Annotated in this window: 105 protein-coding genes (2 of these 105 cut by a window edge); 56 read left to right on the plus strand and 49 right to left on the minus strand. The window is 72.9% G+C overall.

Annotation, left to right across the window (positions count from 1 at the left end; genetic code table 11):
• Positions 1-181, minus strand: the 5' portion of a protein-coding gene (locus FHU36_RS10140) for a hypothetical protein (RefSeq protein WP_185083470.1). Its footprint begins 182 nt before the window's first position; only the first 181 of its 363 coding nucleotides appear in the window; its start codon is at positions 179-181; the stop codon falls past the left edge of the window.
• Positions 182-326: 145 nt separating this feature from the next.
• Between FHU36_RS10140 and FHU36_RS10145 the strand changes: the two genes are divergently transcribed.
• Positions 327-497 carry a hypothetical protein gene (locus FHU36_RS10145; RefSeq protein WP_185083471.1) on the plus strand — a complete coding sequence of 57 codons (171 nt, stop codon included), beginning with the start codon at positions 327-329 and terminating at the stop codon, positions 495-497.
• 162 nt (positions 498-659) lie between these two features.
• Here FHU36_RS10145 and FHU36_RS10150 read toward each other — a convergent pair whose 3' ends face one another.
• Together FHU36_RS10150 and FHU36_RS10155 are read right to left on the minus strand one after the other, a co-directional pair.
• Positions 660-1,421 (minus strand): alpha/beta fold hydrolase, encoded by a 762-nt coding sequence (locus tag FHU36_RS10150; RefSeq protein ID WP_185083472.1) that lies wholly within the window; start codon positions 1,419-1,421, stop codon positions 660-662.
• On the minus strand, positions 1,415-2,002 hold the full coding sequence (locus FHU36_RS10155) for a TetR/AcrR family transcriptional regulator (protein ID WP_185083473.1): 588 nt from the start codon (positions 2,000-2,002) through the stop codon (positions 1,415-1,417). Before FHU36_RS10155 ends, FHU36_RS10150 begins: the two co-directional genes overlap by 7 nt.
• Positions 2,003-2,138: 136 nt before the next feature.
• Here FHU36_RS10155 and FHU36_RS10160 point away from each other — a divergent pair, with 136 nt between their 5' ends.
• Positions 2,139-2,747, plus strand: coding sequence for a hypothetical protein (locus FHU36_RS10160; protein ID WP_185083474.1), 609 nt, complete (start codon positions 2,139-2,141; stop codon positions 2,745-2,747).
• A gap of 5 nt (positions 2,748-2,752) precedes the next feature.
• Here the strand turns inward: FHU36_RS10160 and FHU36_RS10165 are convergent, their stop codons facing one another.
• The 5 genes from FHU36_RS10165 to FHU36_RS10185 are packed head-to-tail and all read right to left on the minus strand — an operon-like array spanning position 2,753 to position 7,902.
• Positions 2,753-4,252, minus strand: a complete 1,500-nt coding sequence (locus FHU36_RS10165) for an acyl-CoA synthetase (RefSeq protein ID WP_185083475.1) — start codon at positions 4,250-4,252, stop codon at positions 2,753-2,755.
• A gap of 12 nt (positions 4,253-4,264) precedes the next feature.
• Positions 4,265-5,605, minus strand: coding sequence for an MFS transporter (locus FHU36_RS10170; protein ID WP_185083476.1), 1,341 nt, complete (start codon positions 5,603-5,605; stop codon positions 4,265-4,267).
• A 49-nt stretch (positions 5,606-5,654) separates the two neighbouring features.
• A complete protein-coding gene (locus FHU36_RS10175; protein WP_185083477.1) occupies positions 5,655-6,113 on the minus strand; it encodes a MaoC family dehydratase in 459 nt (152 codons plus the stop codon).
• Positions 6,110-6,994, minus strand: coding sequence for an amidohydrolase family protein (locus tag FHU36_RS10180; RefSeq protein ID WP_185083478.1), 885 nt, complete (start codon positions 6,992-6,994; stop codon positions 6,110-6,112). Before FHU36_RS10180 ends, FHU36_RS10175 begins: the two co-directional genes overlap by 4 nt.
• Positions 6,991-7,902, minus strand: coding sequence for an SDR family oxidoreductase (locus tag FHU36_RS10185; RefSeq protein ID WP_185083479.1), 912 nt, complete (start codon positions 7,900-7,902; stop codon positions 6,991-6,993). Before FHU36_RS10185 ends, FHU36_RS10180 begins: the two co-directional genes overlap by 4 nt.
• A 90-nt stretch (positions 7,903-7,992) precedes the next feature.
• Here FHU36_RS10185 and FHU36_RS10190 point away from each other — a divergent pair, with 90 nt between their 5' ends.
• A complete protein-coding gene (locus FHU36_RS10190) occupies positions 7,993-8,835 on the plus strand; it encodes a PaaX family transcriptional regulator (protein ID WP_312891521.1) in 843 nt (280 codons plus the stop codon).
• Positions 8,836-8,886: 51 nt separating this feature from the next.
• Here the strand turns inward: FHU36_RS10190 and FHU36_RS10195 are convergent, their stop codons facing one another.
• Together FHU36_RS10195 and FHU36_RS10200 are read right to left on the minus strand one after the other, a co-directional pair.
• Positions 8,887-9,597 (minus strand): class I SAM-dependent methyltransferase, encoded by a 711-nt coding sequence (locus tag FHU36_RS10195; protein ID WP_185083480.1) that lies wholly within the window; start codon positions 9,595-9,597, stop codon positions 8,887-8,889.
• Positions 9,598-9,872: 275 nt separating this feature from the next.
• Positions 9,873-10,052, minus strand: coding sequence for a hypothetical protein (locus FHU36_RS10200; RefSeq protein ID WP_185083481.1), 180 nt, complete (start codon positions 10,050-10,052; stop codon positions 9,873-9,875).
• 130 nt (positions 10,053-10,182) lie between these two features.
• On the opposite strand from FHU36_RS10200, the gene FHU36_RS10205 reads away from it, so the two are divergent.
• Complete coding sequence (locus FHU36_RS10205) at positions 10,183-11,112, plus strand: MBL fold metallo-hydrolase (protein WP_185083482.1); 930 nt, start codon at positions 10,183-10,185, stop codon at positions 11,110-11,112.
• A 111-nt stretch (positions 11,113-11,223) separates the two neighbouring features.
• Here FHU36_RS10205 and FHU36_RS10210 read toward each other — a convergent pair whose 3' ends face one another.
• Positions 11,224-12,180 carry an NAD(P)/FAD-dependent oxidoreductase gene (locus FHU36_RS10210; RefSeq protein WP_185083483.1) on the minus strand — a complete coding sequence of 319 codons (957 nt, stop codon included), beginning with the start codon at positions 12,178-12,180 and terminating at the stop codon, positions 11,224-11,226.
• Positions 12,181-12,291: 111 nt separating this feature from the next.
• On the opposite strand from FHU36_RS10210, the gene FHU36_RS10215 reads away from it, so the two are divergent.
• The 3 genes from FHU36_RS10215 to FHU36_RS10225 all read left to right on the plus strand — a co-directional run bounded on the left by FHU36_RS10215 (position 12,292) and on the right by FHU36_RS10225 (position 14,025).
• A complete protein-coding gene (locus FHU36_RS10215) occupies positions 12,292-13,017 on the plus strand; it encodes a helix-turn-helix transcriptional regulator (RefSeq protein WP_312891522.1) in 726 nt (241 codons plus the stop codon).
• Positions 13,018-13,086: 69 nt separating this feature from the next.
• Entirely contained in the window at positions 13,087-13,647 is a 561-nt protein-coding gene (locus tag FHU36_RS10220) for a hypothetical protein (RefSeq protein ID WP_221495825.1), read from the plus strand.
• 9 nt (positions 13,648-13,656) lie between these two features.
• On the plus strand, positions 13,657-14,025 hold the full coding sequence (locus tag FHU36_RS10225; RefSeq protein WP_185083484.1) for an Mth938-like domain-containing protein: 369 nt from the start codon (positions 13,657-13,659) through the stop codon (positions 14,023-14,025).
• Between the two features lie 200 nt (positions 14,026-14,225).
• Here FHU36_RS10225 and mltG read toward each other — a convergent pair whose 3' ends face one another.
• Together mltG and FHU36_RS10235 are read right to left on the minus strand one after the other, a co-directional pair.
• Positions 14,226-15,152: an endolytic transglycosylase MltG gene (gene mltG, locus FHU36_RS10230; RefSeq protein ID WP_185083485.1), complete on the minus strand. Its 927-nt coding sequence runs from the start codon at positions 15,150-15,152 to the stop codon at positions 14,226-14,228.
• Positions 15,149-15,661: a SigE family RNA polymerase sigma factor gene (locus FHU36_RS10235; protein ID WP_185083486.1), complete on the minus strand. Its 513-nt coding sequence runs from the start codon at positions 15,659-15,661 to the stop codon at positions 15,149-15,151. Before FHU36_RS10235 ends, mltG begins: the two co-directional genes overlap by 4 nt.
• Before the next feature lie 144 nt (positions 15,662-15,805).
• On the opposite strand from FHU36_RS10235, the gene FHU36_RS10240 reads away from it, so the two are divergent.
• Both FHU36_RS10240 and FHU36_RS10245 read left to right on the plus strand, forming a co-directional pair.
• Positions 15,806-16,324: a hypothetical protein gene (locus FHU36_RS10240; RefSeq protein WP_185083487.1), complete on the plus strand. Its 519-nt coding sequence runs from the start codon at positions 15,806-15,808 to the stop codon at positions 16,322-16,324.
• A gap of 80 nt (positions 16,325-16,404) precedes the next feature.
• On the plus strand, positions 16,405-17,160 hold the full coding sequence (locus FHU36_RS10245; protein WP_185083488.1) for a hypothetical protein: 756 nt from the start codon (positions 16,405-16,407) through the stop codon (positions 17,158-17,160).
• Here FHU36_RS10245 and FHU36_RS10250 read toward each other — a convergent pair.
• A complete protein-coding gene (locus FHU36_RS10250) occupies positions 17,058-19,172 on the minus strand; it encodes an NACHT domain-containing protein (RefSeq protein ID WP_185083489.1) in 2,115 nt (704 codons plus the stop codon). The two genes, FHU36_RS10245 and FHU36_RS10250, sit on opposite strands and share 103 nt — an antisense overlap.
• Positions 19,169-20,149 (minus strand): class 1 isoprenoid biosynthesis enzyme, encoded by a 981-nt coding sequence (locus tag FHU36_RS10255; protein WP_185083490.1) that lies wholly within the window; start codon positions 20,147-20,149, stop codon positions 19,169-19,171. The genes FHU36_RS10250 and FHU36_RS10255 overlap by 4 nt, the downstream gene beginning before the upstream one ends.
• 163 nt (positions 20,150-20,312) lie before the next feature.
• On the opposite strand from FHU36_RS10255, the gene FHU36_RS10260 reads away from it, so the two are divergent.
• Positions 20,313-20,900: an RDD family protein gene (locus tag FHU36_RS10260; protein WP_185083491.1), complete on the plus strand. Its 588-nt coding sequence runs from the start codon at positions 20,313-20,315 to the stop codon at positions 20,898-20,900.
• Here the strand turns inward: FHU36_RS10260 and FHU36_RS44290 are convergent, their stop codons facing one another.
• Positions 20,901-22,076, minus strand: coding sequence for a polysaccharide deacetylase family protein (locus FHU36_RS44290; RefSeq protein ID WP_185083492.1), 1,176 nt, complete (start codon positions 22,074-22,076; stop codon positions 20,901-20,903). It abuts the gene before it with no gap.
• A gap of 245 nt (positions 22,077-22,321) precedes the next feature.
• Here FHU36_RS44290 and FHU36_RS10270 point away from each other — a divergent pair, with 245 nt between their 5' ends.
• Positions 22,322-23,095 carry a hypothetical protein gene (locus FHU36_RS10270; protein WP_185083493.1) on the plus strand — a complete coding sequence of 258 codons (774 nt, stop codon included), beginning with the start codon at positions 22,322-22,324 and terminating at the stop codon, positions 23,093-23,095.
• A gap of 40 nt (positions 23,096-23,135) precedes the next feature.
• Here the strand turns inward: FHU36_RS10270 and FHU36_RS10275 are convergent, their stop codons facing one another.
• The 6 genes from FHU36_RS10275 to FHU36_RS10300 are packed head-to-tail and all read right to left on the minus strand — an operon-like array spanning position 23,136 to position 29,430.
• The gene (locus tag FHU36_RS10275) at positions 23,136-24,185 is read right to left on the minus strand and encodes a class I SAM-dependent methyltransferase (RefSeq protein ID WP_185083494.1); all 1,050 of its coding nucleotides are present in this window, start codon (positions 24,183-24,185) and stop codon (positions 23,136-23,138) included.
• Positions 24,186-24,240: 55 nt separating this feature from the next.
• Complete coding sequence (locus tag FHU36_RS10280; RefSeq protein ID WP_312891523.1) at positions 24,241-25,236, minus strand: glycosyltransferase family 2 protein; 996 nt, start codon at positions 25,234-25,236, stop codon at positions 24,241-24,243.
• Entirely contained in the window at positions 25,233-26,438 is a 1,206-nt protein-coding gene (locus tag FHU36_RS44295) for a hypothetical protein (protein ID WP_185083495.1), read from the minus strand. Before FHU36_RS44295 ends, FHU36_RS10280 begins: the two co-directional genes overlap by 4 nt.
• A complete protein-coding gene (locus FHU36_RS10290) occupies positions 26,435-27,367 on the minus strand; it encodes a zinc ribbon domain-containing protein (protein WP_185083496.1) in 933 nt (310 codons plus the stop codon). The genes FHU36_RS44295 and FHU36_RS10290 overlap by 4 nt, the downstream gene beginning before the upstream one ends.
• Positions 27,368-27,394: 27 nt before the next feature.
• Complete coding sequence (locus FHU36_RS10295; protein WP_185083497.1) at positions 27,395-28,411, minus strand: GNAT family N-acetyltransferase; 1,017 nt, start codon at positions 28,409-28,411, stop codon at positions 27,395-27,397.
• Positions 28,408-29,430 (minus strand): GNAT family N-acetyltransferase, encoded by a 1,023-nt coding sequence (locus FHU36_RS10300; protein WP_185083498.1) that lies wholly within the window; start codon positions 29,428-29,430, stop codon positions 28,408-28,410. Before FHU36_RS10300 ends, FHU36_RS10295 begins: the two co-directional genes overlap by 4 nt.
• Before the next feature lie 159 nt (positions 29,431-29,589).
• Here FHU36_RS10300 and FHU36_RS10305 point away from each other — a divergent pair, with 159 nt between their 5' ends.
• The 7 genes from FHU36_RS10305 to FHU36_RS10335 all read left to right on the plus strand — a co-directional run bounded on the left by FHU36_RS10305 (position 29,590) and on the right by FHU36_RS10335 (position 36,770).
• A complete protein-coding gene (locus FHU36_RS10305) occupies positions 29,590-30,540 on the plus strand; it encodes an NAD-dependent epimerase/dehydratase family protein (protein ID WP_185083499.1) in 951 nt (316 codons plus the stop codon).
• Positions 30,537-31,724: an ATP-grasp domain-containing protein gene (locus FHU36_RS10310; protein ID WP_185083500.1), complete on the plus strand. Its 1,188-nt coding sequence runs from the start codon at positions 30,537-30,539 to the stop codon at positions 31,722-31,724. The genes FHU36_RS10305 and FHU36_RS10310 overlap by 4 nt, the downstream gene beginning before the upstream one ends.
• A complete protein-coding gene (locus FHU36_RS10315) occupies positions 31,714-32,604 on the plus strand; it encodes a hypothetical protein (RefSeq protein ID WP_185083501.1) in 891 nt (296 codons plus the stop codon). Before FHU36_RS10310 ends, FHU36_RS10315 begins: the two co-directional genes overlap by 11 nt.
• A 10-nt stretch (positions 32,605-32,614) precedes the next feature.
• Entirely contained in the window at positions 32,615-33,316 is a 702-nt protein-coding gene (locus FHU36_RS10320; protein ID WP_185083502.1) for a hypothetical protein, read from the plus strand.
• Positions 33,317-33,420: 104 nt separating this feature from the next.
• Positions 33,421-35,331, plus strand: a complete 1,911-nt coding sequence (locus FHU36_RS10325; protein WP_185083503.1) for a heparinase II/III family protein — start codon at positions 33,421-33,423, stop codon at positions 35,329-35,331.
• Positions 35,328-36,488 carry a substrate-binding domain-containing protein gene (locus tag FHU36_RS10330; protein WP_185083504.1) on the plus strand — a complete coding sequence of 387 codons (1,161 nt, stop codon included), beginning with the start codon at positions 35,328-35,330 and terminating at the stop codon, positions 36,486-36,488. Before FHU36_RS10325 ends, FHU36_RS10330 begins: the two co-directional genes overlap by 4 nt.
• A gap of 117 nt (positions 36,489-36,605) precedes the next feature.
• Positions 36,606-36,770, plus strand: coding sequence for a hypothetical protein (locus tag FHU36_RS10335; RefSeq protein WP_185083505.1), 165 nt, complete (start codon positions 36,606-36,608; stop codon positions 36,768-36,770).
• A 51-nt stretch (positions 36,771-36,821) separates the two neighbouring features.
• Here FHU36_RS10335 and FHU36_RS10340 read toward each other — a convergent pair whose 3' ends face one another.
• A complete protein-coding gene (locus FHU36_RS10340; protein WP_185083506.1) occupies positions 36,822-38,795 on the minus strand; it encodes a DUF2264 domain-containing protein in 1,974 nt (657 codons plus the stop codon).
• A gap of 196 nt (positions 38,796-38,991) precedes the next feature.
• Between FHU36_RS10340 and FHU36_RS10345 the strand changes: the two genes are divergently transcribed.
• The 5 genes from FHU36_RS10345 (at position 38,992) to FHU36_RS10365 (ending at position 44,001) form a co-directional block, all read left to right on the plus strand.
• Positions 38,992-39,999: a hydroxyacid dehydrogenase gene (locus FHU36_RS10345; RefSeq protein WP_312891524.1), complete on the plus strand. Its 1,008-nt coding sequence runs from the start codon at positions 38,992-38,994 to the stop codon at positions 39,997-39,999.
• A gap of 70 nt (positions 40,000-40,069) precedes the next feature.
• Positions 40,070-41,347 (plus strand): ABC transporter substrate-binding protein, encoded by a 1,278-nt coding sequence (locus FHU36_RS10350; RefSeq protein WP_221495827.1) that lies wholly within the window; start codon positions 40,070-40,072, stop codon positions 41,345-41,347.
• A 127-nt stretch (positions 41,348-41,474) separates the two neighbouring features.
• Entirely contained in the window at positions 41,475-42,404 is a 930-nt protein-coding gene (locus FHU36_RS10355; protein ID WP_185083507.1) for a carbohydrate ABC transporter permease, read from the plus strand.
• Entirely contained in the window at positions 42,401-43,300 is a 900-nt protein-coding gene (locus FHU36_RS10360; protein WP_185083508.1) for a carbohydrate ABC transporter permease, read from the plus strand. Before FHU36_RS10355 ends, FHU36_RS10360 begins: the two co-directional genes overlap by 4 nt.
• Positions 43,297-44,001: a hypothetical protein gene (locus tag FHU36_RS10365; protein WP_185083509.1), complete on the plus strand. Its 705-nt coding sequence runs from the start codon at positions 43,297-43,299 to the stop codon at positions 43,999-44,001. The genes FHU36_RS10360 and FHU36_RS10365 overlap by 4 nt, the downstream gene beginning before the upstream one ends.
• Here FHU36_RS10365 and FHU36_RS10370 read toward each other — a convergent pair.
• Positions 43,995-44,504 carry a DinB family protein gene (locus FHU36_RS10370; protein ID WP_185083510.1) on the minus strand — a complete coding sequence of 170 codons (510 nt, stop codon included), beginning with the start codon at positions 44,502-44,504 and terminating at the stop codon, positions 43,995-43,997. The genes FHU36_RS10365 and FHU36_RS10370 overlap by 7 nt on opposite strands.
• Before the next feature lie 57 nt (positions 44,505-44,561).
• Positions 44,562-45,470 carry a dihydropteroate synthase gene (gene folP / locus FHU36_RS10375; RefSeq protein WP_312891525.1) on the minus strand — a complete coding sequence of 303 codons (909 nt, stop codon included), beginning with the start codon at positions 45,468-45,470 and terminating at the stop codon, positions 44,562-44,564.
• Positions 45,471-45,589: 119 nt separating this feature from the next.
• Between folP and FHU36_RS10380 the strand changes: the two genes are divergently transcribed.
• Both FHU36_RS10380 and FHU36_RS10385 read left to right on the plus strand, forming a co-directional pair.
• Positions 45,590-45,991, plus strand: a complete 402-nt coding sequence (locus tag FHU36_RS10380; RefSeq protein ID WP_185083511.1) for a hypothetical protein — start codon at positions 45,590-45,592, stop codon at positions 45,989-45,991.
• Positions 45,992-46,095: 104 nt separating this feature from the next.
• Positions 46,096-47,373: a C39 family peptidase gene (locus tag FHU36_RS10385; RefSeq protein WP_185083512.1), complete on the plus strand. Its 1,278-nt coding sequence runs from the start codon at positions 46,096-46,098 to the stop codon at positions 47,371-47,373.
• Positions 47,374-47,380: 7 nt separating this feature from the next.
• Here the strand turns inward: FHU36_RS10385 and FHU36_RS10390 are convergent, their stop codons facing one another.
• Positions 47,381-48,175, minus strand: coding sequence for an ABC transporter permease (locus tag FHU36_RS10390; RefSeq protein ID WP_185083513.1), 795 nt, complete (start codon positions 48,173-48,175; stop codon positions 47,381-47,383).
• Positions 48,172-49,053, minus strand: coding sequence for an ABC transporter ATP-binding protein (locus FHU36_RS10395; RefSeq protein ID WP_185083514.1), 882 nt, complete (start codon positions 49,051-49,053; stop codon positions 48,172-48,174). The genes FHU36_RS10390 and FHU36_RS10395 overlap by 4 nt, the downstream gene beginning before the upstream one ends.
• 63 nt (positions 49,054-49,116) lie before the next feature.
• On the opposite strand from FHU36_RS10395, the gene FHU36_RS10400 reads away from it, so the two are divergent.
• Positions 49,117-49,518 carry a GntR family transcriptional regulator gene (locus FHU36_RS10400; protein ID WP_185083515.1) on the plus strand — a complete coding sequence of 134 codons (402 nt, stop codon included), beginning with the start codon at positions 49,117-49,119 and terminating at the stop codon, positions 49,516-49,518.
• Positions 49,515-50,645 (plus strand): DUF1648 domain-containing protein, encoded by a 1,131-nt coding sequence (locus FHU36_RS10405; RefSeq protein ID WP_185083516.1) that lies wholly within the window; start codon positions 49,515-49,517, stop codon positions 50,643-50,645. Before FHU36_RS10400 ends, FHU36_RS10405 begins: the two co-directional genes overlap by 4 nt.
• A 10-nt stretch (positions 50,646-50,655) precedes the next feature.
• On the opposite strand, the gene FHU36_RS10410 is transcribed toward FHU36_RS10405, so the two are convergent.
• On the minus strand, positions 50,656-51,186 hold the full coding sequence (locus tag FHU36_RS10410) for a CGNR zinc finger domain-containing protein (RefSeq protein ID WP_312891526.1): 531 nt from the start codon (positions 51,184-51,186) through the stop codon (positions 50,656-50,658).
• Between the two features lie 80 nt (positions 51,187-51,266).
• Between FHU36_RS10410 and FHU36_RS10415 the strand changes: the two genes are divergently transcribed.
• Positions 51,267-52,190, plus strand: coding sequence for an alpha/beta fold hydrolase (locus tag FHU36_RS10415; RefSeq protein WP_185083517.1), 924 nt, complete (start codon positions 51,267-51,269; stop codon positions 52,188-52,190).
• 49 nt (positions 52,191-52,239) lie between these two features.
• Here FHU36_RS10415 and FHU36_RS10420 read toward each other — a convergent pair whose 3' ends face one another.
• Positions 52,240-53,472, minus strand: coding sequence for an FAD-dependent monooxygenase (locus tag FHU36_RS10420; RefSeq protein ID WP_185083518.1), 1,233 nt, complete (start codon positions 53,470-53,472; stop codon positions 52,240-52,242).
• 37 nt (positions 53,473-53,509) lie between these two features.
• Entirely contained in the window at positions 53,510-56,407 is a 2,898-nt protein-coding gene (locus FHU36_RS10425; RefSeq protein WP_185083519.1) for an AfsR/SARP family transcriptional regulator, read from the minus strand.
• 166 nt (positions 56,408-56,573) lie between these two features.
• Between FHU36_RS10425 and FHU36_RS10430 the strand changes: the two genes are divergently transcribed.
• Complete coding sequence (locus tag FHU36_RS10430; protein WP_185083520.1) at positions 56,574-56,984, plus strand: nuclear transport factor 2 family protein; 411 nt, start codon at positions 56,574-56,576, stop codon at positions 56,982-56,984.
• An 80-nt stretch (positions 56,985-57,064) separates the two neighbouring features.
• Positions 57,065-57,823, plus strand: a complete 759-nt coding sequence (locus tag FHU36_RS10435) for a LamG domain-containing protein (protein WP_185083521.1) — start codon at positions 57,065-57,067, stop codon at positions 57,821-57,823.
• 28 nt (positions 57,824-57,851) lie between these two features.
• Here FHU36_RS10435 and FHU36_RS10440 read toward each other — a convergent pair whose 3' ends face one another.
• On the minus strand, positions 57,852-58,265 hold the full coding sequence (locus FHU36_RS10440) for a winged helix-turn-helix transcriptional regulator (RefSeq protein ID WP_185083522.1): 414 nt from the start codon (positions 58,263-58,265) through the stop codon (positions 57,852-57,854).
• A gap of 130 nt (positions 58,266-58,395) precedes the next feature.
• Here FHU36_RS10440 and FHU36_RS10445 point away from each other — a divergent pair, with 130 nt between their 5' ends.
• Both FHU36_RS10445 and FHU36_RS10450 read left to right on the plus strand, forming a co-directional pair.
• Positions 58,396-59,250, plus strand: coding sequence for an SDR family oxidoreductase (locus FHU36_RS10445; RefSeq protein WP_185083523.1), 855 nt, complete (start codon positions 58,396-58,398; stop codon positions 59,248-59,250).
• Positions 59,251-59,289: 39 nt separating this feature from the next.
• Positions 59,290-60,243: an NAD-dependent epimerase/dehydratase family protein gene (locus tag FHU36_RS10450; protein ID WP_185083524.1), complete on the plus strand. Its 954-nt coding sequence runs from the start codon at positions 59,290-59,292 to the stop codon at positions 60,241-60,243.
• A 17-nt stretch (positions 60,244-60,260) separates the two neighbouring features.
• On the opposite strand, the gene FHU36_RS10455 is transcribed toward FHU36_RS10450, so the two are convergent.
• The 3 genes from FHU36_RS10455 to FHU36_RS10465 all read right to left on the minus strand — a co-directional run bounded on the left by FHU36_RS10455 (position 60,261) and on the right by FHU36_RS10465 (position 63,012).
• Complete coding sequence (locus FHU36_RS10455; RefSeq protein ID WP_185083525.1) at positions 60,261-60,755, minus strand: hypothetical protein; 495 nt, start codon at positions 60,753-60,755, stop codon at positions 60,261-60,263.
• A gap of 188 nt (positions 60,756-60,943) precedes the next feature.
• Complete coding sequence (locus tag FHU36_RS10460; RefSeq protein ID WP_185083526.1) at positions 60,944-61,327, minus strand: DUF6223 family protein; 384 nt, start codon at positions 61,325-61,327, stop codon at positions 60,944-60,946.
• Between the two features lie 236 nt (positions 61,328-61,563).
• The gene (locus tag FHU36_RS10465) at positions 61,564-63,012 is read right to left on the minus strand and encodes a helix-turn-helix domain-containing protein (protein ID WP_185083527.1); all 1,449 of its coding nucleotides are present in this window, start codon (positions 63,010-63,012) and stop codon (positions 61,564-61,566) included.
• Positions 63,013-63,141: 129 nt separating this feature from the next.
• Between FHU36_RS10465 and FHU36_RS10470 the strand changes: the two genes are divergently transcribed.
• Together FHU36_RS10470 and FHU36_RS10475 are read left to right on the plus strand one after the other, a co-directional pair.
• The gene (locus tag FHU36_RS10470; protein WP_185083528.1) at positions 63,142-63,951 is read left to right on the plus strand and encodes an alpha/beta fold hydrolase; all 810 of its coding nucleotides are present in this window, start codon (positions 63,142-63,144) and stop codon (positions 63,949-63,951) included.
• A 108-nt stretch (positions 63,952-64,059) separates the two neighbouring features.
• Entirely contained in the window at positions 64,060-64,308 is a 249-nt protein-coding gene (locus FHU36_RS10475) for a hypothetical protein (protein ID WP_185083529.1), read from the plus strand.
• Positions 64,309-64,324: 16 nt separating this feature from the next.
• Here FHU36_RS10475 and FHU36_RS10480 read toward each other — a convergent pair whose 3' ends face one another.
• Genes FHU36_RS10480 through FHU36_RS45530 form a run of 3 tightly spaced genes read right to left on the minus strand, consistent with a single transcriptional unit; the run spans position 64,325 to position 67,046 of the window.
• Positions 64,325-65,431, minus strand: a complete 1,107-nt coding sequence (locus tag FHU36_RS10480; RefSeq protein WP_312891527.1) for an NAD(P)/FAD-dependent oxidoreductase — start codon at positions 65,429-65,431, stop codon at positions 64,325-64,327.
• Positions 65,383-65,913, minus strand: a complete 531-nt coding sequence (locus tag FHU36_RS10485) for an isoprenylcysteine carboxyl methyltransferase family protein (protein WP_185083530.1) — start codon at positions 65,911-65,913, stop codon at positions 65,383-65,385. Before FHU36_RS10485 ends, FHU36_RS10480 begins: the two co-directional genes overlap by 49 nt.
• Before the next feature lie 5 nt (positions 65,914-65,918).
• Positions 65,919-67,046, minus strand: coding sequence for a type III polyketide synthase (locus FHU36_RS45530; protein ID WP_185083531.1), 1,128 nt, complete (start codon positions 67,044-67,046; stop codon positions 65,919-65,921).
• Positions 67,047-67,201: 155 nt separating this feature from the next.
• On the opposite strand from FHU36_RS45530, the gene FHU36_RS10495 reads away from it, so the two are divergent.
• The 3 genes from FHU36_RS10495 to FHU36_RS10505 all read left to right on the plus strand — a co-directional run bounded on the left by FHU36_RS10495 (position 67,202) and on the right by FHU36_RS10505 (position 69,382).
• The gene (locus tag FHU36_RS10495) at positions 67,202-68,056 is read left to right on the plus strand and encodes a UbiA family prenyltransferase (RefSeq protein WP_312891528.1); all 855 of its coding nucleotides are present in this window, start codon (positions 67,202-67,204) and stop codon (positions 68,054-68,056) included.
• 100 nt (positions 68,057-68,156) lie between these two features.
• On the plus strand, positions 68,157-68,729 hold the full coding sequence (locus FHU36_RS10500) for an RNA polymerase sigma factor (RefSeq protein ID WP_185084731.1): 573 nt from the start codon (positions 68,157-68,159) through the stop codon (positions 68,727-68,729).
• Positions 68,726-69,382, plus strand: a complete 657-nt coding sequence (locus FHU36_RS10505) for a hypothetical protein (protein ID WP_185083532.1) — start codon at positions 68,726-68,728, stop codon at positions 69,380-69,382. Before FHU36_RS10500 ends, FHU36_RS10505 begins: the two co-directional genes overlap by 4 nt.
• A gap of 33 nt (positions 69,383-69,415) precedes the next feature.
• Here FHU36_RS10505 and FHU36_RS10510 read toward each other — a convergent pair whose 3' ends face one another.
• A complete protein-coding gene (locus FHU36_RS10510; protein WP_312891529.1) occupies positions 69,416-70,567 on the minus strand; it encodes an NAD(P)/FAD-dependent oxidoreductase in 1,152 nt (383 codons plus the stop codon).
• Between the two features lie 137 nt (positions 70,568-70,704).
• On the opposite strand from FHU36_RS10510, the gene FHU36_RS10515 reads away from it, so the two are divergent.
• The gene (locus FHU36_RS10515; protein WP_185083533.1) at positions 70,705-71,967 is read left to right on the plus strand and encodes a site-2 protease family protein; all 1,263 of its coding nucleotides are present in this window, start codon (positions 70,705-70,707) and stop codon (positions 71,965-71,967) included.
• A gap of 33 nt (positions 71,968-72,000) precedes the next feature.
• Here the strand turns inward: FHU36_RS10515 and FHU36_RS10520 are convergent, their stop codons facing one another.
• Positions 72,001-74,142 (minus strand): SpoIIE family protein phosphatase, encoded by a 2,142-nt coding sequence (locus tag FHU36_RS10520; protein ID WP_185083534.1) that lies wholly within the window; start codon positions 74,140-74,142, stop codon positions 72,001-72,003.
• Between the two features lie 135 nt (positions 74,143-74,277).
• On the opposite strand from FHU36_RS10520, the gene FHU36_RS10525 reads away from it, so the two are divergent.
• A complete protein-coding gene (locus tag FHU36_RS10525) occupies positions 74,278-75,060 on the plus strand; it encodes a CPBP family intramembrane glutamic endopeptidase (RefSeq protein WP_185083535.1) in 783 nt (260 codons plus the stop codon).
• 83 nt (positions 75,061-75,143) lie between these two features.
• On the opposite strand, the gene FHU36_RS10530 is transcribed toward FHU36_RS10525, so the two are convergent.
• The 6 genes from FHU36_RS10530 to FHU36_RS10555 all read right to left on the minus strand — a co-directional run bounded on the left by FHU36_RS10530 (position 75,144) and on the right by FHU36_RS10555 (position 87,596).
• Positions 75,144-76,361: an esterase-like activity of phytase family protein gene (locus FHU36_RS10530; RefSeq protein WP_185083536.1), complete on the minus strand. Its 1,218-nt coding sequence runs from the start codon at positions 76,359-76,361 to the stop codon at positions 75,144-75,146.
• Between the two features lie 448 nt (positions 76,362-76,809).
• Positions 76,810-80,064, minus strand: coding sequence for a discoidin domain-containing protein (locus FHU36_RS10535; RefSeq protein ID WP_185083537.1), 3,255 nt, complete (start codon positions 80,062-80,064; stop codon positions 76,810-76,812).
• Positions 80,061-81,467 carry a glycoside hydrolase family 43 protein gene (locus FHU36_RS10540; RefSeq protein WP_185083538.1) on the minus strand — a complete coding sequence of 469 codons (1,407 nt, stop codon included), beginning with the start codon at positions 81,465-81,467 and terminating at the stop codon, positions 80,061-80,063. Before FHU36_RS10540 ends, FHU36_RS10535 begins: the two co-directional genes overlap by 4 nt.
• A 366-nt stretch (positions 81,468-81,833) precedes the next feature.
• Entirely contained in the window at positions 81,834-82,994 is a 1,161-nt protein-coding gene (locus tag FHU36_RS10545; RefSeq protein ID WP_221495828.1) for a pyridoxal phosphate-dependent aminotransferase, read from the minus strand.
• Positions 82,995-83,112: 118 nt separating this feature from the next.
• On the minus strand, positions 83,113-85,254 hold the full coding sequence (locus FHU36_RS10550) for an ATP-binding protein (RefSeq protein WP_185083539.1): 2,142 nt from the start codon (positions 85,252-85,254) through the stop codon (positions 83,113-83,115).
• A complete protein-coding gene (locus FHU36_RS10555; protein ID WP_185083540.1) occupies positions 85,251-87,596 on the minus strand; it encodes an ATP-binding protein in 2,346 nt (781 codons plus the stop codon). Before FHU36_RS10555 ends, FHU36_RS10550 begins: the two co-directional genes overlap by 4 nt.
• 185 nt (positions 87,597-87,781) lie before the next feature.
• Between FHU36_RS10555 and FHU36_RS10560 the strand changes: the two genes are divergently transcribed.
• On the plus strand, positions 87,782-88,978 hold the full coding sequence (locus FHU36_RS10560) for a cytochrome P450 (protein ID WP_185083541.1): 1,197 nt from the start codon (positions 87,782-87,784) through the stop codon (positions 88,976-88,978).
• Between the two features lie 13 nt (positions 88,979-88,991).
• On the opposite strand, the gene FHU36_RS10565 is transcribed toward FHU36_RS10560, so the two are convergent.
• Positions 88,992-89,786: a DeoR/GlpR family DNA-binding transcription regulator gene (locus FHU36_RS10565; protein WP_312891530.1), complete on the minus strand. Its 795-nt coding sequence runs from the start codon at positions 89,784-89,786 to the stop codon at positions 88,992-88,994.
• A 233-nt stretch (positions 89,787-90,019) separates the two neighbouring features.
• Here FHU36_RS10565 and FHU36_RS10570 point away from each other — a divergent pair, with 233 nt between their 5' ends.
• Positions 90,020-92,416 (plus strand): helix-turn-helix transcriptional regulator, encoded by a 2,397-nt coding sequence (locus FHU36_RS10570; protein WP_185083542.1) that lies wholly within the window; start codon positions 90,020-90,022, stop codon positions 92,414-92,416.
• Between the two features lie 158 nt (positions 92,417-92,574).
• On the opposite strand, the gene FHU36_RS10575 is transcribed toward FHU36_RS10570, so the two are convergent.
• Positions 92,575-92,928, minus strand: coding sequence for a hypothetical protein (locus FHU36_RS10575; protein WP_185083543.1), 354 nt, complete (start codon positions 92,926-92,928; stop codon positions 92,575-92,577).
• A gap of 303 nt (positions 92,929-93,231) precedes the next feature.
• On the opposite strand from FHU36_RS10575, the gene FHU36_RS10580 reads away from it, so the two are divergent.
• Together FHU36_RS10580 and FHU36_RS10585 are read left to right on the plus strand one after the other, a co-directional pair.
• Positions 93,232-93,630, plus strand: a complete 399-nt coding sequence (locus tag FHU36_RS10580) for a YciI family protein (protein ID WP_185083544.1) — start codon at positions 93,232-93,234, stop codon at positions 93,628-93,630.
• 3 nt (positions 93,631-93,633) lie between these two features.
• Positions 93,634-94,893, plus strand: a complete 1,260-nt coding sequence (locus FHU36_RS10585) for an RNA polymerase sigma factor (RefSeq protein ID WP_185083545.1) — start codon at positions 93,634-93,636, stop codon at positions 94,891-94,893.
• 5 nt (positions 94,894-94,898) lie between these two features.
• Here FHU36_RS10585 and FHU36_RS10590 read toward each other — a convergent pair whose 3' ends face one another.
• Positions 94,899-97,499, minus strand: a complete 2,601-nt coding sequence (locus FHU36_RS10590) for a sulfatase-like hydrolase/transferase (RefSeq protein ID WP_185083546.1) — start codon at positions 97,497-97,499, stop codon at positions 94,899-94,901.
• A 117-nt stretch (positions 97,500-97,616) separates the two neighbouring features.
• On the opposite strand from FHU36_RS10590, the gene FHU36_RS10595 reads away from it, so the two are divergent.
• The 13 genes from FHU36_RS10595 to FHU36_RS10655 all read left to right on the plus strand — a co-directional run bounded on the left by FHU36_RS10595 (position 97,617) and on the right by FHU36_RS10655 (position 111,190).
• The gene (locus FHU36_RS10595) at positions 97,617-98,195 is read left to right on the plus strand and encodes a TetR/AcrR family transcriptional regulator (protein WP_185083547.1); all 579 of its coding nucleotides are present in this window, start codon (positions 97,617-97,619) and stop codon (positions 98,193-98,195) included.
• Between the two features lie 28 nt (positions 98,196-98,223).
• Positions 98,224-99,588, plus strand: coding sequence for an MFS transporter (locus FHU36_RS10600; protein WP_185083548.1), 1,365 nt, complete (start codon positions 98,224-98,226; stop codon positions 99,586-99,588).
• A complete protein-coding gene (locus FHU36_RS10605; RefSeq protein ID WP_185083549.1) occupies positions 99,585-100,331 on the plus strand; it encodes an SDR family NAD(P)-dependent oxidoreductase in 747 nt (248 codons plus the stop codon). Before FHU36_RS10600 ends, FHU36_RS10605 begins: the two co-directional genes overlap by 4 nt.
• Positions 100,332-100,834: 503 nt before the next feature.
• On the plus strand, positions 100,835-102,418 hold the full coding sequence (locus FHU36_RS10610) for a multicopper oxidase family protein (RefSeq protein WP_185083550.1): 1,584 nt from the start codon (positions 100,835-100,837) through the stop codon (positions 102,416-102,418).
• A 230-nt stretch (positions 102,419-102,648) separates the two neighbouring features.
• Positions 102,649-103,281 carry a GOLPH3/VPS74 family protein gene (locus FHU36_RS10615; protein ID WP_185083551.1) on the plus strand — a complete coding sequence of 211 codons (633 nt, stop codon included), beginning with the start codon at positions 102,649-102,651 and terminating at the stop codon, positions 103,279-103,281.
• Between the two features lie 82 nt (positions 103,282-103,363).
• A complete protein-coding gene (locus tag FHU36_RS10620) occupies positions 103,364-104,836 on the plus strand; it encodes an APC family permease (RefSeq protein ID WP_185083552.1) in 1,473 nt (490 codons plus the stop codon).
• The gene (locus FHU36_RS10625; RefSeq protein ID WP_246502015.1) at positions 104,833-105,492 is read left to right on the plus strand and encodes a GNAT family N-acetyltransferase; all 660 of its coding nucleotides are present in this window, start codon (positions 104,833-104,835) and stop codon (positions 105,490-105,492) included. Before FHU36_RS10620 ends, FHU36_RS10625 begins: the two co-directional genes overlap by 4 nt.
• Before the next feature lie 90 nt (positions 105,493-105,582).
• On the plus strand, positions 105,583-106,428 hold the full coding sequence (locus FHU36_RS10630; protein WP_185083553.1) for an ACT domain-containing protein: 846 nt from the start codon (positions 105,583-105,585) through the stop codon (positions 106,426-106,428).
• Between the two features lie 106 nt (positions 106,429-106,534).
• Positions 106,535-107,599 carry a lytic polysaccharide monooxygenase gene (locus tag FHU36_RS10635; RefSeq protein ID WP_185083554.1) on the plus strand — a complete coding sequence of 355 codons (1,065 nt, stop codon included), beginning with the start codon at positions 106,535-106,537 and terminating at the stop codon, positions 107,597-107,599.
• Positions 107,600-107,688: 89 nt separating this feature from the next.
• Positions 107,689-108,345, plus strand: coding sequence for a hypothetical protein (locus FHU36_RS10640; RefSeq protein WP_185083555.1), 657 nt, complete (start codon positions 107,689-107,691; stop codon positions 108,343-108,345).
• Between the two features lie 357 nt (positions 108,346-108,702).
• On the plus strand, positions 108,703-109,281 hold the full coding sequence (locus tag FHU36_RS10645) for a hemerythrin domain-containing protein (protein ID WP_246502016.1): 579 nt from the start codon (positions 108,703-108,705) through the stop codon (positions 109,279-109,281).
• Between the two features lie 111 nt (positions 109,282-109,392).
• Positions 109,393-110,067, plus strand: a complete 675-nt coding sequence (locus FHU36_RS10650; protein ID WP_185083556.1) for a sensor domain-containing protein — start codon at positions 109,393-109,395, stop codon at positions 110,065-110,067.
• A 208-nt stretch (positions 110,068-110,275) separates the two neighbouring features.
• Positions 110,276-111,190, plus strand: a complete 915-nt coding sequence (locus tag FHU36_RS10655; protein ID WP_185083557.1) for a helix-turn-helix transcriptional regulator — start codon at positions 110,276-110,278, stop codon at positions 111,188-111,190.
• 98 nt (positions 111,191-111,288) lie between these two features.
• Here FHU36_RS10655 and secD read toward each other — a convergent pair whose 3' ends face one another.
• Positions 111,289-112,329 carry the final stretch of a protein translocase subunit SecD gene (gene secD, locus FHU36_RS10660; RefSeq protein WP_185083558.1) on the minus strand. It continues 1,203 nt past the right edge of the window, so only the last 1,041 of its 2,244 coding nucleotides appear in the window; its start codon lies off the right edge, out of view; it ends in the stop codon at positions 111,289-111,291.

A 112,329-nucleotide genomic window follows, 5' to 3' on the forward strand; every position in this document is an offset into this window, starting at 1 on the left:
CCATGATCCCACTGACAACGTCAAGTGTCATGAAGGTCGCGTACCGACGGGTACCATCCGCCAGTGTGATGGTCGCGTCGGCCTGATCAGCCGTCTCGGGGGCGTACCCCTCCCATGCGGGGATCATCATCTTGAAGTCCTGGTCGCTGACGCGATAGAAAGGCCCGTCAATCTCGATCATGCAGCCCACTCTGCCAGGACCGCCGCGGGCTGCGACAACCCTCAAGTCGCCCCGTGATCGCTGAAGTCAGCGAGCCTCCACGGGTTGCAGGGCAATACGAGGCCGGTCAAACCGTTCGGGGTGGACCGCCCACACACTCGATGGAGTGCATTTCGTCGATGCGCTCGGGCCCCTGCGTTCTGGTGATGAGTTGGTCGATCGGCTGGCCTTCACGATGCACGAGGCGACTCTCGGGGAGCTCGTGAAAGGTCTCACGTCACTCGGTGGGCCGGCCCTCGAGGACCTCGGCCTGTATCGCGGCGGCCGTCGGCGTTGACGCCGGTGGCCACGGGCATGTGGACGTTGGTGATCCGCCCGAGCAGATACGAGGTGGCGATCACGCTGATCCGCGTCTGCTCGGCCCGGCGGCGCCGCCGATCAGCGCGCCGTCGACCAGCGCGGCAGTCGGACCGGCCGGCTTGCGAGTGGTCGGCGTTGATCAGGCTTCTGTCAGGAAGGCCAGTGCGTCGGCGGCGAAGCGCTTGTCGGTGAATGTGCCGCTGTGGCTGCGGCCCGGGTAGACGACGAGTTGGGCGCCGGGGATGCCGTCGACTGTCTGCCGAGCCAGTTCCAGGGGGTAGACGAGGTCCTTGTCGCCCTGGATCAGCAGCGTCGCCGCCCCGATGTCGGGCAGCCGGCCGCGCAGGTCGAAGCCGTCCTCGGCGTTGAGCACGATGACGGCGTCGGTGTGGTCCTTCTGGCCGGTGTCCGACAGCCACAGTAGGACTTTGAGCAGTTTCTGCCCTGTCTTCGATTCGGTGACGATCTCAGCCAGCGCGGGGCTCGGCCGCCTGCCCTGACGTGCGCGGTCGATGTAGGCGCGTTGGGCTCGCCTGCCGACGGGGCCGAGAGTGCACGCCGTGCCCGAAAGGACCAGGCGGCCGACCAGATCGGGATGGTCGGCGGCGAGCTGGAGGGCGATGGAGCCGCCGGTGGAGATGGCCAGGATGTTCACCGGGCCTTCGAAGGTGGTCCTGATCGCTTGAGCGTAGACGGCGGCGAGGTCGGTCATCGTCGTGGCCGGGGGCAGCCCGGGTGGCCGGTTGACGACGTAGACGGTGAAGTTCGTGGTGAACGGCCGGATCATCCGCATCGTGGACCAGCGCGCCAGGCCGGTGGGGTTGGCCGCTTGTGGAGTGAAGAGCAGGACGACCAAGGGCGGTCCTTCGCCGGCTGACAGGTAGGGCAGCCCGTTCAGCATGAGGTGATCCCGTCTGTGACCGCGTCGATCAGGCGGTCCATCACGGCAGGGTAGAGTTCGGCGCCCAGGTGGTCGGCGTGCAGCGGGGTCAGCAGGACCGCGCGCAGCACGCCGAGCAGGACCTCGGGGTCGCCTTCCACGCGGGTGTCGAGGAACGTGAGCAGGTCGGCCATCGGGCCGCCCTGTGCGGCGGCCATACGCTCGGGGGTGAGCTTGGCTGCGACCGCTGCCATCTCCTGGGGATGGGACATCAGCCGCCGGTAGAGCAGGTTGGTGTCGAGTTCGGCGATCGTGGCGCGCAGGAAGCGCCGCAGCGCGTCGCGGGTGTCGGTGCCGAGATTGAGGCCTTCGTCGATCACCCGCCGCCGCACCTGCTCGCTCTGCCGCAGCATCGCCTCGAAGTACAGGTCTTCCTTCGAGGCGAAGAAGGCGTAGAGCGAGCTCTTGGCGATGCCCGCAGGAGCCGTCAGCTCCTCCAGGGACGTCTTGCGCAGCCCTTGGGTGGAGAAGAGGAGGGTGGCGGCGTTGAGCAACTGCTCGGTGATCCGCGACCGCTCTTCATCGGAGAACGCCGGCGGCATATTGTCTCCATATGAACGGATTGTTTTTTCGTTCACAGAGCATACGGTCGGCAGGTCGGTCGACGCAAAACACTCACCACGGCGTGGCGGTGCGGATCGCGTGGTGCCACCGGCTCGAAGCTTGGGGTGCTTGTCCTTGAAGTCGCCGTTCTTCTTGGTCAGGGCCAGGACCTCGGGACTCGGCGACTTCGGTTGGGTGGGGGATCCCCAGCTCGTCGACGCGCTCCCGCCGGGCTTCACATGGAACGACGATCATCAGGTGTGTGTCGACGAGGCCGAACGCGAAGGTGATCGCGAGCGCGAGACGCGGGCGATGGCCGAGTACGGCACCGCCCTGCTCCAGGACGGGCGCTTTGCCGAAGCCGCAGAAGTGTTGCAGGCAGCCGTGGCCCGTGGCGCCCGGCCGCACGTCGAACTGGCGCTCGCCCTGACCGCCTGCGGGACGGTGCCGCCGCGGTTCGGCGGCGCGGACGTGGGCGAGCTGAAGGAACGCGCCCCATCGCTCGTCGGGGGCGCCGCAGACCCGCACACCGAGGGGTGCCTCTGGATGGCGACGGGCAACTTGCTGAGGGTCGCCGGGGACCAGGACGCGATCCCCACGCTGGAGAAGACCCTGGCGATCTTCCGCGCGCGCTCGGCTCCGCGGCTGCACGGCCGAGTCCAGGGCTTGACGGACTCGGTGCCGGTTGTCGGAGGCCGCTCACCGCTGGACGACTCGTCCAGCACAATTCCACCAGCGACATGATCAGCTCACGGCCGGGCCCGGGTGCGCAGGTCCCACTTGCGGACCTTGCCGGAACCGGTGCGCGGGAGGTCGTCGACGAGGTCGACGTAGCGGGGGATCTTGTACTTGGCCAGCCGGTCGAGAAGGAAGTCGCGCAGTTCGCCCCCGGTGACGTGCGTGTCAGGGCGGGGGACGACGAAGGCATGGCCGACCTCGCCCCACCTCTCGTCCGGCACGCCGACGACGGCGGCCTCGGCCACGGCCGGGTGCTCGGCGAGCGCGCCTTCCACCTCGGCCGGGTAGACGTTCTCGCCGCCGGAGATGTACATGTCCTTCGCCCTGTCCACGATGTAGAGGTAGCCGTCCTCGTCGCGGGTGGCGATGTCGCCGGAGCGGAACCAGCCGTCCTCGTGGATGGCGGCCCGGGTGGCCTGCGGGTTGTTCCAGTATCCGGGGGTGACGTTCGGGCCCTGGATCAGCACCTCGCCCGGCTCGCCCGGAGCGGTGTCGGTGAGGTCGGGGCGGACGACGCGGACGTCGGCGAAGAAGACGGGAACGCCGGCCGAGCCGGCCTTGCGGGTGCTCTGGGCTGGTTCGAGGAAGGTGGCGCCCGGCGCGGTCTCGGTGAGCCCGTAACCCTGGCAGAACACCAGGCCACGGTCCTGGTACGTGCGGATGAGCGAGGGCGGGACTGGCGCGCCTCCAGCCATCAGGCTCCGCAGTGACGACAGGTCGGCGCTCTGCCAGCGGGGCGAGCCGGCGAAGGCGGCGAACATCGTGGTGACGCCGAACATCCACGTGACCCTGTGCTTCTCGATCAGGTCGTAGCAGCGCTCGACGTCCCAGGAAGGCATGACGACCGAGCAGCCACCCTTCAGGAACGTCGGCAACAGCGTCTGGTTGAGCGCGGCGACGTGGAAGAGCGGGGCGCTGACCAGCGTCACCTCGTCGCTGCGCAGATCCACGCCGACGAGCAGGTTGTAGCAGTTCCAGACCAGGTTGCCGTGGGTGAGCATGGCGCCCTTGGGGCGTCCGGTGGTGCCGGAGGTGTAGAGGATCAGCGCCACGTCGTCGAGGGTCACCGGCACGTCGATCGGGGTGTCCGGACCCCGGGCGAGCCACTCGTCGTACAGGTCGTGGGACACGACGGCGGTCAGCGACGGGATGTCCGTTAGCGCGCGGACCGATTCGGCGCACTCCGGTGCGTGGATCAGCACGCTCGCGCCGGAGTCGGCGAGCATGTAGGCGATCTCGGGGGCGGCCAGCCGGGAGTTGAGCGGGACGAAGACGGCGCCGAGCTTGTGGGTGGCGAACATGGTCTCGGCGAAGGCCACGTGGTTGGGGCCGAGGTAGGCGACCCGGTCGCCGGCCGTCACTCCGGCCCGCCGCAGCCGGCCGGCGAGTCTGGTCGTGCGCTCGTGGATCTCGGCGTAGCTGAGGGTCCGGTCGCGGAAGACGAACGCCGGGCGGCTCGGGGTCATCTGGGCACGGCGGGCGGGCCAGCCGCCCAGTCCAGCGTTGCGCATGACGATCTCCTGTCAGGCTCTCGGTGTACGGCCGGCGGCGCTCGGGACCGCCCCGGATCCCAGGTCGGCGCGACTGGTTTCGCCCAGCGCCAGCGTGCACAGCACGGTCAGCAGGCAGCAAGCGGCGATGGTCGCGGAGATGGCGCCGGTGCCGCCGCCCCCGCTCGCGGCCTGGATCTGGGCGAACAGCAGCGGGCCGAGACCGGCGCCGAGACCGGCGATCTGATAGCCGAGGGAGGCGCCGGTGTAGCGGCTGCGGGTGGAGAACAGCTCGGCGTACAGGGCGGCCAGCGGGCCGTACATCATCGGGTGGATGATCGACTGGCCGAGGACGAGGGCGAGGGTGAGCAGGCCCACGCTGCCGCTGTCGGTGAGCGGGAAGATGGAGAAGGCGTACACGGCGGCGGCCAGCGCGCCCGCCAGCACGATCGGCCGGCGGCCCACCCGGTCCGACAGGGCCGACCAGCCCAGGATGCCGGCGACCGCGATCCCGGAGGAGAGCGTCAGGCCGTTGAGCACCTGCTGCCGGGCGAAGCCGGCCTGCACGCCGTACGAGATGAGGAAGGTCGTGAGCGTGCCCTGCAGGACGAACGGCGACAGGCCCACGCCGATGCCCAGCAGGAGCGTCTTGGGGTGATGGCGCAGCACGTCCATCAGCGGCGCGGAACGGGGCACGGGGGATCGGGTGGCGGTGGCGAAGACGGGGGTCTCCTCGACCCGCGCGCGGACGAACAGGCCGATCGCCAGCAGGACCAGGCTGATCAGGAACGGGACACGCCAGCCCCAGCTCAGGAACGCCTGCTCCGTCATGAGGGCGGCGCTGCCGTTGAGCGCCGCCGTCGACAGCAGCATGCCGAACGGGGCCCCGGCGTTGGTGAAGCTGGCCCACAGGCCGCGCCGTCCTGTGGCGTGTTCGGCGGACATGAGGACGGCGCCGCCCCACTCGCCGCCGACCGCGATGCCCTGGACGACGCGGAGGACGACGAGCGCGATGGGGGCGAGGCTGCCGACCTGCTCGTAGGTCGGCAGCAGGCCGATGAGAAAGCTGGCCGCCCCCATCAGGACCATGGTCAGCACCAGCATGCGCTTACGGCCGAGCCGGTCGCCGAAGTGGCCGAAGATGATGCCACCGAGCGGTCTGGCGAGGTAGCCGGTGGCGAAGGTGCCGAGGCTGGCCACGGTCGCGGCGAGCGGGCTGAGGTCGGTGAAGAAGATCTTGCCGAACACCAGGGCCGAGGCCGTGGCGTAGAGCAGGAAGTCGTAGTACTCGATGACGCTGCCGAGGAAGCTGGAGGTGACGGCGCGGCGAAGCTGGACGGAGGTGGCCGAGGCGGGAGCCGACGAGGTGAACATGGGCGGTTCCGATCGTGGCGGTGGGGGGTCTCCGGCGTGCTGACGGGGGTCAGGCGTAGTGGCGGTAGAGGGCGCGGGCGACGCAGGCGGGCTTGGCCGAGCCGTCGATCTCGACGGTGAAGTCCATGGCCATCTGGACCCCGTTCCCCGGCACGTCGTCGACCGAGACGACCCTGGCGGCCAGGCGGATCTTGCCGCCGACCTTGACGGGGCCGGGGAAGCGGACCTTGTCGAGGCCGTAGTTGACGCTCATCGTGACGCCGCGGACATCGAGCAGCTCGGTGAACAGCGGGATGAGCAGCGACAGGGTGAGGTAGCCGTGGGCGATGGTGCCGCCGAACGGGCCGTCCGCGGCCTTCTCGGCGTCGGTGTGGATCCACTGGTGGTCGTCGGTGGCGTCGGCGAACGTGTTCACCCGGTGCTGGGTGATCTCCAGCCAGCCGCTGTGGCCGAGGTCGCGGCCCGCCAGCCCCTTCAGCTCGGCCAGGCCGTTCGCGATGGTCGTCATCGATCAGTCTCCTTGGGGGTGAGGCCGAGCAGGCGGGCGGCGTTGTCTTTGAGGATCTTCGGACGGACCTCCGGCTTGATGTCGAGCCGGTCGAAGTCCGCCAGCCAGCGGTCCGGAGTGATCACCGGGTAGTCGGAGCCGAACAGGACCTTCTCCTTGAGCAGGGTGTTGGAGTAGCGCACCAGCGACGGCGGAAAGTACTTCGGCGACCAGCCGGACAGGTCGATGTGCACGGTCGGCTTGTGGGTGGCGACGGCCAGGGCCTCGTCCTGCCAGGGGAACGACGGGTGCGCCAGGATGATCTTCAGGTGGGGGAAGTCCACGGCCACGTCGTCGACCAGCATCGGGTTGGAGTGCTTGAGCCTGATCCCGCCGCCGCCTGGCACCCCGGCGCCGATGCCGGTCTGGCCGGTGTGGAAGAGCGCGACCGCGCCGAGCTCCTCGATCACCTCGTAGAGCGGGTAGGCCATGCGGTCGTTGGGCGCGCAGTCCTGGATGCTGGGGTGGAACTTGAAACCGCGCACGCCGTACTCCTCGACCAGGCGGCGGGCCTCGCGCACGCCCGCGCGGCCCTTCCACGGGTCCACGCTGGAGAAGGGGATGAGCACGTCGGGGTGCTCGGCGCAGCCGGCGGCGACCTCCTCGTTGGCGATGCGCCGGTGGCCGGTGGCGTGCTCGGCGTCGACCGTGAAGACCACCGCGGCCATCTTCCGCTCGCGGTAGTAGGCGGCCATCTCGTCGATCGTCGGCTGCCCGTGGGCCTGGCTCTTGAAGTACGCCTCGGAGGCGCCGAGCAGCTCGGGGCTGAGCGAACCGTGGCCGTCCCTGGCGATCTCCACGTGAGCGTGGACGTCGATCGCGACCAGATCATCGACGTTCACGGCACCGGCGCCTTCGGCGCGGGGATGCCGTAGGTCTCCGGCTCGGCGCCCACGCTCGCGTGCCACGCCTCCGCGATGGCGTCGGCGCTCCAGCCGCCCTCGGCGTAGGCGACGGCCCTCTCGGCGGGGTGCGACCAGAGCGCGAGCTTGTCCCCGCCGATGCCGATGGCCTGCCCGGTGACCTTGACGGAGGCGTCGGAAACCAGGTAGACGATCAGGCCGGCGACGTCCTCGACCGTGCCCAGGCCCTCGTCCCTGCGCAGCCAGCCCGGCAGCGGGGCGCCGGTGCGCTCGGCCTCTTCGAGGACGGGCGCGAAGGCGGGGATGGTCCTGGTCATCTCGGTGGCGGCCACCGGCACGACGGCGTTGACCGTGATGCCGGCGCGGGCCAGCTCCATCGCCCAGGTGCGGGTCATCGCCACGATGCCCGCCTTGGCCGCGGCGTAGTTGGTCTGGCCGAAGTTGCCGCGCTGTCCGGCGGGAGAGGAGACGAGGATCAGCCGCCCGCCGGTCGCCTGCTCGCGCATGCGCACCACCGCAGCCCTGGCGCAGGTGAACGTGCCGCGTAGGTGCACCCCGACCACGGTGTCGAAGTCCTCGTCGGACATCTTCCACAGCACCCGGTCGCGCAGCACCCCCGCGTTGGTGATCATCACATCCAGCCGTCCGAAGCGCGTCACCGCCGTGTCGACCAGATGCTCGGCGACCTCGGCGCCACCCACCGCCCCGGCCGCCGCGACGGCCCGGCCGCCGCGGGCGCTGATCGCGTCGGCCACCCGCGCCGCCGTCGCGGCGTCCACGTCGTTGACGACGACGGCGGCGCCCGCCGCGGCCAGCGCCTCGGCATACGCGCGGCCCAGGCCACGGCCCGCGCCTGTCACCACGGCCACTTTTGCCGAGAGATCCATCTCCATCACCCCATCGAGGAAGAAGTTGGGCAATATTGCGACTCTCGTCGTAGTTTTGCCCAACAAGCGGGATCCGTCTACCCTTCGTTCGTGACTTTCGGCGAAGGTGAAGGCGAAGGAGATGACGCGCTGACCTATCCCGCCACGCGTCCCCAGTCGTTGATGTTCAGCTTCCTCGGCATCTACGTGCTGGAGCGTGACGTCGCCGTCTACTCCGGCAGCGTCATCGACGTCTTCGCCCGCCTGGGCGTGACCGAGGAGGCGGTGCGCTCGACGCTCACCCGCATGACCAAGCGGGGCCTGCTGACCCGGCACCGCCAGGGCCGCAAGACCTACTTCGGGCTGACTCCGCACGCCGCCGACGTCCTGGAGGACGGCAGGCAGCGTGTCTGGGAGACCGGCGCCGTCAACCGCGACTGGGACGGCACCTGGACCCTGGTGGCCTTCTCCATGCCCGACAGCCGCCGAAGCACCCGCCACGACCTGCGGTCCCAGCTCATCTGGGCCGGCTTCGGACTCCTGCAGAACGGGCTGTGGATCGCCCCCGGCGTCAAGGACGTGACCGCCATCGTCACGGAGTTGGGCCTGGACGACCACGTCACCGTGCTGGCCGCCCGCGCGCTCAAGCCGACCGAATCAGCCGACCTCGTCCACGCCGCCTTCGACACTCAGCAGATCGCCGCGCGCTATCACGCCTTCCTCGACCGCTGGGACACCGCCGGCCCGCAGGCGGCGCTGTCCGACGACCTGGCCCGCCAACTGCTGCTCCACACCGACTGGCTCCACCTCGTGCGACAGGACCCGCACCTGCCCGCCGAGCACCTGCCGGAGGACTGGCCGGCCATCAGGGCCGAGCACGTCTTCCATACCCTGGCCCACGCCTACGAGGGGCCGGCCCGCGACCTGGCGGCCAGGATCCTGGACCTTTCCTGACCTTCTGCCCAACGTGATGGCGTCGCGGTTGCCGGCGACCGCCGCGCCGGCTCAACCTCGGGCGAGCCGCCAGGAGAGGAACCCCTCGGGGGCGTCAGCAAGGACGAAACCCGCCCCGACCAGCTCCTCTTCGATCGTCTCCCGCACCGGACGGTAGGCGTGGCCGACGAACTCCTCCTCGCTGATCACCTTGTCGCCCTCGCTGATCCGGTAGAGGTAGCGGGCCTTGCAGACCTCCCCGCTCGACTCGACGATCTCCGACAGGGCCGTGTACGTGTGACGGCCCACCTGACGCGAGCCGTCCTCCTGGAGAGGACGCGGCGCGGGGGCACCACCATCGCGCCAGGTGAAGACCAGGAGGCCGCCAGGTTCCAGCTGACCTGCCAGCACCGGCCAGAGCCGCTTGCGATAGTCAGGCTCCAGGGCGTACATCACGTTGATCATCACCATGGCCTCGACCGGCTCGTCCAGATCAACGCTCAGCGCGTCACAGGGAAGCACGGTGACGCGCTTCAGCAGCTCCGCGCGCTCGCTCAGCCGGGACAACAACACCCCGCGCATACCGGTCGAGGGCTCCAGCGCGAAGATCTCGGCCGGTGTCCACTGGGCCAGCGACGTGGTGATCAGACCGGTTCCGGCACCGATCTCCAGGATGCTCCGCCGCACTCCGGCGACGAGCGGGGGCAGCTTCTCACGGACCCTCGGTACATGCCCGTCTTGCTGGAGCAGGTCGTAGAAGGGGAGAGAGATGAAGTCGGTCACGCCGGGCGACACTATCCCAGGGGCAGGAACCACCTCAGGACATCTTCGACATCTGACGGGCGGCGGCCGGGTGGCCTGGCTGATGTCCGCGACGCGCAGGCACCGATCTCCGGGCGGGGTGAGACCTTGCGCGCGAGGTTCGCGCCGTTCCCGGCGAGACGGAGGCGCGGACGGTGACCGCCGACGGCTCGACGGATGGGCCACGCGGGCCGGGATCCCGGGACAGGCACGACCTTCTCCGAGGTCGTGCCTGTCTCCGGGCGTAGGGACGTCGCTCAGACGTCCTGACACCACATCCAGCCGTGGTCCGAGACCCAGCAGCGGTACCAGCCGTCGTTCGGCATCGCCTGGGCGGCGGTGCCGATGAGGGACAGGGAAACTGCGGCGAGCACCGTGACCGCGGCGACGCGGCGGCCGGCACGCGCGAAGGCGCCGATCTTCTTCTCGTTCGTCATGGGAAGGATTCCATCGTGCCCCGCTTGGGATCCCCTTGGAACTGACTGGGGATGTCCGTACGCGGCCGCGTCGGCGTGCCGTCGCAGGCTGGTCGGCGTGCCGTCGCAGGCTGTACGAGAAGGAGGGCTCATGGATCTGCCGTCAGACGCCGCGGGGCTGCACGAGGTCGTCGCGGGGGTGTACGCCTGGATACAGCCGGACGGCACCTGGTGGGTGAACAACGCGGGGGCCGTCACGGGCCGGGACGGGACGGTGATCGTCGATACCTGCGCGACCGAGCGGCGTACGCGCCGGTTCCTGGGGGCGGTGGCGGCGGCGACCGGCGGCGCGCCGGTGCGGATGGCGGTCAACACCCACCAGCACGGGGACCACGCGTACGGCAACAGCCTGCTGCCCGAGGAGACGGTGATCTTCGGGCACATCGCGATGCGCGAGGCGCTCCTGGCCGATCCCATCATCGACGGCTGCCCGCCGATGTGGGCGCCGGTGCCCGACTGGGGGAAGGTGTCGCGGCGTCCTCCGTCGGTGGTGTTCGAGACCGAGCTGACCGTGTTCGCCGGGGAGCGTCGCGTCGAGCTCCGGCATCCCGGTCATACCGCGCACACCCCCGGAGACGTGGTGGTGTGGCTGCCGGAGGAGCGGGTGCTGTTCGCCGGTGACCTGGTGTTCAACGGGCTCACGCCCCTGGTGCTGATGGGGTCGCTGGAGGGGGCGTTGCGGTCGCTGGACTGGGTGGCGGGCTTCGAGCCGGAGCACGTCGTACCGGGACACGGGCCGCGCGCGGACGCGGGCGACCTGCCGGGGGTGCTGGCCGCTCACGAGCGTTACTACCGGTTCGTGCTCGACGTCGCCCGCCAGGGGCTGGCCAACGGTCTGCCGCCGCTGGCGGCCGCGCAGGAGGCGGACCTGGGCGAGTTCGCCGCGTGGGCGGACGCCGAACGCCTGGTGCTCAACCTGCACCGGGCCTACGCGGACGCCGCGGGCGCCGAGGTGGACCTCGTCACCGCCCTCGTGGACGCCATGACCTGGAACGGCGGGCCGCTGCCGACCTCCGTCTGACCCGATCCGGCGTTCTCGCCGCGACCGTGGGCGCGGCGCCGCGCGTCCCGCCGGGGAACGGGCACGCGCGGGGTTCGCCTTCCACTCCCGACGCTTCGCGGGTCCCGCTGATCAGCCGCGGCGGGCGGCGACCGCGCGGCGGACGTCCTCGGTGATCAGGTCGGCGTTGATCGCCGCTCCGGCCTTCACGCCCGCCGCGGCCGACCCGATGACCTGCTCCAGCGGGTTGGCCACGTTCCCGGCCACCCACACCCCGGGTACGGAGGTCGCCCCGGTGGGGTCGGCCGGGACGTAGTCGCCGATGACATGGCCGTCCCGCTCCAGCTCGGCCACCTCCAGCTCCAGCCCGGCCGGTATCCCGGCACGCGCGGTCAACCGCCCGGTGACCGCGACCGCCCGGCAGTCCGCCACCCGGCCGTCGGCCAGTTCCAGCCCGGTGAGCCGGTCATCGCTCACCCGGACGCCCGTCACCCGCCCCTCGACCACGGTGACGTCACGGGCGGCGAGCTGCTCGTGCTCGTCGTCGGTGAACTTCGGCGCGGTGTGCGCGAAGAGCGTCACGTCGTCGCTCCACTGCCGCCACATCAGCGCCTGGTGGACCCCCAGCGGCCCGGTGGCGAGGACGCCGATCGCCTGGTCGCGCACCTCCCAGCCGTGGCAGTACGGGCAGTGCAGCACGTCGCGTCCCCACCGCTCGGCCAGGCCGGGCACGTCGGGCAGCTCGTCCACCAGGCCGGTCGTGACCAGCAGCCGGTCGGCGCGCACCGCGGAACCGTCGCCGAGGACGACGCGGAAGTCACCGCCGGCGGCCAGGCGCTCGGCGCTCACCACCTCGCCGGTCACGATCTCACCGCCGTACCCGGCGACCTCGGCCCGGCCGGTGGCCAGCAGCCTGGCGGGCGGGGTGCCCTCGTGGCCGAGGTAGACGTGGACGCCGTCCGCGGGAGCGTTGCGCGGGCTGCCCGCGTCGATCACCAGCACCGAGCGGCGCGCCCGGCTCAGCGTCAGCGCCCCGCTCAGGCCGGCGGCCCCGCCTCCGACGACCACGACCTCGTACTTCTCGTTCATCACGCCCTCCTTCACCTGTGGGATGCTCACTATCGGCCGCGTGCCGACGTACTGACAAATCTGTTTGCCGGAACGGCAAAGCGAGCTGCCGCCTTCGGGCGGAGGAGGCGTGTGGACGAGAGCGTGTCGCTGGGCCGGCTCGCCCGGCGGCTGGAGGAGGTCGTCGGCGAGCTGCGCGGGATCCCCGTCGAGGTGGAGCGGCTGGAGGACAACGAGCTCGTCCGGCAGCAGATCGCACAGGTTTCCCGCACCGCCGCCGAGTTGCGCGCCATGCACCCGGTGGGCACTCCGGAGCGGGGCCGTCAGGAACAGCAGAGCAGGCGGGCCGTGCTCGACGCCCTGCGGCGCGGCATGACGATGCGGACGATCATCCACGCGAGCGTGCTGGACGAGCCGCGCTACGCGGCCCGGATCAGGGAGCTGCACGCCTCCGGCGACCTGCACCGGGTCATCGACGAGCCGATCCAGCAGATTCTCGTCTTCGACCGTACGGTGGCGTTCGTCCGGATCACCCCGGTCCCCTACGCACCGGGGGCCCTGGTGATCAGGCAGCAGAGCCTGATCACCGCCCTCATCGATCTGTTCGAGCAGACCTGGGCCCGGGCCAGGGAGATCACCGAGCCGACGCACCGGCTGAGCCCCCGCGAGCGCGAGGTGCTCGCGCTGATCGCCGAAGGGCGCTCCAACAGCGCCATCGCCCGCGCTCTGTCGATCACCGAGGCGGCCGTCGGCAAGCACGTGGCCAACGTGTTCGCCAAGCTGGAGCTGCCCGCGACGCAGGACGACAACCGGCGGGTGCTGGCGGTGCTCGCCTACCTGCGCGGCGCGGCACGGTAGGGCCAGACCCACCTCGTCCTCGCCCCAGCACCCATGCGGGCGAAACCCGGCACGCCGTTCAATGGCGTCATGCAACGTATGACTGGATTACTGGTGGGTGCGGTCTTCGGCGCGGTCTTCGTCGTCGTCAACGCGCAGAGCCCCCTGGACACCGTGACCGTGACCGTCCTGCGAGTGGTCGCCTGCCTGGCGGCCGCGGGCGTCGTCGCCATGTGGTTCGCCACCGCCCGCAGGGAGCGGCCCGCCGCGGGAGCCCGGCGGAACATGTTCGGCCGCGGATATCTGATCATCGTCGCGGCCGAGGTGATCCTGCTCTTCGGCGGGATCCGGCTGCTCGCCGCCTGGGACCGTCCCGAGCAGACGAACGTGGCCTGGGTGGCGTTCGTGGTCGGCGTGCACTTCATCGCGCTGGCGCCCGTCTGGAAGGAGTGGGGCATCGCCGTACCCGGCGTGGTCCTCACCCTGCTCGGCGCCGCCGGTCTCGTGCTGGCCGCGACGGCCGCCGTCGCCTGGGTGCCGCTCGTCAGCGGCGTGCTGTCGGGGGTGGTCCTCCTGGCCGGCTCCGTCACCTTCGGCTGGCGCGGCCTGGCGGCCCGGCCGGGCGCCTCGTCGAGGGGCGTGGTCGTCTAGTCTCGCCCCATGGAACGCAGATCCCCGTCGATCACCCATGTCTCCTGGGGGCGCCTGGTGGTCGAGGGCGTCGGTGAGGGCAAGGACTTCAAGCTCTACCCCGGCGGCGGACGCGCCTGGGACTGGAACGAGACCGGGACCCGGCACACACCCGGCATCCAGCCCGCCGACGTGCTCGAACTCCTCGACCACGGCAGCCAGGTGATCGTTCTGTCCCTCGGCATGGAGTCGAGGCTGCGAACGTGCCCCGAGACGCTGGACCTCATGGCGGACAGGGGCGTCGAGGTCCACCTGGAGGAGACCACGGCCGCCGTCCGCCGCTACAACGCCCTCGCGGAGACCACCGCCGTGGGCGGCCTGTTCCACTCCACCTGCTGACCCTCGTGCTCGCCGGGGTCGGAGCCGGACCTCCCGCCGGGACGGGCACGTCTCTCCCCCATCCTGCCCGTCCTGGGGTTCTATGATCGGGGCGATGTCGGCTTGAGCTGATGGGGGCGGGTTTGGCGGCTCGTGGGGCCGACCCGGGCCGACCCGGGCCGACCCGGGCGGAGTGGTCAGCGAGAGCATCGGGGGCCGGGTCATCCTGCCTTCTGGTGCCTGGCGCGTTCGGCTACGAGCTTGGCGAACTCGGCCTGCGAGGCGGCGAACTTCAGGGTGCCGCGCGTGGGATCGGTGGCCACGAAGTAGAGCCAGGGGCCGGGGGCCGGGTTCAGGGCCGCGCGGAGGGCCGCTTCACCCGGGTTGGCGATGGGGCCCGGGGGGAGGCCGCGGCGGCGGTAGGTGTTGTACGGGGACCGGGACCTGATGTCCCGAAGGGACGCGGCGGAGCCGTAGGTGCCGAGGCCGTACAGGACCGTGCTGTCCACCTCGAGGCCCATGCCGCTGTCGAGGCGGTTGTGGATGACGCGGGCGACCTTGGGCATGTCGCGTTCGTCGCGCGCCTCGGCCTGGACGATGCTGGCGATGATGACGGCGTCCCGGGGGGCGCTGTGCGCCGCCAGGCCGACCTTCTGGGCGGTCCGGGCGAAGCGGGCGGTCATCGAGGCGATGATCTCGGCTGGGGTGGCGGTGGTGGGGATGTCGTACGTGCCGGGGTGGGCGAAGCCCTCCAGCCTGCCCTTCGCATAGGAGGGCAGGCCGAGGGCCGGGCCGCCCTTGGCGGCCTCGGTGAAGGCGCGAACGGGCCGGCCGGTGGCGTCGGCGAGCATCTTCAGGGTGTCGGAGAGCCGCAGGCCCGGACGAATGGTCACCCTGGTCGTCGCCGGGGCGGGTGGCGCGGCCGTGTGCCGGGCGGCGGGCGCCGGTTCCGACAGGGTTCGGACGGCGACCGTGGAGCCCAGGGCCAGGACGGTGACGGCGGCGGCCGCGACCAGGGCCAGGCCGCGCCGATGGACGGGCCGGCGAACGGGCCGATGGACGGGCCGGAGGAACCGGTCCGGGTGGGGCGGCCCCTCCTCGCCGGCCATGTCGGCGAGGGTCTCGCGCAGCAGGTTCTCGATGTTCATCCGAACTCCCTCACGGCACTCAGCTCGGGAGCGGCCTTCTTCAGCCGGTCCAGCGAGCGGTAGATCTGGCTGCGGACCGAGCCCACCCTGACCCCGAGCAGCCGCGCGATCTCGGTCTCCGACAGGTCCTCGAAGTAGCGGAGCACGAGCATGGTCCGCTGGCGGGGCGTCAGCCGGGCGAGCGCCGCGCGCATCACGAGGCGCAGGTCGGCGGCGTCGGCGTGCCCGTCGCCGGCCTGGTCGGGCGGCAGGCCGGTGGACACCTCGGTGACGCGGGACCGGCGCCGCCACCAGCTCACCTGCTCGTGGTACATGGCGCGGCGGACGTATCCCTCGATGGACGCCGGGTCGCGCAGGTCGCGCCACCTCGCGGCGGTCTTCGCCAGCGCCGACTGCACCAGGTCCTCGGCCGCGTGCCGGTCGCCGGTCAGCAGGTACGCGGTGCGGAACAGCGCGGCCGACCTGTCGATGACGAACTGCCGGAAGTCCGCCTCAAAGCCTGGATCCACCCGTCCTCCTTGCGATGTCACCCACCAAGGACGCGGGTGGCGCGCCGATCTATGCCAGATGCGCGGAAAAGGGGCTCTGGCGGGCGGCACATCCGGCTGGGATGCTCGATGGGAGGGACTCCGGGCGGCGAGGGAGTGGTTCCCGTGCTCTATCTCTTCGGGTTCGAGCGGATCGGTGTGGCCGTGAGCGATCTGTACTTCGTCGATCCACGGCCGGCGGAGGGGCAGGAAGGGGCGGAACGGGGGGTCCGGCTGGAGGTGCGCAGACTGGAGCCCGGCGAGCTGAAAGGGTCGGTCTACTCGGCCCGGCCCATCAACGTCGATCGGCCCCTCTGGCGGGTGGACCTGCTGGAGTCGGTCTCGGGCCAGCCCGGCAGCTTCGACCGTACCCACCACCATCCCCGCGTCAAGGGGTGGGAGCCGGGCGGGCGGGTGTTCGACGAGGGCCTGACGGCGGAGCCGCTGAAGTGGCTGGGCGAACGGCTGGGCGACCTCGACGGGCACCTGGCGGAGGTCGGCGCGGCCGACGCGGCGAGCCTGCGCGAGTGCGTCCCCGAGATCCTCGACACGGTCGGGCGGCTGCTCGCCAGGGTGCGGTCCGGCGAGACGGAGCGGGCGGCCGGCGGCGACTCCCCCACTGGCGTCCGGGCCAGTTGGTTGTAGGTGTGCGCGCGGCGGGGGACGGCCGGGCGTCCCGGGGTAGGTAGCCAGTGGCAGTTCATCGCCCTGGGAAGGGGCCCGGTGTGCGGATGCAGACCTACGACACCGAATCCGTCCGGCCTGACCTGCCGGTTCCGCTGTCACCGCTCGACGGGGTGCCGGAGGTAGTCCGGCGGCGCCTGCTCGGGCTGGGCGGGCCGGGATTCGCGCGCGCGCATCGGGTCGGCCTGGCGTGGGCGGCGCTGACCGCCTGCCTGGCGCTGCTCGGGTTGCTGGTGCCGCCGCCGTGGCGGGCTCCCGTGCTCGGCTGTGCGGCGCTGCTGGGGCTGTACGTGCTGGTCCGGGCGGTCGCGCTGCAGGTGTTCGAGCGGGAGCAGCGAGACTTCGAGCCGCGCTGGCTGGCGGCGCAGAGCGAGGTGCTCCGGGGGCACGCGTTCGAGGTCGTCCGGTTCCGGCTGGTGGCGGCGGACGACGAGGCGGGCGCGCGCCGTACCTACGACCTGACCAGGCCGTCGGACGTCCGCGCCGTGCTGCGGCGGCAGGAGCGCGAGCGGTGGTCGCGGGCGGGGGTGGAGTTCGTCTACCGGGGAGCCGGCGGCGAGGGGCTGGGCGAGGTGGTCAGGGAGCTGTCGGAGGTGGTCTTCCTGCCGGGGCGGGCGGGCCGGGGCGGGCCGTGGATCAGGTTCCCGCAGGCACGGTATCTGCGCCGGCCGGGCGAACGGCCCGCGGAGTGGAGCTATTGGACGTTGTCGGGCCCCGTGGAGGTGGGCGTGAGCGAGCCGTCGTCCGGCGGCACCGCCGGTTCGGCCGCGACCTTCGGCAGCGGCTCGGCCAGGTAGTCGCGCAGCAGCCGGTGCCGGAACTCGTAGTAGCCGCTGACCTGCCGGAGCACCCCCCGCCTGCGCGCGTCCTCCAGGAAGCGCATGAGCCGCAGCGGAGCCAGGCCACGGGCCGCCAGCCACAGCCGGGTGGTGTTGAACCGGCCCCAGGCGCTGGAGCCCAGGGCCATCAGCCCGAGGCCGGCGGCGCTGAGCCCGCAGCCGGCGACCGCGCCCAGGAGCGCGAGGACGGCGGGCGGCAGCTCCATGATCGGCAGTGACGCCAGCTCCGGGCGGTGCCCGTCCTTCAACGCCGCTCCGAGGTAGGCGCCGGTGAGCGCCCCGGGCACCCCGCCGGCCACCCAGGCGGACAGCACCGCCAGCCGGTCGTTGGCCAGCAGGGCGGCGGGGGTCACGGCGTCCAGCGGATCGACCGGCTCGCTGACGTAGCGGGCCATCGCGAAGGTGAGCCCGCTCAGCGCGCCGCCGACGACGACGTAGAACGGGGACGCGTACAGGAACCAGACGATCACCGCGCAGGCGGCGGCGCCCATCGCGCCGAAGCCGAGCAGCCTGAGCAGCGCGTACGCCGTGGCGCCGGGGAGCAGGCGCAACCGCGGGCGGGCCCGTCGCGGCGGGTCCTGCGGGATCAGCTTGACAACGAACGCACCCACCCCACCGGCGGCGAACCCGATCCAGAAGCCCAGCCACGGGCGGCCGAAGACGCTGAAGTGGCCCGCCGCCAGGCCGGAGCAGACCGCGGCGGCGAGGACGACGGCCTGGACCAGGAACACCCAGCCCGGCACCGCCCGGTGCAGCCGCCACCAGGCGAGCCTGCCCGCCTCGTCCACCTGGCCGGCCAGGAACTCCAGGTAGCGTCTGGCCTGGTCGGGCGGGGTGGGCGGCGGCTTCTCGTCGGGCCGGGGGGTGAACGCCTTGCCGATGATGCTGCCCAGCAGGTGCCGCCGGATGCGGTCGGCGGCGTCCGGCCCGGTCGTGGCGAGCAGCTCGGCGGGAAGCGGCTCGCCGCCGCGGGCCACCGCGAGGGAGAGCATGAGCGGCGTGCTCAGCGCCTCGGCCAGCGGACCGTCCGGGTTCTCGCGCAGCCTGGCGGCCATCGGCGCCAGGCGGTCGCGGTTGTCGCCCGGCTCGTAGCCGAGGAGGTAGTCGCGGCTCTCCTCGGCGAGCAGCGGCTGCAGCCGCACGACGAGGGCGCGCCGCAGCACGTGGCCGGCGTTGGCCGTGGCGAACGTCTCCGTGCGGCAGCTCAGCACGAACGACCTGCCCTCGGTCTCCTCGTCGATGCGCCGCAGCGCCGCGGCCGGGTCGGCCACCTCGTCGAGACCGTCCAGGACGGGCAGCACGTGGTGCAGGGCCAGCTCGGCGGCGACCTGCCTGCCGTGCTGCGGGGAGCCGACGAAGGGGTAGGCGCTGAGCAGCTCGCCGGTCATCCACTCGTACAGCGGGACGCCCGGCTGCCACGAGGAGAGCTGGAACAGCACCGGCACGAGGGGCCCGGTGTCGCCGAGTTCGAGGGTGAGGAGCACGCACGCGGACGTCTTGCCGGCGCCCGCCTCGCCCGTCACGACCAGCCGGGTCATCGCCCCGGTGCGCGCGTGGCGGGCGAAGCCGCCGGTGAGCCGGGCCAGGGTGCCGTCGGTCGGCAGGGCGGCCGCCAGCCGGGTCGTCCGGTCGGAGCCGGGAGCCGCCTCCCAGCGCAGCTCGGCCCGGCTGCCCTCGTACAGGCCGCGGTAGCGCTCCTCGTCCTTCCAGTCCTTGGTGACCTTCTCGGCCAGCGCGGGCACGCACGCGCGCACCGCCTCCTCCAGGGACTGCTCGCGCCTGTCACCGCCGCGCAGCAGCGGCACCACGACCGCGATGATCGCCACGAACACGGGGATCACGCCCGTCCACATCTCCTGCGTCTTGAGCGTGCCGTCGCGCGTGCCGATCCAGGCCACGGCCACGGTGGCGGCCAGGGTGAGCGCGAGCAGGAGATAGGTGAGGGCGACGGCCCACCTGCGGAGATTCACGACCGTTCCCCTTCGGTCTGCGCGGACATGGTCGGTACGGCGGGCGGCAAGGCCTCGTCACCCCTGGTGAACACGGTCAGCACGGTGGAGCGGGCGGCCAGCCGCCGGGCCAGCCGGCCGAGGATCGGCAGGCGCCTGCCGACGACGGTCTTCAGCAGCAGAAAGAAGATCATTCCGGAGTACTGCCTGGCCGGGGCCCGGCCGTACCTCGCCGCCAGGGCGGGGCGCAGCGCCCGCATCCGCCGCGCCACGTCGGGCAGCGTGACGATCCCCAGGGAGGGGAGCGTGCTGACGCCGGCGCGGCGGTCGTGCTCCACGTCCATGCAGTCGTCGAGTGACTGGAACGCCTCCCCGAGCGCCATGACCAGCTCGCGTTCGCGCGGGTCCATCAGGGGATGCACCAGGGAGCACAGCGTCAGGTTGGCCAGGGCGCCCTTGCCCCGGGTGATCTTCTCCAGCAGGTCGGGCGTCAGGCCGGGCTCGCGCTGGCGGCGGGACTGGCACTGGTGGCCGTGCAGCTCGTGAAGCGCGGTGAAGGGCGTCGCGGCGGGCAGGGGGTGCAGCCGGTGGGCGATCTGGTGGCACAGCTCGGCGAGCAGCCGTTCGAGGTCGCCGCGCGGGACGAACGGCCGGAGCCCGAACAGCTCGCCCAGGCGGTCGTCGAGCAGCGGGTCGGCGTCGCCGTCGATGAGGTCGTCATAGAGCCTGGTGACGGCCCCGGCCAGGGCGGCCACCTCCACGGGCCGGCCGCGCCGGGTCAGGTGGGCGTAGCTGAGCACCGCGTAGCCGATCTTCAGGCTCATGGCGCGGAGCGCGTCGAGCGCCCGGGCGCGCTCGGCCGGGTCACGCAGTGTCCGGCGCACCATCGGCGTCACGACGTCCTCGAACGCGCCCGCGAGTTCGGCGAGCGCCCGCCTGGCGAAGACGGCGGTCGCGGGTAATCCCGCGGCCAGTCGCACGCAACGCACCAGAGCCATGAAATCGGCGATCCCCTGCCCCATCCCCACTCCCGCCAGCCCGGTATCCGAGCCTGTCATACGAGGGACAGGCGGTAAAGCACGCCTTTTCTGAAGACCGCCCGACAAACCGCCAATTCGGATATTTCACGAATAACGATCATGTAGCAGTACACTGACCGGCATGACCCTCGCCCCGGAGGTCGCCGCGGCACCCCCACCGGCCGCGAGACGCCATCGGCTCTCGGCCTTCGTGCTCGACTACCTGATCTTCTCCTTGCTGTTCGCGCCTGTCTACCTGGAGTGGAGCGAGAAGGAGACAACGGGCGCGCCGATGCTCGAAGACATTCTCCAGCCCTATGCGGGAAATCGCGACGGGTGGATGGAGGTGGCGTCCATCGCCCTTATCGCCACCTACTTCTTCGCCCAGCACGCACTTTGGGGACAGACGGCCGGCAAGCAACTGTGCCGGCTCAAGGTGGTGTCGAGTGCGACCGGAAACCCGCCGGGCCCGCGCGCCTCCGTGATTCGCGCTCTCGTCCATCCCGCGTTGTTCGCGGTGCCGTTTATCGGGCCACCGTTGTTCCTTGTCAATGCGCTCTCGATAATGGTCCACCCGAAACGCAGGTGCCTGCACGACATGATCGCCGGAACCATGGTGGTCGGCCTCGGCGACCCCGCCCGCAGGGGCGGCGGCTTCCTGTTCGCGCTGGGCCTGACCGTCTCCCTGCTCGCCGCCCTCGCGCTCGTCGTCGCGCTGCTGACCAGGTGATCAGGGTCGCGGCCCCCGGTAGACGAGCCCACCGGGCGCAGTGCCGAGCAGTTCGCTGACCGTGACGAAGTGGTAGCCGCGGGCCGACAGCTTCTTCAGCACGCGCGGGATCGCCTTCACCGTCGTGGGGTGGATGTCGTGGAAGAGGATGATGCCGCCGGGCCGCGCCTGCTTGACCGCCACGCGGGCGACCCGCGCGCTGTTGCGGTAGCGCCAGTCCAGGGTGTCCACGCTCCACATGATCATCGGCTGCTTGGCGTGCTTGCGGACGCGGGCGTTCTGGGCGCCGTACGGCGGGCGCATGAGGGTCGGGGCGACGCCGGTGACCGCCTTGATGGCCTTGGCGGTGCGGGCCAGGTCCGAACGGATCGAGGCGGCCCGGAGTGTGGTGAGGTCGCGGTGCGACCAGGTGTGGCCACCGATCTCGTGACCCGCCGCGGCGGCCCGGCGCACCAGGTCGGGGTGGGCGACGACGTTCTGGCCGACGACGAAGAACGTGGCGCGGGCCTTGCGGGCGGCGAGATGGCGCAGCAGGGTCGCGGTGTACGGGCCTGGGCCGTCGTCGAAGGTGAGGGCCACGCACTTGACCCGCCGGCAGTCGGGCGCACCGTGGGCGGGGGTGGGCTCCGGGGTCGGGGTGCCCTGCAGGGCGCGGATCGCGTCGGTCAGGGCGTCGGCCAGGCTCCTGGTCGGGGTGCCCGGCGTGGCCGTGGCTGAGGGCGTGGCCGTCGGCGGGATCGTGGGCGCGGTCGCGGACGGCGTCGCTGCCGGGGGCGCTGTCGGGGTCGCCGCCGGGGTCGTGGGCCGGGTCTGTGCTGGGGTACCCGCCGGGGTCGTGGGCCGGGCCTGTGCCGGGGTGCCGCCCGGCGCCGGCGACGGGGCGCCGGAGACCGTCGCCGGGGTGGGCGCGCCTCCGTGGTCGGCCACCACGACGGGGCGAGGCGGAGCCGCCAGCGCGCCGCCTCCCTGGACGTCCGCCTCGACGGGTAACCCGTCGATCCGCACCGGAGCCGGTGACGCCGGCCCGCCGGCGGCCTCCCGTGCCGCCGCCTCCGCCGCGTACCCTGCCTGGCCGGCGCCGCACGCGGCCGCCAGCAGCCCCACGGTGGCGAGCGCCGCCGCCGCGAGCCGCGCCGTGCCGCGCCGCGCCTGCCGTGACCCCGCCTTGTCGTTCATGCTCTTCCCCTTCGTGCACCGCGCCGGTGCGCTCCCCGCCCAGGACGGAACCTCCCGTGATCGAGGCGATCTCGGTGCGTTCCAGTCGGTTCGACAACCGCCGCGCCCAGATGGTTCGCGGTGATCCGTACGCGGATGAGACCGCCGGGCGGAGGCGGCGCGAGGGAGGCGGAACACGCATGACAGAGTGGTGACAGCGCCGCCTGCGAGGTTGCCTCTCGTACCTGTCGAGAGGGGTGAGGCAGATGACCACGATGAGCGGAGCGCTGACGGTGCCCGCCCACTACCGGGGGCGGGAGGGGACGGCCAACGGCGGCTGGGTCGCCGGCACGGTCGCGAGCCTCCTGCCCATGGGCGCGACCGTCGAGGTGGCCCTGCGCGCGCCGGTACCCGTCGAGCGGACGCTGCGCGTCGAGCGCGCCGCCGGGGCCGACGGCGCTGAGCGGGTGCGCCTGTACGGCGGCGAGGCGGGCGGGGGCGTGCTGGCCGAGGCGTGGGAGATCGGTGAACGGCCGCAACCGCCGCCGTTCGTCCCGGCCGAGGAGGCGGAGGAGGCCGGCCGCGCCTTCCCCGGGCGCGGCGAGCACCCCATGCCGGGCTGCTTCGTGTGCGGCCACCGCGCGCCCGGCGAGGGCCTGCGCGTGCACCCCGGCCCGACGGGGCGTCCCGGCGAGTTCGCGGCGCTCTGGCGGGTGCACCCCGAGCTGGCCGAGTGGTCGGCCACGCTGCCGTTGAGCCACGTGTGGGGCGCGCTCGACTGCCCCACCGGCTGGCCGCACCTCACCGCCGGCGGGTACGCCCTGCTGGGCCGCCTCACCGCCCGCGTCCGCCGGTCGGTCTTCACCGGCGCCCTGTACGTCGTCGTCGCGCGGCAGGAGGCCCGGGACGGGTGCGAGCTGTACGCGAGCGCCGCCCTCTACGAGACCGGCGGCGCGCTGGTCGCCGCCGGCCGTGCCCTGTGGATCGAGGTGGCGCCCCCGGCCGCTGACAGCGGATGGACGGTCTCCGTCACCGGCTGAGCTCGCAGAGGTCCCCCAGGCGGCCTCCGGTCGCCGCCGGCTAGCCGCGTGCCTCGAACACCAGGTTGTAGTCGGTGGCGAGCGCGAGGCGGGCCCTGGTGAAGCCGGCGTCGCGCAGCACCCGCAGGATGCGGCTCTCCCCCGCCTGCGCGCCCAGCGCCGTCCCCGTGTCCTGGGCGAGGGAGTTCGGGACGCAGCACAGCGTGGAGGCCGCGTAGTAGACCATCGAGACCGGGTCTCCGATCCGGTCCTCGAACCTGTCGGCCGCGTACGGCTCGACGACGAGCAGCGTGCCGTCCGCTGCGAGCTGCCCGCGGGCCCGCGCGGCGGCGCCGACCGGGTCACCCATGTCGTGCAGCGCGTCGAAGAAGCAGACGAGGTCCCACGGCCCGGTCCGGCCCTGCCCGGCCTCGCCGACGGTGAAGCGCACCCGGTCCTCCACGCCCGCCTTCACCGCGGCCTGCGCGGCCTGCGTGATCGACCCGGCGTGGGAGTCGAGCCCCTCGAACCGGGAGTTCGGGTACGCCTGTGCCATCAGGACCGTGGAGGAGCCGTGGCCGCAGCCCACGTCGAGCACGCGGGCGCCCGACTCCAGCCGGGCCGTCACGCCGTCGAGGGCGGGCAGCCACTGCTGCGTGAGCGACTGGCGGTAGAGCGGTCCGAAGAACCGCGCCGTGCCCTCGAACAGGCGGACGTCGTGCCGGTGCCAGCCGAAGCCCTCCCCGGTACGGAACGCCTCGGCGATGGCGTCGGCCGCCAGCCACATGGCGGCGTTCGCCTGGACGGCGCCGGCCTGGGCCACCGGCGAGTCGTCGTCGGCCAGCACCGCGGCGTGCTCGGGCGGCAGCGTGTAGCGTCCGCCGGCGTACTCCACGTGCCCGGCGACCGCCTGCCCGGCCAGCCACTCGCGCAGGTAGCGCTCGGCCAGCCCGGTGCGTTCGGCCAGGTCGGCGCTGGTGAGAGGGCCGGCCCCGGCCATCGCCCGCCAGATGCCGAGCTGGTCGCCGAGATGGGTGAGCAGGCTCAGCGCCGCGCCGACCCGCTCCTGCGCGATCTGCGCCGCGAACTCCTCCAGCTTGGTGGTGTCCATGCCGTTGTCTCCTGTCCGTTCTCGTCGGATGCAGGAAGTCTCGGCCGGACGGCTGTCACCGCTGCCTCGCGCCGCTGTCACGCCCGCGCGTCTCCATGACAGCCGGGCGACCGGGAGGCGGCGGGCCGGGCAGGCCGCCCGTGAGCGTGTCCTCGGGGAGGAGCGGCACGTTCGCCTCCCTCACGAGGTAGCGGGGCAGGCGGTCCGACTCGCGCAGCGACCGCTGCACGTACCGGCCCAGCAGCGCCACCGCCGCGAGCGTCAGCGCGGACAGCAGGAGCTGGGCCGAGACGAGGAACGGGGCCCGGCCCGCCAGCGCGAGGACGGCCAGGAGCACGGCGACCACCCCGCCCGCCGCCGCCATCGCGTACGACAGGGTGAGCGGGCGCCAGGAGAAACCGAAGAACAGCTCGAAGGCGTGCCCGGCCAGCCGCACCAGCCGGAGCTTGGAACGGCCCGCCGTGCGCGGCCGGTGGGCGACCGGCGTGACGGCGTAGCGGGCGCCGACGAGGGGCACCGCCGGGATGAACCACGGCAGGCGCAGGTCGGTGATCGTCCGGGCCACGGCGGTGCGGACGAGCCGGAACGTGGAGGCGCCCCGCGGCATGTCGATGCCGAAGACGCGCCGGGCCGCCCAGTGCAGCCCGGCCGAGCCCATCCGGCGGACCAGCGGGTCGCGCCGGCCGCGCCGTTCGCCGAACACCACGTCGTAGCCCTCGGCGGCCGTGGCGAGCAGGGACCAGATCTCCTCGGGCGGCACCTGGAGGTCCGCGTCGCACTGGACCGTCCACGGCCGGCCGGCGTAGCGGAAGCCCGCCGCCATGACCGCGTCGTAGCCGAAGTTGCGGGTGAAGGACAGGTAGCGCACCCGGGGGTCGGTCCCGGCCAGGCGCCGGATGCGGTCGAGCGAGTCGTCGGTGCTGCCGTCGTCGACGAACAGGATCTCCAGCTCGCCGACCTCGTCCAGCGCCCTGACCAGTTCCGCGTGGGCGGTCTCCACCTGGGCACCCTCGTTGTAGCAGGGGACCAGCACGGTCAACCCGGTGTTCACATGTGCCTCCTCAGCACCAGTCCCAGGACCAATCCCTGCGCGCCGAGCGCGTACACGGCGCCGGCGGCGCCGGCGTACGGGATCGCCAGCGCGCCCAGCGCGGCCACCACCGCCAAGGCCAGGACGACCGCCCTGGCGCTGGCACGCAGCCCGGCCTCGCCGGTGTTCTCCAGCACGAAGATCCCGAAGCTCGCCACCGCGTTGGCCGGGAGCAGCGACACCAGCAGGGCGCCCAGCGCGACCGGCGAGCGGGTGCCGGCCAGCCCGGAGAGCAGCACTGCGCCGGCCACGACGAGCCATCCGGCGCTCACCCAGACCGACACCCCGGCCACCCTGCGCACCAGCGCCCGCGTGCCCGCACCCGCCGAACCCAGGTGGAGCACCAGGCGGGGCTGGTAGATGCGCTGCACCGTGTAGATCACCGACGTGGCGAACCCCCAGCCGAGGACCATCACGTACAGGTCGCCGCTCTGGCCCGCGTACGAGGTGATCGACAGTTCGACGAACAGCGTGCCGATCATGGCGTTGGCCATCACGTCGGCCGCGCCCATCAGCGCCACCGTGCCGGCGACGATCCGGCGCAGGGCCGGGCGGACCCGGCCGGGACTGCGTGGCAGGCCGGGCAGCAGGGCCAGGTTCAACGCGGTGACCAGGGTGAGGAGGCCGGCCAGGTAGCCGGCCGGGCGGAGGTGCGTGGCGAACGCCAGCCCCGCCAGGGCGATCATCCCCAGCCCGAGGAGGGCGAAGTGGACGGTGTCGCGGGTGTAACGGCCGAGCGCGCGGTGCAGGGCCACGCCCAGCATGCCGCAGCCCAGGGAGACGTAGTAGGCGACGGACAGCAGGTAGAGGGTGACCGTGGCCTCCGGCGCGGCGGCCAGGGCCGCCGCGGCGGCCACCGTGAAGGGCACGGGGACGTAGGCGACGACGGCGCGCAACAGGGCGGCGACCTGGTCACGGGTCCGGCGGGCGCGCGGGATGAGGGTGAGCGCCGCCTTCTCCGGGCCCGACTGGACCACCATGCTCAGCCACCCCGTGGCGCCCACGGCGGCGGCGTAGGCGTTGAAGTCGGCACGGCTCCAGGCGAGGACCAGGACGGCCGCCGAGCCGTACAGCAGGAGGCGGAAGGTCGCGCGCCCGCTCAGCAGCGTCAGCAGGCGGCGCGCGCCGATGCGGTGGGAGACCGCCGCGTCCACCGCGCTCACGCGCCCTCCCCTGCGGCGCGGGCGAGATCCGCCGCCACAGCGTCGCGCAGGGGGCGGGCACCGGTGCGAAGGTAGGCGAGCAGGGCCTCGTGGACGCCGTCGGCGCCGAACCGTTCCCGCACGCCGGGCACGGACGGCCCCTTGTCGACGCCGAAGAGCGCCGCGAACAGCGTCCTGACCTGTTCGGTGGTGAACGAGGTGGGCGGCGTCAGCAGTTCCTCGACCGCCTCCGGGGCGGGCGGCGGCGCGGGCGGCGCCTCCAGCCAGGTCGTGGACCGGCCCGCCGTGGCAAGCCAGCGGCGCAGGTGAGCGACCCGCTCGGCCACGAACGGGGAGTCCTGGCCGCCCAGCCTGGCCGCCGCGAGCGCGGGGTCGTAGCAGGTGGCGTGCAGAGCGGCGCACACCTTGTTGAACGCCGGCGGCTTGGTGGGCAGCCGGTCGAGGGGGACGTCGCTGACCCGCTCGACGACGGCGCGGGCCTCGGGCGTGGTGGCGGCGCGGGCGACGAGGGCGTCGAAGTCCTTGTACCAGCGGGCGAGGGTGGCCCGGTCGGGGGCGTCGGGCACGGGGTCCCGCACAGGGTCCTGCACGGTGTTCTGCACGGTGTCCTGTCGCACCCAGCGGACCATGCGAGCGGGCATGAACGCCGCCAGCGGGTCGTCGCCGTCCGCCGCCCCGCCCACGGGCTCCGGGCCGGGCGCCGTCGTCCCCGGGTCCGGGTCCGGGTCCGGGGACGGGGACGGGTCCTGCCCCTGGGACGGGGACGGGCCCTGGACCGTGGACGGGCTCGGGGCCGGGCTCGGGGGCTGGGGCGGGCTCGCGCGGAACACCGCGCCGCACGACCGGCAGGAGTAGCGGGTCCGGCCGATCCGCCAGGGGTGCGGGTGGCCGCACTGCACGCAGTTCATGGGGTTCATGGCGGGGTTCATGACAGTGTCCACAGGCTGTCCACAGGCTCAGAGGGGCACGGCGATCGCGGAGGAGGGGACCAGTTCGGCGCCGAGGCCGCTCTTGACCTCCGCCTGGCCCTTGCCGAGGACCAGCCCCGCCTTGCCGGCGGCGATGGCCCACTCGACCATCCGGACGTAGCCGTCGAAGTAGAGGTGCTTGCGCCCGCCGTCCTCCGGCGGCAGGGCGCCCCAGCTCAGGCAGACGGGCCAGTCGGGGTGGTCGAGTATCAGGGAGAGGCCGAGCAGCCGCCGGCCGGCGTCGCGGTAGGCGATCGCGATGACCTCGTCGCCCTCCACCAGGGCTTCGAGGTACGGCAGGGGCAGCGGGGCGAGCGGGAAGAGGCGGCTGCGGTACTTCAGGTCGTTCAGCGCCCGAAGTTCGGCCGCCTCGGCCGCCCCCACCAGCCCGCGAGCCGGCCCGACCTCGACCGACAGGCCGGGGTCGGCGGCGAAGCTCCTGGCCCGCCGCCTGAGCGACTCCCTGCGGGGCCGGTCGAGCAGCGCGTACCACTCGTCCATCCCGGCGAAGGGGGTGGCCAGCTTGGCGAGCGGCGCGGTCGGCAGCGCCACCTTGACCAGGCCGGGCAGCAGCACCGGCTCACCGGGTGACACCTCCCGCCACACCGTGCTCCGCCAGCCGGGCCCGAGCCGCCGGCGGACGCCGCGCGCGTAGCCGCGAAGCAGCTCGCCGCGTTCCGCCGGCTCGACGTCGGCGGTGAACCACCAGCCCTTCTGCGAGCGGTTGCCGGGCGCGTGCACGTCCAGGACGCCGGCCGGGTCCCGCCGGTCGGCGTAGCGGCCCCGGTGCGGCAGGACGCCGCGCAGCGACGCCGACACGGCGCCGACCGCGACGCCGTCCCGGCGCAGCACGGTGAGCACGACCGGCGCCTGGGCGGCCCAGGCGTAGGCGCGGAGCAGGTCGTAGCGCCAGGTCACGCACTGGCCGGCCGCGGTGCGCAGCTCGTCCCAGCCGGCCGGTTCGGGGTCGTGGCGCGGGTCGAGGGTGTCCAGGGTGATGCTCATCCCATCGCCCACCCGGGTACGACGACGAACTTCAGCGGGACGTGCTCCATGCCCATCGACTGTTTGATCTCCCCCCTGCCCCTGCCGAACAGGACGCGCTCGGCCCCCGTCTCGACGGCCCGCCGGACGATGCGGGGGTAGACGTCGAAGTAGAGGTCCTGACGGCCGCCCTCTTCGGGCCGGAGCGCCGCCCAGGCCCCGCTCACGGGCGTGGCCGGGTGCTCGTACACGATGGCGAAGGCCAGCAGCCGCTCCCCCTCGTGGTAGGAGATGACGCGGACGTCGTCGCGGCGCAACAGCTCGCGGAAGTAGGCGGCGGGCAGGGGCGCCCGGGGGTCGAGGCGGGCCGCCAGCCGCTCGGTGTGCCTGCGGTTCAGCTCGGCCAGCTCCGCCGGGTCGAGGTCGCCCCGTGCGGTGCCCTCGCGGACGGTCAGTCCGGGGATCTCGGCGACGTGCTTGACGCTGCGGCGCAGCGACTTGCGGCGGTTCTTGCTGAGCGAGCCGAGCCAGCCCTCCACCGAGCTCCACCGCACCGGCAGGTACATGCTGCCCGGAGAGTCACGCACGACGCCGCCGCGTCGGGCCACCTGAGGCAGCTCCGGTTCGGTCACCATCCGGTAGAGCACCCCGGCCGTCCCCCGGCCGAGGTGCCGCCGCGCCGCCCGCTCGAACTCGCGGAACAGGTCCCGGCGCCGTTCGGGTGTCACGTCGCCGGCGAAGTGCCAGGTGGGGCCGTCGGAGTGGCCGGGCAGGCGGACGTCGAGGAGGAGCGGCTCGCGGCGGGGGCGCGGGACTCGGGCGGACTTCGGCCACCGCAGGCCGAGGTAGACGGCCCCGACCACGCCGGCCAGGCGCGAACCGTCGTGGAAGACGCCCAGCAGCGGGCGCGCCCACGATCCCTGCGACGACGCCGCGATGACGTCGTAGGCCCAGATGGCGCTCAGCCCTTCGTCCTGCCGGAACGCCTCCCAGCCGGAAGGCTGAGGGTCCCGGCAGGGATCCAATAATTCCAGATGCACGTGACGGCCTTCAGGAATCGATTACAACATGGACACGACCGCATAGTCAGCGACGATCATCGCAGACTATGTCTGCTGTGATCATGTCGTACATGTCCGACACCACGGACACGTGCTCAGACACGTGATCAGAACGTGCTCTCACACTCAAGAGGTGTCATGAAGGTTGGAGTCACCGGCGGAAACGGCTTCATCGGCCGCTACGTGTGCGAGGAACTCGTGTCCCGCGGCCACATTCCGCTCGTATTCGATCACCGGGGCAAGGCGGACCGCGACCTGCCCTGGGAGGTGATGCGGGGGGACATCCGCGACGCCACCGCGATGACCGAGCTCGCGGCGCATTCCGATGCGATCATCCACCTGGCGGCCGTGCTCGGCACCCAGGAGACCATCACCAACCCGCGCCCGGCCGCCGAGACCAACCTCATGGGCGGTCTGAACTTCCTGGAGGCCATCGCCCAGTACGACCTCCCCGGCGTCTACATCTGCGTGGGCAACCACTGGATGGACAACAGCTACAGCATCTCCAAGACGGCCGTCGAGCGTTTCGTCCGCATGTTCAACGCCCATCGCGGGACGAGGGTGAACAACGTCCGGGTCGTCAACGCCTACGGCCCCCGCCAGCAGGCGGCGCCGCCGTTCGCGCCGGGCAAGGTCCGGAAGATCACGCCGGCGGTCATCTGCCGCGCGCTGTCCGGCATGCCGGTGGAGCTGTACGGCGGCGGCACGCAGATCTCGGACATGGTGTGGGTCGGCGACGTGGCACGGGGGCTGGTCTCCGCCCTGGAGACGGCCGCCGACGGCAAGGTCCTCAACCACCCCGTCGAGGTGGGGCCGACCGCCTCCTCCACCATCCGCGAGGTCGCCGAACTGGTCATCGACCTGTGCGTGGAGCGCGGCTACCCGCGGGTGCCGATCGCCGACCTGCCGATGCGACCGGGTGAGACGCCGGACACGGCCGTCACGGCGCAGCCCAAGACGCTGCTGTCGGTCGGCATCGAGCCCAGCTCGCTCGTCTCGATCGAGGACGGCATGGCGCGGACCGTGGACTGGTTCATCGAGACCCGCGGCACGCACTGGGACGCCCCGCAGGCGGTGGCCGGCGCGTGAAGCGGCTCGTGGTCCTGGGCGGCTCGGACGGCACGATCAGCTCGTTCCGGGCCGCCCGGCGGCTCGGGCTCGGCACGGTCTGCGTCGACATGCGCGCCGACGCGCCGGGGGTGCGCGAGGCGGACGAGTTCCTGCATCTCAGCACCCGTGACGTGGACGCGGTGACGGCCGCGTTGCGCGACCTCGGCGACGTGGCGGGGCTGATCGCACCGGGCACCGACATCAACCTCCCCTCGCTGGTCGAGGTCGCCGGGCGGCTCGGGCTGCCCTGCGGCCTGTCCGCCGGGGCCCTGCGGGTCTCGACCGACAAGGCGTACTTCCGCGAGGTCTGCGCGCGGCTCGGCCTGGGCGGGCCCGGCCACGTCGGCGGCTCCGCCGACGAGGTCGCCCGCGACGCCGTACGGCTGGACTTCCCCGTCATCGTCAAGCCGGTCGACTCGGGCAGCTCCCGGGGCATCACGGTGTGCGCCACGCCCGCCGAGGTGGCGGCGGCGGCCACGGCGGCGGCGGCCGCCTCCCCCACGGCGACCGTGATCGTCGAGGAGCTGGTGACCGGCCGCGACCTGTGCGGGGAGGCGTTCCTCCAGGACGGCCGGGTGGCCCTGCTCGGGCTGAGCGACCGGGTGGTGGCGGCTCCGCAGGTCGTCGCGGTCGGGCACGACATGGCCCCGCGTGACGAGCGGCTCACCGCGGAGGTCGTCCGGCAGCTCGAACTGGTGTGCGCCGAGGCCGGCTACGCGGACGGGCCGGTCAACCTCGACCTGTTCGTCACCCCGGACGACGCCGTGGTGCTCATCGAGATGGGCACGCGGATCGGCGGCAACGGCATGGGCGAGGCGCTCGGGCTCATGTACGGGGTGGACACGGTGGCGGCCGCCGTCCAGCTCGCCATCGGCGAACGCCCGGACCTCACGCCCCGGTGGTCGCGGCACACCTCCGTCCGCATGCTGCGCTCCGCATCCGCCGGGACGCTCGTGGCGCTCGACGGCCTGCCGGAGGCGCTGGCACTGCCGGGTGTGGCCGACATCGTGGTGACGGCCAGGCCGGGCGAACCGGTCGTGCCGTACACGGAGTGCCGGGCGAAGCTCGGGTACGTGCTGGCGTCGGCCGACACGGCGGGCGACCTGGCGCGGGCGCTGGAGGGCGTCGAGGACCTCGTCCGGGTCAGGGTCGATGCCGGCTGACATCCCGGCCCCGGCCCGGCGGCTCTCGGGCGGGCGGCCCTCGGACGGGCGGCTCTCCGGGCGGCGGTTCGGCGGCGGGCGGTGGGAGCGGCGCTACCGGCGGGTGGTGGACGAGGCCTTCCGGCGGGTGCCGTTCTACCGGGACCAGTGGGTCGCGGCCGGCCGGGCCCTCGACCGGCCCGAACCCACCGCGTCCGCCGACCTGGCCGGGCAACTGCACCGCCTGTGCCCGTTCGCGCGGCCGTTCGACCCGTCCGAGGAGCCGTCGCCGTGGATCGGCGACGCCCGGCTCCTGCGGGACGCGCTCGCCCTCGCGGGCGCGCCCCGCCGGGTCCCCGTGCTGGAGGTGCGGGCCGCCGTGCTGGACCGCCGCACGCTCGGGCGGTTCCCGTGGAGCCTCCCCCGGTACGGGGTGCTGCTCGCGCCCGACGCGAAGGTGGTCGACGCCGGACGGCGCCGGTCGCTGAACGCCGAGGCGCTGCGGCTCGCGGCCCGAGCCGGCCGGGCGGTCCTGGTGGGCGACCGGGCCGCCGTCGAGGCGGTGCTGCCCGACCTCGACGGCGTCGAGGTGGTCACCGTGCCGCGCGTGACCGCCGGTGAGGCGGCCGGAGCAGCCGAGGCGGTCCTCGCCCACGACCCGCACCTCGGGTACTTCGCGGCGAACGACCCCGGATGCGGCGGGCTCCATCTGCTGTGGAGGCACTTCCACGCCCGCGCGGCCGGCCGCGGGCCGGCGCTCACGGCCCTGCGCGGGACCAGGCCCGCGCTGGTGGACGTGGTGCCGCACGGCGCCGAGGGGCTGGCCCCGGACCTGTGCCCGCGGCACGGGACCCCGGTGCTCGTCCCCGGGCACACACTGATCGTCGACACGACACACTGACGGGAATGCCATGGTGACCTCTTCGCCCACGCGTCCATCCGCCTCGTTCTGGCGGGACAACCGGGTGACGCTGCTGGCCGGGGCGCTGGCGGTGGCGCTGGCGGGGCTGGTCCGCTTCGTCATCCCCTACGAGCGCGAGATCACCTCCCTCTGGATGCTGCTGGTGAAGCTGACGCCCCAGCTCACGGCCTGCGTCGCCGTGGCCTGGCTGGACGTCGCGTGGGCGAGACGGCTCCGCCTGCACCTGGTGGCGCTCCCGGCGATCTTCCTCGGGTTCCTGTGCTACTTCGTCCCGAAGACGTTCATGACGGCCCTGGACATGGTGGACGGGACGGCCGCGTTCGAGGACCTCTACCTGCACGTGATCGTGTTCGTCCCCTTCATGATCGTCGGCCTCGCGCTGTCGTACCGGCTCGGCGGCGGCTCGCGCGAGGGGGTGCTGCGGATCGGCGCGGCCATGACCGTCCTGCAGATGTCGGGCCTGGAGGACCTGGTGGCGGTCACCATGAACAGCAGGCTGAACGGCATCCCCGAGGTGTGGGACTGGGCCCACCACATGACCGTGCGGCTCGGCCACGTGGCGACGCGGAACGAGGCCTACGCCTTCATCGCCGCGCACGTGCTGCTCGCCGTGCTGGTGCTCTTCGTGCCCGGGCGGGCCGTCAGGGCGCTCGGCCGGCGGCTGCGGGGGCGGCGGGCCACGTCCTCGTAGCGGCGGCGTGCACTCCCCCTTGATCGGTTTTTCCCATCAAGTACGAGTTGACTCAGGTTCGATCAGGTTCGATCGGTACTATTGGGACGCCGGCGAGGAGGATTATGACGAACACTGATCAGCCGCCCGGGCCGTTGCTGGCCGTCTGGGGCTCCGCGGCCTCGCGAGAGGGGCTGGCCCGCGTCCTGCTCCCGCCCGGCACCGCGCTCCCGGTGCCGCCCGCCGGGGCGGCGGCGTGGGAGCGCGTCCGGGAGTCCGGCGTCCTCCAGGCCGTGCGCGAGCGGGCGGAGGCCGAGCCGGGCACGCCCTGGCCGCAGCCGCTCGCCTCGCAGTACGCACGCTACTTCCGCGACGGCGACCGGACGCAGTACGAGAGCCACGTGTTCGGGCGCCAGGACCGGCTGACCCGCGCCGTGCTCATGGCGGCGCTCACCGGCGAGCAGCGGTGGCTGGACGAGGCGGCCGACGGCGTCGTGCTGCTGTGCGAGCAGAGCTCGTGGTGCTGGCCGGCGCACGAGGACACCTGCCGCCCCCGGGGGACCGTGCTGCCCGACGTGGCCGCCCCCTGCCTCGACCTGGGCGCCGCCGACGTCGCCGGGCAGCTCGCCTGGGCCGACCAGGTGCTCGGCGACCGCTTCGACGAGCGGTTCCCCGGTCTGCGGCAGCGGGTGCGGGCCGAGGTGCGCACCCGGGTGTTCGAGCCGTTCCTCCAGCGCGACGACTGGCACTGGCTGGGCCTCGACGGCGACGTGCACAACTGGTGCCCGTGGATCTGCGGCAACGTCCTCGTCGCCGCGCTCCGCCTCGCCGGCCATGCCGGTGAGCGCGGTGACGAGCGGGCCCGGCTCGTGGAGTGGGCGGTCGCGGGCCTCGACCGCTACCTGGCGTCGCTGCCGGCCGACGGCTCCGTGGACGAGGGCTACGAATACTGGTGGAACGGCGCCTGCCGGGCCCTGGAAGCCCTCGACGTGCTGGAGCACGCCACCGGCAAGGCGCTCGGCGCGGCGGACGTGCCGGTCGTGCGGGAGACCGTCGCCTTCCCGCACCGCATGCAGCTCGGCGGCCCGTGGTACCTGAACCTCGCCGACGCGCGGGCCCGCCCGCCCGCCGACCTGCCGTGGCACGTCCCGTACCGGTGGGGACTGCGGCTCGGCGAGCCCGAGGCCGTCCGGCACGCGCGCTCGCAGCGCCCCGCCCGGCTGCCCGCCGACGTGGAGCTGGGCCGGGCCCTCATGGGGCTGGCGGACGGCGAGTGGCTGGACGCCGAGCCCGCCGAGCCGCCCCTGGTCGCCTCGGTCTGGCTGCCGGGCACGCAGGTCGGCCTCGCCCGCACGGCGGGCGGCACGCGGCGCGGGCTCACGCTCGCGGTCAAGGGCGGGCACAACGACGAGAACCACAACCACAACGACGTCGGCTCCGTCGTCGTCGCCGTGGACGGCGTGCCCGTGCTCGCCGACGCGGGGCGGCCGACGTACACCGCGCAGACGTTCGGCCCCGACCGGTACGCCATCTGGACCATGCGGAGCACCTGGCACAACGTCCCCGAGGTCCGGGGCACACCCCAGGGGCAGGGCCGCGCCTTCGCCGCCCGCGACGTCGAGGTGTCCGACGGGCCGGACCGTTTCGAGGCGCGCCTCGACCTGGCCGCCGCCTATCCCGTGCGGGAGCTGCGGCGCTGGTGGCGGACCGCGACGCTCGACCGGCGCGCGGGGCTGGTGACGATCGGCGACACGTGGGAGTTCGCCGCCGACGGCGAGCCGAGCGTGCTGCACTTCCTGCTGGCCGGCCGGGTGGAGCGGCCCGGCGACGGGCAGGTCGTCGTCCGGCCGCCGGACGGTGCGCGGGCCGCGCTGGTGAGCTGGGACCCGGCCCACGCGACCGCGGCGCTCACCGTCCGCCCGCTGGAGGACCCCATGCTGTCGTCCGTGTGGGGCGAGCGGCTGACCCGGCTGGAGCTGCGCGTGCCCGGCACGGCGCGCGGCGCCTTCGAGGTCCGGGTGGAGGTGGGGACATGACCACGCCGGAGCCGCAGGCCGCGCTGCCGGACGAACGCCGCGCCCACCTGGTGGAGCTGCTGCGCCGCCGGGGCGTCGTCCGCGTGAACGAGCTGGCGGCCGAGCTGGACGTCTCGGCCATCACCATCCGCCGTGACATCGCGCTGCTGTCGTCCCAGGGGCTCATCCGCCGGGTACGCGGCGGCGCCGTCCCGCACGACGGGGCCGTGGCCGACGCGCTGGCCGGCAGGGAGAACGGCGGGGAGGCCGAGGAGGCCGTGTCGCTCCCCAGGTCCGCGCCCGACCGCGCCGCGGGCGAGGGGCGGCAGCTCACGATCGGCATGGTGGTGCCGTCGCTGACGTACTACTGGCCCGACGTGATCCGCGGCGTGCGCGAGGCGGCGGCCGCGGCCGGGGCGCGCGTCGTGCTGCGCGGCGCCACCTACCAGGCCGCCGACGAGCGTCACCAGCTCTCCCGGCTGGTCGAGGCGGTCGGCGTGGACGGCCTGCTGGTGGCGCCGACCATCACCGGCGACGACGGCGAGGAGCTGGTGCGCTGGCTGCAGGGCGTCGGCGTTCCGGTGGTGCTCATCGAGCGCACCGCCACCGTGGGCCCGCACCAGGAGGCGATGGAGTCGGTGGTCAGCGACCACGCCTTCGGCGCCGCGATGGCCGTGCGGCACCTGGCCTCGCTCGGCCACCGCCGCGTCGGGTTGGTCACCACCGTCCAGAGCCCGACGACCCCGCACGTCCGGCGCGGGTGGCGGCAGGCGTGCGAGGAGCTCGGCCTGCGGCTCGACGGCACACCGGACATCACCTCGGTGGACCAGTGGGACCCCGGCTGGCCGGAGGCGCTCGACGGCGTGCTGGACGCGGCCGTCGGCTCCGGGACGACGGCGCTGCTCGTGCACTCCGACCCGGAGGCGATCAGCCTGCTGGAGCGCTGCGAGGAACGCGGCATCCGGGTGCCCGGCGACCTGGCCGTGGTCACCTACGACGACGAGGTGGCCGAGCTGTGCGACCCGCCGCTGACGGCCGTCCGCCCGCCCCGGGCGGCGATCGGGCGGGCGGCGTTCGCGCTGCTGTCGGAGCGACTGGCCGACGAGGACCCCGAACGGCCCACGCACCGGGTCGTCATCGAGCCGCGCCTGATCGTCCGGTCCTCCTCGTCGGCCTAGCGCCTCTCGTGGATCGGCGGCAGTGCACTCACGGCTGACCGGGCGACCCTCCGGCTCTCAGAGTGTTTGCCCTGGAGATGGGAAGGGTGCAGAGCGAGAGGGTGACAGGAGGCAATCGTGACCGTCCTTGCGATCTTTCTTCTCGTCATCGGGACGATCCTGGTCCTCGTGGGGACGATCCTGATCGCCATCGGGGGGATCTTGGTCATCCTGGGGACGATCCTGATCGCCATGGGGGCCTTCTTGCTCATCCGGAAAGCACTGAGGCGCCGCAGCCGGTAGTTCCGCGCGTCGCCTCCCGCTCCGGCTTCGACGAGATCCACGAAGGGGGCGTCAGCCCGGCTCGCCGGGCGCGGCCGGGACGGCCAGGGTGTCCAGGGTGCCGTCCGGCCAGGTGACGCGGGCGAGCGCGGGGCCGTCCCACGACACGGCGGGCGGCTCGGCCGGGGCCTGACCGCCCAGGTGCACGGAGGCGGTGTACCAGGTGCCGGTACGCGCCGGGCCGCCGGTGGCGCACCAGGGGACGAGCGTCCAGGGCGCGAGCGGCGAGCCGTCGGCGACCGGCGTCGTGCCCGACCGGTCGAAACCGGCACCCGCGACCACCCGGGAACACGCGACGGCCGTGGAGTAAGTGGCTGCCACCGTGGCTGCCACCGTGGCGGTGGCCGAGGGGAGGGGCCAACCGCCGACGCGCAGCCGGCCGGCGTCCAGGGGCGCCGCGCCGTCGGGGCCCTCGGGCGCGGAGCCCGGTGACAGGCGGATGAGGCGCACCTCCCAGGCCCCGCGTACGGCCGACACCAGGTCGATCCACGGCCCGAGCCGTACCGCGCCCGAACGCCCGTACCCGTGGTCGGGGCCGCCGGCGCCGGAGGCGACCCAGTGGGCCTGCCACCGCGACGCCCCGGCGAGCGTCCCGGAGGGCAGGCGGTCCAGCAGCAGCGTCTCGAATCCGGTCCGGTGGCTGGGCCGCCCGTCCTCGTCGAGGACGGCCACCGACTGGTCGAACGGGTCGGCGGCGTGCGGGCCGGCCAGCAGCGGCGAGGTCGCCGTCGAGTAGCCGAGCCGGGCGTACAGCGGCGAGTCGGTCAGGTGCGAGCCGGGCCGGGAGTGGTCGGTGCCGTGGTTGACCACGCGGACGATCCCGTCGGCGCGGGTGCCGCTGACCAGCCAGCCGGGCGCGCGGGCCAGGAGGTGGAAGTCATCGCGCTCGACCGGCAGCGGCTCCTCCACGGCCGTCCACACCGGGTGCTCGGCGGGCAACGACAGCCCGTACAGGCCCTTGGCGGCCCAGTACGGCGAGCCGGGTCCCGAGTACGACTGGGCCATCGCCGGCCACGCCCCGTGCCAGCCGAGCGTCAGGATGCCGTCCTCGTCGGGGGCGCCCCGGTCCACGAAGTGGCGGGCGATGCCCGAGGCGGCCCGGCGCAGCAGCCCCGGCGAGCCGGCCCCGGCCCTGGCCCCCACCCAGAACGGGGTGGCGGCGGCGAACCGGTAGATGAGGCTGCGCCCCTGCACCAGGGGCGACCCGTCGGCGCCGACGAGGTGGACGGCGTCGTGCAGGTAGCGTTCGAGCCGGTCGCGGTAGCCGGGCAGGCGGGAGTCGGCGGCCGGGTCCCCGGCGGCCATCTCGGCCCACAGCAGCGGGTAGAACTGCAGCGCCCACCCGGCGTAGTGGTCGTAGGCGCGTTCGGCGCCGTCGGCGTACCAGCCGTCCTGCCGGGCGAAGCCGTCGGTGAGCGCGAGCCCCCGCTCGATGTCACCCCGCGCGTACGGCCCGCCGACGGAGGCGAGGAACTGCTCCACGACGATCTGGAACCACACCCAGTTGATCGGCGGGTAGTCGGACCCGATCGCGGGCGTGAGGTAGTCGACCACCTGCTCCTGGACGAGCGGGGGGAGCCGGTCCCACAGCCACGGCCGGGTCAGGTGCAGCACCAGCGCGATGGAGGCGGCCTCGACCTTGGCCTGACCGTGCTCGTCCAGCCGGACCCAGCGCTCGGGCGAGCGCGGGTCGGTGCCGGCGGCGAGCCCCCGGGCGTACCAGTCCATGAGGCCGAGCGGGTCGCGGCCGCCCTCGCCCGCCACCCGGAACCCGGCCGCCAGGAAGGTGCGGGCGAAGCCCTCCAGCCCGTCGACGTCGGTGCCGTAGCCGCCGGGCGGGCCGGGGAAGGTGATGCGCGCGTGGGAGGGGGAGGCGTGGGGGCGCGCCGACAGGAGGAGGTGGTCGGCGAGCGCGGCCCAGTGCTGCCGCGTCCAGCCGGTGTGGGGTGAGAGCCGCAGGTCGTCGAACTCCCGCAGCGAGCGCATGGGTCCTCCTGGTGATCGCGGTAGGGCGTCCAGGGAGTTAACGCGACCGGTTCGTCACTCGTCAAGAGCCAACGCTCTAGAACGATCAATATCGATCAGATAACGTGATCGATCTGAATTAACCTCGTATTGACGTGATTGAAACGATCGGACATGATCGGCGGAACTGGTAAGCGCTTGCCGCGAAGGGACCCGTGTGAGACGACCATCTGCCCTGCTCGTGATGGACCCCGCGTACTACAGCGTGCAGTTCCAGGAGCCGCAGCTGCGCCGGTTGCACGAGCTCGTCGAGCTCACCGATCCGATCGTCACGAACGATCTCGACACGCCGCACGTGCGCAGCCGGCTGCGTGAGGTCGAGGTGCTGATCACCTCGTGGGGCTGCCCCCAGCTCACGACCGAGCGGCTGGCCGACGCGCCGCTGCTGCGGGCGATCTTCCACTGCGCCGGCACGGTGCGCACGTTCGTCACCGAGGAGGTCTGGCGGCGGGAGATCCTCGTCACCAACGCCGCCGACGCGAACGCCGTCCCGGTGGCCGAGTTCACCCTCGCCGCGGTCATCCTCGCCGGCAAGAAGGCGCCGTTCCTCGCCCAGGACGCCCGCAGGCACCGCGACGACTGGTCGTACGTGTCCCGGCGCGGCGAGCTGACCAACCGCGGGCGCACGATCGGCGTCGTCGGTTTCTCCCGGACGGGCCGCCGCGTCGTCGAGCGGCTGCGCGCGCTGGAGGTGGATATCCTGGTCGCGGACCCGTACGCCGACCCTGACGAGGTGAGCGCGGCGGGCGCCCGCCTGGTCACGCTGACCGACCTGCTGCCGCTGTGCGACGTGCTGACCCTGCACGTGCCTTCGCTGCCGTCCACCCGCCACCTCATCGGGGCGGCGGAGCTGGCCCTGCTGCGCGACGGCGCGACCGTCATCAACACCGCGCGCGGCGCCGTCCTCGACACCGCCGCCCTGGAGCGGGAGTGCGTCCGCGGGCGGCTCGACGCGATCCTCGACGTCACCGACCCCGAACCGCTGCCCGCCACCTCACCCCTGTACGACCTGCCCAACGTCATGATCACCCCCCACGTCGCCGGATCTCTCGGATCGGAGACCCGGCGGATGAGTGAGAGCGCGCTCGACGAGCTCGAACGCTACCTGACCGGCCGGCCGCCCCTCGCGGCCGTGACCGCCGACGAGTTCACGGTGAGCGCCTGAGCCCTGAGACCGGCTCGAAGGAAAGGAAACCGGAGCAATGATCGCTTCCGACACGCCAGGAAGGGCCCCCGTGCGACGCCACCTCGCGAAGGCCATGGCGGCAGCCGCCGCCCTCTCGCTCGCCGTCACCGCGTGCGGCTCCTCCGAGCCGGAGGCCGGCGCCAGTGGCGACGGCGGCGGTTCGACGCTGACCGTCACGGTGTGGAACCTCGCCAAGACGCCCGAGTTCAAGGCGCTGTTCGACGCCTTCGAGCAGGCCAACCCCGGCGTCAAGGTGCAGCCGGTGGACATCCTCGCCGACGACTACGCCGAGAAGGTCACCACGATGCTGGCCGGCGGTGACAAGACCGACGTGATCACGATGAAGAACGTCACGGACTACTCGCGCTACTCCAGCCGCGGGCAGCTCGCGGAGATCACGGACCTGGCCAAGTCGGGCGACACCGCCAACCTGGCCGGCCTGGACGCCTTCAACGTGGCCGAGAAGTACTACGCGCTGCCGTACCGGCAGGACTTCTGGCTGCTCTACTACAACAAGAAGTACTTCGAGCAGGCCGGCGTCAAGGCTCCCGAGGCTCTCACCTGGGACGAGTACGGCAAGATCGCCCAGCAGCTCACGAAGTCCGAGGGCGGCAAGAAGGTCTACGGCACCTACCACCACACCTGGCGGTCGGTGGTGCAGGCCATCGCGGCCGCGCAGACCGGCGGCGACCAGCTCAGCGGCGACTACTCGTTCTTCAACGACCAGTACGCCGTCGCACTCGGCCTGCAGAAGGCCGGCGCGGCCATCGACTTCGGCACCGCGATGGCGCAGAAGTCGGACTACCGGACCATGTTCGAGACCGGCGCCACGGCCATGATGCCCATGGGCACCTGGTACATCTCGGGCATCCTGGAGGCCAAGAAGGCCGGCAAGACCGACGTCGACTGGGCCCTGGCCCCGATGCCGCAGCGTCCCGGCGGCTCCGGCGTGACGACGTTCGGCTCGCCGACCGCCTTCGCGGTGAACAAGCGCAGCGAGAACGCCGACCTGGCCAAGAAGTTCGTGCAGTTCGCCGCGGGCAAGGCCGGCGCCGAGGCGATCAGCAAGGTGGGCGTGGTGCCGGCGCTGCAGAGCCCGGAGATCACCGAGGCGTACTTCAAGAACGAGGGCATGCCGACCGACGAGGTGTCGAAGAAGGCGTTCGCGCCGGACAAGGTGAACCTGGAGATGCCGGTCAGCGAGAACACCTCCGACATCGACACGATCCTCAAGGAGGAGCACGAGCTGATCATGGTCGGTGACAAGGCGCCCGCGGACGGCATCCGCTCCATGAACGAGCGTGTCAAGAGCGAAGTGCTCAACTAGCCGCCTGCGAGGCGGGGACCTGGGCGGACGTCCGGTCCCCGCCTCGGGACACGGGCGGACAGGATGCAAGCGGACAGGGATACGAGCGGACATCGCAGGCAATCCGCTGAAGTCACGAAGGACGGCCATGGCCCACGTATTGACGAAACCGGCGCCGACCGCGCCACCGGCTCCGCCCCGCCGCTCGCGGCGCCGGCGCGACATCCTCGTCGGGTGGAGCTTCATCCTGCCCAACTTCGTCGGCTTCGCCCTCTTCACGCTGGTGCCGATGCTGGCGGCGTTCGCGCTGGCGTTCCTGGAGTGGGACTCCTACAGCGCGCCGGAGTGGGTGGGGCTCGACAACTTCGCGAAGCTGATCGACGACGAGAACTTCCACGTCGCGCTCCGCAACACCCTCTTCTACGCGGCCGGGCACATCCCGCTGACGCTCGTCGCCGCACTCGGCCTGGCGATGGCGCTCAACCGGAAGCTGCGCGGGGTGCCGTTCTTCCGCACCGCGGCGTTCTTCCCGTACATCACCTCGCTGGTCGCCGTCGCCGTGGTGTGGAACATGCTGTTCAACCCGACGGCCGGGCCCGTCAACCAGGTGCTGGAGGCGATCGGCGTCTCCGACCCGCCGCGATGGGTGGCCAGCACCGACTGGGCGATGCCGGCCGTGATCATCACCAGCGTGTGGCGCGACATGGGCTACTACATGGTGCTCTACCTGGCCGGCCTGCAGACCATCCCGAAGGAGTACTACGAGGCGGCCCGGGTGGACGGGGCGAACGCCTGGCAGCGCTTCTGGAGCATCACCGTGCCGTGCCTGCGGCCCACGACGTTCTTCGTGGTCGTCATGCTGACGATCCAGAGCTTCAAGGTCCTCGACCTCATCGTGGTCATGACCGACGGCGGGCCGGGCCGCAGCACGCTGGTGCTGGCGCAGCTCGTCTACCGCGAGGGCATCACCGAGGGGCAGTTCGGCTACTCCTCGGCCATCGCCCTGGTGCTGTTCGTCATCGTGCTCACCGTGACCGTCGTCCAGTTCCGTATCAACGAGCGGAGGAGCGCCTCATGACCGCGCTGCACGATGCTCCCCCGGCCGCCGCCAAGCCGCGCCCGCCGGCCGTGTCCCCGGGGGACGGCCGCCAGGGGGCGGCCGTGGTCCGCAGGACGCTGGCCTACCTGGCGCTCACCGTCGTGGCGGTGCTGGTGCTGGTGCCGTTCGCGTGGATGGTGTCGTCGTCGTTGAAGCGCGACAACGAGGTCTTCACGGTGCCCGTCCAGTGGATCCCCGACGAGCTGCAGTGGTCGAACTTCGTGGAGATCTGGGACCGCATCCCGCTGCTCACCTACCTGGGCAACTCGGCGTTCCTGTCGGTGACGATCACGCTGTTGCAGCTGCTGACCGGCAGCTTCGCCGCCTACGGCTTCTCCAAGGTGCGCTTCCCCGGCCGCGACGTGCTCTTCCTGGTCTACATCGCCACCATCGCGGTGCCGTGGCAGGCCTACATGGTGCCGCAGTACATCATGATGCAGCAGGCCGAGCTGACGAACACCTACTGGTCGATCATCCTGTTGCAGGCGTTCGGCGCGTTCGGCGTGTTCCTCATGCGGCAGTACTACATGTCGATCCCGGACGAGCTGTGCGAGGCGGCGCGGATCGACGGGCTCAGCGAGTACGGGATCTACTGGCGGATCATGCTGCCGCTGTCGAAGCCGGCGCTGGCCAGCCTGGCCCTGCTGACCTTCGTCAACACCTGGAACGACTACATGGGGCCGTTCATCTACCTGACCAGCAACGAGCTGTGGACGGTGCAGCTCGGCCTGCGCTCGTTCGTCGGCCAGTACGACGCCGAGTACGCGATGATCATGACCGGGGCGGTGCTGTCGGTGCTGCCGATCCTGGTGATCTTCCTGCTGGGGCAGCGCTACTTCATCCAGGGCATCGCGACGAGCGGGCTGAAGGGATGAGCGCGCCCGGTGGCGGCGTGCGGGCCCTGCTCAGGCCGGCCGGCCAGGCGACGTACGAGCGGGTCTTCGGCACCGTCTACGTCGCGCTGATGACGAACGTCCTGCTCGCCGTGGCGTGCGCGCCGCTGCTGGTGGCGCTGGCGCTGGTCCGCGACCCGCTGGCCTCGTGGCCGTTCTTCGCCGTGCTGTCGGCGCTGTGCGCGCCCGCGATGGGCGGCGCCTTCCGGTGCTTCGCGGCGCTGGGCGAGGGCTCGGCCGTCGTGCTGCGCCCGTTCTGGGACGGTTACCGCGACACCGCCCGCCGTGCCCTGGCCGTCTGGGCGGCGGCCGGCGTCGCCGTGACCGTGCTGGCCCTGGACGCCGTCGTGGTGGCGCGCACCGCGTGGGGGCCGGCGCTCGCGCCGTTCTTCGTCACGGCCGGGGCGCTGGTGCTGGCGGTGGCCTTCGCCCTGCTGGTGCTGGTGGCCGAGCCGGCGGGCGAGCGGGCCCGGCCGCCGGCTCTCGTGCGGCCGTGTCTGTATCTGGTGGCGCGGCGGTGGTGGCTGACCGCCCCCGTCGTGGGCGTGCTCGCCCTGGCCGTGGCCGCGGTGCTGGTCAAGCCGGTGGTCGGCGTGCTGCTCGCCCTCTCGCCGCTGCTGTATCTGGCGTGGGCGACGACGAGGTTCGTGGTCGCCCCGCTGGCGGCCCCGTCCGGTCAGTAGTAGCCCGTGCTGCCGTCGAGCAGCTCGCGGATGGCGTCCGCGTGGCCCGCGTGCCGCGCGGTCTCCTCGATCATGTGCAGCATCATCCAGCGCAGGTTGCCGGCGGCCGAACGGAAGTCGGGATGCCTGCCCACCTCGTCGAGGGAGTGGGCGGCGACGATCTCGTCGGACACCGCGCACTGCCGCGCGTACTCGTCGAGGAGCTGGGCGAGCGGGACGCCCTCGACCATCATGTCGGCGTCCTCCTCCCCCACGAACTGCGGGCCGGTCGCCGGGCCGCCGAGGAAGAGCACCTCGAACCAGCACTGCTCGGTCCACCGCAGGTGGGAGACGAGGCCCGCCATCGTCATCAGCGGCGAGGCGGGCAGGACCGGCCGGTGCGCGTCGGCGTCGGACAGCCCCTCGCACTTCCAGTGAATGATCGAGCGCTGCATGCCGAGCCAGCCGAGGAGCTGGGTGCGCTCGTCCGCGGTGAAGGGGGGCCTGTCACGTTGAGGGGTCACGGTCGGCGACGCTACCCGAGGGGCGGTGGCGCTCGCATCGTGATTTCCCCCGGCGTCTCACACGATGTTGTGCCGGGCGTGGACCGGGGCGCGCCAGCCCAGCACCGCCTCCGTCATGCGGACCGCCGCCACCGTGCTGGGCACGTCGTGGACCCGGAGGATGCGGGCGCCGCGCAGGATCGCGATCACGTTCGCCGCGATCGTGCCCTCCGTGCGCTCCCCCTGCGGGCGGTCGAGGGTCTCGCCGATGAAGTCCTTGTTGGACAGCGCCGCCAGGGTGGGGTAGCCGAGGGCGGCGATCTCGTCGAGCCTGCGGGTCAGCTCCAGCGAGTGGTAGGTGTTCTTGTTCAGGTCGTGGCCCGGGTCGATGACGATCCGCTCGGCCGGCACGCCGGAGTCCAGCGCGAACCGCACCCGCTCGCGCAGGAACCGCGCCACCTCGGCCACCACGTCGGTGTAGACCGGCCGGGCGACCGCCCTGCCGGGGCCGGCCAGGCTGTGGGTGACGATCACGCCGGCGCCGGTCTCGGCGGCGACCCGCGCGATGTCCGGCTCGCGCAGGCCGTTGGTGTCGTTGATGACGTCCGCGCCGGCCTCGACGGCGGCCCTGGCGACCTCGGCCCGGTGCGTGTCCACGGAGATCACCGCGTCGGTCTTGGCGCGCACCTCGGCGATGACGGGCGCCACCCTGCCGATCTCCTCGGCGACCGTGATGGGCTCCTGGTCGGCGCTGAAGGCGAAGCCGCCGATGTCGACCCAGTCGGCGCCGTCCTCGACGGCCCGGCAGGCCGCGTCGACCGCCCGGGACAGCTCGAACGTCCGCCCCCGGTCGTGGAAGGAGTTGGGCGTCCGGTTGACGATCGCCATGATCGCCACCTGGCGGTCGAAGTCGAACTCCCGCTGCCCGATGCGCCGGACGGGAGAGATGATTTCCGGAAAGAACATCCTGGTGGTCCCGTCGCTCACGGTCTTCGTTTCCCTCTCCGCCACCCTGCCACGATCCCCAGCAGGATCATCGCACCGGACCGTACCTCTCGTCCCGGCCGGGGGGGTAGCACGGGCCGTCGCGGGGAAGTCTCCGCGACATGAGTGACGAGATTCCCGAGTGGCGCGGGCGGCGGCCCGCCGGGCTCGACGACACCACCGTGGACGCGCTGGGCATGCTCTCTTGCTCGCTGGAGAAGGTCGAGCGGGCGCGCGGCCACCTCTATTCCTTCCACCAGCTCACCGGCAGCGCCCACGTGGAGCTGGAGGAGGCGATCGAACGGCTGCGCGCCGCCGGGCACGACCGGCAGGCCGACGCCCTGACCACGGACCTGCTGGGCCGCAACGTGCTGGCCGGCCGGTGGACGTTCCAGGTGGTCGAGGAGTACGACGACGGCTACTACCGGTGCTTCGTCGACCTGGAACGCCAGATCAGGGATGAGCTGGCGCAGGGCCGGCGGCACATCGCCGAGGCGGAGATGAAGGAGCGCCAGCAGCGGTGAACGGCGCCTTTTGCGTCCCGTGCCATACGTAGATTTCCCGATGTGTCGTCTGCCCGGTTTCGCCTACTGTCGGCCGCGTCGAGGCCCTTCACGAAGGCGGGTTCATGCGCGCGTTGACCGTACTCCTGTCCACCGCACTGCTCGCCACCACGATCGCCACCCCCGCCGCGAGCTCCGCCGCCCTCGCCGGCGAGCGCGACGGAGCTCACCGGGCGCCCGAGTCGTTCGACGTCAGGTACGACCGGGCCGTCTTCACCGCGGGCACGCCCGAGGGCGTGACGGCGGGCGACGACCTGGCCTTCGCCTCCCCGCTCGGCGTCACCGCCTACACCGACGCGCTCGGCACCAAAAGCTGGGAGTACGCCCGCTGGACCGGCCCCGAGCGGGCGGTCGGCTTCCCGGCCGGCGAGCTGATCGCCTCGTGGACGGCCGACATCCCGCCGGGAAGCTGGATGCAGGTCGAGGCGCGCGCCCGCAACTCCGCCGGGCTGACCAAGTGGTATGTGCTGGGCCGGTGGGCCTACGGCGACCGCGACATCCGGCGCACCTCCGTGCCCGGCCAGGGCGACGCCGACGCCACCGTGGCCGTCGACACGCTGGTCGCGGCGGCGGACCGGCGGATCGACGCCTACCAGCTCCGCCTCACCCTCTACCGCACGCCCGGCTCCGCGGTGCGGCCGGTCGTGCGCGGCCTCGGCGTGATGGCCTCGGCCGTGCCGGACCGCAAGACCGTCCCGGTCAGCCCGGGCGGCGGCGCGTGGGGCGCCGAGCTGAACGTGCCGCGCCGCTCCCAGAACGTGCACGAGGGCCACTACCCCGAATGGGACGGCGGGGGCCAGGCCTGGTGCAGCCCCACCTCGATGACGATGGTCCTCGGCTACTGGGGCAGGTGGCCGAGCGACGCCGACACCGCCTGGGTCATGCCGTCCGACCCCGACCCCGAGGTCGACTACGCCGCCCGGCACACCTACGACCACGCCTACAAGGGCGCCGGCAACTGGCCGTTCAACACCGCCTACGCGGGCCGCTTCGGCATGGAGGGGTTCATCACCCGCCTGCGCTCGCTGACCGAGCTCGAACGCCTGATCACCGCGGGCGTCCCCGTGATCACCTCGCAGTCGTTCAAGAAGGGCGAGCTGCCGGGCGCCGGCTACGGCACGAACGGTCACATCATGGTCGTCGTCGGCTTCACCGCCGACGGCGACGTCATCGCCAACGACCCGGCCTCCTCCTCCAACGAGGCGGTCCGCCGCGTCTACCCGCGCGCCGACTTCGAGAACGTCTGGCTGCGCGGCTCCAGCAGCGGCGGCATCGCCTACGTCATCCACCCGCCCGGTCACGACCTGCCCGCCCCCACCCCGGGCCTGCCCGCCAACTGGTGAGCCGCGGTCAGGGAATGTCCCTCCGCAGGGGTGCGGCGACCGCGACGACGGCGGCCAGCAGGGCGTAGCCGAGCAGGACCGCGCCGCCCGCCGGTGCCGGGAGCAGGTGCGTGGCCGAGGCGCCGGTCTGCGTGGCCACGGCTTCGGCCAGGAAGGTGAAGCCGGTGAGCGCGGCGGTGGCTCCGCCCGGCAGGAAGGGGTAGAGCGTGTTCACCCCGGGGATGAGGAGCAGCACGGTCTCCACCATGTACGCGTAGAGGCCGACCACCACCAGGGCCGCCACCTGGTTGCGGAGCAGGGCGCCCACCGCGACGCCCAGCAGCGTGTAGACCGCCATGGTCAGCGCGACCCGGCCCAGCAGCTCAGCCACCGTCGAGGCCGGCAGGCCGAGCGCGACGCCCTTGACGGCTGCCGCGCCGAACAGGCCGGCTCCGGCGACCGTGGCCGCGGTCAGGCCGTAGGCGAGTCCGCCGGCGGTGTAGGCCGCCAGTTTGGCCGCCAGCGAGGTCCATCGCCGGGGGGCGAACAACGCCGTGGTGGTCACCGTGCGGTGCCGGTACTCGGCCGCGACGGCGCCCGTGCCGAGCAGCGCGGGCACGAACGTGGTGAAACCGAGCAGGCCGAGCACCACCTGGGTGCCCTCGGCGGTGTGCAGCCCGGGGAGCGGTGGCTCGAAGTTCTCCGGGCCGACGAACGCGAGCAGGCCGACGAGGGCGCCGGTGCCGATCGCGCACAGCAGCCCCCACAGCCACAGCCGGGTGGTGGTCAGGCGCAGCCATTCGGCCGAGATGAGGGCGGTCATCGGGAACCTCCTGTGAGGTGCAGGAACATCTGCTCCAGGGTGGGCCGTTCGAGGGTGATCCCGTGCAGCGGGACGCTCGCCGCCGCCGCGGCGGCGGCGACCTCGGGAAGGGTCAGGCCGTGGATCCGCAGGGCGTCGGGCGCGAGGCGCTCCACGCGCGCCCCGGGCAGCGCGGCGGCCAGCGGGCCGGCCTGCGGGGAACGCACGTGCACCGCCGGGGCGCCGGACAGCTCGCCGACGGCAGCCGTGGCCGCCAGGCGCCCGCCGCTGATCACCACGACCCGGTCGGCGAGCTGCTCGATCTCGGCGAGCACGTGGCTGGAGACGAGGATCGTGCGCCCTTCGGCGGCCAGACCTCGCAGGAAGCGGCGCAGCCAGGCGATGCCCTCGGGGTCGAGGCCGTTGCCCGGCTCGTCGAGCAGCAGCGCCCGCGGGTCGCCGAGCAGCGCCGTGGCCAGGTTGAGCCGCTGGCGCATGCCCGTGGACAGGGCCCGCGTGCCGCGCCCGGCGAACGCCGTCACCCCGGTCAGCTCGGCGACGTGCCGGACCCGGGCCTCGCCGTGGCGGCCCATGCGGGCGTACACGCGCAGGTGGTCGAGGGCCGTGTGGCCGGGGTGGAAGCCCGCGCTGTCGAGGACGGCGCCCACGGTGGACGTCGGGCGGCGCAGGTCGGTGTAGCGGGCGCCGCCGAAGGTGGCGGTGCCGGACGTCGGCGTCACCAGGCCGAGCATCATGCGCATGGTCGTCGTCTTGCCGGCGCCGTTCGGGCCGAGGAAGCCGGTCACGGCGCCGGGGGCGACGTCGAAGCTGAGATCGGTGACGGCGGCCACGTCGCCGAAGGTCTTGGTCAGGCCGCGCACCTCGATGGGCAGGGTCATGCCGGCCTCCTTTTACATGAGTTCTATCTGTTCTATTAGTTGTATATCAGATAGGATTCCCGTGTGCACCTGACCCTCGATCTCGACAGCGAGATTCCGATCTACCTGCAGATCCGGGACCGGATCGTGGAGAGCATCGCCCGCGGGGAGGCCAAGGAAGGAGATCCGCTGCCGTCGACCCGGCAGCTCGCCGCCGACTTCGGCATCAACTTCCACACCGTGAACAAGGCCTACGACCTGCTCCGCAACCAAGGGATCATCCGCATCAACCGCAAGAGCGGCGCCGTCATCCGGCGAGACGCCGCCACGGGGCCGCCCGAGCCGGGCTTCGTGGAGGACTGGGAGGAAAGAATGCGCGTACTGCTGGCGGAGGCCACCGTCCACGGCCTCGACCGTGAGGACGTTGCCCGGAGGTGCGCGGCGATCCTCGCGGGCTTCGCCCCGGGCGAGAAGGCGGCGCTGTGACCCTGCTCCTCGCCGCCGACCTGGCCGCCGTCGTCCTGGTCGCCTGCTCCGCGTTGATGCTGCCGGCGCTGGCCAGGCCCACGCTGCCGTTCGGGGTGCGGGTCAGCGCCGACCGCGCGGCCGACCCCGTGATCGTGGCCGAGCGCCGCGCCTTCGCCCGGCTCACCGTGGCCTCGGCCGTGGGAGCGGCCGTCGTCTCGGTCGCCGCGCTCGCCGTGCTGCGGCATCCGGCCGTCATCGGCGCCACCGTGACGGTCCTGGTCGTGGCCGGTGCGCTGCTCTACCACCGGGCGCACCGCGCGGTGCGCGCGGCCAAGCTGGCCGGTGGGTGGCCGGCCGAGCACCGCCAGGCCGTGACCGTCGATACCACGTTCCGCACCGACCCGGTGCGGGTGCCCTGGCCGTGGGCGCTGCCCGCGCTGGCCGTGCCGCTACTGGGGGCCGGGATCGGAGCCGCGGTGTACGGCGGGCTGCCGGCCACGCTGCCCCGCTTCCTGGGGTTCGGCGTCGATCCGGCACGGCGGGTGCCCACCACCCTCACCAGCGCCTTCGAGCCGGTGATCACCCAGGCGGCGGTCACCCTGGGCGCCTGGGCGATCGCCTTCGTCCTCCTGCGCGCCCGGCCCGACCTCGACGCCGCCAGGCCCAGGGGTTCGGCCCGCCGCTACCGCGCCTACCTGCGCGGGGTCGTCGCGCTGTTGCTGTCGACGGCCGCCTGCCTCGGCCTGGGCCTGCTGATCTCGGCACTGCAGCTCTGGGGAGTCGTCCCGGCCACGACGCCCTGGCGGGTGGCCGCCTACCTGCCGCTCGCCGCCCTGCTCGGCGCGAGCCTGCTCTGGGAGCGCAAGGTCGGGCAGGCCGGGCACCGGCTGCCCGCCCTGCCCGGCGAGGACGACGAGGACTCCGGCGTGGTGCAGCGCGACGACGACAGGCACTGGCACCTGGCGGGGACGGTCTACGCCAACAGGCGCGATCCCGCGTTCCTGCTGCACGGGCGGCTCGGCACCTCCTGGACGGTCAACCTCGGGCACCCGGTGGCCTGGCTGCTCCTCGCCGCCCTGGCCGCCGTCACCCTGCTGGCCGCCTTCGGCGTCGTCGACCTGCCACGGAAGGAAGGCCTCTTCTGACCGGGAGCGGCTACGGCCCCTCCCCCGAAGCCCGCTGGCGCCGGTTGTAGCGGCCGACCTTGGCCCGGTTGCCGCACACGTCCATCCGGCACCAGCGGCGGCTGCCGTTCTTGCTCACGTCGAGGAACCAGAGCACGCACCGCGGATTGCCGCAGCGCCGTACCCGCTCGGGGCGCTCGCGCAGCTCGCGCACCAGGTCGGCGGCGGCCGTCCACGCGGCGTGCCAGGACGGGTCGTCCAGCACCAGCGTCTCGTACGGCCCGTCGTCGCCGACCTGGGGCCGCCGGCCGCCGTGGGAGAGCACGGCGTTGAGCGGCGCGGAGCCGCGCCCTTCGAGCAGGTCGCGCATGGCGGCCCGGGCCCGCGTCAGCCGGTCGCGCACCCGTTCGAGGTCGTCGCCGCCCGGCAGGTCGTGATCGGCCAGCCAGGCCAGCACGCCCTCGGGGGTGTCGAACTGGTCGAGGAGGGTGTCGTGCTCCACCCAGACGGTGTCCACCAGGTCCAGCCCCACGGGCTCACCGCGTAGCGGCCGGATCCTCACACTAACCCTCCAAAGCGATTTGACCGGTTAACACTGGCCATGCTATCACTTAACTACCAAAACGCCTTTAGGGAGTTAACATGACGATCGCATACCGCACCGCGCGGATCGACGGGCTGGACGTCTTCTACCGGGAGGCCGGCGACCCGTCGGCGCCCACGCTGGTCCTCCTGCACGGCTTCCCCACCTCGTCGATCGTCTACCAGGCGCTGATCGCCGAGCTGGCCGACGAGTTCCACCTGATCGCGCCCGACTACCCCGGCTACGGGCACAGCTCGGCGCCCTCCGTGCAGGAGTGGGACTACACCTTCGACCACCTCGCCGACGTGGTCGACCGGCTGCTCGACACGATCGGCGTGACCCGCTACGCCGTCTACGTGCACGACTACGGCGCGCCCGTGGGGTTCCGGCTCGCGGTGCGCCACCCGGAGCGGATCACCGGCATCGTCACCCAGAACGGCAACGCCTACGAGGAGGGCCTGACCCCGTTCTGGGAGCCGATCAAGGCCTACTGGGCCGAGCCGTCCGAGCAGAACGGCGACGCCCTGCGCGCCCTGCTCACCCGTGAGGCGACGCACTGGCAGTACACCCACGGCGTGCCCGACACCACGCTGGTCAACCCGGACCACGAGGCCTTCGACCAGGCGCTGCTCGACCGGCCCGGCAACCAGGAGATCCAGCTCGCGCTGTTCCTGGACTACGGCACCAACCCGCCGCGCTACCGGGAGTGGCAGGACTACCTGCGCTCCCACCAGCCGCCGCTGCTGGCCGCCTGGGGACGCAACGACGAGATCTTCGGCCCTGACGGCGCACGCGCCTTCGCCCGCGACCTCAAGGACGCGCGCATCCACCTGTTCGACGCCGGCCACTTCCCCCTGACGACCGAACTCGCGAGCAGTGCCGCCCTGATTCGCGACTTCCTCCGCTCGCTCGGTTCCGGTGACCGCCGTGAGCCCGGCCACTCTGGGGATCTTCTGGAAGCCGCGACGAACCTGGACACCTGATGGACAGCGTCGCCCCCGGGAAGCTCACCACCGGGCCGCTCGGTCGAGGTCAGGAGGTCGCCGACGTGGTCGCGCTGCTCGCGTCGCCGCGCTCGGGGGCGACGACGGGAGCCGGCTCCGTGGTGGACGCCGGCCGGCTCAAGGAGGTGTAGTCGGGCAGCTCAAAGCGGCCGCCGGCCATCTTCTCCCCCATCTTGGCCATCGAGCTGAGCAGGAAGCGCCGCTTGAACAGCTGGTTGCGCAGCCAGATGCCCTTGCGGGTGCGCGGTGCCAGGAAGGGGCCCGCGTTGTTGCTGTCGGCGGCCTTGATGAACGGGCGGATGGTCTCCTCGTAGCGTTCGAAGGCCGTGCCGTAGCCGGCCTGGCTCAGCTCGCCCGCCAGCACATAGGCGGCGACCAGGGCCAGGCCGGTGCCGACGCCGCCGAGGGTGTTGGCCGCGGCGGCGTCGCCGAGCAGCACGATCCGGCCCTTCGAGAAGCGCTCGAGTGTGACCTGGGCGATGGCGTCGACGTAGACGTCCCTCGCCCGGGCCAGCTTGGCCAGGATCTCGGGTGTCCGCCAGCCCATACCGCGGTAGGCGTCGATCAGGATCTGCTTCTGCTCCGCCACCGAGTAGCGGTCGTAGGTCAGCTCAGGCGAGGCGAAGCAGAAGAAGGCGGGTGCCTTGGGGCCGCCGATGGAGACGAGCCTGCCCGGCTCGTTGTACATCACCGGCTCGTCCACGACACGCTCCATGTCCACCAGCGCGTAGTAGTGGCCCATGTTCTTGACGTAGTCCGCCTCCGGGCCGAAGGCCAGGCGGCGCACGTTGGAGTGGATGCCGTCCGCGCCGACGACCACGTCGAAGGTCTGGGGCGCACCCCTTTCGAACGTCACGTGGACGCCCGAGGCGGTCTCGGTCAGCGAGGTGATCGAGTCGCCGAAGATGTACCGGCACGTGTCACGAGTGCGCCCGTAGAGGATCTCCGCCAGGTCGCCGCGGAGAATCTCCAGGTCGCCACCGGTGAACCAGCCCGGCATGACCGTGATCCGCTTGCCGTACGAGTCGATGACCGTCTGGTCGGTGCCCCCGGTCTGGCGGCGCTCGACCTCCTCCAGGATGCCCATGCGGCGCAGGAGCTCCAGGTGGGTCTCGCCCTTGAAGTCAACGGCCTGGCCGCCGGTGCGGAGGACGGGGGCCTTCTCCACAACGGTCACCGTGGCACCGGAGCGGGCAAGCCAGTGGGCGAGGGCGGGGCCTGCGATGCTGGCACCGGAGATGAGCACCGAAATGTTCGTCATGGCTCTACCCTCGGAAACCCCGCTGACAGATCACCGCCTATCCGCTGACAACCTCCTCGATCGTTGTCAGCGCGTCCTCGCGGCTCATCGCCGCACCCATGCCGAACTGCTCGGCGAACGCCTCGGCGCCGATCGCCGCGGTCGTTTCGGCGGCGACCCTGGCCACGTCGGGGTCGCCTGCGAGGGCGGTCCCGCGAAGCGCGACCGCGATGCCCAGCAGCAGGGCCGCCTGCTTCGCGGGTACGGCTTCCGCCAGTCCCTCCACAGCGGCGGCCAGGTCGGCGACCATGAAGGACTGCTTGGCGACCGACACCGCCTCCCGATGGAGCTCGCCCGCCCGGTCCAGCCGTGCCAGCTCGGTCAGCCTGCGGGCCTGCTGCCCCTCCAGGCCGAACCCTCCGGTCGGCTCCGGCATCATCTCCAGGAGGCGGCGTGCCTCGTCGAGATCCCCTTGGAGCCTGGCCGCCTCGGCCAGCCCCAGAAGCGAGGTGGCGGGCAGGCCCGCCTGTCTGGCGTATTCATCCGCCCTGCGGAAGTCCCGCACGGCGACCTCCGGCTCGCCTTGGCGCAGGCGGGCCTCGGCCCAGCGCCCGAGCACCTGCGCGCACTCCTCCACGGAGCCGAGTTCCTCCAGCATCGCCATCGCTTCCCGCCACAGCTCGCCGGCCCGCTCCCACTGCCCGCGCCAGCTCGCCAGTACGGCGAGGCCATCCAAGGCCTGAGCTGTCCCCCAGCGCTCACCGACCTTCCTGAACTGGTCGAGGACCTCGGACAGCTCCCGCTCGGCCTTGGCCGGATCACCGGAATGCATGGTCAGCAGTGCGTTGCCCAGCCGCTCCAGGGCCTCGCTCCACGGGTCGCCCCCGAGGAAGGGCACGTCGGCCTCGAAGCCCACCGGCCCGACGAGCATCCCCCACAGCGGAGCCAGGAACGGATGGCGCAGGGGCCGGCGTGTCGCCCGCATGATCTCGGTCGCGCGCTCCCAGTGCTCGGGCGCGGCGCGCGGTACGGCGTGCAGCACGCAGGCCATGTACTCCTCCTCCAGCCCTGGCCGAAGCTCCAGCAGCCCGGCGGCCAGCTCGCCCACCCCGCCGCGTCGCCCGCTCAGCCACCAGTACGCCGCCAGCGCCGCGACCATGCGCTGCCCGGTCTCGGGGTCGTGGCGCAGCGCGGCCATCAGGTTGTTGTACTCGTCGGACAGCCGGGCCAGCCAGACGAGCTGCTCGGCCCGCCTCAGATGCGGATCGGCCTGCTGTGCCAGTTCCAGGTAGTAACGCGCATGCTCGGCCCGGATGTCGTCGGTCAGGCCGGAAGCACAGAACAGGCGGATCGTCTCGAACATCCGGTAACGACCACCCTCGGCCACAACCAGCGACTTATCCACCAGGTCCGTAATATCGCCGCAAATCGCTTCCACGGCATCGAGCGAGGCTCCGCCCGCGAAGACCGAGAAGCGCGTGGCCAGCTCCCGCTCCTCAGCGCTCAGCAGGTCCCAGCTCCACTCCACCACCGCGTGCAGGGTCTGGTGCCTGGCGGCAGCCGTACGGTCCCCCCGGGAGAGCAACCGGAACCGGCCGTCGGCGGTCAGCCGGGCGGCGATCTCCTCCACCGGGAAGAACCGCAACCGGGCGGCGGCCAGCTCGATCGCCAGCGGCAGTCCGTCAAGCGTGGCGCAGATGGAACTCACCGCGTCGAGGTTGTCCTCGGTGAGCTCGAAGCCCTGACGCACGGCGGCAGCGCGGTCGGCGAAGAGCCGGATCGCCGAGGCGGTGCCCAGGGGCGCCAACGGGACAATCGTCTCGCCGGTCAGGCCGAGCGGCTCGCGGCTGGTGGCCAGCAGGCTCAGACCGGGGCATTCACCGAGCAGGTGGCGTGCCAGTGCGGCGGCAGCCTCGATGACATGTTCGCAGTTGTCCAGGATGAGCAGGAGTTCGCGATCCGAGAGCGCGGTCACCAGCCGGTCAGCCGGGCTCATCCCCGGCACGCCTCCGTCGCGGACGCCCAGTGCGGCCAGCACCGCCTGGTCCACCTGCTCGGAAACAGGCGACAAATCCGCAAAACATGTCTCACGGGCGGACCGCCTGGCGGCTTCGACGGCGAGCCGGGTCTTGCCCACCCCACCCGGCCCGACCAGGGTGATCAGCCGGGCGTCCCCCAGTGCCTCAAGCTCCCGCTCCCGCCCCACGAAGCTGGTGAGCTGCGCCGCCACCCCGTGCCGCCGAGGTTTCCCGGCCCGGAGGATACCCAGATGGAGCTCCGCCAGCTCTGGCGAAGGGTCGGCACCGAGCTCCTCCACCAGCAACCGCCGGGTCTCGTCGAAGACCCTCAACGCCTCCGCTGGCCGCCCGGCGGCGTGCAGGGCCCGCATCAGCAACCCGACCAGCCGCTCACGCAGCGGATGCCCGGCCACCAGGCGCTGTAACTCGGCCACCGACGTGCCTTCGGGCAGGGCCAGCTCGGCCTCCGCCAGATCTTCCCAGGCCGCCAGCCGGAGCTCCTCCAACCAGGCCAGCTGTGCCTGGCCGAAGGGCAGATCGACCAGCGCGGGCCCACGCCAGAGGTCCACCGCCTCGCGCAGCAGCCCGCGCGCCTCCCGGAATCCGCCCGAGGCCAGCAGCCGCCGCCCCTCACCGGCCAGCTGCCGGAACCGGTGCACATCCACATCCAGCGGGTCGATCGCCAGCCGGTAACCCACCCCGTCGAACTCCACGGGCAGGTGCTTGCGCAACCGCGAGACCTGCGCCTGGATCGCGTTGGCGGCCCCGGCGGGCGGATCCTCGCCGTACTGCCCGTCGATCAGCTGCTCCACGCCGACCACCCGGCCCGCGTTCACCAGCAAGATCGTCAGCAGCGCACGCGGCCGTGGTCCGCCCACCGTGACCTGCTCTCCGGTGTCGGTGCGCACGTCCAGGGGGCCGAGGATGCCAAACCGCATGGCCGACATTCTCGCATTCCTTGTATGACCTACCCTTTTGCGCCCGCGCCGGTCCCGCGCGCCACAGGGCACGTGGATCCGATCGACCCCAGCCGACCCTTTGCGACGCCTGTGCATTACCTGCCACGTAATCGACGGGCCGCACCGCTCGCGCGAGACTCGTCACATGACGCGAGAGATTGTCGAACGACTGCTGGGCCGGATGGCGACGGGCGACCACGACGGGGCGGCGGAGCTGTTCGCCGAGCGGATCGACTGGCAGCTCGACTGGCCCGCCGAGGGGCATCCGGCGGTGCCGTGGATCAGGCCCCGGACGGGGCGGGCCGACGTCGCCGGGCACTTCCGGATGCTGGAGGAGTATCACGTGCCCGAGGCGAACGGCACGTCCGTCACGCGGATCCTGGTCGACGGCGCGGACGCGGTCGTGCTGGGCCACATCGTGCAGACGGTCAAGGCCAACGGCAAGGCCTACACCTCGCCCTTCGCCCTGCACCTGACGGTCGAGGACGGGCTCATCACCCGCTACCACATCTACGAGGACAGCCTGACCGTGGCCGAGGCCCTCTCCGCACGTTGACCGGCGCGTAGACCGGCACGCTGACCGGCGCGTTGACCGGCGCGTTGACCGGCTGGGCGATCGCTGGTGCACTCGACGTCATGAGGAGGATCGCCTCCGTGTCCGCGGCGGCGGCGCTGACGCTGGTCGTCGGCCCGGCCGCCGCCCGGCCGGACGACGAGGTCCGCTACGGCGGCACGCTGACGGACGCCGGGCTGGTCGCCGACGGCGGGCGCCACGGCCGGCACGGCACGGTGCTGACCTCGGGCGGCGGCCGGGTGGTCGCCGTCCCGGCCGGCAGGGGCGAGGGCGGCGGGGCGTTCCTGCGCTTTCCCGCCGGAAGGTGCTCGGCCGCGCCCTGCCCGCAGGCGGTGGTGCGGCCGGCCGAGTCCGGGGCGCTGGTGCCCGGCGACGGCGACGCACGGTTCAGCTTCGGCGCCGACGTGCGGCTGACCGCCGAACCGCCGACGGACGCCGGGATGAACGTGTGGCAGTTCGGGCCGGCCGGGCCGGGCCACGCGCAGTGGAAGCTCCAGGTGGACGGCGGGCGCCCGTCGTGCCGCTGGTCCGACGGCGCCGGCGCGGTGCTGCTGACCGCGGGCACGTACCGGATGCCCGTCGGGCGGTGGCACCGGGTGCGGTGCGCGCGGCTGTCGCGGGCGCTCTTCCAGATCCGGGTGCTCGACCCGGCGACCGGCGAGCCGATCACGCCGCCCGCGCACGCGGCCGCCCCGCTGGGCTCGATCCGGCCCGCCGGCACGGCGCTGATCGGCGGCAAGCGGGTGCACTCCGGTCAGCACGACGGGCAGACCGACCAGTTCCACGGCGACCTGGACGAGGTGTTCTTCACCCGGAGGTAGGTCCGCCCAGGGGAGGGACGCCGGCCGGTCAGCGCGGGGAGTGTGTCCGGTCGTAGGCGGCGCGGGCCGCCAGGACGTGCGGCATGTCGCCTTCGAGCTGCTCGATGAGCTCCAGCAGCTTGACCGCGGTGCGGGTGCCGAGCGGGGTGAGGCTGTAGTCGACGCGCGACGGGAAGCCCTCGCGGGCCTGCCGGTGGACGAAGCCGTCGCGCTCCAGGCCCTGCAGGGTCTGGGTGAGCATCTTGTCGCTCACCCCCTGCACGTGGCGGCGCAGCTCGTTGAAGCGCATCGGCCCCTCGTGCAGGCCGACCAGGACGAGCGGACCCCAGCGCCCGCTGATGCGCTCGAACGTCTCGCGGGAGGCGCAGGCGCGGGCGAAGACGTCGAACTCCAGCTTGGACAGCTCTTCGGGGGCGACGACCGGCTGCGGGTGTGCGTCCATACCCGAGATACTACCCCCAGGGAAGCACTTTCTTTTAGTTTGCACTTTCTCTGAGAAAGTGTCATGGTGGAAGGGCCGCGCCGCTGGGGCGCGCGGCGTCCCGCCACCTCTGCCGAAGGAAGTGCCTGCCATGTACGTCGTCACCGGAGCCACCGGATCGCTCGGCCGCCTCGCCGTCGAGGGCCTGCTGGCGAACGTCCCCGCCGACCGGATCGCCGCCGTCGCCCGCGACGCGCGAAAGGCCGCCGACCTCGCGGCACGCGGCGTCGAGGTGCGCGTCGCCGACTACGACGACCCCGCCTCGCTCAAGGGCGCCTTCGGCGCGGGTGACCGGGTGCTGTTCGTCTCCGGCAGCGAGCCGGGGCGGCGCGTCCCGCAGCACCGCGCGGTCGTGGACGCCGCCCGGGAGGCCGGCGTCGCCCTGCTCGCCTACACCAGCGTGCTCGGCGGGCCCGCCGCCGACTTCGAGCTGGCCCGCGAGCACCAGATCACCGAGCAGGCGATCCTCGACTCGGGCGTACCGTACGTGTTCCTGCGCAACGGCTGGTACCACGAGGTCTACACCGGCAACCTGGGCCAGGCGCTGGAGCACGGCGCCGTCGTGAGCAGCACCGGCGAGGGCCGGATCGCCTCAGCCGCCCGGGCCGACTACGCCGCCGCCGCGGTCGCCGTGCTGACCGGCGAGGGCCACGAGAACACCGCGTACGAGCTGAGCGGCGACGTCGCCTGGAGCTTCGCCGAGTACGCCGCCGAGCTGTCGCGGCAGACCGGCAGGGAGATCGTCCACTCGAACGTGCCCGCCGAGACCTACCGGGAGATCCTGGTCGGCGCCGGTGTGCCCGCGCCGTTCGCCGACGTGCTGGTGGACGTGGACGCCGCCATCTCCCGGGGGCTGCTGGCGACCGTCACGGGCGACCTGTCGCGGCTGATCGGCCGCCCGACCACGCCGATCGCGGACGCCATCGCCGCCGCGCTGAAGTCCTGAGCCGGGGGCCGCTCCGCCCCGGTGGCTAGGCTGGGGCGCATGCGTGTAGTGGTGATCGGCGCCAGTGGCCACATCGGCACCTACCTCGTCCCCCGGCTCGTCGACGCCGGCCATGACGTGGTCGCGGTGAGCCGGGGCAACCGCGAGCCCTACAGCCCGCACCGGGCCTGGCAGCGGGTCACCACCGTGCGGGCCGACCGCGCCGCCGAGGAGGCCGACGGCACGTTCGGCGCGCGGATCGCCGGGCTGGAGGGCGACGCGGTCATCGACCTGATCTGCTTCACCGAGCAGAGCGCGCGCCACCTCGCCACCGCGCTGACCGGCCGGGTCCGCCACTTCCTGCACTGCGGCACGATCTGGGTGCACGGGCCCAGCACCCGGGTGCCGACCACCGAGGACCGGCCGCGCCGGCCGATCGCCGACTACGGCCGCCAGAAGGCCGCCATCGAGGCATACCTGCTGGACCGGGCGCACCGCGACGGGTTCCCTGCCACCGTCATCCACCCCGGCCACATCGTGGGCCCCGGCTGGGCGCCGGTCAACCCGGCGGGCAACATCAACCCGGCCGTGTTCCAGACACTCGCCGACGGCGCCGAGCTGGCCCTGCCCCACCTGGGCATGGAGACCGTGCACCACGTCCACGCCGACGACGTGGCGCGGCTGTTCATGGACGCGCTGGCCGGCCCCACGGCCGCCACGGGCGAGAACATCCACTCCGTCGCCGCCTCCGCGCTGACGCTGCGCGGCTACGCCGAGGCGGTGGCGGGCTGGTTCGGGCAGGAGCCCCGGCTGACCTACCTGCCGTGGGAGCGGTGGCGCGAGACGGTGTCCGAGGAGGACGCCCGGGTGACCTACGACCACATCGCGCACAGCCCCCACTGCAGCATGGACAAGGCGCTGCGCCTGCTCGGCCACCGGCCCCGCCACACCGCTCTCGACGCGGTCGCCGAGGCGGTCGACTGGCTGGTCGAGGCGGGCACGATCACCCGGTAGGCCGCCGCCGGTCGGGGTCAGTGGGCGGCCACGAGCGTTTTGAGCAGCACGATCGCCAGGCCCAGAACGAGGTTGGCCAGGCCCGACAGGACGACCACGCTCGTGGAGGAGCGCGTGCGGACCGCGGCGCCGACCGCCCAGGTCACCTGGCCGGCCACCGCGACGGCCAGTGCGGCCCAGCTCGCCACGGCGTCCGACATGCCGAGCGCCGAGGCGAGCGCCGCCGCGATGGCGGGCGGGAACGCGGCCTGGGCCAGCGGCCACTCCTGCCGGCCCGCCTCGCGCAGCCGCGGCCAGGTCAGCGGTGCTCCCCTGCCGACCACCTGGACGTACAGGTGGGCGATCCAGAACACGACGCCGGTGCTGATCAGCACCACCACCAGGTCCCCCGGCGAGGTGGGCGTGCCGTCCGCCGCGCTGCCGGCGACCACGGAGGCGGCCAGCAGCGAGCCGTACACGGCGCCCACGTACTCCGGATGGTCGCGGGTGGGGGGCGGGACAGACGCGCTCATGGCAGCAGTGTCGTCGCGGGCTCGCCGAGCGGGCGGCGCGGCGTGCGGGAGAATGCGCACTCTTGGGGCATCCGAGGAGACCGGCAATCCGAGCGGCCGCCCGGGATCCAACTCCGTCTCCTGGACCTGCTCGACATCGATCCACGAGACCTCCGCTGAAGATCACTCACATGCGGAAACGGGGCCGGTCAGGTGGGGCGGACTTGAGCGCGAGCCAGAGCCAGCCCGCCGAGGACCGCACCGACCAGCCCAAGCGCCAGGGCCACAGCGCCTCCGAATACTCCGTTGCCGGTGCCGAGACCGCCGTCGGCGACAGCCAGGTTCGCCGCGCCGTTGACCGCGCCGGTCAGGCCACCGACCAGGGCGACGATGGCCCCCTTCCGCTCGCCGTCGCCGATACGGCGGCTGGAGCGCAGCGCCAGCCAGCCGATGACCACGGCGCCCAACGCCACCAGTGCGGCCACACTGGCCCAGATTCGCTCAGGGGTCCCGAGGAAGGTGTCGACTCCCTGGCCCGCGCATTCTGCCGGCGTCGTACAGATCGGCGCGGCAAGCACGAATAGGACGGACATGAGGTGCTCCTCCTCTTCCAACGACTGGACGCCAGAACTATGTCCGCTGAACCCGCCGCCGGTCATCGTGCTGACGGACGCACTACGCCCTACCGCGGACGCCGCAAGAACAGCGGATCTACCGCGCCCGCGGTAGGCGCGGGCCGTGCCGGTTTGCTGATGGGCCGCTCCGGCGTCGTCGGCCCTGGCGCGCGTCAAGAGCCGCAACCCGGCGATCCGCGAACAGGAAAACGGGGCTAGCGGCGGTGACCCTCGCCGAGAGAGGCGAGCACCTGGCGGGCGAGGGTGTCGTCGCGGCCGTGCGGCGAGGTGACCCAGCGGGTCAGGGCGTCCACGTCGCCGTGGGACAGCACCTTCTCCCGCAGCCTGCGGTGCAGCCGGTCGCGCAGCGCCGCGACCCCCGCCGAGCGCGAGGACGGCAGCAGCGGCCCCGGGTAGCGGTCGAGCAGCTCGCCGACCGGCGCGCCGGCCAGGTCGGCGTCCAGGGCGAGGAAGTCGGCCTCGGCCCCGCCGAGCAGCCGGTAGGGGTCGGAGCCCAGGTGGTAGCCGAGGACGCGGCGCAGCCTGGTCATCTCGGCGCGGACCGTGACCGGCTTGCCGCCCGGCCCGTACGCCTCCCGGACGATCGCGTCGGCGGTCAGCCCGGCCGGGTGGGCAGCCAGCAGCACGAGGAGGTCGCTGTGCCGGGCGCTGAGCTCGTGCTCGACCCCGTTGATCCGCAGCAGCGCGCGATCCCGGCCGAGGACCCGCGCCTGGAGGGACTCCTCCGTGCCTGACGGGTCGTCGGTGTACCGCACGGCGAACGGGCCGGCGGGAGCCAGCCGCTCGAACAGCACGTGCCGCCCGTCGGGCAGCCTCGCCGGGCCCTCCCGGGGCGGCCAGGGCCAGCGCCGGGGCAGCCCGCCGTCCGGGGAGGCGTGCAGCACGCGGCCGTCGGCGCTGACCAGCGCGCTCTTGATGCCCTTGTGGCGGATGACGTGGTCGAGGTAGCGCATGCGCATCAGCTCGTCCTGCTGCCTGGTCCGCTCGCCCAGCAGCGCCTCGGCGAGCCGCGCGGCGGCGGTGACGAGCGGCAGCGACAGCGCGTTGGCGTAGCGGGCGGCGCAGGTCACGTCCACCGCGCCGACCGTCTCGCCGGTGACGGGGTTGCGGATGGGCGCGGCCGAGCAGGTGAAACCCGTCGCGACCGACAGGAAGTGCTCGGGCCCGCGGACGAGGAACGGCCGGCCCAGCGCCAGCGCCGTGCCCACGCCGCTGGTGCCCGCGTGGTCCTCGCTCCACAGCGCGCCGGGCACCAGGTTGGCCTGCTCGGCCAGCCGCCGGGTGGAGCGGTCGCCCATGACCCACAGCAGGTGTCCGGACTCGTCGCTGACGAAGACGAGATGGCCGGGCTGGCCGGCGGCGTCACCCAGCGTGCCGAGCAGCGTGGGCCAGACCGAGGCCAGCGGATGGGCGCGCCGCAGCCCGCGTACCCGGTCGCCCGGCAGTTCGACGGGCGGCAGGGACCGGTCGGGGTGGACGCCCTGGAGGCGGGCGCGGTCCCAGGACGCCCGCACCTCGGGGCGAACCCTCGCCACCCGCCGGCCGCTCCCGGTGCTGCCCGGAGCATCCGCCGGGGTGTCAGGGAGCGCGCCGGCGAACGCGTCCTCGCGGGCGCGGCCGAGCCGTCGCGTCAAATCGTCCATGATGTCCTGCCAAGAAAGCTAATGCCGCATGCAACCCCTTTGCAACGCGAACGCAGATCTTGGCCCGACGGTCCCCAACCCCGGATAGTCGTTACGGCTGGACGATTTCCAACCTTTGGGGAGGACAGGATGGCGTATCTGGAATTGCCGGACGGCGTGCCGCTCTACTACGAGGACCGGGGCTCGGGCCCGGCGGTGCTGCTCATCCACGGCTGGACGATGAACAGCACGTTCTGGGGACAGAACGCCGGCCCGTTGAGCGAGACCAACCGGGTCATCACCGTGGACCTGCGCGGGCACGGACTGTCGGGCAAGACGGACGAGGGACACACCCTCGACCAGTACGCCCGCGACGTGCGCGACCTGCTGGTGCACCTCGGTGTCCGGGACGTGTGCATGGTGGGCTGGTCGATGGGCACCGCCGTGATCCTGGCCTACGTGCGGCAGTTCGGCTGCGACCTGATGCGCTCGGCGGCGTTCGTGGACCAGTCGCCGAGGTTCCTGGACGGGGAGGACTGGGACTTCCCGCTGATGGGCGGTTACTCGACGACCGACCTCGCCGTCTTCACGCAGGGCATGCGGTACGCCCGGCCGAGCGTGGTCAAGCCGTTCATCGCCGCGTGCTTCGCCGAGACGCCACCGGCCGAGGTGGTGGACGCGGTCTACGCCGAGACGACGAAGACGGCCACGTCGGCGGCGCTGTCGGTGTGGTACGACATGGCCTACGCCGACCTGCGGCCGGTGCTGCAGTCGCTGTCGGTGCCGACGCTGCTCATGTACGGGACGCGCAGCAAGATCTTCCCCGGCAGACTGGACGACTGGCTGGCCGAGCAGTTGCCGCAGGCGCAGGTGGCCCGGTTCGACAACAGCGGCCACGCTCCCTTCAGCGAGGAGCCGGACCGGTTCAACGAAATCCTCAACGTGTTCCTGCGCTCCTGACCTGCCGGTTTACTGGGAGAAATGTCCGACTTGATGACCTATGCGGCGCAAGCGTCCTTTTATCCGCAGAACGGGATCAGTCACGTGAACCCGACCACTCCTTCCGTCATGACCTGGACCGACCAGGGGAACGACCTCGTGCGGCTCCGCGACCGTCTCGCCCGGCTGGGCGTCCACGCGGAGCTGCGCGACAACAACACGGCGCTCATGGTGCACCGGCCCCACCCGGGGCTGCCCGTGTGGGTGTTCGTCGGCTACGGCGACGCCTACTACTCCTGGGAGAGCGCCAACAAGCGGCACCCGGTGAACGACGCCCAGGGGGCCGCGGACATCCTCGCGGCGTACGTGTCGCGGTAGCCGCGCCCGGCGGGCATCAGGCCAGGGCGCGGACCACGCTCGTGAAGAGCGCCGGCATGCGCTGGGCCGCGGGCACCACCAGGCGGGCCGTGGCGGGACGGTGGGCCGCGAGCAGCAGCGCGCCGGTGAGCAGCCGGTGCGTGCGCGACAGCCGCCGCCAGGCGCGCTCGTAGTCCTGCGGCCGGTCCCGCCGGAGGCAGCCGACCAGGGCCTCGGCGCACCGCACGGCGAGGGAGACCCCCTCGCCGGTGAGCGCGTCGGTGTAGCCCGCGGCGTCGCCGACCAGCAGGATCCGCCCGGCCACCCGCGCCCGCACCCGCCGCCGCAGCGGGCCCGCACCGAGCACGACAGTCACGGGCTCGGTGCGGCCCTCCATCCCGGGCGCGGTGCCGTCGCCCGCGCCCGCCCCTGCCAGGCGGGCGAGCAGCGCGGGGAAGGCCGCCAGGTGCTCGGGGTACGGGCGGCGCCGCGAGGTCAGGATCGCCACGCCGACCAGGTCGTCGGCCACCGGCGTCACGTACGCCTCGCCGCCGTCGCCCGACCAGTGGACCTCGACGAAGTCGGTCCACGGGGCCAGGCGGAAGTGGGCCCGCAGCCCGTACCGGCGCGGCCCCCGGTCGGGCAGGTCGAGGCCCAGCGAGCGGCGCGCCGGCGAGTGCAGGCCGTCCGCCGCGACGAGCCAGCGGGCGCGCAGCCCGGCCGCCACCACCCCGTCGCGGTCCTGGCGGACCTCCCGCACCCGTCCCGCGACCGTCGTGACGCCCAGCTCGGCGGCGCGGCGGGCCAGCGCCGCGTGCAGCACGGTACGCCGCACGCCCCGCCCGTCGGCGTGGCCGAAGGCCGCCCGCGCCTGGTGCCGGCCGTCGAGGTAGTGGATGCCGCGCAGCGGCCGGCCCGCCGGGTGCACGCCCATCGCCGCCAGCGCGGCCACGCCCCCGGGCATCAGCCCCTCGCCGCACGCCTTGTCCACCGGCCCGGTACGCGGCTCGACGACGACCGCCTCCATCCCGGCGAGCGCGGCGTGGATCGCCGTGGCCAGTCCGGCCGGGCCACCGCCGGCCACCAGGACGTCGATCAACCCCCGGCCCGCCCCGGCACGGTCGCGAGCGCCGCGTTCTCGCACCTGATCCGGACCACCATCATCGCCGCGTTCAGCACCGTGAACACGACAGCGGTGATCCAGGCCGTGTGCACCAGCGGCAGCGCCACGCCCTCCACGATGACGGCCACGTAGTTCGGGTGCCGCAGCCATCCGAACCGGTAGGGCCCGCGCGTCACCAGCGGCAGCCCCGGCACGACGATGACCTGGGTGTTCCAGCGGGGGCCGAGCGTGGCGATGCACCACCAGCGCAGCCCCTGCGCGGCGACGACCAGGGCCAGCATCGGCCAGCCGAGCGCCGGCAGGAACGGCCGGTCGGCGAGCCACACCTCCAGGGGCGCGCCGGCGAGCAGGCCGGTGTGCAGGGCCACCATCCACGGGTAGTGGCCCTGGCCGCTGACGACGCCGCCCCGCTCCAGGCTCCAGCGGGCGTTGCGCCGGGAGACGACGAGCTCCGCGAGGCGCTCCAGCGCGACGAGGAGGATGAGCAGCAGGTACCAGGTCATGGCGGTCACCAGCGCAGCAGCACGAGCTCGGAGCAGAACCCCGGGCCCATCGCGATGAGCAGGCCGTGGGCACCCGGTTCGGGTGGGCGGAGCGCGATGGTGTCGGCCAGCACGTTGAGCACCGACGACGACGACAGGTTGCCGTTGGCGGCCAGCGACCGCCACGTCAGGTCCAGCGCGCCGGGCGGCAGGTCCAGTGTCTCGGCCACCGCCTCCAGCACCTTCGGGCCGCCCGGGTGGCACACCCACGCGGCCACGTCGCGCGGGGTCAGCCCATGGTCGGCCAGGAACCCGTGCACGTCGTCGGCGAGGTAGCGGCGTACGACGTCGGGCACGCTGGCGTCGAGCAGCACCCCGAACCCGGTGTCACGCACCTGCCAGCCCATGACGTGCTCCGACCCCGGATACAGGTGCCCGCGCGTGGCGACCACCCGCGGCCCCCCGCCGTTCGCCGGCCCCTCGCCCCCACCGGGCGCGGCGGACCGTTCGCCCCCTCCCGCCGGCCGCTCGCCCCCTCCTGCCGGCCGTTCGCCGCCGACGGCCACCACCGCCGCGGCGCCGTCGCCGAACAGGGCGCTGGCCACCAGGTTGGCGGGTGAGGCGTCGCCGCGCTGCACCGTCAGGGAGCACAGCTCCACCGACAGCAGGACCGCCACGTGGTCCGGCCAGCCGCGCAGGTAGTCGTGCAGCCTGGCCAGCCCCGCGGCGCCCGCGACGCAGCCGAGCCCGAAGACGGGTACCCGCTTGACGTCGGGCCGCAGCCCCAGCCGCCCGGCGATCCGGGCGTCCACGGAGGGCGCGGCGACGCCGGTGACCGAGGTGAACATGATCAGGTCCACCTCGTCCGGCGCGACCCCGGCGGCCCGCAGCGCGGCCCCGACGGTCTCCGTCCCCAGCTCGACCGCGGTGGACACGAACACCTCGTTGGCCGCGCCGAAGCCGTCGAGCTTGTCGTACCGCTCGATCGGCAGGGCGAGGTTGCGGAACTCGACCCGGGCGCTGTGGTGTAAACGCTCGAGCACCCCGCGGTCGGCGCCCTCCGGCAGGCAGATCCGCGCCGCCATGTCGGTCAGCTCGGCCTGCGGGTAGCGGTTGGGGGGAAACGAGGCTCGTACCGCGGCGATACGGGTCATGTGGGCTCCCCCGTCAGGTGCTTGCTCCGACTCTCCGGACGGTTCCCTGACCGGCGCCCGATAAGCCCACGAAGTGCCGCCAATCCCGTCCAGCCTTGGTCAGGCGACGGCCCGGTCCGCGGGGCGGCCGCGCGGGCGGGCCTACGATCGTGGGTGTGGCGGGCGCTGGGGTGAGGCTGCGGCGGGTGGCCGGCGGGCTGGTGCGGGCCTGCCATCCGGGCCCGACCGTGGCCGTCACCGTGCTGGTCACGGCGTTGGCGGTGGCGAGCGGGCGAGACCTCCTGGGCTGCGTGCTGGTGGCCGCCGCCGTGCTCGCCGGGCAGCTGTCGGTGGGCTGGTGCAACGACGCGGTGGACGCGGACCTCGACGAGGCGGCGGGGCGCACCGGCAAGCCGATCGTGGCGGGGGCGGTGCGCGCGGGGACCGTGCGGGGCGCGGCGCTGGCCGCACTGGTCCTGTGCGTGCCGCTGTCCCTGGCCTCGGGGCCGCTCGCCGGGCTCGTGCACCTGGTGGGGGTGGGGGCGGCCTGGGCCTACGACCTCGGCGTCAAGGCGACCGTGCTGTCGTGGGTGCCGTACGCGGTGGGGTTCGGGTCGTTGCCGGCCTTCGTGACGCTGGGCCTGCCGGGGCAGCCGTGGCCGGCCTGGTGGGCGATGCCGGCCGCCGCCCTGCTCAGCTGCGGGGCGCACCTGGCCAACGCGCTGCCGGACATCGCGGACGACGTGGCCGCGGGGGTGCTCGGGTGGCCGCAGCGGCTGGGGGCGGGCCGGGCGCGGGTGCTGGCGCCGGTCCTGCTGCTGGCCGCGTCGGCGCTGCTCGCCCTCGCGCCGTCGGGTGGGGCCGCTGCGCTCGGCCGGCTCGCGCTGGCGGCGGCGGGCGCGATCGCGGGCGCGGGGCTGCTGCTGCACGGCAGGTTCCCGAACGCCCCGTTCGCGGCGGCGATCGGGGTGGCGGCGGTGGACGTCGCCCTCCTCGTGGGCAACGGCGGCGGCCTCACCGGCTCCGCATAGGCGAACCCGTTGATCTTGATCGTGGGGGATCACGCAGGGCCGGGTCGGGTCGTCCTGTCCCGGAACCCGGTGCCCGCTGCGGACAGTTCTCTATGTGGACATGTCATATCGCGCCCGAATACGTGAGGGTGACGCCGCCGCGTTCGCGCAGCTCTTCGACGAGTACGCGCGCGCGGTCTACAGCTATGCCTACCGCGTGCTCGGAGACTGGGCCGCCGCTGAGGACGCGCTGTCCCTGACGTTCCTCGAGGCGTGGCGCCTCAAGTGGAAGATCGACCCCGACGGAGGGTCCCTGCGCCCGTGGCTGCTGGGTATCGCCACCAACGTCGTGCGCAACATGCGGCGGGCCGTACGCCGGCACCGGGACGCGATGGCGCGGATGCCCAGGTCGGAGACGGTGGCCGACTTCGCCGACGAGGTGGCCGGTCGCATCGACGACGCCGAACGGCTGGCCGCGGTCAGGCAGGCGTACGGCCGGCTGCGTCGCCACGAGCAGGAGGTGGTCGCGTTGTGCGTCTGGTCGGGCCTGAACTACGCGGAGGCGGCCGAGGCCCTCGGCGTCCCCGTCGGCACGGTGAAGTCCCGGTTGGCCAGGGCGCGGAAAAGGTTGGAACCGGGGTCCTCGCCACGACAGGTAAAGGGTGACCTAAGCCCGATGAAGGAGGTCCGATGAACGAGGAGTTGGCGAGACTGCTGCCGCCCCCTGCTGAGCGCGATCTTCCTGAGGGCCGTCACCGGCAACTCAAGGAGTTCGTCATGACCGAGATCCGGCCCAGGCGCCGCCGGCTGCCGCGTCCCGCGCTGCTGCTGCCCGCGGTGGGACTGGCCGCCGCGCTGGTGGTGGGCGCGCCGCTCGTCCTCGGGGGCGGCACCCCCGCCTACGCGATCGACAGGAATCCCGACGGGACCATCACCATCACGATCAACCAGGCGAAGAACCCCGAGGCGCTGCAGGAGGACCTGCGGGCGATGGGGTTGAACGCCGTCGTCGACTACATCCCGGCAGGCAAGCGCTGCAGTCCGCAGCCGCGCAGCGAGAACTGGGCGGACGAGGGGATGGTGCGGGGCAAGGTGTTCTTCGGCAAGGAAGCGACTCCGCCGGAAGGTGTCGGATTCAGCATCGACCCGTCGGCGGTGAAGGAGGGGCAGACGGCAGTGCTGGAGTTCAGTGTCCGCGAGGGGTCCGACATGACGGTCGCGGGGATGTGGAGCGGCGTCTCCGACGGGCCTGTCGCCGCATGCGCGCTGGTCGACGACCCGAACGGCACCCTCGGACCCTCCGGAGGGCCAACCGACGTCCTGATGCAGGGGAAGGGCGACGGCTAGGCTCGCGGGACCTGCCGCCGTCCAGGCGTGCGTCTAGGGGCGGCGGGTGAGGGAGTCGCGCAGCCAGCGGCGGGCCACCGCGAGGGCGATCGGCGGCGGCACCGTGCCCGCGCCGAGCCCCACCTCGACGAGCAGGTCGAAGACCTCCTTGCGGTGCGCGGCCGTGCCGATGGCGGCGTCGATGAAGCCCGGCGACTGGGCGAGGCGGGCCAGCACGTCGGTGGTGCGCAGGTGCCGCCCGAGAGCCCCGCGGAGGGAGCGGCGGTAGGCGGGCAGCGGGTCGGCCGCCGCCCGCACGGCCGCCTCCCCGGCGAGGCGGCCGGACAGCAGCGCGTAGTAGATCCCCTCGCCGGTGAGCGGGTTGATGAGGCTGGCGGCGTCGCCGGCGAGCATGACCCGGCCGGCTCCGGGCGCCGGGCGGCCGGTCGACAGGGGCAGGTGGTGCGCGCGCAGATCGCGCGCCGGCCGGTCGGGCAGCAGCTCGGCGAGCCGGCCGTGCAGCACGTCGCGGCCCGGCCGGCCGGCGGCGTGCAGGCGGGGCAGGAGCATCCCGAAGCCGACGTTCGCGGTGCCGTCGCCGATGGGGAACGACCACGCGTAGGCGGGCCAGCCCTCCTTCTGCATGGCGATGAGCTGGGCGTCGTCGTCCGGCGGGACGTCGGCGTAGCCGCGTACGGCGATCGCGGTGTGCCGCGCGGCGGCGGCCGGGAGACCGATGAGGCGGCGCACGGCCGAGTGGGCGCCGTCGGCCGCGACCACGGCGCGGGCGCGGATCGTCCCGTCCACGACGACGTCGCCGCCGTTCGCACGCAGGTCGCGCACCCGGTGGCGGCGCACCTCGACGCCGCGGGCGCGGGCGGCCGCCACCAGGCGCGCGTCGAACACCCTGCGGGGGACGACGTGGTTGGGCCGCGCCGCCGTGGCGGACACGCGGACTCCGCTGGGCGAGACCACCGACAGGTGCGGGGTGGGCCGGTAGTCGTCGATGAGGTCGGGCAGGCCGAGCAGGGCCAGCTCGTCACGGCCGTGGGCCGCGATGCCGTCGCCGCACGCCTTGTCGCGGGGGAAGTCGGCCTTGTCCAGCAGGAGCACCCGGGCGCCTGGCCGGAGCTGGGCCGCGCGCAGCGCCGCCGCCGCTCCCGCCGGGCCGCCGCCGACCACCACGAGATCCCAGACGCCGTCCACGTAGTGACTGTGCCTCCTGGGCCGCCCGCGAAACCGCCCGGCCGGCACGGACGGCCCATGAGCCGCACGTGCGCGGCACGTGAGCTTGGCCCCGGCCTGGGTACAGGGACGGCACAGCCAACCAGCAGGAGGGGCAGATGGGCTCGTCGATCCGCCTGGGCCGCATCGCGGGAGTGCCGGTCGGGCTGAACATCAGCGTCCTGGTCATCGTCGCCATCCTGGTGTTCGGGCTGGCGTTCGGGCGCTTCCCCGCCGTCTTCCCGGGCTGGCCCACGGTGGTCTACCTGCTGGCCGGGCTCGTGACGGCGGTGCTGTTCCTGCTGTCGCTGCTGGCCCACGAGCTGGCGCACGCCGTGATGGCCCAGCGCCACGGCATCGAGGTGGGGCGGATCACGCTGTGGCTGCTCGGCGGCGTGGCGGAGCTGCGCGGCGAGCCCCGCAGCCCCGGCGCCGACCTGAAGATCGCGATCGTGGGGCCGCTGACGAGTCTGGTGTGCGCGGTCGTGTTCGCCGGGGTCGCGCTGCTGGCCGCGGCGGCGGGCGGCACACCGCTGCTGGTGGGCGTGTTCGCCTATCTCGCCGGGGTGAACGTGCTGCTGGCCGTGTTCAACCTGATCCCGGCCGCGCCGCTGGACGGCGGCCGGGTGCTGCGTGCGGCGCTGTGGGCCCGGTGGGGTGACCGGGCGCGCGCCGCCATCGCCGCCGCCCGCGCCGGGCGCGGCTTCGGCTACGCGCTGATCGCGGTCGGGTTCCTGCAGGTGGTCACGGGCCGGGGCTTCGAGGGGCTGTGGCTGGCCCTCATCGGGCTGTTCCTGGTGAACGCCGCCAGCGCCGAGGAGCAGCAGGCCCAGCTCGGCACCGCGCTGCACGGGCTGCGGGTGGGGGACGTCATGTCGGACCGGCTCGTCGTGGCCGACCCGGACGAGAGCGTGTCGACGCTGGTCGAGCAGGTCGTGCTGCGGCACCGGTTGTCCACGTATCCGCTGGTGGACACACACGGCCGGTTCGCGGGGCTGGTGACCCTCAACCGGATCAGGGCCGTACCCACCGAGGCACGGCCGCTGACGCGGCTGCGCGACATCGCCTGCCCGCCCGAGGAGGTGCCGTCGGCCCGGCCCGACGAGCCGCTGACCGAGCTGCTGACCCGGATGGGCGGCGGTGCCGACGGGCGGGCTGTGGTGCTCGACCCCGGCGGACGCCTGGTCGGCCTGCTCACGCCGAGCGACATCAGCCGGATCATCCAGACGGCCGGCCTGCGGGGCAGCGACCCCTACCTCGGCCCGCGCGGCGCCGACGTGGCCGTGCCGTACCACGACCGCGACCACCCGAGCAGGCCGCCAGGCGAGCCGCCGGGTGGGCCCCCGGGTGGGCACCCGGGTGGGCACCGCGACGCCGCCTGAGACCCGCGCCAGGGTCCGCCCCCGAGATCGACGTCAGGGCTGCGACTTCAGCAGCAGCAGCGCTGTGTCGTCAGTGCGGTGGTCGACGCTCTCGGCCTGGTCGATGAGGAGCTGGGCGAGGATGTGCAGCGGCAGATCCGCCGAGCGGGTGAGGTGCTCGGCGAGGCCGGCGATGCCCTCGTCGAGGTCGACACCGGGCGCCTCGATGAGGCCGTCGGTGTAGAGGGCGAGGACGGAGCCCATCGGGAACGCGATCTCCCGGGTCAGGTAGTCGGCGTCGGGTTCGAGGCCGAGCAGCAGGCCGGGCGGCAGGTCGACGCTGCGGGCGACCTCGCCGGGGCGGCGCAGCAGGGGCGGCAGGTGGCCGGCGCTGGCCAGTGTGGCCCGGCGGCGTTTCAGGTCCAGGGTGACGTACAGGCAGCTCGTGAACAGCTCGGGCGCCAGGTCGATGAGGAGCAGGTTGGTGTGGGCGAGCACGTCGCCGGGGCGCGCGCCCGCGGTCGCGTGGGCGCGGATGGCGGTCCGCACCTGGCCCATGAGGGCGGCGGCGGTCATGTCGTGGCCCTGGACGTCGCCGATGACGGCGGCGACCGTGGTGTCGTCGAGGCGGATGAGGTCGTAGAAGTCGCCGCCGATGTCCATGCCACGGGTGGCGGGCAGGTAGTGGGCGGCGACCTGCAGCCCGGGGACGGCGGGCAGTTCGCTGGGCAGCAGGCTGGCCTGCAGGCATTCGGCGAGCTGGTGCTTGACGTCGTAGAGGCGGGCGCGTTCGAGGGCCTGCGCGATGAGGCCGGCGAGCGAGGTGAGCGTGGCCCGCTCGTCGGGGTTGAACATGTGCGGCCGGTCGTAGCCGAACAGGCACGCGCCGAAGGGCCGGCCGGAGGTGATGAGCGGTAGCACGGCCCAGGCGGACATGTCGTCGTAGCGGACGGCGTCGGGGTAGGCCTGCCTGTACTCCTCCCAGTTGCCGTAGAACTCCGGGTCACCGCTCCGGAGGGCGTCGCAGGTGCTCGTGGGCGCGTCGAGCGGGAGGCCGTCGTACCGGTCGACGAATCCCCGGCCGTAGCCGCGTGCGCCGACGACCCGCAGCCGCCCGTTCTCGGCGATCGTGAGGGCGAGGGCCTGGATGTCGCAGACCGACATGACCTGGTCGGCGACGAGGTCGGTCACGTCCTGCACGGTGACCGCCCGGGTGAGGGTGGCCGCGAGGTGGACCATGTTGTACAGGGCGTCCGCCCGCAGCTTTCCGGCCTCGGCCACGTGGTCCTGTTCCTCCCCGGCCGGCGGCGGGGCGGTGAGGTCGGGGGCGATGCGGACGCTGATCCCGGTGGGATCGGAGTGGAACTCGAAGGACAGCCGACGGCCGGACGGGTGCCGGGCGGTGAAGGACGTGGGCCGGTGGCTGAGGACCGCCTGGCGGTAGTGGTCCTCGAAGACCGGATCGCCCATCCACGGCAGCACCTCCCAGGGGCGCATGCACAACAGGTCCGCCGGGTCGACGCCCAGCAGGTCGGCCGCCTGCGGGGTGATGAAGGTGACCCTGCCCTCCATGTCCATGGCGCAGGCTCCCCAGGGGAGCCGGTTGAGGTAGTCGAGCGCGGCCCGCGCGGCGACGGGGTCCACCTGGCCGTCGCCCCGGGGTGACAGGATGCGCGGGCGGGAGCCGGGCAGCAGGGACTCGCCGCGGTCGGCGGCCCGCCGGATGAGCGCGCCCATCCGGCGGGTGGTCCCTTCCATGACCTCCAGTTCGTGCGGGGTCAGCTCGGCCGGGTGCGGCTCGGGCCACAGCAGCACCAGCGAGCCCCTGTCGACGCCGCCGGCGTGGATGGGCATGGCGGCCAGGGAGAAGTGGTACGGCAGCGACAGCGCCACCCCGGGAAAACGGCGGGCCATGTCCTCGTGGTCGGCCAGCCACACCAGGCGCCGTTCGCGCACGGCGGCCGCCGCGGGGACCGGGTCCTCCAGTCTGATCCTGACCCACTGGTGGGCGATGGGAGCCGGGATCCCGACGGCCGAGCTCATCAGCAGCACGCCTTCGCCGGGCGGCAGCAGGAAGAGGGCCCCCATGTGCGCCTTGGTGACGGCGACGGTCGCGGCCAGCAGTTCGTCCAGCCCGGACGCCAGCGGGCCGGGGCCGGTCGGGGCTGCGGTGGTCTCGGTGGTCTGTTCCTGCATCCTGTGCCGCCTCGCTTCCCGGCGGATTACTACATCCCGAAAATGCCCATATAGGACAATATGCCCGAGTTACCGGCAGAGCACTACGAGCAGGGGTTTATCCGGGCCGGACCGAACGCCGGTTACCCTGCGCTCATGCACACGCAGTCCCCCGCCGCCGGAACCCCGGTGCTCGGGCCTCGCCTGATCCGGGCCGAGCTGTTCGTGGTCTTCGCCGTCTCGCTCGGCGCCAGCGGCCTGGTCGCCCTGGTCCGGCTGATCGGCGCGCTCACCGCGCCGAAGGACCTGAAGGGGCAGCAGGCCGTCCTGGTCGGGTCGATGGCGCCGGGACGGCCGTGGTTCGACCTGACCCTGCAGCTCGTCGGCATCGCCGTCAACGTGGCTCCCGTCGCCCTCGTCGCCTACCTGCTGGTCCGGTCGGCCGAGTCGATGCGCACCATCGGCATGGACCTCCGCGAGCCGGCCCGCGACCTGCGGCGCGGCGCCGCGCTGGCCGCCGTGATCGGCGGGACGGGCCTGGCCTTCTACCTCCTCGTGTACGCCATGGGAGTGAACCTCGCCGTCGTCGCCGGGAACCTGCCGGACGAGTGGTGGCGGGTGCCGGTGCTGCTGCTGGCGGCGGCCCAGAACGGGGTCCTGGAGGAGGTGCTGGTCGCCGGCTACCTGCTGCACCGGCTGGACCAGGCGGGGTGGAGCCCGTGGCGGGCCGTCGCGCTGTCGGCGGTGCTGCGCGGCTCGTACCACCTCTACCAGGGGTTCGGCGGCTTCGTCGGCAACGTGGTGATGGGCGTGGTGTTCGGCCGGCTGTACCAGCGCTGGGGGCGGGCGATGCCGCTCGTCGTGGCGCACACCCTCATCGACGCCGTCGCCTTCGTCGGATACGCGGCCCTGCGCGGCCGGGTGAGCTGGCTGCCCTGACGGCGGCCGGTCCGCGGCGGCGGGCGAGCCCGGACAGGGCGAGCCCCGGCCGCCGGAGGGCGGCCGGGGTTTCGCGGGCCGGGTTACCGGTAGACGCGCGGGTCGGCCTTCAGCCCCCGCGTGAGCCGTACGGTGATGAACTCGTTGTCGTCCGGCCGGCCGGGGGTGCGCCCGGACGAGAACGGGAAGTTGTTGTCGTCGAGCACGCCGAGCGTGCGGTCGTCGAGGATGACCACGTCCTCGATCGTCTGGAACGGGAACCTGAACGTCGCGCCCGAGCCGCCGAGACCGCGCGGGTCGGCGAGGTCGAGCAGGTCGGCCACCAGGGTCTTGTCCAGCGCGCCGTCGCCGTCCCGGTCCCGGGTGTCGGCCAGGTAGATCCGCTTGACCCGCGCGGCGTCGCCCTGCAGGTTGTCGCGCTCGATGACGAGGAAGCGGTGCCGGTCCACCGCGATGGCGTCGCCGATGGCGTGCGCGGGGTCGTCCAGTCGGTACGTCCAGCGCCGCTCGGTGTAGGCCCGCTTGCGCAGGTCGAACTCGTACATCCGCAGCGTACCCGCCGGGTCGCCGGTCACCGTGCCCTCCAGCAGCGGGTAGAGGCGGCGGCCGTCCACCGAGCGGGCCATGCCCTCGAAGCCCTTGCTGCGGCCGAGGTTCGGCGTGGCGCCGGCCAGGTTCGGGTTCTCGGGCGCCCGCACGCCGGGCAGTTCGACAGGCGCGTCCAGCAGCCGCCCCTCGCGGTCGGCGTGCAGGAGGAACGGGCCGAACTCGTCGCCGATCCAGTAGGTGCCGTCCTGGGCGCGCACGATCGACTCGACGTCGAAGTCGGCGCCGGTCAACGTGCGGTCGGCCCGGGTGAGCGGGAACGGCACGAGCCCGCGCGGGTCGGACAGGCCGAACCCGCCGAGCACCGCGACGGTCCGCTTCCCGAAGTCCGGCTTGATCCGGTGCACCCGGAGCAGGAAGTCGGCACTGTTGCCCTTGGCCCCGTAGCCGTTGTCCGACAGGACGTCGAAGGTGCCGTCGTGGCGGCGGACGATACCGCTGAACCCCTGCACGGGCTGGCCCGGGAACGGCGGCGTGACCCCGTTGACCGGGTTCGTGCCCAGGTGCGCGCCGGAGGGCTCGCTGTCCGGCACGTACGTCTCGGCGGGCAGCGCGGCGAAGCCGGTCAGCGTGGCCCTGCCGTAGCCGCCCCGGTCGGGGTCGGCGGCGGGGTCGGCGGCGGCGGGCGCGGCGAGGCCGGCGACCAGCGCCCCGGCGCACGTCAGCAGGGCTGCGGAGCTCAGAAAACCTCTCATGGCGGGGACCCTAGGGGTGCCACGTGACGGGACCGCGAACAGCGGGCCAACGGGCGGCCCCCCGCGCGGGACCGCCCGCCGTGCCCGCCCGTCACCGCGGGACTGAATGAAACAGCAGAGAAGTGCTCCGCCCGTGGTCGCGGGCGGGACGGGAACGGCGTCAGAGACCGTAGCGGCTCTTGAGGTGGCGCCACCAGTCACGGAACATCCACGCGTCGAACTCCGTGATCGAGGACGCGCTGCCCGCCTTCGTCGGAGAGCCTCAGGGAAGCCGCCGCCTTGAGGCGGGATGAAATCAGGCTCCCCGCGGAGCAGGGCGGGGCGAACCGCCCAGCAGACGACCTTGACCAGCACGTTCGCTTACGGTCATCGCGACTCCAGGGTTCGGGGTGGGGTGACGGGCGACCGGCGCCCGGCCGCCGGTGCGGCGACGGCCGGGCGCCGGGTCTCACGGACCGTACGCCTTGACCTCCAGCAGGCCGACGGAGCTGCTTCCTGCGCCGGTGAGCAGCACCCGCAGCCGCGTCGTGCCGGTGGCCGTGAACGTGACGGTGTTGTACTGGTTCTTCGCCAGCCCGTACGCGCTCGCGCCGGGCACGTCGACGTAGGCGCTGCCGTTCCAGTACTGCAGCTTCCAGGACGCCGGCATGTCGATGCCCTGGTCGTCGTCGAAGAAGTACACCTCGGCCCGGTTCAACGTCCGCGCCGACGACCAGGTCAGGTCCACCCACTGCTGGCCGGTCTCCGGCCAGGTGCCCCACCGCGGGTTGACGGTGTCGTTGGACGAGGGCGGGTCGATCCCGTCGTTGACGGCGGCGACGCTCTCCCAGGAGGACGTGTACGACGCGGACGGCGTCGCCGCCGGCGCCACGTTGCCCGGCGGCGGCTGGACGCCGCCCCGGTTGTGCACCTTGATCTCGGTGAGCCCGGTCTTGGCGCCGGAGGCGTTGGTGGCCAGCACCCGCAGCCGCTGCGCCGTCACCGCCCCGAACGTCACCACGTTGTAGTTGGCCCGCGGCGTCGCGGGGCTCTTGACCTGGCTCGGGACGTTCACCCACGAGCTGCCGTTGTGGTACTGGACGTCGTAGGCCGACGGTGCCCGGTAGGTGCCGCCGGCCGGCCGGCTGTCCTTGAAGTACAGGCGCACCTCGTTGAACGTCCTGGCCGAGCCGAGGTTCAGCTCGTACCAGTCCTGGCTGTTGGGCGAGCCGCCGGCGCCCCAGAACGGCTCGTTGATCGGGTAACCGTCGATGGCGCCCGCCAGGTTGCTGCCGGAGCCGGTGTGGGAGGCGGAGGCGGTCGCGCCGGTGGCCAGGTTGGCGAGGTCGGCCGTCAGGTCCACGCCCGCCTTGGCCAGCAGGTCCACCATCCGGGCGCCGGTGTGGGCGACCTGGGTGGGCGCCCGCAGGCCGGGGACGGCCTGGCTGTGGGTGACCGTGCCCCCGGTGGTGACGTTGCCCGTGGCCGCGTCCCAGGTGAACGGCACGAGCGTGGACACCGTGGCGGCCCGGGTGCCGTTGACGAAGATCGAGTAGCCCTGCGGCACGCCGGGGTATCGGGTGACCCCGTCGGCCGGGTCGTCCCAGACGATCGTCAGGTCGGCGTTTCGGTAGCGCAGGTTGTTGACGGCGAAGTGACTCCAGCCGATGTCGATCGGCGACAGCTCCACCTTGGCGTCACCCCGCGGGCGCAGCCCCGCGACGTCCTCGATCACGGTCCAGTTGCTGCTGCCGAGGATGTTGTGGTGGATCCACGAGCGGTAGCTGATCGAGGAGCCGTTCCAGTCGGCCCAGAACTCGTTGGCGTCCGGCCACTGCGTGTTGCCGCCCACGTACTGCGCCCAGGCGTTCCAGTAGAGCAGCTTCTTGTAGTCGGTCGCCGACATCCACTCGTTGGGGTAGTTGCGCAGCACCGACGAGTAGAGCCTGAACTGCACGGTCGAGTTGATGGTGGAGAAGTTGTTCGAGCCCGGCTCCCCGGCCTCGGCCGCGGCCTGCTTGTCGACCTGGTCGGCCGTGTAGAAGGGGAAGATCGGGTAGTGCGCCGGGTCGTCGTACAGGCGCAGGCTCTGCCGGTAGGCGGCGGTGTTGGGCACCGCGCCGACCGCGAACGGGTAGTAGTTGTTGATCTCCTTCCACGGCACCCACTCGTTCGTGGACTTCAGGCGGTGCTCGAAGAGCTGCCGGCCCGGGTTCCACAGCACGCCGGTGATGGCGTTCTGGATCTGGGTGGCGAGCGTGCGCATCTCGTTCGCCTTGGCCGTGTTGCCGATCGCCTCGTACGCCGCGGCGGCGGCCAGCGCGCCGCTGTACTGGTAGGCGGACTCGGCGCGGTCCATCCGGCCGGGCTTCCAGTGGAAGGACACCGCGTCGGCGTCGTTGCCGGTCAGCGCGCCCCAGTCGTACTCGATGAGCTTGTTGCCGTCGGTGTCGTAGTGCGCGAGCTGGCCCTTGACGTCCTGCTCGGCGTAGCGGGCCAGGTTGGCCGCGATGCCGGGCTGGCCGCCGTGGATCTGGTAGCTCTTCCAGGCCGCCTCGCCGATGTACTGGGTGTAGCTGTTGGACCAGTTCTCCGGGTCGCCGGGGTTGTCGAGGAACCGGCCGTTCTTCGACGTCTGGCCGACGCTGAGCCAGTTGCCGTACGCGTACGACGGGTCGCGCAGGTACTTCAGGTCGTCGATGTGCATGGGCTGGGTCAGCGCGATGGCGTTGTTGTAGCCCAGCACGCCCTCGGTCGAGGTGGGGAACTGGAACGTCTGCCCCGGGATGTCGGCGTCGAGGTGGTTGAACCGCATCAGCCACCAGCGGTAGTAGATGTTCTTCTTGATGGCCGGCTCGGGCACGTCGATGTACGGCACGTTCTGCGCCCACCAGCGGTTGTAGGCCCGCACGTGGGTGGCGAACGCCGTGGCGGCCGAGTAGCCCGCGTACGCGTCGTACTCGGTGCGCGACTCGGGGATCTCGTTGGTGACGAAGCCCATGACCACCTTGGCGGTCACGGTCGCCCCGGCGGCGACCGTGACCGATCTGTTCAGGCCGCCGCTGGAGACCGTGAAGCCGTCGCCCGTCAGGCGCGGGTAGAGGGTGGTGAGGTTGTTGAAGGCGTTCACCTGGCCGGTCAGCTCGCTGCCGCTGCCCGAGGTGGCGTACGGCGAGGTCACGCGGAGCTGCAGGGTGGCCGCTGAGCCGCCCGTGTTGGTGATCGACAGGTTGGTCACGGCGACGTTGTTGTGGGTGATGAACTTCGTCTGGTTCACCCGGACGTTGCCACTGGTGTGCACGCTCTTCCAGTGGCTCGGCGCCTGCCAGCGGGAGCTCACCTGCTCGGTGAAGGTGCCTGGGGAGAGGGTGACGGTGTAGGCGTTGTTGCCGCTGATGCTCTCCCAGTACGCCACCTGGCCGCCGAACCCGAGCGTGCCGGGCGTGTGCGTCTTCATGAACAGCGCCCGGCCCCGGCTCATCAGCCAGGTCCCCGCCGGGTCGTTGCCCGGGCGGGCGAGCAGCCGGTCCATCCAGAAGTCGGTGCCGGAGCTCTCGGCGTCGTAGATGGCCTGCATCGTGTCGCCCGTCGTGAACGAGCCGGGCGGCGCGGGGATCGCCGGGCCGGAGAACGACGGGAAGCCGATCGTCTGGTCGGCGTGCGCGGGGCCGCCGGCGGCCAGCAGTCCGGCGAGCAGCAGCAACACGGCGAGGACTCTGCTCATGACAGCGCCATCCATTCCAGGACGCCGGTGGAGAAGCCGGATCTGGAGGTGATGTTCAGCCGGAGCCTCGTCGTGGAGATCGCCGGGAACGTCGTGACGTTGTAGGTGTTCGCGGCGACGCCGCAGGCCGACTGGCCGGGCACGTCCACGTAGCCGCCGCCGTTCCAGTACTGCACCCGGCAGGAGGACGGCAGGTCGATGCCCTGGTCGTCGTCGAACCAGTAGGCGGCCACCTTGTCGACGCTCTGCGCGCTCGGCCACCGGTACTCCAGCCACTCGGTGCCCTGGTGGTTCCAGTTGCCGTAGGCGCCGTGGCCGCGGTCGGCCGAGTTCGCCGGCACGTGCCCGTCGTTGACCGCGGCGAGTGTCTCCCATGGCGACACGTACGAGGTGGAGGCCGTCGCGGTGAGCGCGTGGTTGGTGCCCGCGGGCGGCTGGCCGCCACCGGGGCCGGAGGTCTGCACGACCTTGCGCATGGTGCCGTCGGCGTTCCAGGAGAGCTTGTCGAGCGTCACCGAGCGGCGGAAGTCGCCGCCGCCCGGGGCCGCGGCGTTGTGGTAGACCATGTACCACTGGCCGTTGAACTCGACGATCGCCGGGTGGTTGGTGGTCGAGGACACCTGGTCGAGCACCACGCCGCGCTCGGTCCACGGGCCGAGCGGGTTGTTCGCCGTAGCGTACCTGATGCAGGCGTAGTTCGGCTGGGAGCAGCCGGAGTCGTTGGCGGCGTAGGCCAGGTAGTAGGTGCCGCCGCGCTTGAACATCCAGGGCGCCTCCCAGAAGTTCGTGACGCCCTGCGGGGTGACGACCGGGCCGTCCAGGTTGATCATGTCGGGCTTGAGCTTGGCGGCCCGCACGCCCCAGTAGGAGCCCCAGTAGATGTACGCCTGACCGTCGTCGTCGGTGAAGACCGTCGGGTCGATGTTGAGCGGGGACGAGCCGGGCGTGCTGTCGCTGATCAGCGGACCGCCCTTGGCGTCGCGGAACGGGCCGAGCGGGCTGTCGCCGACCGCCACGCCGATGTCCATCCAGCCGGGGCCGTTGCCGTTGATCGAGGTGTACCAGTAGTACTTGCCGTTGCGGGGCTCGACCTCGCTCGCCCAGGCGTCGGCGCCGGCCCAGGGGAAGTCTGAAATTTTCAGCCGCGCCCCGTGGCCGGTCCAGGTGGTCGCGTCGGTGGAGGAGAACGCGTGCCACTCGCGCATGACGAAGCCAAACCCCCCGGCGGGGGCCTCGTCGCGGCCGGTATAGACGTACAGGGTGTCCCCGACGACCAGGGCGGCGGGGTCCGCGGTGTAGACGGACGTGGTGATGGGGGCGGCGGCCGGGGCGGGCGCCGCGGATGCGACGACCAGCCCCAGCGCGGCCAGCGCGCCGAGGACAGCGGTTCGCAGGCTTCTCATGCAGGGCTCCTGGGGGGTTACGAGCTAGCTCTTGCTTGGTTAGCGCTAACATTTCTGAGCGGCGAATGGGTGATCTTGTGAGAAGGAAGGTGCTCAAAGCTTCGCTTCGCGGCGCCCCGAGTGTTTGCGATATCAAAAGCGCCGTCAAGACCCAAAATGATCGCCCAGCTCACCCCGTCCAAGGATCAGCCTGAGACTCCCCGGCAGGCGGCGGGGGCGGCGGCCACGAGGCCGGAACGGTCGAGCGCCGCACCCCCGCTCGACTCACCGCCACGACACCGGCCGATCCGTTTGCCTGCGAGCCGACGACTGTGCCGGCTCTTCGGTTCCGACTTCCAGGGCGGCCTCGCCCGTGGTGGGTCCCCCTTACGCCGAGAGGGAGGTGCGGCGGTGGTGGAGGCCGATGACGGGCATCTCGTGGAGGCTGCCCGAGTAGAGGTACTGGGTCATCCCGATCAGCAGCCGCCGGACGTCCTCCTGAGGCCGCACCACCAGCCGCAGGAACTGGCTCGTCGTGCCCAGCTTGTTGCCGCACTCGCGGACGTACACGTCGTGCTGGGTGAGCAGGTGGTCGCGCAGCGGCACGCCGTCGTGCCCGGGTGGCAGCCGCACCAGCAGGAAGTTGCCCTGCGACGGGAAGACCGACAGCCCCGGCATGGCGCCGAGCTGCTGGAACATCGCGCGCCGGTCGTTGCCGAGCCGTCTGAGGCTCTCCCGGTACTCAGGCATGAACTGCCTCATCATGAAGACGACGACCTCGGCGAAGGAGTTGAGGTTCCACTTGGGCAGCGCGTCCCGCACCTTGCCGGCCAGCGCCGGGTTGGCGACGAGGTAGCCGAACCTGATGCCGTGCAGCCCGAAGTTCTTGCCCAGGCTGCGCAGCACGATCACGTTCGGCCGGACGGCGGCCTCCGCGGCCACCCCGGGGTACGGCTCGGCGTCCACGAAGTCGCCGAAGGACTCGTCGACGATGACCAGGTCCAGGTCGAGGAACTGGTCGAGCAGCCGCAGGACCTCGTGCTTGGGCAGGTAGCCGCCGTCAGGGTTGTTCGGATTGCAGATCACGGCCACCCGGGAGCCGCGCGAGCGGACGAAGGAGACGAAGTCTCCGACGTCGAGGGCGAAGTTGCGGCTCTCCATCAGCGGGTACATGTCCACCCGCTTTCCGGTCTCCAGGGGCTGGTCGGTCCAGCGGCCGAACGTCGGGATGGGGACGGCCAGGCTCTCGCGCACGAGCAGGTGGTCGATCCAGGTGATCAGCTCGGTGGAGCCGTTGCCCATGGCCACGGTCCCGGGGTGCAGCCCGAGCGTGGAGCACAGCTCCGCGGTGATCGTGCCGGCGTCGCTCGGGTAGAACTTGAGGATCGTCTCCAGGTTCCCGCCGAGGTATTCGAAGATCTCCGGGGTCGGGAAGTACGGGTTGCACGGGATGCAGAAGTCCACCGGCATGCTCGCGCCCGAGGATTCGCGCAGCAGCGAGAAGTACGACGGGCTGTGCGCCTGCGCGCGCAAAAGGCTGAGCTCCACGACACCTCCATGGACACGCTTTCGACGTGGGGAGGTACGCGCGGAGCGGATGACCGGTTCAGCCCGGTTGTCCGTCGAGTGCCGCGAAGCGAGCGAAGCCGTCTGCGGATCGCGGTTCTCAGGCGCTGATGGCGTGCACCACCCTGTTGGCCACCCGCTGCTTGGCGCCCTCCAGGAAGGCCGCCCGGAACGCCCGCTCCCCCAGCGCCTGGAACGCCTGCTCCTCGCAGCGCTCGTGCCACACCGCGTGGTACGACAGCCGCCGGGGCGAGGCGTCGATCGCCTGCCACATGGAGTGGGCCGCCCCCAGCAGCCACGCGGCCCGCCGGTGGTCGTCGCGGGCGCCCGCGGCCCAGGCCAGCACCTCCAGGCACTGTGTGAGGCACCACCGGTCGTTGACCTCCTCGGTGAACGCGGCGGCCGCGCTCACCAGGGCCTCGACCCGGGGCACGTCGCCCTGGTTCCAGGCGGCCAGACCGAGGGAGAGCTGCGCGTACCCTCGGCAGACGACGGCGTGGTGCGTCTCGCACAGCTCCAGCAGTTCCTCACCGAGCACGGCTGAGGTGTCGGGGTCCTCGACCGAGCCGTACGCGGCCAGGTAGTAGAGGGCGAAGACCACGCCGGAGACGTCGCCGGCGGCCCGGTGCCGGGCCAGCGCCTCCTCCAGCAGCGCCATGCCGCGGGCGGGGTCGCCGGTGGTGTACGCGAGGACGCCCGAGGTCCGGATGGCGTACGGCAGGACCTCCTCGTTGCCCGGCCGGCGCGCGAGGACCCGGCACTCCTCCAGCCTGGGCGTCGCGGCCCCCGGGTCGCCCTGGCGCAGGGCGAGCATGGCGTCCACCCACAGCGCGGTGCCGCGGGTGCAGGTCGGGGCGGGCACCCGGTCCAGGAAGCGGCAGAGCCAGTAGCGGCCCTCGGTGAAGGTGCCCGCGATCAGCCAGTAGCCCCACAGCGCCGTCGCGGTCTCCATCCCGATGGAGGCCAGCTCCGGGTCGTCCAGGCCCAGTTCCATCGAGGCCCGCACGTTGGGCTGCTCGCGTTGCAGCGCCCGGTAGCGTTCGAGCTGGTCGGGGACGACCTGGTCGATCCGGTTGCGTTCGGCCACCCCGCGGAAGTGGCGGATGAAGCGGCTCCGCAGCGCCCGGGCCTCGGCGGGCTCCAGCGCCTGGGCGCCGTACGCGCGCAGGCTCTCCAGCATCCGGTATCTGAACCCGTCCGGCCGCCGCTCGCCCGCGAGGATCGACTTGTCCACCAGCCCCGACAGCAGGTCGAACACCTCGCCCGCGTCGATCCCGTCGCCCGCGCACACCTCCTCGGCGGTGTCGAGCTCGGCGCCCCCCGGGAACATCGACAGCCGCGCCCACAGCCGCTGCTCGCCCGGCGAGCACAGCCGGAAGCTCCAGTCCATGGTCTCGCGCAGCGTGCGGTGCCGCGGCAGCGTTACGGAGCCGCCGTCTCCCCCCACGTCCAGGCACGCGTCCAGCTCGCTCAGCAGCCGCTCCGGCGGCAAGGTGCGCAGCCGGGCGGCGGCCAGCTCGATGGCGAGGGGGATGCCCTCCAGGCGCTGGGCGAGCCGGGCCACGCACGCCGCGTTGCCCGCGTCGAGCGTGAAGCCGGGACACACGACCGACGCGCGGTCCACGAACAGCCGCACCGAGTCGTGCCGGGCGATGTCGCGCGGCGGGTGGGCGGGGTCCGGCACGGACAGCGACGGCACGGCCAGGACCTGCTCGCCGTACACGCCGAGCGTCTGCCTGCTGGTCGCGAGGACCCGCAGGTAGGGGGCACGGCGCAGGAGGCGGTCCACGAGCTGGGCGCAGTCGTCCTGCAGGTGCTCGCAGTTGTCGAGGACCAGCAGCATCCGCTTGTCCGACAGGTAGTCCATGAGCAGGGTGGCGGAGTCGCTGTCCTCGTCGCACAGGCCGAGGGCGGCGGCGACGGCCGGCCCGAGCAGCTCGCCGGACTCCAGGGTGGCCAGCTCGACCACCTCCACGCCGTCCTTGTAGGCGCCGCCGACGCTCCCGGCCAGCCGCAGCGCCAGCCGCGTCTTGCCGACGCCGCCGGTGCCGGTCAGGGTCACCAGCCGGGCCTGCGACAGCATCCTGCGGGCGAGGGCCAGCTCGTGCCTGCGGCCGACGAAGCTCGACGGCTCGCCGGCGTGGTCCACCGTGGTCAGGTGACGCCGCTCCGGATGGCGCCGGTCGGAGTGGCGCTCGTCGGAGTCCTGCTCGTCGGGGTGGCGCTGGTCGGTGTCGCTCATGGCGAGGTCCCGGTGGCGCGGTCGTCCTCGGGCCGGTCCTTGCGGCCTACCCAGGCGGCGATCTGGACCCGGGAGGTGAAGCCGAGCTTGCTGAGGATGTGCTCGACGTGTCCCTCCGCCGTGCGCTGGGAGATCACCAGCGTGGCGGCGATCGCCTTGTTGCTCATGCCCCGGGCGACGAGCCCGGCGATCTCCATCTCCCGGCGGGTCAGCGGGGACGACCCGCGGTCCGGCCCCGGCGCCGGCAGGTCCGGGCCCAGGGCGTACTCCAGCGCCTCGCCGGCGCTGAGCGCCGAGCCCCTGCGGACGGCGGCGTCGAACTTGCGGCCGCCGAGGGCCTGCCGGGCGCTCAGCTCGCAGGCGTCGTGGTATTCGGCCAGGTAGCCGAACAGCGGGCCGCCGAAGGAGCGCCAGATCTCCCGCAGGGCGCCGAGGAGCACCGCCGCGCGCTCGGTCCCGCCGCTCCCTTCGGCACAGCTCATCCACGCCACGGCCTCCATGCACAGCGCGACGCCCAGCCGGTCGTCGAAGGGCTTCTTGAGCCGGATCGCCTGGCGCTCCATGTCGATCGCCCGCTGCGTGTCGCCGTGCCGCCACACCTCGATCCCGTACGCCCACAGCGTGTACGACCGGAACCAGTGCTCCTGGCGCGGCTCGCAGATGGCCAGGCACTCCTCGAAGCGGGCGCCGGCCTCCTCGGCCGACCCGAGCAGCGAGTGGGTGGTGGCCAGGTAGATGAGCGCGTTGGCCATCCCCATCTGGTCGTCGGCGTCGTGGCAGCACTCCACCGCCTCGCCGAGCAGGGAGCGCGCCTGGTCGAGGTCCTGCCGCAGCAGCGCCCCGAGGCCGGCGACGTACGCGGCGGCGCCGACGATGGCCGGGTCGCGCAACCGCCGGCCCAGGTCGCGGACCTCCGCAAGGAGGGACTCGGCCACCGCGAAGTCGCTCTGCAGGACGGCCAGCCGGGCTTTGAGGCACAGGCCCCAGGCGCGTGGCGGTGTGGGCAGCGGATCGACGGCGAGCAGGCGGCACAGCCAGCTCCGCGCCTCCTGCGGGAAGTCGGAGGCGATCCAGTAGTAGCGCAGCGCCGTGGCCATGATCAGGCCGGCCTCGGCCTCGCCCGGGGTGGTGGCGCAGAAGTCGAGCGCGGTGCGCAGGTTGTCGTGCTCGGTGCGCAGCCGGTCGTACCAGCTCACCTGGTCCGGCCCGAACCACATCCGGTGGGCGCCCGTCACCAGCTCGTAGAACCAGTCGCGGTGGCGGCGCCGCAGCGGCTCCTCCTGGCCGGACTCGCGCAGCCGGTCGCGGCCGTACTGGCGGATCGTCTCCAGCAGCCGGTAGCGCACGTTCGGCTGGTGTTCCTCGCGGATGAGGATGGACTTGTCCACCAGGCCGATGATCAGGTCGATGACCTCGTCGGCGGCGATGCCGGCTCCGGCGCACACCTTCTCGGCGGCCTCCAGGTCCAGGCTGCCGGCGAACACCGACAGGCGCGCCCAGAGGAGTTGCTCCTGCTCGGTGCAGAGGGTGTAGCTCCAGTCGATCAGCGCCCGGAGAGTCCGCTGGCGGGGCAGCAGCGCCCGTGGACCCGCGGTGAGCAGCCCGAACCGGTCCTCCAGCCGGGCGAGGAGCTGTTCGACGGAGATGGCCCGCAGCCGGACGGCGGCCAGCTCGATGGCCAGCGGGATGCCGTCCAGGCTGCCGCAGATCCGGGCGACGGTGACGAGGTTGTCGTCGGTCACCTCGAACCCGGGCACGACGGCCGCGGCCCGCTCGGCGAACAGGCGCACCGCGTCGGACTGCTCCAGCGCCTCCGCCGAGGGGCGCGAGCCGTCGCACTCGGGCAGCGGCAGCGCGGGCACCACCATCGTCTGCTCGCCGGTGGCGCCGAGGGACTGCCGGCTCGTCGCCAGGATGCGCAGGTCCGCCCCGGCGCGGACGAGCGTCTCGGCGAGGACGGCGCAGTCGTGCAGCAGGTGCTCGCAGTTGTCGAGCACGAGCAGCATCCGCTTGTCCCGCACCCGCTCGGCGAGCACGTCCAGCGCGGGCCGGGTGGTGAAGTCGACGATCTGCAGCGCCTCGCTCACCGTCCGGATCAGCAGGTCCGGCCCGTCGAGCGTGGCCAGCTCGACGAGGCGGACCCCGTCGGGGAAGGCCCGCCGCACATCGGCCGCGACCCGCAGGGCCAGCCGCGTCTTGCCCACACCGCCCACGCCGACGAGGGTCACCAGCCGGGAGCCGGACAGCAGCCGTTTGACGTCGGCGATCTCCCGCCGGCGGCCCACGAAGCTGGTCAGCTCGGCCGGCAGCCCGAGCCCTGTGTCGGTCGGTACCACTTTCATGTGCGCTCCACCTGCCCAGTTCAGGACAATTGGGACGATTAGGACTGAAGCCGACAAAACACACATTACGCCAGCCCGCTCCCGCGGCCGGGCAAGCCCCGCGCGTGATCCCTTGCAAGATCGCCCACCCTTGTTAGGGTTCGGTGTCAGGGCACCTCCCGCCGGCGACGCACCCAGGGGGCCGCATGAGCGAGACCGTGACACTGCCGTTGCACATGCGGCGGGCGGAGTTCGACCCGGCCCCCGAGCTGGGCAGGCTACGCGAGGAGGAGGGCGTCCGGCGCGTCATGACGACGCTCGGCCAGCCGGCCTGGCTGGTCACCCGCCACGCCGACGTCCGCATGGTGCTGGGCGACGCCGAGCGGTTCCCGCTGGCCAGGCAGGGGCTGGCCCGCCTGCCCGGCGCGCCCGAGTTCACCGAGGAGCAACTCGCCCAGCTCCAGGCGGGCAACCTGCTCGCGCACGACCCGCCCGAGCACACCCGGCTGCGCAGGCTGCTGGCGGGCGAGTTCACGATCCGCCGGATGCGCCGGCTGGAGCCGCGGATCACGCGCATCGTGGCCGACCACCTCGACGCCATGGAGCGCGCCGGATCGCCGGCCGACCTCGTGCCGGCGTTCGCGCTGCCGATCCCGTCCCTGGTGATCTGCGAGCTGCTGGGCGTGCCGTACGCCGACCGCGAGGGCTTCCAGCACCGGACGAGCCGCATGCTCGACATGTCGGTGCCGCCGCAGGAGCGGGTGGGGCTGCAGCTCGAGTCGCGCGCCTACATGGCCGACCTCGTCGGCCGCGTCCGCGCCGAGCCGGGCGAGGAACTCCTCGGCATGCTGGTGCGCGAGCACGGCGACGAGCTGACCGACGACGAGCTCGTCGGCATCGGCAGCCTCCTGCTCGTGGCCGGCCACGAGACCACCTCCAACATGCTGGGCCTCGGCACCCTCGCCCTGCTGCGGCACCCGGAGCAGCTCGACCTGCTGCGCAAGGAGCCCGAGCGCGTCGACGCCGCCGTGGAGGAGCTGCTGCGCTGGCTCAGCATCGTCCACTCCGGCACGCTCAAGGTCGCCACGGCCGAGGTCGAGATCGCCGGCCACACCATCCGGCCCGGCGAGCTGGTGATGTGCTCGCTGCCCACCGCCAACCGCGATCCCGCCTTCCTGCCGGAGCCGCAGGCGCTCGACATCGCCCGGGGCGGGCCCGGCCACCTGGCCTTCGGCCACGGCGTCCACCACTGCCTGGGGGCGCCGCTGGCGCGGATGGAGATGCGGATCGCCTTCCCGGCCCTGCTCGAAAGGTTCCCGGGGCTGCGCGCGGCCGAGCCCGAAGGGCGCTTCCGCGCCTTTCACCTCGTGTACGGCCTCGCGTCGCTGCCGGTCGAGTGGTGACCCGCCGGCCCCGTCAGGCGTCGAGCACCTCGGCGACCTCGACGCGCGGGTGACGGTCGCGCAGCCGCTGGACGGCCTCGACGGGCGCCCGCGAGTCGACCACGACGATGTCGAACGCGTCGAGCGGGGCCACCCGGTGCAGCGCCACCCGGTCGAGCTTGGTGTGGTCCACCGCGAGGACGCAGCGCCTGCCGGAGGCCAGCATGGCGCGCTTGACCAGGACGATCTCCTGTTCCTGGTGGAAGGCGTGGCGGTCGGAGACCGCCGAGGTGGAGACGACGACTGTGTCGGTGTTCATCGCCTCGACCGCGTCGACGCAGGCCACGCCGAGGAACGAGTCGTGCGTCGGGTAGTACTCGCCGCCGAGCGCCATCAGCCGGATGCCGGGCATGGGGGCGAGCAGCTTGATCGCCTCCAGGAAGTTGGTCACCACGGTCAGCGGGGCCACCTCGCCGAGGTGGCGGGCGACGGCCAGCGCGGTCGTGGAGTCGTCGAACATGACCGAGCTGCCCGGCTCGATCAACCCCACCACGTGCCGGGCGATGGCCTCCTTCTCGGCCGTCTGCGCGGTCATCCGGTAGGCGATGTTGCTCTCGAAGACACTGGAGGCCAGGGCGCTGGCGCCACCGCGGTACTTGCGCACCATGCCCTGGCTTTCGAGCAGGTCGAGGTCACGGTGGACGGTCATCACGCTCACGCCGAAGGCCTCGGCGAGCTCCGTCATCGACGCCGAACCCTGCCGCATGACGTGTTCGGCCATCGCCTGGCGCCTGGTGGCTCCGCCGGTCGTGCGTGGACGCGACTTCACCCATACTCCCGAGATCCCGCTGATGAGCCTGCTCAGAACGTCTTCAATCTCTCACACCGTTGACACCTCGGGGAGCGGCTCGTAATCTCCACCGCACGCCCTCGCTGAATCGTTCCAGACGATCGCCCGGGAGGGCACCGGTGACGCGGATGCGCACCCGCGACGACCAGCGCATAACCTGACTGATAACGGCTCGGTTCCAGCCCAGATGATCCGCGCCGGTGCGAGGCACCATGACAGCGGCGACCGCAAGCACCTCGAAGCAGCGGCAGGCAGGCCGGCTGCCCGCCGAGGTGACGAGTTTCGTGGGCCGTCGGCACGAAGTGGCCGAGGTCAAGCGACTGCTGTGCGCGTCGCGTGCCGTCACACTGACCGGACCCGGCGGTGTCGGCAAGACCCGGCTGGCGCTGCGGGTGGCGGTCGACCTGGCCCGTGACTTCCGCGGCGGCGTGTGGTTCGTGGAGCTCGCCGGCGTCGAGAGCCCCGACATGCTCGCCCAGATCGTGGCCGAGGCGCTGGAGATCCGCGATTACAGCGCGTCCGCGCCGATCGACGTGCTCGTCCAGCACCTGCGCGACAAGCAGGCCCTGGTGGTCCTCGACAACTGCGAGCACCTGGTGTACGAGTGCGCCGCGCTGGCCGAGACGCTGCTGCGCGCCGCGCCCGCGCTGCGCGTCCTCGCCACCAGCCGCGAACCCCTGGGCTTCGCGGGCGAGCAGACGCTGCCCGTGCCCACGCTGGAGCTGCCCGGGAGCGACCACCTGCCGGCCGAGTCGCTGGCCCGGTTCGACGCCGTCCGCCTGTTCACCGAGCGGGCCCGGGCCGTGCTGCCGTCGTTCGAGGTGACCGAGGAGAACCGTGACGTCGTCGCGCGGATCTGCCGCCGGCTGGACGGCCTGCCGCTCGCCATCGAGCTGGCCACGGTCCGGCTGCGCGCGCTGTCCGTCCAGCAGCTTCTCGACCGGCTGGACGACCGGTTCCGCCTGCTGACCGCCGGGTCGCGGGCGGTGCTGCCCCGTCAGCGGACGTTGCGCGCGCTGATCGACTGGAGCTACGCGCTCTGCTCCGAGCAGGAGCAGCTGATGTGGGCGCGGGTGTCGGTGTTCGCCGGCGGGCTCGACCTCGACGGGGCGGAGGCGGTCTGCGCGGGTGACGGCATCGCCCGCGAGGACGTGCTCGACCTGGTGAGCGGCCTGGTCGACAAGTCGATCCTGCTGCGCGAGGAGCACGGCTCGCGGGTGCGCTACCGGCTCCTGGAGATCATCCGCCAATACGGCGTCGAGAAGCTCGCCGAGCGCGGCCAGGTGGAGATGGTGCAGGGGCGGCACCGCGACTACTACAAGCAGATGGCGGCGCAGGCGCGGGAGCAGCTCTTCGGGCCGGGGCAGGTGGCCTGGTTCACCAGGCTGCGGCTGGAGCACGCCAACCTGCACACCGTCCTCGAACACTGCTTCGCCCACCCCGACGAGGCCGTCACCGGCCTGACCATGGCCTCCGACCTGCTCTTCCACTGGATCACCGGCTACTACCTGGGCGAGGGCCGGCAGTGGCTGGACCGGGGGCTCGCGGCCTGCACCCGGCCGGACGAGTCCCGCGCGCGGGCGCTGTGGTCCAACGGCTGGCTCGCCGTGATCCAGGCCGACCTGCCGGCCGCCACGGCGATGCTGGCCGAGAGCAAGGCCATCGGCGAGCGGCTCGGGCTCGACTCGGTGCTGGCGTACGTCGCGCTCTACAACGGCATGGTCGCCATGTTCGAGGGAGACACCGAGAGCGCCATCGCCTTCTACGAGGAGGCCCTGGAGCGGCACCGGGCGACCGGCGACCCGGTGGGCACCGCGTCGGCCCTGATCCGGCTCTCCCTGGCCTACTCCTTCCGCGGCGACTCCGAGACGGCCATCTCGCTGGGCGACGAGTGCCTGGCCGTGGCCGACGCCCACGGCGAGGGCTGGCACAAGGCGTACATGATGATGGCGCTCGGCGTGGACGTGTGGCGGCAGGGCGACCTGCGGCGCGCGACCGAGCTGGAGACGCACAGCCTCCGCTTCAACCGCACGGTCGACGACCCCCTCGGGGTCGGCGTCAACCTGGAGGTGCTGGCGTGGATCGCCGCCACCGAGGGGCGACACGAGCGGACGGCGCGGCTGCTCGGCATCCTCGACACCGTCTGGCAGGCGATCGGGGCTCCGCTGTCCGGGTACGGGCACCTGGCCCACTACCACGACGAGTGCGTCGCCCTCACCCGCAAGACGCTCGGCTCCTCGGGCTTCGAGGCGGCCTTCGAGGAGGGCGCCCGGTTGTCCTACGACGAGGCGCTGGCCTACGCGCTCCAGGGGGACGAGCACGTGGACGAGGCGATCACCAGGAACGGCTTCGCGGCCAGGGACCGGGCGCAGCCCAGGAGCGGCGCCGGCGCCCCCGCGCCGCTGACCCGCCGCGAGATGGAGATCGCCCGGCTGGTGGCCAAGGGCATGACCAGCAAGGAGATCGCGGCCGACCTCGTCATCTCGCAACGCACCGTGGAGAGCCACATCGAGCACATCCTGAGCAAGCTGGGCTTCCACTCCCGGACGCAGATCGCGGTGTGGGTGGGCGAGCAGGTCAGGACCGTCGAGGAGGACGGTGGCCAGTAGGGCGGAGGCGAGGGAGGCTCGGCGAGTGGGGGCCCGGTCAGTAGGGCAGCGGGCGGCCCGAGGGGGTGCGCAGGTCCTGGGTGGAGCCCCAGACCGGCTGGCGCGGTTTGCGGATCTTGATCTGGATCCGTCGCACGATCGTGTCCTTCCGGTCGGGTTCAGGCGTGAATGGAACCGGACGCGGGGAGCTCGAACCAGTCGGCGGCCCCCTCGGGTGTCGCGGCGTCGCCCCAGCAGCAGGCCAGCCGGGCGAGCAGGTGGTGCGCGCGCCTGTCGGGGCGGGACGGTACGGGGTCGAGCCGCTCGACCTCCCCGCGCAGCAGGCCGTCCTCGGTCGTGAGCGTGAGCCGGAACCTGTCGCAGGTGCCCACGGCGGCCTCGACCAGCTCGCCCACGAGAGACTCCGCCGCCGCGATGCGGTGATGCAGCCCCCAGCGGGCCAGCCGGTCACGGGTCGCGTGCCGGGCGCCGTCCACCGACGACCGCTCGGCCGCGAACACCCAGGAGACCATCCAGGTCTCCTCGATCTCCACTGCCGGGACCAGCGGACCATGACTGGTCCGTATAAGGCTTCTCAACATGTCACCCTCGCCGAATGTTCCTCGTCCGCTCTTGGTACCAGGCTGCTTCGGCGCCGACCTCCCCGGTACGGGGAAAACCCCTAAATCGCTACCTATCCGGCGTAGGTAGGTACCTCCGTGGCGGGCGGCGGAAGAATCTTGGAAAGATGTGCGCCAGGACGTCGATGAGCGGCCGGCCTGCTTCGACCCAAGACGTCAGCGCCCGAGGGGGGCGCGCAGGGAAGGACGCGGGACATGAAGTACATGCTGTTGATGCAGTTCAGCGAGCGGGACAACCTCCCCCCGATCGACACCTGGCCGGCGGAGGACGTCAAGGCCCACATCCAGTTCATGTACGAGCTCAACAACGAGCTCACCGCGGCCGGGGAACTGGTGTCGGGGGAAGGGCTGGCGGAGCCCGACCAGGCCCGGATCGTCCGGGCCCGAAGGGGCGGCGCGCCGGTCGTCACCGACGGGCCGTTCCCGGAGACCAAGGAGTTCCTGGTCGGCTGGTGGATCGTCGACGTCGAGAGCCACGAGCGGGCGATCGAGCTGGCCGCGCGGATCTCGGCCGCGCCCGGCCCCGACGGCCGCCCGCTGAACATGCCGATCGAGGTGCGCCAGGTCATGGCGGGACCGCCGGAGGAGCTGTGAGCCTTGGTTAGCGCCCCGATCGACGACCTGCTGCGCGAGCTGGCGCCGCAGGTCGTCGGGGTGCTCACCCGGCGCTTCGGCGACTTCGACACCGCCGAGGACGCCGTCCAGGAGGCGCTGCTCGACGCCGCCGCCCAGTGGCCCGAGCAGGGTGTCCCGGGCAACCCGCGCGGCTGGCTCATCCAGGTGGCCTACCGGCGGATGACCGAACAGCTCCGCAACGAGCAGGCGCGCCGCCGCCGCGAGGAGCTGGTGGCCGCGCGCACCCCGGCCGACCGGCAGGCCGCGCCGCCCGCGGACCTGGTGTACGAGAGCGACCGCGACGACACGCTGGCCACCCTGTTCCTGTGCTGCCATCCGGCGCTGACCCCGCCCTCGGCCATCGCCCTCACCCTGCGCTCCGTCGGCGGGCTGTCCACCGCCGAGATCGCCCGCGCGTTCATGGTGCCCGAGGCGACGATGGCGCAGCGGATCAGCCGCGCCAAGCAGCGCATCAAGACCTCCGGGGTGCCGTTCGGCATGCCCGCGCCCGAGGAGCGGCCCCGGCGGCTGGCGTCGGCGCTGCACGTGCTGTACCTGATCTTCAACGAGGGCTACGCCAGCAGCACCGGCCCCGACCTGCAGCGGGTGGAGCTGTCGCGCGAGGCGATCCGGCTGGCCAGGACCGCGCACCGGCTGATGCCCGACGACGCCGAGGTGACCGGACTGCTCGCCCTCATGCTGCTCACGGACGCGCGCCGGCCCGCGCGCACCGACGCCCACGGCACCCCGATCCCCCTGGCCGAGCAGGACCGGGGACTCTGGGACGGCGCCGCCATCGCCGAGGGCGTCGCCCTCGTCACCGCCGCCCTCTCCCGCGGCTCGGTCGGCCCGTACCAGCTCCAGGCCGCCATCGCCGCCGTCCACGACGAGGCGCCCAGCGCCGCCGAGACGGACTGGCCGCAGATCCTCGCCCTGTACGGCCTGCTGGAGCGCATGTCCGACAACCCGATGGTCTCCCTCAGCCGGGCCGTCGCCGCGGCCATGGTGCACGGCCCCGCGACCGGCCTCGGCCTCCTCGACCGGCTCGCCGACCAGCTCGACGGCCACCACCGCTTCTACGCCACCCGGGCTCATCTCCGGGAGATGGCCGGCGACCTCGGCGCGGCGGTGGCCGACTACCGCGCGGCCGCCGGCCGGACGACGAACATCCCCGAGCGCGACTACCTCACCACCCGCGCCGCCCGCCTCGCCGAGGACCTGGCTCAGCGGCGTGCACGCTGACGAAACTAGGGGCGGATCGTTTCAGAGCGGCGGAACAGGTGCCGCCTCCCCTCGGCCCGGAACCGCGCCCGCGCCCGGACCTGCGTGCCACGGGCCCGTTTCAGCCCGCCGCCGACGTCGAAGACCGCGGTGTACGACTCGCCCGGCCTGAGCGTCACCGACTTCGGCCCGGTGGCGCGGCGCCCGTCGAGCGTGACCTCGACCTGCCGCCACGACACCGCCGACCCGTTGCGCAGCGTCACCATGACCTGCCCGTCCACCCCGAGCACGGCCAGCCCGTACGGCAGGCGCGGGTCCGCCCCGATCGACGCGTCGAGCCGGGCCAGCAGCTCCTCGGCCAGTTCGGGCCGCTCGGCGGACAGGTCGCGGCGCTCGCCGGGGTCGGCGGCGAGGTCGTACAGCTCCACCCGGCCCCGGGGGCCCGCGCCCGCGATGCCCGGCGCGAACCTGATCAGCTTCCAGTCGCCGTGCCGGATCGCCTGCATCTTGCGTGGCCGGTTCCACACCAGGTGGTCGCGCTCGGGCGCCCCGTCGCCGGTCAGCAGACCCCGGAACGAGCGGCCGTCCAGCCCCGCCGGCGCCGGCACGCCCGCCAGGTCGGCCAGCGTGGGCAGCACGTCCCAGAAGGCCACCGGCGTGCTCTCGACGCGCGGGGACAGCCGGGGCGACCAGGCGATCATCGGCACGCGGATGCCGCCCTCGTACAGGTCGCGCTTGTCGCCCCGCCACGGGCCGTTGGAGTCGAACAGCTCGGGCGTCACGCCCTTCTCGTGGTGCGGGCCGTTGTCGCTGGTGAACAGCACCAGCGTCCGCCCGGCCACCCCGGCCTCGCGCAGGGTGGCGACCAGCGTCGCCACGTCGGCGTCGAGCCGCGACACCTGGGCGGCGTGCCGGCGGTTGGCGCGGGTCCAGGGGCGGTTCTCGTACGGGCCGGCGTCTCCCGGGACCACGCTCGGGGAGTGGGGCAGGTTGCTGGCGTAGTAGAGCAGGAACGGACTGCCGGCCCGGCGCCTGATGAAGTCGGCCGCCCGCCGCCTGAACAGGTCGGGCGCGTACGCCGTGCGGCCGAGCCGGACCCGCTCGCCGTCGCGCCACAGGTAGTCGGGGTAGTACTCGTGGGCGTGGCGGTGGCCGATGTAGCCGAAGAACTCCTCGAACCCGCGGGCGTTGGGATGCGACACCTGGTCCGGCTCCTCGGGCCCGAAGCCCCACTTGCCGATGCAGGCGGTGTGGTAGCCGGCCAGCCGCAGCAGCTCGGCGAAGGTGAGGTCGGCCTCGGTGAACGAGCGCTGCTGCCCGCCCTCGGGATTCTCGCGGACGGTGCCGTGACCGGCGTGCAGGCCGGTGAGCAGGGCGGAACGCGACGGCGCGCACAGGGGCGCGCCGGAGTAGGCGGCCTCGAACCTGACTCCCTCCTCGGCGAGCCGGTCCAGGAACGGGGTGCGGATCTTGCGCTGACCCTGGCTGCCGATCTCACCCCAGCCCAGGTCGTCCGCGAGGACGACGACGACGTTGGGCCGGTCGGGCAGGGCGGCGGCCGCGTGGGCCGTCCCGGCGACGGGCGGGACGGCCAGGGTGGCCAGAGTGCCGGTGAGGAAGGTGCGGCGCGAGGGCCCGACGATCATGGGGGATACCTTCTGGGCACCGGGCGATCGGCGAGCGAACACCCGGAGGACGGGAGGGGAACACGTGGGCGAAGCAGGGCAGGGGCGGATCAGGGCAGGCCAGAGGTAGCCCCACAGACCGCAGATCTCCCTCAGCTCGGCCGGGACCTCCGCGGGGGACGGCAGTGGGCGGGCCTCGACGACCGTGCCACTGCGAATCTTGTCACGCCAGTCGCCGATGCCCTTCACGAATCCCCCGTGATCCTGCCGGCCGTAGTCGAGCATGGCGGGCTCCCAGCCGACGCCGAGGTGGTCGCACAGGCCGCGCAGCACGGCCTCCGGGTCGGCGACGAGGTCCTCGTACCTGACGGTCGGCCCGTCCAGGTGGGTGCGGGCCTCCTGCAGGTAGGTCATGTAGGCCAGCGTGCGGGGCACGGCCTCGGCCACGGGCCGGTTCTCGGGGTCCGCCTCGTGCCACGACCGCACGATGGACGCGGGGTACCGCAGCAGGAAGACGAACCGCGCGTCGGGCCAGCAGGTCGCGATGCGCCGCCAGGCGAAGACGTTGCTGGGCGTCTTCTCCACCAGGACGGGCTTGCCGCTGCGGGTCAGTTCCCGGTGCAGGAGGCGGTCCCACACGATGTGCTCGATGTCGCTGTGGGTGTGGCCGAGGTGCGTCATCGCCTGCCGTACCGGGTCGGTGGTCAGGCCGACGGTCGTGCGGCGGAAGTGCGTCTCGATGGGCGAGTGGATCCGCGAGTGGCTGTTCAGCATGACCCGCAGCAGCGTGGAGCCGGAGCGGACGGACGACAGCAGGAACACCGGCCGGCGCAGCAGCCGGTCGAAGGCGGGGTCCACGGGCGGGCGCACGACGTCGTCCGGCAGCCGTCGCGCCTCGGGCGCCGGCTTGGGCAGTGGCGGCGGCCGCCGGTGCACGCGGCGCGTCAGCGTGTATCCGGTCAGCCCTTCGAGGGTGGCGTTGGCCCTGTACCTCCAGCTCATGGGCACGCACCGTAGACACCTGCCGTGAACCCCGGGTGAAGCGAAGCTGTGAAGACGTCCTCGGTTTACCCACGGCTATCTTGACCGTTCGTTCTAAATAGGGCTAGGGTTCCGTACGTGGCCAGGACCAAGGAATTCGATCCGGACACCGCCCTGCGCGCCGCGCTGGAGCTGTTCTGGGAACGCGGCTACGAGGCGACCTCGATGGCCGACCTCGTGGAGCGGCTGGGCATCGGGCGGGCGAGCCTCTACGCCACGTTCGGCGGCAAGCACGAGCTGTACATGCGGGCGCTGCAGCACTACCTGGAGACCAGTGACCCGTCGCCGATCGAGCTGCTGTCGCAGCCCGGCCCGGCCCTGCCCGCCGTCCGGCGCCTGGTGGAGCTGTACGCGGCCGAGTCGGCGTCCGGCGCGGGCAGGCGCGGCTGCATGATCGTCAACGCGGCAGCCGAGCTGCTGCCGCGCGACGAGGAGGTGCGCCGCCTGGTCGACCGCAACTGGGACGGCCTGGAGATGGCGCTGACCACGGCGCTGATCCGGGCGCGGGCGCAGGGCGAGCTGGCGGCGGGCAAGGACCCGCAGGCACTGGCGAGATTCCTGCTCGTGGTGCTGCAGGGCATGCGACTGATGGGCAAGGCCTCGGCCGACCCCGCGCGGATGCGTGACGCGGCCGCGCAGGCGCTCAGCCTGCTCTGATCCCGCCCTGCCGTCGAAAGGCTTTCGGATGCCCTCAATCTTGAACGATCGGTCTATTATACGCGCTCCCATCTTCGTGGTCCTCGGAGCCGTACAGGTCGTCCTCATCGCCTCCATCACCCTGCTCGTCGTCCCGCTCCCCGCGATCCAGCGGGAGATGGGGCTCGGCCGGCCCGACCTCGCGCTGCTCACCTCCGCCTACGGCCTGTCGTTCAGCGGCCTGCTGCTGCTCGGCGGCAGGCTCGCCGACCTTCACGGGCACCGGCGCCTCTTCGTGGCCGGGATGGCCGTCTTCGGCGCGGCCTCGGCCCTGTCCGCCGTCGCGCCCGGCTTCGCCGCGCTGCTGCTCGGCAGGTTCGCCCAGGGGGCCGGCGCGGCGCTCGCGGCGCCGGCGGCGCTGGCGCTCGCCCGGTCGATGGTGCCGGACCCGGCGCGGCTGCCCCGCGTGCTGGCCGTGTGGGGGACGCTGTCGGTGACCGGCGCGACGGCCGGCAGCCTGCTCTCCGGCGTCGTCGTGGCGCTCGCGTCGTGGCGGTGGGCGTTCGCCCTCCCGGTGGTGGTGCCGGTGCTCGCCGTGGCGGCGGTCCGGCGGCTCCCCGCGGACACGCCCCGGCGGGCCCGGCTCGACGTCGCGGGGGCGGTGCTCGCCACCGCGGGCATGGTCGCGCTGAGCTACGGGCTGCTGCACGGCACCCCGGTCCCGGCGGCCGCGGGCGGGCTGCTGCTGGCGGCGTTCGTCGCCGTGGAGGCCCGCACGGCCGCGCCGCTGCTGCCCCTGGCCTTCCTCGCGTCGCCGGCGCGGGCGGCCGCGCTGCTCGCGATACTCGTCACGGCGGCGGCCAGCGCCACCCACATGTTCTTCCTGACCCTGTGGTTCCAGCAGGTGCGCGGCATGTCGCCGCTGCTCACCAGCGCGGCGTTCGCGCCCTACCTGCTGGTCTTCGCCATGGGGCCGGTCTCCGGACGGCTGACCGGCCGGTTCGGCGCCCGCGCCGTGACCGCCTGCGGACTCCTCCTGGGAGCGGCGGCCATGGCGCTGTTCAGCCTGATCGAGGCGGACACCCCGTACACCGGCGTGGTGCTCGCCGGGCTGCTGCTCTTCCCCGTCGCGTCCGGCCTGGCCTTCTCGGGCGCGACCGTGGCCGCGCTCGACGGGGTGCCCCGCCGGCAGGCCGGGCTCGGCGGTGGCCTGCTCAACACCGCCATGGAGGCCGGGCCCACCGTCGGGCTGGCCACCCTCGCCGCCGTCGCCGCGGCCGTCACCGGGCCCCGCCAGGACCCGGCCGCGATCACCGAAGGGTACGCGGCCGCGCTGGCGGTCGCCGCTCTCGTCTTCACCCTCACCGCGGCGCTGGTCGGCGTCGCGCGATCACCTGGAAAGAGGTTGGCATGAGGTTCGCAGAAAAGTCCGTCCTGGTCACCGGTGGCGGCTCCGGCATCGGCCGGGCCACCGCCCTCGCCTTCGCCCGGGAGGGCGCGCGGGTCGTGGTGGCCGGGCGTGGCCGGGAGCCGCTGGAGCAGACGGTCAAGCTGGCCGAGGAGGCGGGCGGGCAGGCCACCGCCATCACGGCCGACGTCACGCGCCCCGCCGACGTCGAGCGGCTGGTCGCCGGCGCCGTCTCGGCGTACGGGGGGCTGGACGTCGCCGTCAACAACGCCGGCATCCTGACCTTCGGGCCGGTGGCGGAGATGGACGAGGCCGACTGGGCGCGGACGTTCGAGGTGAACGTCACCGGCGTGATGCTGTCGATGAAGTACGAGATCAGGCACATGCGGGCCGCCGGCGGCGGCGTCATCGTGAACGTCAGCTCCAACCTCGGGCCGTTCAAGCGGATCCCCGGGATGGGCGCGTACGCGGCCAGCAAGGCGGCCGTCAGCGCGCTGACCCGCACCGCGGCGCTGGAGTGCGTCGGGGACGGCATCCGGATCAACGCGGTCAGCCCCGGACCGCACGACACCGACATGTCGAGGCTTCCGGGCGAGACGGAGGAGGAGCGGGCGGCCCGGCTGGGGCTGCCGATCGGGCGCGTCGGGACGCTGCGGGAGGCGGCGGGCGCGATCCTCTGGCTCGCCTCGGACGACGCCGGCTTCGCCGTGGGCCACGACCTCGTCGTGGACGGCGGCGCCACCGCCTGACACCCCCGCCCAGGCCCCCGGGAGAGGCCGACTCCCCCGGTCGGGGCGGCGCCGGGAGGGTCACAGGGCGGGGGTCGCGGGGCGGTGTGGGCTGGGGTGGTCCTGCCCGGGGGCGGCGGCGATCGAGGATGCCGGGTGCGGACCCCTGGCTTCAGCCATGGGGGTAAGCCCGGCACGGGAGTGCCCGCCAGGGCGTGAGCGTGTGTTGACGGGAACGGACTGCGGCAGCGCGCCTGGCAACGGTATGGTGGGTCGTGGTCGAACACGTGAGTGATAACCAAGCTCGCGGGGGAGGCCGAGGCAGTTTCTACTCACCGCCGGGAGGGCGGAGTTCGCGCAGCCCGGACCGGGTGTGCGGGCTGGGGCGTGGAAACCCGTGCGAGCGGGGCCGGAAGGCGAATCGCCAAGCGACAGCGTCGCGACCATGCGCGTGGCCGCACGGTTGGGACGGCTGGAATCCCCCGGATTCATCCGTGGGGAGCGCTTCAACATAATGGGCGCTCGTGAAGCGCCGTAACTTCCTCGCCCTCGCCGCGACCGCCGGGCTGGTCGCCGCCGCCTGCGACCCCGGGCCGGGCTCCCGGTGGGGCCTCGGAGGGCGGCCCGGGCCCGGGTTCGAGGAGGACACCGGGCCGGGGGCCGAACCGGGAGCCGGGGACACCGGGTCGGGGACCACGGTCGGGGTGCGGGGGGACGCCGAGGAACTGGCGGGCTTGCAGAACCCGCTCATGGTCCCGCCGCTGATCGACCCGGAGCCGGGGCCGGACGGCGTGCGGCGGTTCGAGCTGACCGCGCAGGCCGGGCGGTCACGACTGCTGCCCGGCCGCACCACCCCCACCTGGGGCTTCAACGGCGACGTCCTCGGGCCGACGATCAGGGTGCGGCGCGGCGACGTGGTGCAAGTGGCCGTGACGAACGCCCTGGACGAGACGACCGACGTGCACTGGCACGGCATGCGCCTGCCCGCCGCGGTGGCCGGTGGCCCGCACCGGCCGATCGCGAGCGGCGAGACGTGGACCGAGCGCTGGATCGTGGACCAGCCCGCCACCACCGCCTGGTACCACCCCTACCCGCTCGGCAGGACCGCCGGGCATGCCGGTCGCGGTCTGGCCGGCATGCTGGTCGTGGACGACTACACCCGGCGTCGCGGCCTGCCGTCCGCGTACGGGGTGGACGACATCCCGCTCATCCTGCAGGACGCGCGCCTCGCCCCTGACGGCTCGCTCGCCGGCGAGGCCCGGCTCGGCGCGGGCGGTGCCGGCGGTGGGGAGGGCGGTTTCGTGCTGGTCAACGGCACGGCCGGCCCGTTCCTGGACGTCATCTCGGAGCGGGTGCGGTTCCGGGTGGTGAACGGCTCCGGCACGCGGGTGTTCGACCTGGCCTTCGGCGACGGCAGGCCGTTCCACGTGGTGGGCAACGACGCGGGCCTGCTGGCCGCCTCGGTGGAGGTGAGCAGGGTCTCGGTCGCGCCCGGCGAGCGCGTCGAGCTGGTGGCGGCCTTCCTGCACGGTGAGACCGTGCTGCTGCGCGACCTCGGCGGCCCCCCGGACCCCGGGCAGGGCGGCGCCGCCCTGCTGAAGATCGTCGTGGCTCCCCGGCTCACCGCGTCGCGCCCGGTGCCGCGCCGGCCGGCGGTGGGCCTGCTGCCGATCGAGGTGCCGCCGGGCGCCCGGGTGCGGCGGTTCCGGCCGGACGGCCGGGGGTCCGGGAACACGGACCTGACCCGGATCGACCTGGTGGTGCCCGCCGCCGCCACGGAGGTCTGGGAGATCGACAACCCCGGCGACGCCGGCACGTTCCACCTGCAGGGGGCGACCTTCCAGGTGCTGGACGTGGCCGGCGACCCGGCGCCGCCGCACGCCCAGGGGTACAAGGACACGGTCTACCTGCCCGCCCGCGCGGCGGTCCGGCTGGCCGTGCGCTTCGGGGGACTCGCCGACCCGGGCGCGCCGTACCTGTACCACTTCCGCACGCTCGGTTCGGCGGGCGCGGGGACGACGGGCCAGTTCGTGATCGTCCAGCCGGGTGAGGAGGCCCGGACGCCGCGCACGCTGCCACCCCGCGACACACCCGACGATCTTCAATAAGGCGGATAAATCACCATATCAAGCATTAAGGATTCCTTTATCGCGCCCTGACGGCAAATAGGGGTAGCCCTCGCGACGGCGTTCTTGATAAACATTCACGCGCCGCCTCGCGGGGCTTTCCTGAACCGGCCATCCATTAAGGGCGATAGTGAGCGAACCGATTCAGCACCAGGCTCAACGGACGCGCGCAGGTCGCCGGAGGCGGCTCTCTCGGCGACGGGAGCACGCCGTTGCTCGCCGATGACTTCTTCCTCGTCGTGTGGGACACGACGGGCTCCGGGAAGCCGCGTCTGCACCTGTCCGGCCTGGCGCTCGGCCTGGCCGGAGCCTTGATCGCCGAGCTGGTCCTGGAACGCCGGGTCCTGGTGCGCGGGGTACGGCTCCAGGTGGCCGACCAGCGGCCCCTGCGCGAACACCTCGCCGACAGGGTGCTGGCCGACATGGCGAACGCGCCCCAGCACACCGACGTTCGCACCTGGCTGGCATACCTCGCCAGACGCGCCGTCGCCGACGTCACGGCGCGAATGATGCGCGCCGGATTACTCGACCGCGAAACGCCGAGAATTCGCCGGCGCCGGCCGAGTCGCTATTTCGCCACCGATTTCGGCCGGGCCGTGTGGCCGTCCACCAGGCTGCGGCTGTCACTGGCCCGCGGCGAGCCGCTGACGGCTCATGACATGGTGCTCGCCGCCCTCGTGGACGCCTCCGGCATGACGGACACCGTCGTGGAGGACCCCGCCCACCGGCAGGCCGCCCGCCGCCATCTGACGGGAGCGCTGGCCGCGCTGCCCGAGCCGGTCGGCGACCTGACCCGGCACGTCAGGGCGGCCGTCGGCGACGCCGTCCTCACCTACCGCTCCTGACCCGTTCCGCACCGCACGCCGCAGGCTGGGGCGGTCCACCGCGCCCCGGGCCCGCTCACCACCCGCACCAGAAAGGAACCCCATGCGCATCGCGCACTCGCGCACCGGACCGGACCCGATAGCGCGTGCCCTGGCCGCCGACCGGCTCGGCGCCCCCTCGGTCGTCTACTTCGTGCCGCCGCTCACGGTCGTGGCCGGAGTGGTCACCACGGCGTACGCGGTCACCGGCATCACCGGCCTGCCGGTCGCGTTCCTGGCCGTGGGCGCCGTACTCGCCCTGTTCGCCGTCGGGTACGTCGCGATGGCCCGGCACATGGCCAACGCCGGAGCCTTCTACACCTACGTCAGCCGTGGACTGGGCCGCCCCGCGGGCATCGCCGCCGCCTGGGTGGCGCTGATCGCGTACAACGCCCTGCAGGTCGGCCTGTACGGCGCGTTCGGGGCGGCCGCCACGCCGCTGCTGGAGCGGTGGGCCGGGGTCACGCCGCCCTGGTGGGCCGTGTCCCTGGTGGCCTGGGCGCTGGTGGCGCTGCTGGGGCTGATGCGGGTGGACCTCAACGGCCGGCTGCTGGCCGTCCTGCTCACCGCCGAGGTGGCGGTGATCCTGCTCTTCGACGCGGCCGACCTCGTCGCGTCGGGCCCGGCCGGGCTGTCGGCCCAGGCGCTCTCGCCGGGCGGGCTGCTGGTGCCGGGGGTGGGAGCGCTGCTGGTCATCGCGACGCTCGGGTTCGTGGGCTTCGAGTCGGCCGTGGTCTTCTCCGAGGAGAGCCGCGATCCGCGCCGTACCGTGCCGGTGGCCACCTACACCTCCATCGCGGTCATCGCCGGCCTGTACGCGCTCTCGGCCTGGGCGATGACGGTCGCCACCGGCCCGGCGAACATCGTGGAGACCGCGCGCCGCGACGGCGCCGAGACGATCTTCGTGATCGCCGGCGCGCAGCTCGGGCCGGTCGTGGTGGACATCGCCCGGGTGCTCTTCGTCACGAGCCTGTTCGCCGCGATGGTCTCCTTCCACAACACCACGTCCCGCTACTTCTTCGCGCTCGGCCGCGAGCGGGTGCTGCCGGCCGCCTTCGGCCGGACCCGGCCGCGCACCGGGGCGCCGGAGGCGGGGTCGCTCGCCCAGAGCGCCATCGGCCTGCTCGTGATCGTGCTGTACGCCGTCCTGGGGCTCGACCCGCTGGTGCAGCTCTTCTTCTACGGCGGCGCCTTCGGTGGGTTCGGCGTGCTGCTGCTGGTCTGCACCACCTCGATCGCCGTCATCGCGTTCTTCTCCCGCGAGCCGAGCGGTGAGAGCATCGCCCGCCGGCTGCTCGCACCGGTGCCCGCCGCCGTCGCGCTGACCGTCATGGTGACGCTGGCGGTCGGCAACTTCTCGACGCTGCTGGGCGTCGAGGAGGGCCACCCGCTCGCATGGCTGCTGCCCGGCGTGTACGTCATGGCGGCCGTGGTGGGCCTGGTCTGGGCCTTCGTGCTGCGTGCCGGGCAGCCGGCCGTCTACTCCCGGGTCGGGCTGGGAGCCAAGGCCGCGACCGTCCAGGAGGCGACCCGTTGAGCACCGACCCGTCGAGCACGGGCCCGCTGAGCACGGGCCCGCCCGGCTCTCCCCCCGTCGGCCACGATGCTGCGGGGAGTGCGCCGCCCGCCGTCCGCCGCGCGGGGGCCGGGGACGCCGCCCTCGTGGCCGAGCTGATCGCGACCGCCTTCGCCCCGCTGGACGCGGTGGGCTACCTGGTGCCCGATCCGGCCCACCGGCACGAGATCATGACCGCCGACTTCCGGATCATGGTGGACCACGCCGCCGAGCACGGCGAGATCCACGTCATCGACGACGGCCCCGCCGCGGCGGTCTGGTTCCCCCGGACGACGCCGCTGCCCGAGCCGCCCGCGTACGACCGCCGGCTGGCCGAGGCCACCGGACCGTGGGCGGACCGGTTCCGGGCCCTGGACGCCCTGTTCGACAAGCACCACCCGGCCGAACCCCACCACCACCTGGCCTTCCTGGCCGTCCATCCCGACCGGCAGGGCCGGGGCCTCGGCAGCGCGCTGTTGCGCCACCACCACGCCCGGCTGGCCGGGCTGCCCGCGTACCTGGAGGCCAGCAGCCGGCGCAGCCGGGACCTGTACCTGCGGCACGGCTACCGGCCGCGGGAGCCCTTCGCCCTGCCGGACGGGTCCACGTTCTGGCCCATGTGGCGGCCCGGCACGTGACGGGATCCGGACCGGCTGTGAAGGCGGTTTAACGCCTCCGCCACGGCGCCGTCCACGGCCGCGTAACACCCGCCGCCGAGACTGACCGTCATGAGCGATGCACCGAAGGCGACCCATCCGCGTTCCGGGCACCACCTCGGGCACTCCTGGTGGCGGGAGATCCTGGAGGTGGCCGCGCTGTTCCTCGCGGTCGGCGTGGCGCACCTCCTCGCCACCCTGCTCGGGCACACCGATCCCGGGCCCGTGGTGCTGGTGGGACTGGGCGGCGCCCTGATCGTCGGCTCCGCCCTCCACCGGCGCCTGCGGTCCGGGACGCCCGTGAAGGCGCGCCGTACCCGGCCACCGCTGCCCCCGCCGCCGGCCGGTGGGCAGAGCACCATGACGTTGTGGCGCATCAGGATGCGCGTGGTCGAGCGTCCGGGGCGGCTGGCCCAGGTGGCGGGCGCGTTCGGCCGGCTCGGCTGCAACATCCTGACGCTGCACATCGCGCCCACCGGCAGCAGCGCGATCACTCCGGCCGGCTGCGACGCCCTCGACGAGTTCGTGGTCGAGGCGCCGACCCGGCTGACCCCCGGCCGGTTGCACGCTGCCCTGTCGGAGGCGGGCGGCCTGGACCTGCTGATCGTGCCGGCCCAGGTCAAGGACCTCATCGACCCCGGCATCCAGGGCCTGCTGCTGGCGCAGCGGGTGCACGACGACCCGAGCCAGCTCCCGCACGCGATGGCCGAGCTGCTGCGCGTCTCCGAGGTCGAGTGGCGCCGTCCCGGTGAGACGGTGGACGAGGAGGCCGAGCTCAACAGCACCATGGTGGTCTCCGTGCATCCCGAGCGGGCGCTGCTGCTCCGGCGGCCCGGCCTGCCGTTCACGCCGGCCGAGGCGGCCAGGGCCGCCGCGCTGGCCTCGGCCGCGAGGGGCGCGCGCTACTGCGGGACCTAGGGGCGTTGCCGGGCTCGGGCGGCCGTGTTTCAATGCGTTCACCGAGTGCTGCCGGGCGGGCACGTCATGAGCGGGTTCCTCTGTCGTTCGCGAACAAGGGATCCTCATGAGAGCAATCCGGTCGGCGGCCTTCGCGGCCGCACTGGCCGTGGCCCTGATCTCCACCGTCCTGATGGTGCCCCGCCAGGCGCAGGCCCACGGCGTCACGATGTTCCCCGGCAGCCGCACGTTCCTGTGCTACCAGGACGGGCTCAGGGACAACGGTCAGATCATCTCCTACAACCCCGCCTGCGCGGCCGCCGTCGCGCAGAGCGGCACGACTCCGCTCTACAACTGGTTCGCGGTGCTGCGTTCCGACGGCGCCGGCCGCACCACGGGCTTCATCCCCGACGGGCAGATCTGCAGCGGCGGCACCGGTGGGCCGTACGACTTCTCCGCCTACAACGCGGTCCGCTCCGACTGGCCGCTGACCCACCTGACCTCGGGCGCGAACATCCAGGTGCGCCACAGCAACTGGGCCGCGCACCCGGGCTCGTTCGTCTACTACATCACCAAGAACGGCTGGAACCCGAACGCGCCGCTGAAGTGGTCGGACCTGGAGTCGTTCGGCAGCGCCGTCGACCCGCCCCAGTCCGGCGGCCCCGGCGGCCTCAACTACTACCACTGGAACGTCCAGCTCCCGTCCGGAAAGAGCGGACGGCACATGATCTTCATCCACTGGATCAGGTCCGACAGCCAGGAGAACTTCTACAGCTGCTCCGACGTCGTCTTCGACGGCGGCAACGGCGAGGTGACCGGTGTGGGCCCCGGCGGCACCACACCGCCGGACCCGACCGTGACCCCCACGGTCACCCCGGCGCCCACCGGCTCCTGCACCGCCACCTGGCGCACCACCACCACGTGGAGCGGGCACTTCCAGGCCGAGGTCACCGTCCGCAACACCGGCACGGGCACGCTGAACGGCTGGACGGTCGGCTGGACCTACGGCGGTGACCAGGGCTTCTCCGGCTCGCCCTGGAACGCCACGCTCACCGGGCAGCCACCCGAGGTGGTGGTCAAGAACGCCGGCCACAACGGGCAGGTGTCCGCGAACGGCACGACGACGTTCGGCTTCAACGCCACGGGCACGCCACCGTCGCCGGCGCCCACGCTGTCGTGCACCAGCCCGTAGACCCGATGCCCACAGAACCGATGCCCACGGAACCGATGCCCACGGAACCGATGGCCACGGGGTCCTCAGGACCCGCGGGACCGGAGGGCGTGGCCCCTGTGGACGAGGGTGCCGGCGGGCCGCCGGCGCGCCGGGCGAGGATCGCGACGGTCGTCGCGCTGCTCCTCGTCCCGGTCGCCGGGGCCGCCCTGATCGTCGCCGGGCAGCAGGCCCGCCAGCACGAGTTGGAGGGGCGGCTCGCCGTCCTGGTGACGGGCCTGCTCGAAGGCGCCACCGCGGACGAGCACCGGGCGCACGGCCACGACTTCGGCCACGCGCCCGCCGCCGGGACCGGCGGGGGCACGGGCGGGGACACCGGCGGCGATGCGCGGCCCGGGGCCGGGCGCGAGGTGGCGCACGGGGCCGGGCACGAGGTCGGCGAGGTGGTCTGCGCCGTGGACCCCTTCGGCGTCGAACCGGCCGGTGCCGGCACGGTGGCGGAGGTGGAGTGGGTGTACGCCCACCACATGTGCGCCATCACCGGTCCCGGCGCCGGCTGGGCCATGTCCGTACGCGCCTCCGGCCCCATCGCCGTACGGCTGGGCGGGCGGCCGGTGGTGCGGGTGCCCGAACCGGGAGCGGGTTACCCGGAGCGGGTCAGGCGGCTCATTCCGGAGCGCCACCACGACGCGGCGTTCGGCGAGTTCGGCGACGAGGACGCGATCGAGGCGGCCCGCCGGCGGTTCGACGTCGCGACCGGCAGGTGAGTGACGGACCCGAACACGCGGACGCGGCCGGCGGAAAGGGGGGCTCGCCGGCCGCGTCCTTGCCATCCGGGCGGGATGGTTCATGAACGGTCACGCGGAGTACGGGAGCGGCGTCACCTCCTGGGTTCGAGCGGGGAGCACGTTATGGGAGCGCTCCCACACAGGATTGTGCGGTCCGGCACCCGCTTGTCAACGAAACCCAGCGCCGGGACCCCAAGGACTTCCTCCTACCTGGCTTCCGGCATGAAACTTTCACTGCGCTCCGGCCGCCCTCCGGGAAAGCCCCGGAATGCGTGACGACGTGCGTGAGCCGCCCCTCCCCGGGTAGACCGCGCGTACTCGAAGAGGAGGCTTCTCATGACTCAGCACCCGCCCCGGCCCGAGACGATGGCGGAGACGGACGTCATCGACCTGCTGCTGGCTCAGCACGCGATGATCCGAGACCTGTTCGACGAGGTCGAGCGGGCCCCGGCCGGGGAGCGCGGCGAGGCGTTCACCCGCCTGGTCCGGCTGCTCGCCGTGCACGAGACCGCCGAGGAGGAGATCGTCCACCCCTACGCCCGCCGCGTCCTCGACGGCGGTGACGGCGTGGTGGACGACCGCCTGGAGGAGGAACGGGAGGCCAAGGAGCTGCTCCAGCACATGGACCAGGCCGGCCCCGACGATCCCGACTTCATGGCCAACCTCGCCGTGCTCCGCGCCGCCGTGTTCGCGCACGCCCGCAGCGAGGAGCGCTACGAGTTCGCCAAGCTGCGTGCCAGGACCAGCCCGGCCGAGCGCCGGGCCATGGCCGCCGGGGTCAAGGCCGCCGAGGCGCTGGCGCCCACTCACCCGCATCCCGGCACCGAGTCCGCGGCGAAGAACCTCCTGATCGGCACGCCCGTGGCGATGATGGACCGGGTGCGTGACGTGATCCGCCGGGCGAGCAAGCGCTGACCGTCTCCGGCGGCCTTCGCGGAGCCCGCCGGGGAGGTAGGGCTGTCCCTACCCTGATAGGCCGGTGCGCGGGATCGCCGGGGCCGGGGCGTCGTCCGTAGTTTTGACGCCATGACGACCCTCCGCCGGCGCATCGCCACCGACACCCGTTACGCTCTCGGGGGTTTCCCGGCCGCCACCGTCTCGTTCGCCCTTGTCGTGACCGGTGTCGCGGCGGGTCTCGGCAGCCTGGTCGCCTTCGTGGGACTGCCCATCCTGGCCGCGACCGCCGGTGCGGCGCGGCGCTTCGCCGACGCCGAGCGTGAGATGGTCGCCGAGGTGCTCGACCGGCCCGTCGGCCGCCCTGACTACCCCGCCGCGCCGCCGTCCGCCGGCCTGCTGCGCCGCCTGGCGAACCCGGTGGCGCACACGCAGGGCTGGCTGGACCTGCTCCACGCCGTCATCGCCTTCCCGTTCGCCGTGCTCTCCTTCGCCGTCACCCTCACCTGGTGGGTCGCGGCCGTCGCCGGGCTGTCGTTCCCGCTCTACGGGTGGATCATCGCCGCCATCCCGGGAGTGGACGGCGGCATCCCGCAGTTGCTCGGCCTCGGCGACGGCACGGCCGCCTTCATCATCTTCAACACGGCCGTCGGCGCGCTGTTCGCGGTGACGCTGCCGCCGATCGTGCACGGCATGGCGCTGGTCAGGGCCACTCTGGCGCAGGCGCTGCTCACCGGCCCCGCCCGCCCGGCCGTCGCGGAGTCGTACTCGCCGTACGCGGACCTGCTGGCGCCCCGCCGCGCCTGAGCATCGGCCCGCGCCCGTGTCGCGAACTCGGCAGGAGCAGAGCAAGAAGGAGCCGGTCGTCGTGGATACCCTCCCGGTCCACGTCGGCCGGCTCCTCCCCCCCTCCGGGTAACAGCATGGCGGCTACGCGGCTGACCTGGAAGGATACGTCGTTCCCAGGAACGGGTTTCCCCGGCGATAGCTCCGGTTAGGTGCCATAATCCACCTGATGCGATCCGCGGACGCGAGCCCTCGGGGGCCGTTGGGGGACTTTCTCAGCAGCCGGCGGGCCCTGGTCAGCGCCCCCGACGTGGGCCTGCCGGAGACCGGCTACCCCCGGCGCGTCCCGGGGCTGCGGCGCGAGGAGGTCGCGCAGCTCGCCGGCATCAGCATCGACTACTACACGCGCCTGGAGCAGGGCCGCGTGCGCACCGCCTCGCGGGCGGTGCTCCACTCCATCGGGCGGGCCCTGCTGCTCAACGACGACCAGCAGCGCCACCTCATCCAGCTCGCCCACCCCGACGAGGTCGCCGGCCGGGGCGGTGACGGCCGCCAGCGCGTCAAGCCGCAGGTCGAACGCCTGCTGGCCAACCTGGTCGACACCCCGGCCCTGGTGTTCGGCCGCTACCTCGACATCCTCGCCTGGAACCGGCTGGCCACCGCCCTGCTCGGCGACCTGGCGGCCATGCGGCCGCAGCACCGCAACTACGCCCGCATGACGTTCCTCGACCCGCACGTCCGCTCCCTGTTCGTCGACTGGAAGGAGCGGGCGCAGGAGACGGTGTCCGCGTTGCGGCTCGCGGCCGGCGCCGACTGCGCCCGGCCGCGGCTGCAGGAGCTGGTGGGCGAGCTGTCGGTACGCGACCTCGACTTCCGCACCTGGTGGGCCCAGCACCTGGTGACCATGCGGACCTCCGGCAGCAGCCGCCTCGACCATCCGGTCGCGGGGCGGTTCAGCGTGGACTGGCAGGTGCTGACCGGCGTCGAGGACCAGACCCAGGCGGTCGTGCTGATGAGCGCCCCCGCCGGCACACCCGACCACGCGGCCATCAGGAAGCTGGACGCGTGGGCGGACCGGCAGGGGCTGACCCACGGCACGGCCGCGAACGGCGAGGACGCCCCGCCCGCCGTCGAGAAGCCCTGACCCGGCCGGGCCGCGAGTGACGGTCCCGACCCGGCCCAGCCACGAGAGACGGTCCCGACCCGGGCGGGCCGCCGGTGGCGGCCCTGACCCGGGCGGGGCTACACGACCGCGCCGGAGCCGTCGCGCCGGGTCTTCTCGCGCGGCTTGGGCGGCTCGGGAGGCGGCTGCTTGCTGCGCCGTTCGAGCTCGATCGCCAACGGCCCGGCCACGAACGACGAGGACGCCGTGCCGGCCACGATGCCGAGGATGAGCGCGATGGCGAAGTCGCGCAGCGAGTCTCCGCCGAAGACCGCCAGCGCGATGAGGATGAACAGCGCGCCGAGCCCGGTGTTGACCGTGCGCGGCACGGTCTGCAGGATCGCGCCGTTGACGATGGAGGCGAACGGCGCCTTGCGGTCCGCGGTCCACATCTCCCGGACCCGGTCGAACACCACCACCTTGTCGTTGATCGAGTAGCCGATGATGGTGAGCATCGCCGCCAGGAAGACGCCGTCGATGGGCTTGCCCAGCCAGGCGAAGACGCCGACGACGGCGGCCGTGTCCACCACCAGGGCGGCCACCGCGGCCGTGCCGAACGTCCACCTGAACCTGACCGCCAGGTAGAGGAGCTGGGCCGCCAGCGCCACGCCGAGCGCGATGAGCGCGTTGCGGCGCAGTTCCTCGCCCAGGCTGGGCCCGATCAGCTCGTCGCGCTGCTTGGTCACCTCGCCCACCCGGCCGTCGAGCGCCGTCTCGATGCCCGCCACGTCGTCGGCGCTGATCTGCCCGGCGCGCACGGTGACGACGTCGTCGGAGGCCTGGACGACCGCCGAGGGGTGTCCCGCCTCGGCCACGGCCTGCCGGGCCGCGTCGGCGCTCACCGGCTTGGTGGCGGCGAACTCGACGATCCGGCCTCCGGTGAACTCCACGCCGAAGTTCAGGCCCTGGGTGACCAGCCCGGCGACTGCCACGGCGACCAGCGCGGCGGCGACGGCCAGCCAGATCCGGCCGCGGGCCATGAGCTGCGGGTCGCGCCTGGTCACCCAGGTGCGGACCCGGCCCACCGAGCCGAGCCCCGACAGCCGGGGACTCACCCGGCCGATCACGAGGTGGGTCAGGACACGGGTGATGAGCATGGCCGAGACCAGCGAGGCGAGCAC

The sequence above is a fragment of the Nonomuraea muscovyensis genome, assembly GCF_014207745.1.
Classification (GTDB): Bacteria; Actinomycetota; Actinomycetes; order Streptosporangiales; family Streptosporangiaceae; genus Nonomuraea; species Nonomuraea muscovyensis.

What these genes read in the sequence shown, in the direction of transcription:
- FHU36_RS10150 (WP_185083472.1), bottom strand. Translation starts at nt 1,421, where the DNA reads ATGCTGAACGGGCTGCCCTACCTGTCAGCCGGCGAAGGACCGCCCTTG.
- FHU36_RS10155 (WP_185083473.1), bottom strand. Translation starts at nt 2,002, where the DNA reads ATGCCGCCGGCGTTCTCCGATGAAGAGCGGTCGCGGATCACCGAGCAG.
- FHU36_RS10165 (WP_185083475.1), bottom strand. Translation starts at nt 4,252, where the DNA reads ATGCGCAACGCTGGACTGGGCGGCTGGCCCGCCCGCCGTGCCCAGATG.
- FHU36_RS10170 (WP_185083476.1), bottom strand. Translation starts at nt 5,605, where the DNA reads ATGTTCACCTCGTCGGCTCCCGCCTCGGCCACCTCCGTCCAGCTTCGC.
- FHU36_RS10175 (WP_185083477.1), bottom strand. Translation starts at nt 6,113, where the DNA reads ATGACGACCATCGCGAACGGCCTGGCCGAGCTGAAGGGGCTGGCGGGC.
- FHU36_RS10185 (WP_185083479.1), bottom strand. Translation starts at nt 7,902, where the DNA reads ATGGATCTCTCGGCAAAAGTGGCCGTGGTGACAGGCGCGGGCCGTGGC.
- FHU36_RS10200 (WP_185083481.1), bottom strand. Translation starts at nt 10,052, where the DNA reads ATGACGAACGAGAAGAAGATCGGCGCCTTCGCGCGTGCCGGCCGCCGC.
- FHU36_RS10205 (WP_185083482.1), top strand. Translation starts at nt 10,183, where the DNA reads ATGGATCTGCCGTCAGACGCCGCGGGGCTGCACGAGGTCGTCGCGGGG.
- FHU36_RS10210 (WP_185083483.1), bottom strand. Translation starts at nt 12,180, where the DNA reads ATGAACGAGAAGTACGAGGTCGTGGTCGTCGGAGGCGGGGCCGCCGGC.
- FHU36_RS10220 (WP_221495825.1), top strand. Translation starts at nt 13,087, where the DNA reads ATGCAACGTATGACTGGATTACTGGTGGGTGCGGTCTTCGGCGCGGTC.
- FHU36_RS10225 (WP_185083484.1), top strand. Translation starts at nt 13,657, where the DNA reads ATGGAACGCAGATCCCCGTCGATCACCCATGTCTCCTGGGGGCGCCTG.
- mltG (WP_185083485.1), bottom strand. Translation starts at nt 15,152, where the DNA reads ATGAACATCGAGAACCTGCTGCGCGAGACCCTCGCCGACATGGCCGGC.
- FHU36_RS10255 (WP_185083490.1), bottom strand. Translation starts at nt 20,149, where the DNA reads ATGGCTCTGGTGCGTTGCGTGCGACTGGCCGCGGGATTACCCGCGACC.
- FHU36_RS10260 (WP_185083491.1), top strand. Translation starts at nt 20,313, where the DNA reads ATGACCCTCGCCCCGGAGGTCGCCGCGGCACCCCCACCGGCCGCGAGA.
- FHU36_RS44290 (WP_185083492.1), bottom strand. Translation starts at nt 22,076, where the DNA reads ATGAACGACAAGGCGGGGTCACGGCAGGCGCGGCGCGGCACGGCGCGG.
- FHU36_RS10270 (WP_185083493.1), top strand. Translation starts at nt 22,322, where the DNA reads ATGACCACGATGAGCGGAGCGCTGACGGTGCCCGCCCACTACCGGGGG.
- FHU36_RS10275 (WP_185083494.1), bottom strand. Translation starts at nt 24,185, where the DNA reads ATGGACACCACCAAGCTGGAGGAGTTCGCGGCGCAGATCGCGCAGGAG.
- FHU36_RS10290 (WP_185083496.1), bottom strand. Translation starts at nt 27,367, where the DNA reads ATGAACCCCGCCATGAACCCCATGAACTGCGTGCAGTGCGGCCACCCG.
- FHU36_RS10295 (WP_185083497.1), bottom strand. Translation starts at nt 28,411, where the DNA reads ATGAGCATCACCCTGGACACCCTCGACCCGCGCCACGACCCCGAACCG.
- FHU36_RS10305 (WP_185083499.1), top strand. Translation starts at nt 29,590, where the DNA reads ATGAAGGTTGGAGTCACCGGCGGAAACGGCTTCATCGGCCGCTACGTG.
- FHU36_RS10315 (WP_185083501.1), top strand. Translation starts at nt 31,714, where the DNA reads ATGCCGGCTGACATCCCGGCCCCGGCCCGGCGGCTCTCGGGCGGGCGG.
- FHU36_RS10320 (WP_185083502.1), top strand. Translation starts at nt 32,615, where the DNA reads ATGGTGACCTCTTCGCCCACGCGTCCATCCGCCTCGTTCTGGCGGGAC.
- FHU36_RS10325 (WP_185083503.1), top strand. Translation starts at nt 33,421, where the DNA reads ATGACGAACACTGATCAGCCGCCCGGGCCGTTGCTGGCCGTCTGGGGC.
- FHU36_RS10330 (WP_185083504.1), top strand. Translation starts at nt 35,328, where the DNA reads ATGACCACGCCGGAGCCGCAGGCCGCGCTGCCGGACGAACGCCGCGCC.
- FHU36_RS10340 (WP_185083506.1), bottom strand. Translation starts at nt 38,795, where the DNA reads ATGCGCTCGCTGCGGGAGTTCGACGACCTGCGGCTCTCACCCCACACC.
- FHU36_RS10355 (WP_185083507.1), top strand. Translation starts at nt 41,475, where the DNA reads ATGGCCCACGTATTGACGAAACCGGCGCCGACCGCGCCACCGGCTCCG.
- FHU36_RS10360 (WP_185083508.1), top strand. Translation starts at nt 42,401, where the DNA reads ATGACCGCGCTGCACGATGCTCCCCCGGCCGCCGCCAAGCCGCGCCCG.
- FHU36_RS10365 (WP_185083509.1), top strand. Translation starts at nt 43,297, where the DNA reads ATGAGCGCGCCCGGTGGCGGCGTGCGGGCCCTGCTCAGGCCGGCCGGC.
- FHU36_RS10380 (WP_185083511.1), top strand. Translation starts at nt 45,590, where the DNA reads ATGAGTGACGAGATTCCCGAGTGGCGCGGGCGGCGGCCCGCCGGGCTC.
- FHU36_RS10385 (WP_185083512.1), top strand. Translation starts at nt 46,096, where the DNA reads ATGCGCGCGTTGACCGTACTCCTGTCCACCGCACTGCTCGCCACCACG.
- FHU36_RS10390 (WP_185083513.1), bottom strand. Translation starts at nt 48,175, where the DNA reads ATGACCGCCCTCATCTCGGCCGAATGGCTGCGCCTGACCACCACCCGG.
- FHU36_RS10395 (WP_185083514.1), bottom strand. Translation starts at nt 49,053, where the DNA reads ATGACCCTGCCCATCGAGGTGCGCGGCCTGACCAAGACCTTCGGCGAC.
- FHU36_RS10415 (WP_185083517.1), top strand. Translation starts at nt 51,267, where the DNA reads ATGACGATCGCATACCGCACCGCGCGGATCGACGGGCTGGACGTCTTC.
- FHU36_RS10420 (WP_185083518.1), bottom strand. Translation starts at nt 53,472, where the DNA reads ATGACGAACATTTCGGTGCTCATCTCCGGTGCCAGCATCGCAGGCCCC.
- FHU36_RS10425 (WP_185083519.1), bottom strand. Translation starts at nt 56,407, where the DNA reads ATGCGGTTTGGCATCCTCGGCCCCCTGGACGTGCGCACCGACACCGGA.
- FHU36_RS10430 (WP_185083520.1), top strand. Translation starts at nt 56,574, where the DNA reads ATGACGCGAGAGATTGTCGAACGACTGCTGGGCCGGATGGCGACGGGC.
- FHU36_RS10435 (WP_185083521.1), top strand. Translation starts at nt 57,065, where the DNA reads ATGAGGAGGATCGCCTCCGTGTCCGCGGCGGCGGCGCTGACGCTGGTC.
- FHU36_RS10440 (WP_185083522.1), bottom strand. Translation starts at nt 58,265, where the DNA reads ATGGACGCACACCCGCAGCCGGTCGTCGCCCCCGAAGAGCTGTCCAAG.
- FHU36_RS10445 (WP_185083523.1), top strand. Translation starts at nt 58,396, where the DNA reads ATGTACGTCGTCACCGGAGCCACCGGATCGCTCGGCCGCCTCGCCGTC.
- FHU36_RS10450 (WP_185083524.1), top strand. Translation starts at nt 59,290, where the DNA reads ATGCGTGTAGTGGTGATCGGCGCCAGTGGCCACATCGGCACCTACCTC.
- FHU36_RS10455 (WP_185083525.1), bottom strand. Translation starts at nt 60,755, where the DNA reads ATGAGCGCGTCTGTCCCGCCCCCCACCCGCGACCATCCGGAGTACGTG.
- FHU36_RS10460 (WP_185083526.1), bottom strand. Translation starts at nt 61,327, where the DNA reads ATGTCCGTCCTATTCGTGCTTGCCGCGCCGATCTGTACGACGCCGGCA.
- FHU36_RS10465 (WP_185083527.1), bottom strand. Translation starts at nt 63,012, where the DNA reads ATGGACGATTTGACGCGACGGCTCGGCCGCGCCCGCGAGGACGCGTTC.
- FHU36_RS10470 (WP_185083528.1), top strand. Translation starts at nt 63,142, where the DNA reads ATGGCGTATCTGGAATTGCCGGACGGCGTGCCGCTCTACTACGAGGAC.
- FHU36_RS10475 (WP_185083529.1), top strand. Translation starts at nt 64,060, where the DNA reads ATGACCTGGACCGACCAGGGGAACGACCTCGTGCGGCTCCGCGACCGT.
- FHU36_RS10485 (WP_185083530.1), bottom strand. Translation starts at nt 65,913, where the DNA reads ATGACCTGGTACCTGCTGCTCATCCTCCTCGTCGCGCTGGAGCGCCTC.
- FHU36_RS45530 (WP_185083531.1), bottom strand. Translation starts at nt 67,046, where the DNA reads ATGACCCGTATCGCCGCGGTACGAGCCTCGTTTCCCCCCAACCGCTAC.
- FHU36_RS10500 (WP_185084731.1), top strand. Translation starts at nt 68,157, where the DNA reads ATGTCATATCGCGCCCGAATACGTGAGGGTGACGCCGCCGCGTTCGCG.
- FHU36_RS10505 (WP_185083532.1), top strand. Translation starts at nt 68,726, where the DNA reads ATGAACGAGGAGTTGGCGAGACTGCTGCCGCCCCCTGCTGAGCGCGAT.
- FHU36_RS10515 (WP_185083533.1), top strand. Translation starts at nt 70,705, where the DNA reads ATGGGCTCGTCGATCCGCCTGGGCCGCATCGCGGGAGTGCCGGTCGGG.
- FHU36_RS10520 (WP_185083534.1), bottom strand. Translation starts at nt 74,142, where the DNA reads ATGCAGGAACAGACCACCGAGACCACCGCAGCCCCGACCGGCCCCGGC.
- FHU36_RS10525 (WP_185083535.1), top strand. Translation starts at nt 74,278, where the DNA reads ATGCACACGCAGTCCCCCGCCGCCGGAACCCCGGTGCTCGGGCCTCGC.
- FHU36_RS10530 (WP_185083536.1), bottom strand. Translation starts at nt 76,361, where the DNA reads ATGAGAGGTTTTCTGAGCTCCGCAGCCCTGCTGACGTGCGCCGGGGCG.
- FHU36_RS10535 (WP_185083537.1), bottom strand. Translation starts at nt 80,064, where the DNA reads ATGAGCAGAGTCCTCGCCGTGTTGCTGCTGCTCGCCGGACTGCTGGCC.
- FHU36_RS10540 (WP_185083538.1), bottom strand. Translation starts at nt 81,467, where the DNA reads ATGAGAAGCCTGCGAACCGCTGTCCTCGGCGCGCTGGCCGCGCTGGGG.
- FHU36_RS10550 (WP_185083539.1), bottom strand. Translation starts at nt 85,254, where the DNA reads ATGAGCGACACCGACCAGCGCCACCCCGACGAGCAGGACTCCGACGAG.
- FHU36_RS10555 (WP_185083540.1), bottom strand. Translation starts at nt 87,596, where the DNA reads ATGAAAGTGGTACCGACCGACACAGGGCTCGGGCTGCCGGCCGAGCTG.
- FHU36_RS10560 (WP_185083541.1), top strand. Translation starts at nt 87,782, where the DNA reads ATGAGCGAGACCGTGACACTGCCGTTGCACATGCGGCGGGCGGAGTTC.
- FHU36_RS10570 (WP_185083542.1), top strand. Translation starts at nt 90,020, where the DNA reads ATGACAGCGGCGACCGCAAGCACCTCGAAGCAGCGGCAGGCAGGCCGG.
- FHU36_RS10575 (WP_185083543.1), bottom strand. Translation starts at nt 92,928, where the DNA reads ATGGTCTCCTGGGTGTTCGCGGCCGAGCGGTCGTCGGTGGACGGCGCC.
- FHU36_RS10580 (WP_185083544.1), top strand. Translation starts at nt 93,232, where the DNA reads ATGAAGTACATGCTGTTGATGCAGTTCAGCGAGCGGGACAACCTCCCC.
- FHU36_RS10590 (WP_185083546.1), bottom strand. Translation starts at nt 97,499, where the DNA reads ATGAGCTGGAGGTACAGGGCCAACGCCACCCTCGAAGGGCTGACCGGA.
- FHU36_RS10600 (WP_185083548.1), top strand. Translation starts at nt 98,224, where the DNA reads ATGCCCTCAATCTTGAACGATCGGTCTATTATACGCGCTCCCATCTTC.
- FHU36_RS10605 (WP_185083549.1), top strand. Translation starts at nt 99,585, where the DNA reads ATGAGGTTCGCAGAAAAGTCCGTCCTGGTCACCGGTGGCGGCTCCGGC.
- FHU36_RS10620 (WP_185083552.1), top strand. Translation starts at nt 103,364, where the DNA reads ATGCGCATCGCGCACTCGCGCACCGGACCGGACCCGATAGCGCGTGCC.
- FHU36_RS10630 (WP_185083553.1), top strand. Translation starts at nt 105,583, where the DNA reads ATGAGCGATGCACCGAAGGCGACCCATCCGCGTTCCGGGCACCACCTC.
- FHU36_RS10635 (WP_185083554.1), top strand. Translation starts at nt 106,535, where the DNA reads ATGAGAGCAATCCGGTCGGCGGCCTTCGCGGCCGCACTGGCCGTGGCC.
- FHU36_RS10645 (WP_246502016.1), top strand. Translation starts at nt 108,703, where the DNA reads ATGACTCAGCACCCGCCCCGGCCCGAGACGATGGCGGAGACGGACGTC.
- FHU36_RS10650 (WP_185083556.1), top strand. Translation starts at nt 109,393, where the DNA reads ATGACGACCCTCCGCCGGCGCATCGCCACCGACACCCGTTACGCTCTC.
- FHU36_RS10655 (WP_185083557.1), top strand. Translation starts at nt 110,276, where the DNA reads ATGCGATCCGCGGACGCGAGCCCTCGGGGGCCGTTGGGGGACTTTCTC.